This is a genomic window from Nocardia fusca NBRC 14340, from assembly GCF_001618425.1.
In the GTDB taxonomy this organism is placed as follows: Bacteria; Actinomycetota; Actinomycetes; order Mycobacteriales; family Mycobacteriaceae; genus Nocardia; species Nocardia fusca.
In genome coordinates this window covers 230687-346029 of sequence record NZ_BDCU01000018.1, presented here as the reverse complement: position 1 = coordinate 346029, position 115343 = coordinate 230687, and the positions used below count along the sequence as shown (strand labels likewise).

Genomic DNA, 115343 nt, shown 5'->3' with positions numbered 1-115343 from the left:
TGAACCCGGCCGGCCCGCGCCGAGTCGAGAGGGGGCGCGGGCCGGCCGGTTTCAGTTCGTCACGGCGCGGCGGGCGTAGGCGCGGACATCGGCGTCCGGATCGTCGACGGCGTGGCGGAGCAGGTCCCGGGCCGGTTCGTGGCCGGGCCACGAGGCCAGGGCGAGTACCGCGGCCTTGCGCACATCCAGGTGCGGGTCGGTGAGCGCGGCGGCCAGTTCGGGGACGGCCGGGCCGGGTTCGGCGCCGGCGAGCCCTCTGGCCGCCCCCACCCGTACCTGCCAGGCGGTATCCCGCAATGCCCCGGCGCAGGACGCGATATCGGATTCGGTGGCGCCGATATCGGCGAAGGCGGCCAGAGCCGCCGCCCGGACCAGCGGGTCACGATCGGTCACCAGCCCGCGGATGGTGTCCGCGCCGCCGGTGCCGATGGTGGCAAGGCCCTGCGCAGCCGCGATCCGCACCTCACGGTTGGCGTCGGCGGCCGCGGCGGCCAGCGCATCGTATTCGTCGAGGGAGACCAGCGCCCGCACCGCGGCGATCCGCACCCGGTGGTCGGGGTCGGCCAGTGCCGCCCGGTAGTCGGCGGCCGCACCGGCGCGCGCCGCGCGCAGCAGGTCGAGAACCACCGCCCGCACGACCGGATCGGGCGACGTCAACCGTTCGGCGAGACCGTCGGCGGACGGCAGCACCTCCACCAGTTCACGCAGCGCGGCCGCGGCCGCGGCCCGCACCGGCGCCGCACCGTCGTCGAGCGCGCCGACCAGCAGCGCCGCGAAACCGTCCGGGGTGTTCTCGGTGAGTGCCGCGATCGCGGCGACCCGGACCCGTTCGTCGGTATCGGACAGGTAGGCCGACAGTTGCCCGGCGGTGGGCGCGTCCAGCGCCAGCAGCGCGAGCAACCGGGGTGAGGCGACCGCAGCCGGCTCCGGGACCGCGGCCCGGGATGTCGGGGCCGCGACGCTCGGGGCGCGGCGGTGACCGACGAGTTCGGGCTGCTCGACCGGCACCGGTTCGCCCTGGGACGGGAGATCGTCCAGCCCGGGCACGGGCACCAGATACGGGGCGACCGGCCGTTTGAGGAACTCCATGGTGCCGTCGGCGGCCTTGCGCAGGTTCAGGTGGTAGCGCCAGGCATCGTCGTCGCGTTCCGGGAGGTCGGCACGTTCGTGGTAGAGGCCCCAGCGGGATTCGGTCCGGGTCAGCGAACTGCGGGCGGCCATTTCCGCGCAATCACGGATGAACGACACTTCGGCGGCCCGCATGAGTTCGTGCGGGGTGCGGGCGCCCATCTCGGCGAGATCGCCGCGCATCCGTTCGAAGGTTTCCACCGCCAGCGACAGTTTCGCGGCGGTTTTCGGCGGCGCCACATAGTCGTTGACGAACCGGCGCAGTTTGTATTCGACCTGCGGTTGCGGTGGGCCGTCGGGATGCCGCAGCGGCCGGTACACCAGTTCGTGCGCGGCGGCGATCTGATCGGCGGGCAGCGCGGCGGGCGCCGCGGTCTCGGCCAGGGTGGCGGCGGCGTGCGCGCCGGCGAGTTCGCCGAACACGAACGCCCCGATCATGTAGTTGTGTGGCACACACGCCAGATCACCGGCCGCGTACAGGCCGGGCACCGTGGTGCGGGCGTTCTCGTCCACCCAGACCCCGGAGGCGGAATGCCCACCGCACAATCCGATTTCGGAGATGTGCATCTCGATATCGTGGGTGCGGTAGTCGTGGCCGCGGTTGGCGTGGAAGGTGCCGCGGGTGGGGCGTTCGGTGGTGTGCAGGATGTCCTCGAGCGCGGTCAGCGTCTCGTCGGGCAGATGCGACACCTTCAGGTAGATGGGTCCGCGCGCGGAGTCGATCTCCCGTTTGACCTCGGCGATCATCTGCCCCGACCAGTAGTCGGAATCGACGAACCGCTCCCCCTGCGCATTGACCTGGTATCCGCCGAACGGGTTGGCGACATAGGCGCAGGCGGGACCGTTGTAGTCCTTGATCAGCGGATTGATCTGAAAGCATTCGATACCGCTGAGCTCGGCGCCCGCGTGATAGGCCATCGAATAGCCGTCCCCGGCGTTGGTGGGATTCTCGTACGTGCCGTACAGGTAGCCCGAGGCCGGGAGCCCCAGCCGACCGCACGGGCCCGTCGCGAGGATCACGGCTTTCGCCCCGACCGTGACGAACTCACCGGTACGCGTGTTCAGTGCCGCCGCCCCGACCGCCCGGCCGCCGTCGGTGAGCACCCGTACCGGCATCAGCCGGTTCTCGATCCGGATCTTCTCCCGCATCTTCCGTTGCCGCAGCACTCGGTAGAGGGCCTTCTTCACATCCTTGCCCTCGGGCATCGGCAGCACGTAGGAGCCCGAGCGATGCACCCGACGGACCGCGTACTCGCCGTATTCGTCCTTCTCGAATTTGACGCCGTACTTCTCCAGCCGCTGCACCATGGCGAACCCGCGGGTCGCGGTCTGGTACACGGTGCGCTGGTCGACGATGCCGTCGTTGGCGCGAGTGATCTCGGCGACGTAGTCCTCAGGTTCGGCCTTCCCGGGGATGACGGCATTGTTGACGCCGTCCATACCCATGGCCAGCGCACCGGAATGCCGGACGTGCGCTTTCTCCAGCAGCAGGACGTTCGCGCCCTGTTCGGCGGCGGTGAGCGCGGCCATGGTTCCGGCCGTACCGCCGCCGATGACCAGCACATCGCAGTCCAAGCGCACGGTGTCGGCGAGATCCGGCGCCGCGAGCAGGGTGGGTGCGGTCACGACAGGGCCTCCACGAGTCGGCCGCGCTGCGGCTGCCGATCGGCGGCCGCGCGCGGATTCGGCACATCGATCAGGGCGCGCAGCGGTTTCCCGGCACGGCCCAGCACGGCGATCCGGTCGCCGAGCAGCAACGCCTCGTCCACATCGTGGGTGACGAAGACGATGGTGGTGGGATGGGTGCGCCAGGTCTCGATCAGCAGCCGCTGCATGGTGGCACGGGTCTGGGTGTCCAGGGCACCGAACGGTTCGTCCATCATCACCGCGCGCGGGGCGCCGGCGAGGCCACGGGCGAGTTGGACGCGTTGCCGCATACCCCCGGACAGGCTCTTGGGCAGAAAATCGGCGAACCCGGTGAGGCCGACCTCCTCGATCCAGCGGTCGGCCGCGGCGCGGCGCCCCGCCTTCGGTTCGCCCCGTAACCGCAGCGCCAATTCGATATTGGCGCGCACACTGCGCCACGGCAGCAGGGCGTTGTCCTGGAACACCACCGCGCGGTCACGGGAGGTGGTGGTGACGGGTTCGCCGTCGGCGAGGACACGGCCGGAATCCGGCGGCAGTAGCCCGGCCAGAGCGCGCAGGACCGTGGACTTCCCGCAGCCGGACGGCCCGGTGAGTACGAGGATCTCGCCGGGCCGCACGTCCAGCGACAACCGGTCGATCACCGGGTCGCCGGTGTAGGACAGCGAGATCTCGTCGAGCCGCAGACTCATGCCCGGTGCGCCGGTACCGGACGCGGGGGTTTCGCTGGTGAGGGTGATGGTCATCGGTTGTTCTCCTCTCCCCGCGGCAGCCAGCGGGTGACCCGGCGGCCGAGGAGTTCGATCGCCGCGGAGGTACCGAAACCGAGGACGCCGATGGTGACGATCCCGACGAAGACACCCGGATAGTCGACGATGGTGTAGGCCTGCCAGGTGCGGTAGCCGACACCGAGGCGGCCGGAGATCATCTCCGCGGACACCAGGCAGATCCAGGCCACCCCGATCCCGACCGACAGTCCGCCGAAGATCCCCGGCAGCGCCCCGGGGAACACCACCCGAAGCAGCACATCCCACCGGTTGCCGCCGAGCGTGCGTACCGAGTCCTCCCACAGGGTGGGTAGCGCACGGACCGCGTGGCGGGTGCTGACCATGATCGGGAAGTAGGCGGCCAGGCCGGTGATGAACACGATGCCGGCTTCGTCGTCGGGGAACAGCAGGATGGCGATCGGGACGACCGCGATGGCCGGGACGGGCCGGGCCAGTTCGGTGAGCGGGCCCAGGATTCCGGCGAACAGGCGGGACCGGCCCAGCGCGATACCGCTGGTCACGCCGAGCACGGTGGCGATACCGAATCCGGTGAGGATGCGGATCAGGGATTGCGCCAGATCCAGGTAGTAGACATCGGTGCCGAGTTGGCGACCGAACGCGGTGAGCACCTCGGTCACCGAGGGCAGGGTGTCGAAGCGTAGCCACAACCGGATATCGGCGGTGGTCAGGACCTGCCAGAGCAGGATAGCGGCCAGCACGGAACCGACCCGCAGCAGCCGGCCCGGCCACACCGTGCGCCCGGGGCGGCGCGACGGCGCGGGCGCCGCGACCGCCGGGGCGGGAGTGAGGGTGGTGGCCGCGGTCATGACCGGACCTCGGCGACGGCTTGGTCGTAGGTCACCGGGACGGCGGTGGGATGGGCCTGGCGGTGGCGAAGCGCTGCCGCCTGTGTGGTGAAGGGCAGGAAGGTGTTTCCGTCGCGCAGCCAGACCGCCTTGTCCGCGAACCAGCGGGTGCCGAGCTCGGTGTCGACGATATAGGCGGCACGAACCGTCGATCCCGCGGCACGGGCGGCCGCGACGGCGCGCAGCAGTTCGGTGGGATTTCCGGCGGGGCGCGTGGTGTCCTGGCCGTCGAGCCACAGTTCGGTACCGGAACCGGCGGTGTGGTTGGCGGTGTCGGCGAGCGCCTTCTCATAGTCCTGGCCGCGGGCGGCGAAGGCCGCGCGCAGGCGCTGGTCGTCGACGAAGCCGTCGATATCGAGGTCGGCGAAATCGCCGATCGACTTCAGGTACCGCACATCGTCTTTGAAGGCCGAGATCAGGCTCGGTTTCAGGGTGGTGTCGAAGGAGGTGCCGCCCGGGCCGTTGTAGAGATACACGACCTCCTGCGGCAGATCCGAATCCTCGGCCACGATCCGCGCCGCCTCCAGCGGCTGCTGCCACAGGAATTCCGTGGCGTCGAGCTGGGCCTGCAGGAAGGCATCCACCACCTCGGGATGGTCGGCGGTGTAGTGCTCGCGGGCGACCACGCCGTGGAAGGTCGGCACATTCAGTTCGGCGCCGTCGTAGAGCAGTTTCGCCTTGTCCTGGAACACCAGCAGCCCCGGCCACGCAACGAACTGGGACAGAGCGGCTACCTGGCCCGATTCCAGCGCCGAGGCACCCACCTGCGGCTGCTGGTTCAGCACCTCCACACCGGCCACCGGATCGACCCCGGCGCGGGTGAGGGCCTGCACCAGGGTGCCGTGGCCGGCGGAACCGACACTGGCCGACACCTTCTTCCCGGCCAGCTCATCGACTCCGGTCAGCGGCGAGTCCGGCGGTACGACCACCATGTTCAGCGCGCCCTTGGGGTTGTAGCCGGTGACGGACAGGAATTCGGTGCGGGACCGTTCCCCGGCCTGGGTGCGGGATCCGTTGATCAGCAGCGGATAGTCGCCCATGGAGCCGATATCGATTTTCTCGGCCACCATCTGGGCGGTGATCGGGGCGCCGGTGTCGTAGTCCTGCCATTCGACCTTGTAGACGGGGCCGCCGTTGTCGGTGATCTGCCGCAACCGCTGCTCCAGATACCCCTGGGCGCGCAGCAGGGTCCCCGCGGTGACGGTGTTGATGGTTTTGGACTGATAGCCGACGACGACGGTGACGGTATCGCCGGCCGCGGCTTCTTCCAGCGAGCACCCGGTGAGGGCCAGCGCCGCGGTGGCGGCCAGGACGGCCAGGCGTTTCAGAGTGGGCATGAGAGGTCTACCTCAGGAGATACGGCATGTTGACAGTGACGGCGCCGGTGGGACAGCGGGCGGCGCAGGGCCCGCAGTACCAGCATTCGTCGACGTGCATGAAGGCTTTCCCGTTGTCGGGGTTGATGGCCAGGGAGTCGAGCGGGCAGATCTCGACACACAGCGTGCAGCCTTCGATGCACAGGGATTCGTCGATGGTCACGGGGATATCGGTGCGCTGGTTCGCCAATGCCATCTAGAGGACCTTCCATTCGGGGATGCCGCGGGAGAGGCTGCCGCGCAGCGTGATCCGATCGCCGCGCATCCGGACGTATTCCAGGTCGACGGGGGTTCCGTCGTCGAGCCGGGTGAGACGTTCGAGCATGAGCAGCGGTGCTCCGTCGGGGACGTCGAGGGTGGCGGCGGTGTGCCGGTCGGCGGGTATCGCCTCCACAGTGAGGTCGGCCGAGCCCAGGGACCGGCCGCTGAGCTGTTCGAGCAGCACGAAGACATCGGTGTGCGCGAGATCGTGGTCGAGGACGCGCACACCGATCTCGGGAGCGAGGTAGGTGAGATCCAGGCTCAGCGGCTGCTCACCGAGATACCGCAACCGCTCCAGATAGACGACCTGCTCGCCGGGAGCCACCCCGAGCCGCCGGGCCACCGTCGGCGGCGCGGTGATGAGCTGTCCGGCCCGCACCTCGTTGCGGACGGTGCCGCGACCCTCCAAGGTTTCCTGCAGGCCCAGCAGCGCGTCCAGCCCGTGGTCGTATTTGCGGGCGGCCACCCGGGTGCCCACGCGCGGCGCGCGGTCGATCAGGCCTTCGTCGCGCAGCAACGCGAGAGCGTCGCGGATGGTGTTCCGGGAGGTGTCGTGCTCGGTGGCCAGCTGCTGTTCGCTGGGCAGGGTATCGCCCAGGGTGCCGGCGTGGATCTGGTGACGAAGGATATCGGCAATGCGCCGGGCCTGGTCGGCCCGTAGCCGACGGACACCGGCCGTACCGCCTGCCCGCTCGGTGTTCGTATCGCTGACCTGCATGAACGCTGACGATAGCGGCGTTTCGGGACAGTTCCGGCCGGCCCGCGAGCCGCGGCCGGACGACCCGAGGCAATTCGCCGGGCGCCGACGGACACGACCAGCGCGGATCCCGGCGGATATCGCTATTGCGCCACCCGCTCGGAGGTCGGCGGGGTTGGGATCAGGCCGATTCGAATGATCGACCGCGAGGCTCGGAACCGTCACCGAGGGCGCCCCGGCGACGAACCGAACACGTGCCGGAACGTGTGGTATCGGGCCGGAAACATCCCGCGACCCGCCCGCCACGGCTTGACTTGGAGCGCTCTCCAGGTCGTAGCGTGTGCTCGACGGATAATCCACCACGGCAAGGGGAGACGAATCCGATGGAACTCGGGTTGCACATTCCGATCTTCGAGATCGACGGCGGTACCGGCGCCATCGCCGGCGAACTGGCCCTCGTCGGCGCGGCAGCGGAGGCGGCCGGGGCGACCTGGCTGTCGTTCATGGACCATTTCTTCCAGATCGAACCGACCGGGCTGCCCGCCGAGGCGAACATGCTGGAGGGCTACACCAGCCTCGGGTACATGGCCGCGCACACCTCCACGCTCGAACTCGGTCTGCTGGTGACCGGTGTGACCTACCGGCACCCCGGGCTGCTGGCCAAGATCGTCAGCACCCTCGATGTGCTCTCCGGCGGCCGCGCCGCGCTCGGTATCGGGGCCGCCTGGTTCGACCGCGAACACCATGGGCTCGGTGTGCCGTATCCACCGGTCGGGGAACGGTTCGACCGGCTGGAGGAAACGCTGCGGATCTGTGCGCAGATGTGGGACCCGCAGAACAACGGGCCGTTCGAGGGCAAGCACTATCAGCTGGCGGAAACACTGTGTTCGCCGCAGCCGCTGCACCGGCCCACCGTGCTGATCGGCGGCGGCGGGGAGAAGCGCACACTGCGGCTGGTGGCCCGCTACGGCGACGCCTGCAATCTGTTCGCCTCGAGCACCGAGGAAGTCGCGCACAAACTCGATGTGCTGCGCCGCCACTGCGACGATCTGGGCACCGATTACGACCGGATCCGCAAAACCGTGCTGGCGGGCAGCCCGGACCCCACCGCGCACGACGACTTCGTCCGCCAGATGGCGGGTTACGCCGAGCTCGGCGTGCACACCGCGATCGTCATGCCGCCCGGCGGCTCCCCGGCCGGATGGGTGGACACCTTCGCCCCGGCGGTGCCGAAGCTCGCCGAACTCTGAGCGGCCGCGCCGTCCCGGACGTCAGCCGGTGACCCGCACGGGCACCGCCCGCCCCGGGACGGCATCGGCGGCGAGATCACGGAAGATCCCGTTGCCGGCACTCGCCCGGGACAGGGCATCCGCGGCCAGGATCACCGCGGCGCCGGTCCAGGTGGTGCGTTCCACCGGCCATCGTTTCCCGTCCGCGTACACCAGCCCGGTCCAGTAGGAGCCGTCGGTCTCCCGGAGATGCTGGATGCTGGCCAGCAGGCCGAGCGCGCGGTCGCGGTCACCCAGGGCGTCGAGGGACAGGACGAGTTCACAGGTTTCGGCGCCGGTGACCCAGGGCCGGTCGCTGACACAGCGGATACCGATATTGCCGACCACGAAGGTGTCCCAGCGTTCGGCGATACGCTCGTATCCGGCCCGTCCACGCAGCGCCCCGCCCAGCACCGGGTAGTACCAGTCCATCGAATAGCGGTCCTTGCGGGTGAAGACCCCCGGGTGATGGCGCAGCGCGGTGCCGAGCCGGTCGCGGGCGGTCTCCCACTCCGGGCGGGGGTCGCCGAGCCGGCGCGCGAGCGCCAGGGCGGCACCGATGCTGTGGTACATACTGGCCGAACCGGTCACCAGCGCCTCCGGCAGGATCTTGTCGCCGTCGCGCAGCCAGTAGATCTCACCGTGCTCACCCTGGCTCGCGACGACCAGGTCGATCGCGGCGGCCACCACCGGCCACAGATCGGCCGCGAACGCGGTGTCGCCGGTGACCGCGAGGTAGTGCCAGACACCGGTGGCGAGATAGGCGCAGAAGTTCACATCGGTGGCCGGGTCCTCGATCTCGCCGGCACGGAACTGCCTGGGCCACGACCCGTCGGGACGCTGGGTGCGCGCCGACCAGGTGTAGGCGGCGACGGCTTCGTCGCGCAGCCCCGCGACGGTGAGCGCCATCGCCGATTCGATGTGATCCCAGGGGTCGGTGTGCCCGCCCGGGAACCACGGAATAGCGCCGTCCGGTTCCTGCGCGGCGGCGATGGACTGCGCGGTCTGCAGGATCTGGCGGCGGGTGAGAACCGAAGGGACCGAGGGGAGTTCACCCGCCGGCACGGGTCACCGCCGGCTTGCTGAAGTACAGCGCCACGCTCTTGCCGATCAGTGGGTCGAGCAGCCGCTCCGCTGTCCGGGTCAGTGCCGGTTGTTTCATCATGTCCCAGACCAGCATCCGATGGTAGGCACGCACCAGCGGATGCTCGGTCTTGTGTACGCCCACCGCGCATTTGATCCACCAGTACGGCGAGTGCAGGGCGTGGACATGGGTGCGGTGGGTGTGCCGCAGGCCGCGCGCGGTGATCTTGTCCCGCAGCTCGTCCGCCTTGTAGATGCGGATATGCCCGCCCTCGTTCGCGTGGTACTCGTCCGACAGCGCCCAGCACACCCGCTCGGGCAGCCACCGCGGCACGGTCACCACCAGCTGCCCGCCCGGGCGCAGTACCCGCACGAGTTCGGCGATGGCGGCGTCGTCGGCGGGGACGTGCTCCAGGATCTCCGAGGCGATGACGACATCGAACTCTCCGGCGCCGTAGGGCAGGTCGAGAGCGTCACCGTGGACGGCCTCGGCCTTCGCCCCGGCGGGCGCCTCCCCGGCCTGGGCCATGGCCTCGAACATGGTGGCGACCCCGGCGAGTTCGGGGGCGTCCTGGTCGAAGGCCACGACATCGGCGCCGCGGCGGTAGGCCTCGAACGAATGCCGGCCGGCGCCGCAGCCCACATCGATGACCCGGGCGCCCGGACCGATCCCGGCGCGGTCGAAGTCGACGGTCAGCACGAGGCGCCTCCTGTGATGAATTCTGCCGATCCGGTGTGCCGGGCGATGGCCCGCTCGTACACCTGCACGGTCTGTGCGGCCACCGATTCCCAGCTGAACACCGAGACGGCGCGGTCCCGGGCGGCGGCCTGCATCCGCTGCCGGGTCTGCGGGGAATCCAGCAGCTGCCCGATCACCCGGGCCAGTTCGGCGGAATCGCCGGGTTCGGTGAGTTCGGCGCAGACGCCCGGTTCGCCGACGACCTCCGGGAGCGCACCGGTGCGGCTGACCACCAGCGGGGTCCCCGACGCCATGGCCTCCACCGCGGGCAGCGAGAAGCCTTCGTAGAGGGACGGGATGCAGGCGATCTCCGCCGACGCCAGGACCTCGGCGAGTTCGGTATCGGTGAGCCCGGCGCGGACCGTGACGATATCGGAGAGGCCGAGTTCGGCGATCTGCTTCTCGGTGGGCCCGTTGGGCTCCAGTTTCGCCACCAGCTGTAGTTCCACCCGGTGGGTGATCCGCAGCCGGGTCAGCGCCTGCAGCAGATGCGTGATGCCTTTGAGGGGTTTGTCGGCGCTGGCGACGGCGACGATCCGGCCCGGCACCCGGGGACCGCGCGGCGCGAACAGTTCGGTGTCCACACCGAGCGGCACGACATTGAGCTGCCCGGGATCGACACCGAAATCGTCGGCGATATCGGTGGCCGACGACGAGGAGACGGTGAGCAGATCGGGGATCCGCCGGGCGATGCGCTCCTGCATACCCAGAAAGCCGTACCAGCGGCGCACCAGCGGTTTGCGCCGCCAGATTGCTGCCGCCAGGTCCACTTCGCGGTCCTTGGTGATGGGATGGTGCACGGTGGCGACCAGCGGCAGCCGTTTCGCGATATCGAGCAGCCCATTGCCGAGACACTGGTTGTCGTGCACGACATCGAAATCGTGGACCCGTCCGCGCAGCAGGCGGGCCGCGCGCAGGCTGAAGGTGCGCGGTTCCGGGAAACCGGCGGTCCACATGGTGGCCAGTTCCAGCAGATCGATCCGGTCCCGGATCTCACGGGGGTGCGGCGTGCGGAACGGGTCGTCGTCGCGATAGAGGTCCAGGCTGGGCACCTCGGTCAGGGTTACGCGCGGATCCAGGTCGGCGGGATAGGGCTGACCGGAGAAGACCTCCACGTCGTGGCCGAGTTCGGCCAGTCCGGCGCTGAGGCGGCGCACGTAGACCCCCTGCCCACCGCAATGAGGCTTGCTGCGGTAGGACAACAGGGCTATCCGCACTAGCTGTCCTCGCCCGTCTCGGTGATCGAATTCATGCTCCGCAGTGTGCCAGCCAACCGTTCGAGATAGGCACGCACCTCCGGTTCGCCCTTGTCCGGCAAGCCGTACAGCACATCGGTGACACCGTCGGCGGCCCAGGACGCCAGACGGTCGGCGTCGGGTTTGAAATCCAGGGCCACCACCCGGGGCGCACCCTCGCGGCCGGCGTCGGCCCACGCCTTCTTCAGCGTCGCCAGACTGCCGGAGATATCGTTCTCCCCCGGGGTGGTGATCCAGCCGTCGGCGTGTTTCGCGATCCAGGCGCAGGTCCGTTCGGTACCGGCCGCGCCGATCAGGACGGGAACGGTGCGGTCGACCGGTTTGGGCCAGGCCCAGCTGGGCCCGAACCGCACGAAGTCGCCGTCGTAGGCGGCCTCGTCCTCACGCCACAGCGCCCGCATGGCCTCCAGGTATTCCCGCAGGGCCGTGCGCCGTTTGTTGCCGGGTATACCGTGATCGGCCAGCTCGTCGGTGTTCCAGCCGAAGCCCGCGCCCAGGGTGACCCGGCCGCCGGAGAGGTGGTCGAGTGAGGCGATGGTTTTGGCGAGGGTGATCGGATCGTGTTCAACCGGCAGCGCGACCGCGGTGGCCAGTTCGATCCGTTCGGTGACCGCGGCGGCGGTGGCGAGTGCCACCCACGGGTCGAGAGTGCGCATATAGCGGTCGTCGGGCAGCGACGCGTCGCCGGTCTGGGGGTGCGCGGCTTCGCGTTTCACCGGGATATGGGTGTGTTCGGGGACGTAGAAGGAGGAGAATTCGTGGTCCTCGGCGGCCCGGGCCGCGGCGGCGGGGGTGATCCCGCGGTCACTGGTGAACAGAACGATGCCGAAACGCATACTCGTGTGCCTTGTCTGTGGTGGGGCCGGCGGGCCGTGGCGCGTCCCGGCGGGTGGAAGATCGTGGTCGTCAGCGACCGTTCTCGGCGGCTTTCTTCGCCTTCTTGGCGTGCTGGTCGAGCTGGGCGCCGATCACATGGTCCAGTGAGGTGCCGGCCGGCCAGCCCACGTAGTGGCAGAGGAACAGCGCGATCTCCCGCAGCTGGGTTTCGTCGAGTTCCTCGTTCTGCAGGGCGGCGCCGATCTGGATACCGGCGACATCGAACAGGCCCTGGGCGGTGAGCGCCCCGAGCAGCAGCAGCCTGCGGTCACGCAGGGTGAGGCCGGGGCGGGACCAGATATCGGCGAACAGGTGGTCGGCGGTGACGGCGAAATGGTCGCCGGGGCCGTCCTTGAATTCCCATCCGTAGACCTCCGCCATCTTGGCCAGCCCGCGTTCACGCACGGTGGACTCGGGGGTGGGGTCGCTCATGGCTGCTCCTTCTCCGCCGGATCCGCTCCGCCGGAAGTGTCTGGACAGGTGTACGGAATATAATTCGGACGCTCACCACCACGCAAGAACATGTTCTCGTTCGTGCCGCCGGAAACCGTCAGGACAGCATGTCCCGCGACATTCGCGAATCACCTCGGCGCCCGGCGCCGATTCTGGGAAAATCGCTGAATCGTTGTCGGGCACACCTGTCGATGGTAGCGTCCAGACACATGTCCAGCTATGTGTCTTCCCGAGGGGCCGACCGGCCGTCGCCCGGGAGGAACTCGTTCTCGGACCGGGCAGGTTCCGACCCGGGAGCGCCACGCCCCGCCCCCGTGAAACCGCCCCGCACACTCCACGCCGAGGGAGCACACATCATGAAAATCGTGGCCGATCTGGACCTGTGCCAGGGACACGCCGTCTGCGCCGCCGAAGCACCGGACGTCTTCTCCGTACCCAAGCGCGGCCAGGTGGAGATCCTCGACCCGAACCCGGGCCCCGAACTGAAAGCCGACGTCGACAATGCCGTCCGCTACTGCCCCACCCAGGCCCTGCTGCTCGTCGCCGACACGGACTGAGCGCAGCCGGGCCCGGAGGCTCCGGCGCGCCGTGACCACGCAGACCCCGCTCGTTCCCGATGACCACTGCGACCGACCGTTCCACCCCCGACAGGTTCTTTTCGAAAGGGACATATCCATGACAGGTTTCGACCGCGCCGAACTCGACGAGATGGTGCGCCGCTGGGTGGCGGAGAACGAACGATGTGAGAAGCTCGGCGACTGGAAGCCGCTCGCCGATATGTACACCGCCGACGCCACCTACGGCTGGAACTACGGCCCCAAAGACGAATTCATGGCCGTCGGCCGCGACGAGATCCGCGATCTCGCGCTCGGCCAGGAGATGGAGGGCCTGGAGGGCTGGCAGTACCCCTACCAGCAGTTCGTCATCGACGAGCGCAGCGGCGATGTGATCGGCTTCTGGAAACAGGTCTACGACACCACACCGCGCGCCGACGGCAGCAAGTACACGGTGAACGGGATCGGCGGCAGCTGGTTCCGCTACGGCGGCGACTACCAGTGGTCGTGGCAACGTGACTTCTTCGACTACGGCAATGTCTCCGCGCTGTTCCTGGAGATGATGACCGATAAGGCGATGTCGGACGGGATGAACGCGCGGATCGCCAAGGCCACCTCCGGCCGGCTGCCGGGGTGGTACCGGATCGGCACCGCGCCGGCCTCCCTCTGGTGACCCCGATGTCCGTACCCACCAGCAGGTTCCACGAGCTGACCCGGGAGCAACTGGCCGTCCTGGTGCCCGAACTGCTGCTGTGCGGCCAGCTGATCGACCGGTCCGGGATGGCGCACTGCATCTCCGCGTTCGGCCGGGAAGGAATGGCCGAGGTCGCGATCGAGGAATGGCAGCTGTCCAGCCCGGTCTATACCCGGCGGATGCAGCGGGCACTCGGTTACACCGGCGACGACGTGGTCACCATCTTCAAGGGACTACAGCTCGATATCGGCGCGCCACCGCAGTTCATGGACTTCCGGTTCCGCGTCGACGATGCCCGCCACGGCGAGTTCTGGCTCGACCACTGCGGCGCCCTGGTCGACGTCGAACCGATGGGTCCCGACTATGTGACGGCCATGTGCCACGACATCGAGGATCCCACCTTCGACGCCACGGCACTGGCCACCAACAAGTACGCCCAGGTGCGGCCCATCCACCGCCCGCCGCGGGTCCCCGCCGACCGGCATCCCGTGTGCGCGTGGACGGTGATCATCGACGAATCGCACACCCCGCCGGAGGTGCCGCACAACGCGCCACTGGTGGCGGAGTCGGTGGCCGCGCAGCTGCCGCTGGCCGATATCGACCCGGGCGACGAGGGCCGCGCCGACTACAGCGGGCCGCTGCTCAGCGATCTACGGTTCGCCGACTTCTCGCATTCGGCCCTGGTCCGGATCGCCGAGGAGGTGTGCCTGCAGCAGCATCTGCTGGTGCTCGGGTTCATGATCGCGGTGCACGAACGCACCGACGACGCCGCCGCACTGGAGATCGGGCGCAAACAGTTCACCGGAATCGCCGGGGTGGCCTCGGAACGGATCCGCGCATGCCTCGGGCTGGGCACCGATCTGGACGCGCTCGCCCAGGTGTTGCGCGTACATCCGGCGCTGAATCCGCGGCACTACACCGATGTCGACGTCGAGCCCGGCATCGGTGTCCTGCGCATCCGGTTCCCCGCCGGCAGCGGCGCGCGCACCGACCGCGGCTGGTTGTCGATGATCGAGCCCGACCGGCTCGGTCCGCTGGACGCCCTGGTCCGCGGAGTCGACCCGCATCTGCGGAGCCGGGTCGTCGACGAGGGACCCGACGGCTGGACCGCCGAGATCTCGCGCGCCGACCAGCCGTTCGCCGAAGCGCCGGAGGTGGCGATCACCCGCTTCAGCACGGGCGTCGATTTCCGGTTCACCGACCGCGGTATCCCACTGCCCCTCACCGTTGTCTGACCCCTCCCGGCACCCAGTGCCCGGCCCACCGCAGGACTGATATGGCCAATAATTTCGCCGACCTGTTCGAACATTCGGTCGACGCCGTGCCCGACCGGATCGCGCTGATCGAAGAGGGTCGGCGCGTGACCTACCGTGAGCTGGAAGAACGCGCCAACCAGCTCGCCCACCACCTCGCGGCCCAGGGGGTCACCCGCGGCACGCATATCGGGTTCCAGATGCACAACAGCATCGATACGATGCAGACGCTGATCGCCTGCTTCAAACTGGCCGCTGTACCGGTCAACATCAATTTCCGGTACGGCCCCGAGGAACTCGCCTACCTCTACGACAACGCCGACCTCGAATATCTGGTGTACCACGCCTGCTACGGGGAGGCGGTCCGTGCCGCGGCGCAGCGGTCGCCGCGGCTGAAATATCTGCTGTGCGCGGCCGACGACCGCACTCCGGCCGACCCCGGTGTCGACTGCCTGGCCGAGGTCACCGCGGCCGCACCCACCACCCGGCCGGAGGTGGCGCGCACCGCCGACGATCTGTTCGTCATGTACACCGGCGGCACCACCGGTATGCCCAAGGGCGTGTTGTGGCGCCAGGAGGACATGTGGCGGGTCCTCGGCGGCGGAATCGACTTCTACAGCAACGAACCCGTCACCGACGAATACCACCAGTCCCGCACCGGCGCCGCGGGTGAACCCTCCACCTGGATGATTTTGCCGCCGCTCATGCATCTGGCGGCCATGATGCCGACCTTCATCGCGCTGTGGTCCGGTAACTGCGTGATCTTCGTACCCCGGTTCGATCCCGCCCACGTCTGGCGCACGGTGGCCGCCGAACGTCCCGGCGTCCTGGTCGTCACCGGTGACGCGATGGCCCGCCCGCTCATCGACGCCTACCGCGCCGACCCCGTGGACGCCACCGGGTTGTTCATGATCGCCTCGGGCGCCGCCCTGCTCACCCAGCCCACCAAGAACGCGCTGCTGGACCTGATTCCGAACCTGTTCGTCTCCGATTCCATCGGCTCCTCCGAAACCGGTTTCGGCGGTATCGGATTCGCGCAGCGCGACGAGGACCCGGCGCGGAAACCGCGGGTGTCGATCGGGCGCGGCGCGGCGGTCGTCGACGACGACGGACATCCGGTGGAACCGGGCGAAGAGGGCTGGCTGGCGAAGACCGGCGCGGTCCCGATCGGCTACTACAAAGATCCGGAGCGCACCGCGAAACTGTTCAAGGTCGTGGACGGGCAGCGCATCGTGGTCACCGACGACCGGGCGCGGCTGGAGGACGACGGCACCATCAGCCTGATCGGCCGCGGCAATATGGTGATCAACACCGGTGGGGAGAAGGTGTTCGCCGAAGAGGTCGAGGGCGTGGTGAAATCGCACGCCGATATCTACGACGCCACCGTGATCGGCGTGCCGCACGAACGCTGGGGCCAGCAGGTCGCCGTGGTCGTCAGCCTCACCGGGGAGGCGCTGGATCCCGTGGATCTACGCGCCCACGTCCGCGGCCACCTCGCCGGGTACAAGGTGCCCCGCGCGGTATGGATCACGGACACGATCGTGCGGTCCCCCAGCGGTAAACCCGATTACACCTGGGCCAGAAAGTACGCGGCGGAGCGTCCCCCCGATCACCGGACGGACTGACCGGCAGTGCGGCGCGGGCCGAGGCGGGACTCCGGTGGTAACGGCGCGGGAACCACGACGGTGGACAGAATCATGTGCGGCAGATACGCCGAAATCGCTCGGCCCGCCCGGCTACCGCCCGCCGTGTTCCGCAACGCACTGTCCTGATCCGCCGTCGGCGGGCGCCGTCCGGGGAGATCAATTCACTGGTCGGGGGAATTCTTCGGGTTGCCCGCGCTGGTCGACACCGACGCCGACGGTCCGTGGGCGTCTCCCGCGTCCGCTTCGCCGGGATCCGAGAGGCGGCCGACGGTCAGGGTCCCGGGCTGGGCTCGACTCGTTCCAGGATGCGCAACGAGCTGGTCGCCGATACCTCGCGGAATTCGCCGCTGTCGATCGCACGCCGGTAGATGCCGTAGGGGGCCTGGCCGCCGTCGGCCGGGTCGGGGAACACGTCGTGGATGGCCAGTCCGCCCCCGGGGATCACCCACTTGGCCCAGCCGCGGTAGTCACGGTCGGCGGCTTCTTCGGTGTGCCCGCCGTCGATGAACAGGAATTCGATCGGGGTCCGCCAGGTGGCGGCGACACGCGCGGAGGTGCCGACGATCGCGATGACGGTATCCGACAGGCCCGCGGTGTCGATGGTGTGCCGGAACCGGGGCAGGGTGTCGAACAGGCCGGTGACCGGGTCGACCAGGGAGGTGTCGTGGTACTCCCAGCCGGGCTGGTGTTCCTCGGAGCCGTGATGGTGGTCGACGGTGAACACCACCCCGCCCTGTGTACGGGCGGCGGCGCCGAGCAGGACTGCCGACTTCCCGCAGTAGGTGCCGATCTCGGTGATCACCCCGCCCCGGCAGTACTTCACGGCCGCGGCATGCAGCGCGCGCCCCTCCTCCTCCGGCATGAACCCGGTGGCCCGGCGGGCATGGTCGAACAGCTGTTCGTCGGTCAGCGGGGACGGCGGAACGGGCATCAAGCCTCCTTCGAAGCAGGTACAGACGGGCCGCGGAGGCCGAAGCGTCGGCGGAGGTCTCGCATCATCGGCGGTGGGAAGCTCTCTTCCGAAGAGCGGGACCACGGTGGTGACCGACATTACTTCACGGGCTGTGGGCTGGGCGGAAGTTGATCCGGCACTCGACCGACACTACTATCTAGACACATGTCCGAAGGCGATTCCAGAATTCTCGAGGCCACTCGGCGGCGCTTGAGCGGCAAGCAGGCGGACACCGTGGACAAACTCACCAGAGCCGCAATGGAAGTGCTGTCCCGCGAGGGCTTCGCCGGACTCACCATCCGCATGGTCGCCACCGCCGCGGGTGTGGGCACCGCGACCGCCTACACGTACTTTTCCTCGAAGGAGCATCTGGTCGCGGAAATCTTCTGGCGCCGGATCCGGTCCTCGCAGAGCCCGGTCAGCCACGACGCCGACCCCATCGTGCGGGTACTGGCCGAACTGCGCGGTATCGCCCTGCTGGTGGCCGACGAACAGGAACTGTCGGGGGCGGTGACCAGTGCGCTGCTGGGCCGCGATCCCGACGTGGAGCATCTGCGGACCCGGATCGGTATGGAGATCCGGCAGCGCATCACCCGGGCCCTGGCGCCCGAAGCCGACCCCGAAACCGTGGAATCGCTGGAGCTGCTGTATGCGGGGGCTCTGGTCCGCGCGGGCATGGGCTACGAGTCGTATGCCGATATCGCCGACCGGCTGGAAAAGGCGGCGCTGCTCGTCCTCAAATGACCTCGGCGGGCCGGAAACCGGGTACCGCGGCCCGCGCTAACCGCTCACGGCCGGACGGCGGACATGGGAGTAGACCAGCCGCGCGTACTCACCGAGGAGTTCGTCCAGGCACACCTGCTGACCGGCGGCCACCATCTGCTGGTAGCCGATCAGCAGGGCCATCCCGAGTTCGGTGTCGATGGCGGCGATCCGCTCGTCGCCCACCACACCCGTGATCGTTTTGCGCACGGTGCGGCGCCGGGATTCGTCGACCCGCTTGAGCGCCACCCCGACCGCTTCGTCATTGGCCGCCCAGGCCCGGATCGCCGCCTCCGCCCGGTGATGCAGGCCCAGCGTCAGATCCGACAGGGCCCGGATCGCCTCATCGGGTGTGGACGGGTCGAAATTCACGGTACGCAGGATCAGCACCTGCCGGTTCTCCCAATGGTCCAGCAGCGCATCCACATACGACTGCCAGCTCCCGAAATGGTGATAGAACGATCCGCTGGTCACCCCGAGTCGCCGGCACAGCACGCCGATGTTGAGGTGCCGGAAACCGAGCTCGGACAGAACCTCCAGGCCGGTGTCGAAGTAGTTGTCCTTACTGACGATACGAGACATGCGGCGCCGATCTCTTCGGTGAACGGGTGGGGATTTCGAGGATCGAACAGTACCCCATGCGCGACCCCGTCCGGCCGGGAGTGGTGAAAGGTCACCACCGGCGCGGCCGGTCCACCGTCGGACGAAAAATCGTGTGCCCGAAGCCGAGCGCTCGCCGTGCCCCGGTCAGCGCAGGCGTACGCCGAGCAGCGCGTCCACCGCCGCGGCGATATCCGCGCCCGCGGCCGGGTCGGCGCCACCGTATTCGAGCGTGTCGTGCGCCCAGGCGTCCAGGGCCGCGAGCGCGGCCGGTGTGTCCAGATCGTCGGCGAGATGGGTGCGCAGCCGGGCGACGGTATCGGCGGCCGGCGGCGCGGCGGCCACCGCCGTGGCCTGCCGCCACTGCCGCAGCCGCGTATCGGCCTCGGTGAGCACGCTGTCGGTCCACATTCGGTCCGCGCGATAGTGGCCGGCGAACAGACCCAGCCGGATCACCGCCGGATCCACGCCCCGGGCCCGCAGTTTCGACACCAGGACCAGATTGCCCTTGGACTTGGACATCTTCTCCCCGTCCAGCCCGATCATGCCGGTGTGCACGTAGTGGCGGGCGAAGCGACGGCCCGCGGCCAATGCCTCGCTGTGGGCGGCGGAGTATTCGTGATGAGGGTAGATGAGATCGCTGCCGCCGCCCTGGATATCGAATTCGGTACCCAGCCGGTTCACCGCGATCGCCGAGCATTCGATATGCCAGCCGGGCCGCCCCGGTCCGAACGGCGACGGCCACGACGGTTCCCCCGGGCGTTCGGCCCGCCACAGCAGGGCGTCCAGCGGATCATGCTTGCCCGGCCGGTCCGGGTCACCGCCGCGTTCGGCGAACAGGCGTTCCATGGTGGCGCGGTCGTAGCCCGATTCGTACCCGAACTGCTCGGTGGCGTCGGTACGGAAATAGATATCCGGGTACTGCTCGTCCTCGACGGTGTAGGCGGCACCGGAGGCCAGCAGCTTGCCGACCAGTTCGACGACCTCCTCCACCGATTCGATCGCGCCCACGTACTCCCGCGGCGGCAGTACCCGCAGCGCCGCCATGTCCTCGCGGAACAGTTCGATCTCGCCGGTGCCCAGGTCCCGCCAGTCCACCCCGTCCCGGTTCGCCCGCTCGAACAGCGGATCGTCGACATCGGTGACGTTCTGTACGTAGTGCACCTCGCGGCCGGCGTCGCGCAGCACCCGGTTCACCAGATCGAAGGTCAGATAGGTGGCGGCGTGACCGAGATGGGTGGCGTCGTACGGGGTGATCCCGCACACGTACATGGTGGCTGTATTGCCCGGGGTCACCGGGCGAATACAGGAATCGGCGGTGTCGTGCAACCGCAACGGTGGCCCTGTTCCGGGGACCGCGGGGATCGGGGTGTCGGACCAGGACTGCATACCTCCGAGAGTAGAGGTCGCGCCACGCTACGCCCCGCCCACCCCGCCGCGCGCGCCGCGACCATGATCGCCGGTGGCCCGTGGACCTGCGCGAACGCAGCCGCCGGGAGAAGACAACCGTTGGCTTCAGACAGAGCGAATCCGGCGCCGGCGCCGGTCACCGGGTCAGAAGGCGGGCCACGGAATGGGACGTGAAGTCTCGGGGAGGGGCAGCACCGGTTCGTCGAGCAGGCGCTTCGCCCGGCGCAACAGGGCATCGATCTCGGGGTCGGTGAGATGTTCGGCCAGGCGGTCGGCGAGCTCGCCGGGCAGGGTTTCGGCGAACGCGGCGATATCGGCGAGCAGATCCGCCGGTATCGGTTCCCCCGCCCATCCCCACAGCACCGTGCGCAGTTTGTTGTCCTGGTGCAGGCAGATCCCGTGGTCGACGCCGTACACCTCGCCGTCGGCGGATTCCAGAGCATGCCCACCTTTGCGGTCGGCGTTGTTCAACAGCACGTCCAGCACCGCCATCCGCCGCAACCGCGGATCGTCGGCATGCACCAGCGATACCTCGTCCCCGGCGCCGTCGTAGGCGCGCAGCACCTCCCGGAAACCCTCCGGCACCATCTCCGGCGGGCACAGATCGACCAGATCCAGCCGGGTACTGCTCGGTTCCCGCGGCTCCCGGGTGGTGATCCAGCGCTGGACCATTCCCGGACCGTAGGGCCCGTCCCGTAACACCGTTTCCGGAACCACCGTCCAGCCCAGCGCAGCGCAGATCAGATACGAGGCCACCTCGCGCCCGGCCAGGGTCCCGTCCGGGAAATCCCACAGCGGCTGCTCACCGCGGACCGGCTTGTACACCACCCGCAGATCGCCGTCGCCGGTGGCGAGATCACAGACCAGGGTCACATTGCTGGCGACCCCCACCCGGCCCAGCACCGTCAGTTCACCCGCGCGCAGCGCGTCCACGGTGCCGGGCACGGTCATTCCTCCAGATCGTTCGCGCCGAACAGTTCACCGCGCTTGTACCCGTTGGTGCGCACACACATGTGCCCGCGCGCCGACAACGGTTCGCCGCACAGCGGGCACGGCGGCCGCCCGGCCGCGATCACCCGGGTGGACCGCAGCGCGAATTCGCGTGCCTGATCGGGGGTGAGGAACACCCGGACCGCGTCCGGGCCCTCGTCGGTATCGTCGAGGACCACCGATTCGTCCACCTCGGTCTCGGTGATCGCCAGCAATTCGACGACAACCGCACCCGCGTCGGCATCCCAGCCCAACCCCATGGTGCCGACCCGGAACTCCGCATCGATCGGTGTGACCAGTGGCGCGTTGTCGTTGACCTGATCGGCCTGCGGCGGCACCTCGGCACCGAATCGCCGTGCCACCTCGTCGAGCAGCAGACCCATCCGGTCGGCGAGAACCTTCACCTGCTGCTTCTCCAGCAGCACACTCACCACCCGGGGTTCCTCCACCGCCTGCAGGTAGAACGCGCGATCGCCCGGCTCACCGACAGTTCCGGCGACGAAACGTTCGGGGGTGCGGAAAACATGGATTGCTCGTGACACATGCACCTCCTGATACGTGACCCTGTTCGGCTGCGGTACCCCGCTGCGCCGTATCCCGGCGCGGACGCCGATTCGCCCGATGCCGCCGAGAGGTGGCGCGTCCGCCGGTATCGGGCATACCCATTATCCGTCCTTCCTTCCTGCCCCGATCTCCCCACCGGGCACGGGTCCGGATGTGCCGGACTCGGCCTTCGGCGCGGGCGCCAGACCGGACAGGTCCGCACCGGTGTCGTTCATCCGCGTGACGAACGGCGCGGTGCGGGTGTAGCGGACAACGCTGAGCGAGGCGGGCTCGACCATGATCCGCTGGAATCCGTCGAGATGGATGCCGAGCGCGTCGGCGAGCACCGCCTTGATCACATCACCATGGGTGCACGCCACCCACAACTGGTCCCCCTCGTGCAGCTCGGCCAGGGCGCGATCGTGTTCGCGGATCGCGGACACCGCCCGCGCCTGCACCTGCGCCAGCCCCTCGCCGCCGGGGAACACCGCCGCCGAAGCGTGCCGCTGCACCACCTGCCACAGCGGCTCCTGCAGCAGGTCCTGGATCCGGCGACCGGTCCACTCGCCGTAGTCGACCTCGGCGAGGCGGTCGTCGACCACCGGTTCCAGGCCGAGTTCGGCCGCCAGCGGCGATACGGTGCGCTGGCAGCGCAGCAGCGGCGAGGTCACGATCCGCGAAATCGGCAGGCCGGCGAGCCGGTCTGCGACGGTCCGGGCCTGTTCGCCACCGCGGTCGGTGAGTTCCACACCGGGACTGCGGCCGGCGAGAGTGCCGCCGCTATTGGAGGTCGACACACCGTGTCGCAGCAGGATCACCGTCATGCGGCCAGCCTAATGGGCGCGGTCGGGCGGAGTTCATCGGCAAGTCCGCGCACCGGCGGAACGCCTCCGGGGCCCGGCCCGGCCGCACCCGCGGCGAACCCGGAATCGGCCGCCGCGGCAGCGTCGTCTCTCCCGGTCATGTGGCCGAAACGACCCCGCCCGCGAGCAGACCGATGATCACGACGCCGAGCACGATCCGGTAGCCGACGAACCAGTAGAACGAATGCTTCGCCACGAACCGCAGCAGCCACGCCACCGACGCGTAACCCACCACGAACGACACCAGGGTCGCCACGAGCAGCTGGGCGCCCGAGGCGTTGAGCCCCTCACCCGCGGGTTCGAAAGCGTCGGGGAGACTGAACAGTCCGGACGCGGTAACCGCCGGGATCGCCAGCAGGAACGAGAACCGCACCGCGGCCTCCCGTTTCAAACCGAGGAACAGGCCCGCGCTGGAGGTGGCACCCGACCGGGACACCCCGGGGATCAATGCCAGGCACTGGGCGAAGCCCATCACCAGCCCGTCACGGGTGGTGAGTTGTTCCAGCGGCCGCTGTTTCGGGCCGAAGTGTTCGGCCGCCGCGATCACCAGCGCGAAAACGATCAGCATGATCGCCACCAGCCACAGGTTCCGGGCGCCGGTGCGGATCTGATCCTTGAAAACCAGCCCCAGCACACCGATCGGTATGGTGGCGATGATCACATACCAGCCCATCCGGTAATCGAGTTGGCGCTGCGCCTCGGCATCGGGGTCGTAACCGACCGGACCGGACCCGGTGACCACCGGAAGTTTCGTGGTGACCATCTCGCTGACCGGCACATTCTCCCGGGACCGCGCGGTCAGTTTCTCGAACACCGTGGCGCACCACACCCGCACGATGCGCCAGATGTCCTTGGCGAAGAACAACAGCACCGCGGCCTCGGTACCGAGCTGGGTCACCGCGGTGAACGACGCGCCCGCGTCTTCCCCGAAGAACAACGAGGACACGATCCGTAGATGACCCGACGACGACACCGGCAGGAACTCCGTCAGACCCTGCACCAACCCGAGCACCAACGCCTGCACCCAGGTCATCGACTCGCCAACCACACATCCTCCTGTACAACGCCGAAAACCCGCTCCGCCTTCGGTCTTACGGCACCCCTGCCGCATCCGGGCACGGCGACGACCGGCAGCGACCCTACAGTGCGCGCCCCGGGTCCCGCGCGGCGGCCGCCGCTGCGGCGGACACGCCGAGCGGACCGTTCGTCCCGAACCGCCACCGCGCGAACACGCTCTAGGCTGGGCGCCGTGAGGATTTGTCGAACCGTGCCGGACACGGAGACTCGGTGATGGAACAGCGCACCGTCGGCCGCAGCGGGCTGCGGGTTTCCCGGATCGGGCTGGCCACCCATACCTGGGGAAGCCACACCGACCCCGATACCGCCGCCGCGCAACTGATCGCGTTCGCCGAATCCGGCGGCACCCTCGTCGACACCTCCCCCGCCTATACCGGCGGGGCTGCGCAACGGATCCTCGCCGACCTCCTCGGCGATCTGGTGTCGCGCGACGAGCTCGTCCTGTGCGCCGGTGCGGGCCTGGTCCCGTATTTCCCGTCGGTCCCCGCGGGCAGTGACCCGCCGCCGCCCGGGCAGGCCCGGACCACGGTCGACTGCTCGCGCCGCAGCCTGCTACGGCAGCTGGACCGCACACTGCTGGAACTGGGCACCGACCACCTGGACCTCTGGCAGATCACCGCCTGGGACGCGAGCACCCCGCTCGACGAGATCGCCGCGACCCTGGAATATGCGATCACCTCCGGGCGCACCCGGTACGCCGGTGTCCGCGGCTTCACCGCCTGGCAGCTGGCCAGCCTGGCCGCGGTCAGCCCGGTCACCGCCGTACAGACCCCGTATTCGCTGCTCACCCGCGGCGCGGAGGACGATACGGCGCCGGCCGCCGCGCACCACGGCGCGGGCCTGGTGGCCACCGCGCCGCTGGCAGGCGGAATCCTCACGGGGAAATACCGGGACGGCGTCCCGGCGGACTCCCGCGCCGCCGACGAGGCGACCGCCGCCGAGATCCGCGGCCGCCTCGACGACGACCGCGCCACCGCCGTCGTCGACGCTCTGGTCACCGCGGCCGACGGACTGGCCACGTCCCCGCTGGCGGTCGCACTGGCGTGGGTGCGGGACCGGCCCGGGGTCGCGAGCATGCTCGTCGGCGCCCGCGATATGGGTCAGCTCACGGGGGTCCTGGCCGCCGAAACTCTGGAACTGCCGCGGGCGATCGCCGCCGCCCTCGACGATGTGAGTTCCACCCCGTAGTGCGGGGGGCGGGCGATCACCGGACACACCCGCACGGATTAGCCTTGCCTTCATGAGGTATCACCGGGTCCGCTCCGGACGGGCGCGCGCACTGCTGGCAGGACTCGCGGCGGGCCTGCTCGTACTCACCGCCGCCTGCGACAGCTCCGAACCCGTCGGCGCCGCCACCCGGCAGGGCCCGGCCACCGCGGTCCTCGACGACCTGGACCCGGTGCCGATCACGCCGCCGCCCACGCCGGTCCTGCCGGCCACCGTCCGCTCCTTCGACGGCGCCGACGTCACGGTCACCGACGCGAGCCGGATCGTCGCCGCCGATCGATACGGCACCCTCGCCCAGATCGTCTGGGCGCTGGGCCTGGGCGAGAACCTGGTCGGCCGCAGCACCGCGGCGGCGTTCCCCGCCGTTGCACAGCTGCCGAACGTCACCGGCGGCAACGGCGCCCTGAACGTGGAATCGATCCTGGCGTTGCGGCCCAGTGTGTTTCTCACCGACACCACCAGCGCGTCCCCGGCGGTCCGGGAACAGTTGCGCGCCACCGGGATCACCGTCGTCTACTTCGACCCGGAACGCACCATGGACGGAGTGGTCCCGCAGATCGAGGCGGTCGCCGCCGCCCTCGGGGTGCCGCAGCGTGGTCAGGAACTCGGCCGCCGCACCCGCGACGAGATCGCGGCCGCCTCCGCCGCCGTACCGGCCCCGGATCCGCGGCTGCGCATCGCGTTCCTGTACCTGCGCTCCAGCGCCATCACCATGCTCGCCGGGCCCGGCTCCGGCGCCGACGCGCTCATCGCCGCGCTCGATGCCGAGGACGCCGGGCAGCAGGCCGGGCTGACCGAACCGTTCACCGCCATCACCAGCGAAGCCATGATCGCGGCCGCCCCGGATGTGCTGCTGGTCATGACCGACGGGATGAAATCGATCGGCGGAGTCGACGGGATCGTCCGGATCCCCGGGATCGCACAGACGCCGGCGGGCCGAAACAAGCGGATCGTCGATATGTCCGACGCGGTGCTGTTGTCGTTCGGACCCAACACCGGCCGGGTCATCTCCGCGCTGTCCGACGCCGTGTACGGCCGGCCCCGAGCATGAGCGAGTCAGGCCCGGAGGCGGCAGCGCAACGTGACCACGGAGTGCCCTCGATCATGCCGTGGGATGCAGCATGACCGTCGACCTGGAGAAACCACCCGCACTCCCGGATACCGGTCACCCACGCCGCCGTGCGGTCCTCGCCTTCACCGGCGCTGTCGTGGCACTGGTGGTGCTGGCCCTGGCCTCCGCCGCCATCGGGCAGGTCCCCACCAGCCCCGCCGAGGTCGCCGGCAGCGTCGCGCACCGGATCGGCCTGGACTGGGGTCCGCTGCCCGCCCACCCGGCCGGGGAGGTCACGCTGTGGGAGGTCCGGTTCCCGCGCGTGGTCCTGGCGATCCTGGTGGGAGCCGCCCTGGCCACCGCCGGGGCGCTGCTCCAGGGTGTCTTCGCCAATCCGCTCGCCGAACCCGGCGTCATCGGAGTGTCCGCGGGTGCGGCGGTGGGCGCCGGAACGGTGATCGTGTTCGGCGGGGCCTTCGTGGCCGCCTGGTCGGTCGCGGCGGCCGCGTTCGCCGCCGGACTGATCACCACGGCGCTGGTGTACGTGCTGTCGCGGGCGAACGGCCGCACCGAAGTGGTGACCCTGGTGCTCACCGGTGTGGCGATCAACGCGTTCGCCGGCGGGCTCATCGCGTTCCTGCTGTTCGTCGCCTCGCCCGCGGCACGCGACCAGATCGTGTTCTGGCAGCTCGGCAGCCTCAACGGTGCCACCTGGGATGCGGTCACGGTCGTCGCGATCCTGACCGCGGCCGGCGTCGCCGCCGCGGTTCTCGTCGCGCCCCGGCTGGATCTGCTCGCACTGGGTGAATCCGCGGCCCGCCATCTCGGCGTCGACGTGGAACGGCTGCGGCGCACGGTGATCGTGATCGTCGCCGTGCTGACCACCGCGGGGGTGGCCTTCACCGGCATCATCCTGTTCGTCGGCCTGATCGTGCCGCATGTGGTGCGGATGGTCGTCGGGCCCGGCCACCGGGCCCTGGTCCCGGTCAGCGCGGTCACCGGTGCGGTGGTGCTCCTGGCCGCCGATGTCGCCGCCCGCTCCCTCGTCGACAACGCCGACCTACCACTGGGCATGCTCACCTCGCTCATCGGCGCCCCGTTCTTCTTCTGGCTGCTGCGCCGCACCCGGGCCCGAGCAGGAGGTTGGGCATGACCGCGGAGACCACCACCCTGCGCGACGGGCTCACCGGGCTACTGCGGCGCGGGCACGATCTGCCCGGTGCCCCGGAACCGGGACGTGTCACGCTGCGAGCCCGGGGAGTCACCCTGGACCGGCACGGGGGCGGCGGCGGAACACGGCGGGTACTCGACGGCGTCGATTTCGAGGTCGCCGCCGGTGAAGTCGTCGCCCTGGTGGGACCCAACGGCGCCGGGAAATCGACCCTGCTCGCGGTACTCGCCGGAGAACTGGACCCCGGCGGCGGCAGCGTCGAACTCGACGGCCACCCCCTCGACCGATGGACGCCGATCGATATGGCCCGCCGCCGCGCGGTGCTGCCGCAGTCGCATACGGTGGGGTTCCCGTTCAGCGCCGCGGAGATCGTCGCCATGGGGCGCGCCCCATGGCAGCGCACCCCGCAGGCCGGGCGCGACGACGAGGTGATCGCGGCCGCCATGGCCGCCACCGACAGCACCCACCTCGCCGGACGGTCGTTCCCGAGCCTGTCCGGCGGGGAACGGGCCCGCGTAGCACTTGCCCGGGTGCTGGCCCAGGACACCGCGACCCTGCTGCTGGACGAGCCGACCGCCGCCCTGGACCTGGGACATCAGGAAGCCGTGCTCGCCCTCGCCGCGGACCGCGCCGCGACCGGTGCCGCGGTGGTGGTCGTCCTGCACGATCTGGCGTCCGCCGCCGCCTACGCCGACCGCGTCGCGGTACTGGACGACGGACGCGTCGCGGCCGCCGGGCCCCCGCGCGAAGTCCTCACCGGCGAGTTGCTCAGCCGCGTCTACCGGTACCCGGTCGAGGTCCTCGACCACCCGGGCACCGGTGCGCAACTGGTGCTGCCCGCCCGCCCCGCACGCGGCCGCGGCGTCACTGTGGCCGAAGGGCCCGTGATCCCGGACGCCAGACGAGTTTCAGCACGGCCGGGGTCAGCAGCATCCGGATGACCGTCGCGTCCAGCACCAGGGCCGCGATCATGCCGTAGGCGATGTACTTCATCATCACCAGCTCCGAGAAACCGAACGCACCCGTCACCACGATGAGGATCGCCGCCGCCGAGGTGATCACCCCGCCGGTGTGCGCGATCCCGTACCGGATGGCCTCCGGTGGGTCGGCTCCCGCGGCCCGCGCCTCCACCACCCGCGACAGCAGGAACACCTCGTAGTCGGTCGACAGCCCGAACACCACTGTCACGATCAGCACCAGCACCGCGAACATCAACGGCCCCGGCGTGAAATCGAACAGCCGCGCCCCGTGGCCCTCCACGAAAACCCAGGTCAGGATGCCGAGCGTGGCGCCCAGGCTCAGCGCCGACATCGCCACCGCCTTCACCGCCAGGATCAGCGACCGGAACGCCGCGTACATCAGCGCCAGCGCCGCCGCCACCAGAACGGCCACCAGCAACGGCAACCCGTCGAGCAGGCCGTGGATACTGTCGCGTTCCAGCGCCGGCACGCCCGCCACCATCACCCGCACACCGTCCGGTTCCTCGATACCGCGCAGCACCGCGATCGCGGTATCGGCGGCCCGTTCGTCGACCAGTCCCGCCTGCAGCACATTGATCCCGTCACGGGTGGGAGCGGCGGGTTCGAACGGACCCGTCAGCCCGGGAGTGGTGTTGGCCTGCAGACGGATATCGCTCAGCTGGGAGGCATCCGCGCCGGTCACGACCAGGCGCAGCGGTTCGGTCCGGAAACCCGGGAACAGCGCGTCGAACTCCTCCTGCGCTATCCGCGCGGGATTGTCCTGCGCGAGGTACTTCTCGCTCAGGCCCCCGAACTCGATATGCCGAAACGGGACCATCAACAGCAGCAGGCCCAGCACCACCGGAACGATCACCGCCCACGGCCGCGCCATCGACCACCCCGCCAGCCGGGAGAAGATCCCGCGATCGATCTCGGCCTCGGTACTGGCCCGCGCGAACCGCCGCCACTGCCACAGATCGATCCGCGGACCCGCGATCGCCAGCATCGCCGGGAGCGCGGTCACCGACAACACCGCCGCCAGCAGCACCGAACTGATTCCGCCGTAGGGCACCGACCGCAGCACCCCGTTCGGGAAGATCAACAGCGCGCCCAGGCTCACCGCGATGATCGCCGCCGAGAACAGCACCGTGCGACCCGCCGTGGCGACCGTGCGCGCCACCGCCTCCTCTACACCGCGACCCGCGGCCAGTTCCTCCCGGAACCGGGTGACCGTGAACAGGCCGTAGTCGATCGCCAGGCCCAGACTCACCAGCGTCACCACGGCACTGGCGAAAACGTTCACCTCGATATAGCCGGTGAGCAGCCGCATGATGCCCTGAGTGCCCAGGATCGTCATCCCGCCGATCAGCACCGGGAGCACGGCCGCCACCACGCCGCCGAACACGAAGTACAGCAGGATCGCCACCAGCGGCAGCGCGATCATCTCCGCCCGCCGGATATCGTCCTGCATCCCGGTGTTGATGCCCTCGACCACCGGCTGCAGGCCCGCCGCCTGCACCGTCGTACCGGCGGGTCCGGTACCGGGACCCTCGGCCGCCAATGCGCCGACGATCGCCTGGTAGTTGTCGACGGTCGCCGACCCTTCACCCCGCAGGCCGATACTGGCGAACGCGTGGATGCGGGAATCATCGGCGAACTGCCCCGACAGCACGCTGTCCCAGTAGCTGTCGATCCGCAGCACGCGGTCGGGATGGTCGCGCAGCAGCCCGGCCAGCTGGGCGGTCACCGCCGCCCGCACCTCCGGATCGTCCACGGTGCGCCCCGGCGGTGCGGTGTACAGGGCGATCACATCGCTGTCGGTGTCCCGGCCGAAGGTCGCGTCGGCCAATTTCGAGGCCGCCACCGATTCGCTCGACTCGTCGAACCACCCCTCCTGGGTCAACCGGTCCGCGAGATCCCGGCCGTACAGACCCGACGCCGCCACCAGGGCCGAGAAAATCACGAGTATCGCGACCCGGTGCCGGTACACGAAACGGCCCCACCGGTGGGATCCCGCCGTGTCCATCCGCGGGCGCCCGCCGCCTAACCGCACGCCGCGGTTCGGTAATCGGCCGAACGCAGGATCCCGCACAGATCGGTCCGCGACAGCTTCCAGGCGCCGTCGAGATAGATGAAATGCACCACGGTGGTACGGACGGCGGTGCCGGAGCCGTCCTTGTCCAGTCGCAGGGTCGCGGTCACCGTACCGTCGTGGTTGTCGAACACCGGATCGGTGACCCCGTACACGGCCCGCGGATTGTCCTGCAGCGCCTGGTACATATCGGGGATCGCCTGCGCGAACGCCTCCCCGTCCTCGATCAGCGCGGTCCGCTCCGAATCCGGCAGCGCCGGGTCCAGTGCCCGTTTGATCTGCCCGTCCAGTTCGGCGGCCGTCGGGAGCGAGCGCGACGCGAGTTCCCGCGAGGTCGCCGCCGCGGACGAGGACAACGCGGCCTTCGCCGAGGATCGCGCCGCCGCCACCGCCTCCTCGTCGACCCCGGACCCACAGGCGGTCACCGAAACCGCTGCCACGAGCAGAATGACGAGTGACATAAATCTGGCGCGCGCACCGCGCACCAGCCGGAAAACAGATGTGTACCGCATCACATCATGAATACCATCATTCACTGCATACCTTCGATCACCGACCCGATCCGGGCCAGCAACGCCCGCACGGTCGGAACATTACGGCCTCGCGGCGGCGGCTCGGCAGCAGGGAGCAGATCGCGCACCAGTGCCACCACACTGCGGGTGTCGTCGAGATCGGTATCCGTCACATGGGTTTCCGCGACGGCCACCACATCCTCGGGCCCGGGTACCTCATCCGGATGGAGATCGGGCCGATAGACCTCCAGGCGCAGCGTCGCCCGCACCGTGCGGAACGCGAACGAGCGCCCGTCACCGGTACGACCGAATCCGTGCGCGAACGGGCCCGTGGTCACCTCGTCGGCGGAAAAACCCGGCACCTCGTGCATCGTCAAACTCCTGACCTCCGCACCGTCTGATCCGTACGTTAACCCGGCCCGCACCGGAGCCCGGCTGCCGACACCCCACATACCCCGCTGGCACCGCCGTCAACCCCGTCGTGATCAGATAATCGAATGCAGCATCGGTCGTTTCCGGACACAGCGCACCGGGTCCGGCGCCGGAGACCACGCGGTACCGTCGCCGCGTTACTGCTCACCGCCGCCGTCGCACTGACCGGTTGCGCGGGCGACGGCGAGCCCGGCCCCGGCGACGTACCCACCCGCGAACCGGCGACACCGGCGGTTTCACCACCGGTCACCCTCGCCCCCGCCGGGCAGGTCTATCCGGCCCCGACCGCGCTCACCGCCCTCGTCGGCGACCCGGGCAGCGGAAACCTCGCCGGCCTCGATCCCGCCGGGACCACACTCACCGTCTTCACCCCGGCCACCGAACCGCCCACCACCCATGAGGTGCGGCTACCGGTCCCGGCCACCGCGATCGCCGCCGGCACCGCCGGGGAGATCCTCGCGTCCGCCGACGGCGCGATCCTGCGCGTCGACGCCGCGACCCGCGCCGTCACCCGTATTCCCGTCGACGGCACGCTGCGCAGTGTGCGCTCCCGCCCGGACGGCACCCTGATCGCCGGTACCGCCGACGGCCGGGTCCTGCTCCTCGACCGGGAGGGCCGCGTCCAGCAGACCGTGTCCGGTCTGGTGTCCGCCGACGCGATCGCCCTCACCGGTGACACCCTCGCCGTACTGGACCGCCGCCAGACCCTGCTCACCGAGATGGCAGCCGGTGCGGAGCAGCTCGGGCTCGCGCTCCGAGCCGGAGCCGGGGCCGCGAACCTCGTCGAAGCGTCCTACGACCGGGTCGTGGTCACCGATCCCGACAGCGGCCAGCTCCTGGTGTTCACCACCGATCCACTCGTGCTGCGTCAGCGCTACCCGGTAGGATCGTCGCCTTACGCACTCGCCTACGACCGGCGTTCTGACACCGTATGGGCGACGTGCACCCAGAGCAACGAGATCGTCGGCTACGACCTGTCGACGGGAACACCGCGCGAGGTGGGCCGCTATCCGACGATCCGGCAGCCGAACGCGGTGACCGCCGACGACACGACCGGCGATCTCTACATCGGCTCCGCGACCGAACCGGGTCTGCAGCGCATCCCCGCGGACCAGCGCAAGAGAGGGCAGTGATGGCATCCACTCGACGTGCAGCGACCTCGCGCACCACGCTCCCGGCCACCTGGGAGACCAGCGGCGACGACTACGAGTACATACCGCTGCGCCTGCCGCCCGATGTCACCCGGGTCACCGCCTCGATGCGGCTGGCTATCCAGGCCGAGTACGGCGGGTGGGAGCTCTCCCGGGTCCGCGCCTACACCGACGGCAGCCGCCGCGTCCTGCTGCGCCGCCGCAAGACCGCGTCGACCAGCCCCGCGGGGCACTCCGTGGAGCTATGAGCGTGCTGTATCGATTGCTGCTGCGGGTCATGTTCCTGGTCCCGCCGGAACGTATCCACCATCTCGTGTTCGGAGTGATCCGCGCGGCCACCGCTCTCGGCCCCACCCGGGCCCTGTTGCACCGGTTGTTCGGCGTGGACGATCCCATCCTGCGGACCACCGCGTTCGGGGTGGAGTTCGCCGCCCCGCTCGGCCTGGCCGCCGGATTCGACAAGGACGCGACCGGAGTCGACGCCTGGGGCGCACTCGGCTTCGGATTCGCCGAGATCGGGACCGTCACCGCCGCCGCACAGCCCGGTAACCCGCAACCCCGCCTGTTCCGGCTCCCCGCCGACCGGGCCCTGATCAACCGGATGGGTTTCAACAACCACGGTGCCGCGGCCGCGGCCGCCCGGCTGCACGGACGGAAGACGACCGTGCCGATCGGCGCGAACATCGGCAAGACGAAGGTGGTCGACGCCGCCCACGCCGCCGAGGACTACGCCACCAGCGCTCGGCTGCTGGGCCCGCTCGCCGATTTCGTGGTCGTCAATGTCAGTTCGCCCAATACCCCGGGACTGCGAGATCTGCAGGCCGTGGAATCACTGCGCCCGGTCCTCACCGCCGTGCTCGACAGCGTGCGGGTCCCGGTCCTGGTGAAGATCGCCCCCGACCTGTCCGACGAGGATATCGACGCGGCCGCCGATCTGGCGATGGAACTCGGCGTGGCCGGCATCGTCGCCACCAACACCACCATCGGCCGCACCGGACTCGCCAGCGACCCCGACAAGGTCGCCGCGATCGGGGCCGGTGGACTCTCCGGCCCGCCGGTCGCCGACCGCTCGCTGGAAGTGCTGCGGCGGCTGTACGCCCGGGTCGGCGATCGGCTGGTGCTGGTCTCGGTGGGCGGGATCGAAACCCCCGAGCAGGCGTGGGAACGCATCCTCGCCGGGGCTTCGCTCCTGCAGGGTTACACCGGTTTCATCTACGGCGGCCCGCTGTGGACCCGGAGCATCCACCGCGGTATCGCCGCGCGGCTACGGGCCGGTGGTTACCGCAGCCTGGCCGACGCCGTGGGCGCCGGCCACGCCACGCACCACTGAGCGGACCGGACACTCACGCGGCCGAACCGCTACGGATGGCGCCGGGGCCGCCCCGAGGCGGGACGGCGTCCGGCGGCAGCCGATCGTGCATGAACTGCGACTCCAGCAGCCGGGCCTCCACCCGATTCGCCAGCAGCACGACCACCTGCTCCCACACCAGGCCGAGCAGATCCACCGATTCGACGGCACGGGCCAGCGCCGTCTCGTCGTGCACGAGCGCGGGATCGGACAGGGTCTCGTCCACGCCCATACCGGCATAGGCCTGCTCGAACGACAGATCACGGTCGGGCAGCCAGCTCAGCCGCCACCACGAACCGTGCCGGGTCTGCACGCGCTCGGCGAATTCGGGGGAGATACCGCTGGTCATCAGCCAGTCGGTGATATGGATGGTCACAGCTGCCTCCTCGAGGGGCTCGGCACCGAGACCGGGCCGGAGAAACGGCCGGCACGGCATCGCTGCCGTCGGGGGATGAACGACGAATCTGCGCGGGCGCTCAGCACGCCCCGGCTGGGGATGTCTCCGGATCGGCGCCTACACGACCGGCGTACCGGCGCATTCCGTAACGGTGGCCGCAGAGCAGGGCTGTCGTCGCTGTCATCACAGGCCCTCCCGTTCCTCTGATCGAGGGAAAAGCTACCCCGAGTGTGTCATTTGACAGTTCTGCGAGTCAATGCCAATGTCAAACGCCATTTGCACTATGGTTATTGCCAATCGCCGCGCGGCTGAAACCTCCCGGGGGGTGGCGGCACAGCAGAAAGGGCTGCCGAATGGTCCCCCACGACGACACGGCCATCGTCGCCATCCGCAATATCCTCACCCGGCTCTGCAAGCGATCCGGCCTGAGCTCCGACCGCCTGACCACCACCGAAATCGACGTCGATCCCCTTCTCGATCTCCCGGTGGTCCGGCGCTACGCCGCAGCCCACGGGACCACTCCCCTCGCCGCCGTCCCGCCCGTCGTCCGGGAGCACGCCCGGCGGCTGCCACCGACCCATCGGGTCATCACCGACGCGGAACTGGCCCTCGGACTCCTCCGCGAAACCGCCCCCGCCGGTATCGATCCCACCGCGCTCTACTCCCAGGACCTCGGTACCCGGCGCGAATACCTCTCCGCGAACTGGCGGCGACTCCACGAAATCGCCGGCGCCGACCCCATTCCCCCGGCCCCCACCGTCCGCTCCCTGCGGGCAACCCCCGAACGCCGGGCCTTCACCGCCCTGGCCGCGCTCCTGGTCACCGGCGCCGTCTATCGTGACGACAGCGCCGCCCGCGGAACCACCCGGCACCGGCCCCGCGGCACCGTCGGCACCCTTACCGTCGTCGGCGACGCGGTGATCGATCACATCTACCGCGTCGACACCATCCCCGACGCCCGCGGCTTCGCCCGCGGCCGGTTCAGCGACAACCCGGGCGGCAAAGGACTCAACCGCGCGGTCGCCGCCGCCCGGCTCGGTATCGACGTCCGCCTGGTCACCACGATCGGCGACGATCCGGCCGGCCAGCGGATTCTCGACTACCTGCGCGCCGAGCGGGTCGACACCTCCCTGGTCAAGGTGGTCCCCCAGGCCACGACGCCCATTACCGCACTCATCGTCAGCAGAACCGGTATCACCGGCACGATCTTCTGCGAGGACGACCGCATCCGGCTCACCGGCACCGAACTGATCGGACCCGCCGTGCGCGCCGCGCTCACCGAGACCGATGCCGTGCTGGTCACCCTGGAGCCACCTCTGCCGGTGATCGAACAGGTGCTGGCCGCGGTCCAGGCCCTGCCCGACCGGCCTACGCTCGTGCTGACCGCCTCCGAGATCGAATCGCCCCAGATCCTGTACCGGTACCTGTCCACCGTCGACTACCTGATCGGTTCCACCAAGGAACTCGACAGCATGGTTCCCGAGATCACCGCCCGCTCGGGCCCGCATATCGCCCAGCAACTCCAGATGCTGGGCACTCGTACCGTGTGTGTCGTCGAGGATTTCGGCTGCACGGTTCGTTCCGATCGGATCGCGCTCGATATCCCCCGTTTCCAGGCCGCTGCCCTCACCGACGTCCCCGGCTCGCGGGGCGCGTTCTCCGCTGCTCTCGTCTACCGGCTGCTGACGGCAGCGAAGCCCGCCGCCGACACGCGTCGCATCGCCGATGAACAGGACTACAACTGGGCCACCGCCGCCATGGTCGCCACCCAGTCCTTCGCCGGCGACGTGCCCGGCGCCATGCCGACCGTCGACGAGGTGGACCGGATCATCCGGCTCACCGCCGAGAAGCACTGAGGTGCACTCACCCGTCCCTCATCCGGCCGACCGCACCGACGCGCCGCGCACAGAGTGCGTACCGGACGAACCGGGCGTAAAATCACCTATCGGCCCGCCATCGCACGGCAGCGACCCCGATCGGCGGGCCGAGCGCTGCGCAGGCCCTCCACCGGGCGCGAGACCGCCGGAACACCTGTATTCCGGCGGGAGATATCGGCCTCGTTCGCGGAACCGCACAACCACCGAAGGAGTATCGAACGTGAGCGCAGCCGCCGAAACCGGGCACCGATTCACCCGGAACGGACGGGAGAGCCGGTTGCGCGTACTCGCCGTCGACGGCAATCCCGGCCTCGGCCACGTCCTGATCTTCGGCGACCCGGACGACGACTGCCTCGTCCGAGTGCACTCCCGCTGCCTCTACGGCGAGGCCCTCGGCTCCCAGGACTGCGACTGCGGACCCGAGCTCCACAGATCCCTCGACCTCATTCAGGACGCCGGGGCCGGCGTCCTGGTGTACCTCGAACAGGAAGGCCGCGGCGCCGGGCTCATCGCCAAAGCCCTCGGCTACCGGGAAGCCGAGCGCACCGGCGCGGACACCTTCACCGCCTATCGCAATCTCGGCTATCCCGACGACTGCCGCGGCTATCAGCACGCCGCGAACAGTCTTCTCAAACTCGGGCTCACCCGGGTACGCCTGCTCACCAACAATCCCGACAAAGTACGCGCACTGCGGGAGGCGGGACTGACAGTTTTCCCCGAACCGCTCTACACCGAACCGCTGAGCGACCGCGCCGCCGCCTATCTCGACGCCAAGCGCCGACACCGCGGCCACTGGATCCCGACCACCGCCCCCGGGGACTGACCACCACCGCAGATCTCACTCAGCGACAATCCCCGCTGCGGCGATTACAGCCGCGCACGCTGGCGAATTCGCACCCCCGGACACCGAACGCTCGGTAACATAGTGATCCACATCACTGCCGCAGTGACCGACTCGGCGGTACCGGTGGTACCCGGTCCGCGGCATCCAGCACCGGGATCGGACCATGACCACAGATATCGTCTACCGGCACCGCACGGGCGTCCTCGTCGACACCGTGCCTGCGGCCTTCCAGCAGACCATCACCCTGCGACCCGACGCGGTCGCGCTGCGCACCGTCGGCGGCACGCAGCAGATCACCTGGCGCGAATACGGCGACCGGGTCCGGGTGATCGCCGCCGGACTGTCCGCACTCGGCCTCGGCCGTGGCGACACCCTCGGCGTGATGCTCACCAACCGCCCGGAATTCAACCTCGTCGACACCGCCGCCCTGCACGTCGGCGCCACCCCGTTCTCCGTCTACAACACCTGCTCTCCGGAGCAGGTCGCGCATGCCTTCACCAATGCCGAGAACAAGATCGTCGTGACCGAACAGCAGTTCCTCGACACCATCCGCGCCGCGGGAGTCGCGCTCGACCACATCGTCCTCGTCGACGGGCCCGCGGAAGGCACCACCGCCCTGGCGGACCTGGAAACCGCGCCCGACCCGGATTTCGATTTCGACGCCGCGTGGCGGGCCGTCGAACCCGGCGACCTGGTCACCGTCATCTACACCTCCGGCACCACCGGCCCGTCCAAGGGAGTCGAGCTCACCCACCGCAATGTGCTCGCCCAGATCATCGCGCTGAACAGCGGTCCCATGGATGTCGGGCTCGACGATCGTGCCCTGTCCTATCTGCCCGCCGCGCATGTCGCCGACCGCATCTCCGGGCACGCCATCAACCTCGTCACCGGTATCCAGATCACCACCGTCCCCGACCCCCGGGAGATCGCCGCCGCGCTACCGGACGCCCGGCCGACGGTGTTCTTCGGCGTGCCGCGGGTCTGGCAGAAGATCAAAGGTGGCATCGAAACGAAGCTGGCCGCCGAAACCGGCGCCAAGAAGGCCATCGCGACGTGGGCCGTGGCCACCGGAATCGCCGCCGCCCGAGCCGATCTCGCCGGCACCGGCCGCGGCCCGCTGCTGGATCTGCAACACCGCGTCGCCGAGAAGCTGCTCCTCGGCAAGGTGCGCGCCGCCCTCGGCCTGGCGGACCTGCGCGTCGCGTCCTCGGGCGCCGCACCCATTCCACCGGAAACCCTCGAATTCTTCCTGGGCCTCGGATTCTGCGTCTCCGAGGTCTGGGGTATGTCGGAGACCAGCGGTGTCGCCACCTACACCGATCTGGACAAACCCCGTCCCGGCTCGGTGGGTCGCCCGGTCGACGGCGTCGAGCTGCGTCTCGCCGACGACGGTGAGGTCCTCGTGCGCGGCGAGATCGTCACCCGCGGCTACCGCGGTATGCCCGAGAAAACCGCGGAGGCGCTCGACACGCAGGGGTGGCTGCACACCGGCGATATCGGCACCCTCGATCCCGACGGCTATCTCCGGATCATCGACCGCAAGAAGGAGATGATCATCAACGCGAGCGGTAAGAACATCGCGCCGAGCAATATCGAGAACGCCGTGAAAGCGGCCTCCTCACTGGTGGGCCAGGTCGTCGCACTCGGCGAAGCCCAGCCCTATATCACCGCGCTCATCGTGCTCGATGCGGATATGGCCGCCGTACGGGCCAAGGAGATCGACGCCGCGGCTGCCGATATCGCGCAGCTGGCGCAACGACCCGAGATCATCGAGGACGTGCGGGCGGCAGTCGCGGCGGGAAACGCGAAACTGTCGCGGGTGGAACAGATCAAACGGTTCACCATCGTCGATACGGTCTGGGAACCCGGCGGTGACGAACTCACCCCGAAGATGTCGCTCAAACGCGCGCCGATCGCCACCAAGTACGCGGCACAGATCGAAGCGCTCTGCGCCGACTCACCACCCGAGACCGTGATCGAGGTAGAAGCCCGGTAAACAGCGGTGGCCCCAGCGGATACCGCCGGGGCCACCGGACCGCGCTAAATTACTTCTGCTCGTAGGTACCGACCAGAATCGCCCGCGCCAGGGTGTGCGAGAACAGGTTGAATCCGAGGAACGCCGGGGAAGCCTCCGGCGGCACGCCCAGCGAGTCCACATCCACCGCGTGCACCACGATGAAGTAGCGGTGCGGACCGTGCCCGGCCGGCGGGGCCGCCCCGACATAGCCCGCGAACCCGCCGTCGTTGCGGAGCGTCACCGCACCGGACGGCAGTTCACCGCCCTCGCTGCCGGCCCCCGCGGGCAGCTCCGTCACCGACACGGGGATATCCGCCACCGCCCAATGCCAGAAACCGGAGGCCGTCGGCGCGTCGGGGTCATAGACCGTCACCGCGAAACTCCTGGTCTCCGCGGGGAATCCCGACCAGCTCAGCTGCGGCGACACATCCGCACCGCCGGCACCGAAGACACCGCTGACCTGAGCGTTACCCAACGGCGCACCGTCGGACACATCGGTGGAGGTCAGGGTGAACGACGGAACCGAAGGCAGGGCGTCGTAGGGGTTGTCGGCCATGTTCTCCTCTTTCGAATCGGATCAGCTGTGCAACAGGAAGTGTTCCAGCACCTCGGTGCCGAACTCGAGCGCGTCGACCGGAACACGTTCGTCCACACCGTGGAACAGGGCCGCGAAATCCAGCTCCGGCGGCAACCGGAGTGGCGCGAACCCGAAACACCGGATACCCAGATGCGCGAAGGCTTTCGCGTCCGTGCCTCCGGAGAGCATGTACGGGACGGTCCGGCCCTGCGGGTCATGGGCCAGGATCGCGTCGTTCATCGCATCCACCAGGTGGCCGTCGAAAGTCGTCTCGTAGGAGTCGAGTTTGGTGATCCACTCCCGCTCCACATCCGGGCCGATGAGTTCGTCCACTTCACGTTCGAACGCGGCCTGCCGGCCCGGGACCACCCGGCAGTCCACCACCGCCTCCGCGGTCTGCGGAATGACATTCGCCTTGTACCCGGCGTTCAGCATGGTCGGGTTGGCGGTATCGCGCAGGGTCGCGCCGATGATCCGGGAAATGGACCCCAATTTGGCCAGCGTGCCCTCGATATCGGGGCTGCCCGGATCGAACTCCAGCCCGGACTCCTCCGATACGGCGGCCAGGAACTCGGCGACCGAATCGGAGAGCACGAGCGGAAACGTGTGGGTGCCCAGGCGCGCCACCGCGGCCGCCAGGATGGTGACGGCGTTGTCCTCGTGCAGGAACGACCCGTGGCCCGCGCGCGCCTTCGCGCGCAACCGCATCCAGCCCAGCCCCTTCTCCGCCGTCTCCACCAGATAGAGGCGTCGCTCACCGCCGTCCGGGCGCGGCACGGTCAGGGAGAAACCGCCGACCTCGCCCACGGCTTCGGTGACGCCTTCGAAGAGGTCGGGCCGGTGCTCCACCAGCCAATGCGATCCCCATTTCCCGCCGTTCTCCTCGTCGGCCAAGAAGGCGAAGACCAGGTCCCGGGGCGGCACCGTCCCCTCGATCTTGAACTGGCGGGCCACCGCCAGCATCATCCCCACCATGTCCTTCATATCGATCGCGCCGCGACCCCAGACGTAACCGTCCTGTACGGCGCCCGAGAACGGGTGCACACTCCAGTCCGCCGCCTGCGCCGGCACCACGTCGAGGTGCCCGTGCAACAGCAGCGCGCCGCGACTCGGATCGGCGCCCGGCAGCCGCGCGAAGACATTGCCGCGGCCCGGTGCGCCGGATTCCACATATTCGGTGGTGTATCCGGCGTCTTCCAGTTGCCGCGCCACCCATTCGGCACACTCTCGTTCCCCTTTGGTGGTCGCGAGATCGCCGGTATTGGACGTGTCGAACCGGATCAGCGTGCTGACCAGCTCCACCACCTCTGCCACGGCACGAGAACGAGCAGAACCCGAATTTTCACCTGTAGCGGCCACGTCCCCTTCCTACCATCTCGGATATCCTTGCTTCCTTTCGGTGCGACCGGCCTCTAGCAATAGATAGTTAGATGCGCATATCTACGTATGACCATTCTATAGTCTGGTTCTGGATTCTTGGTTCGGTATGACAGAGGCATGCGGTGCGGAATGGGCGGGCCCCGGGTACGCGAGGCGTGGCCCGGCCCGGCCGATACACCGCTCCCCCGCCCGGCGCCGGAGAACGGAACGACTCCCCGGCTGCGCCCGGACCTACTCGGCGGGCAGTTCGGAGAGCACTTTACGTAGATAGTCCCGGCTCTCCCCCGGGGTGAGCGCAATAACGCTCAGCTTGTTCATCACCGTCATATAGACCTCGACGTCCTGCTTCTTCTCCAGGTAGTGCGAGGTGGTGAGTTGCTCCATGTAGACCATGTCCGGTAGCTCGGGTTCCGGAAACCGCAGAATACTGAAAGAACCACCGGCCGCCGGATGGCCGCCCACCGAATAGGGCAGCACCTGGATCTTCACATTCGGCCGTTCGGAGGCGGCGATGAGATGTTCGATCTGATCCCGCAACTCGGGATAGCCGTCGATCGGGCGGCGCAGCGCATTTTCGTCCACGACCGCCCACAGTGTCGGCGCCGCCGCACGGCTCAGGATGTCCTGGCGGCGCATCCGTATACCGACCCGGCGTTCGGTCTCGTCGTCGTTACCGAGCGTGATCACCGACCGCGCGTAGGACTCCGTCTGTAGCAGGCCCGGTACGAACTGCGCCTCATAGGTACGGATCGTCGTCGCGGCCTGCTCCAGGCCGATATAGTTCTCGAACCAGTTCGGCAGCACATCGTTGTACGGCTGCCACCATCCCGGATCGTTCGCTTTCTTCATCAGATCCACATAGACGGCCAGCTTCTCCGGATCGTCGACCCCGTAGAGCTTCAGCAGGTCGAGCAGATCGCGCTCCCGGAACCGGGTCCGGCCCAGCTCGAGCCGGCTGATCTTGGCATGGGAACCGCGGATGTGATCACCGGCGTCCTCACGGCTGATCCCGCATGCCTCCCGCAAACGGCGCAACCTGCTGCCGAGCGAGATACGCAACACGGTCGGCCCACGATCGGCTTCCGCCTGATCCGGGGTATCGGAATCGTCTCGCTCGTGTGTCATGGTCGCCTCTGGCCAGTTCGTGCTGTGCTGCATCGTACGGCGCCCGCCACCGCCGAACCGCACCGGTCGGCAGGCAATCCTACTATCCGGTATGCGCATATTCCGGTAACGCGCCCACCCCGGAGGGGACCGGAGGTTGCGCGGCAACCTGCTGCCGCGAACGTGCTGATCGAATCCTACAGTGCCGCATACCCGTAGCATCTTTCTGTTTGCACGCGGTATCAGGTTTCCTTGCGTAAACTCCCCCACGACACGACGTCCGGCTTCACCTGTACCGCGACGACCTGGGAGACGACACCGATGAGGGCATCGGCAGCAGGAGCGAGTACCACTGGAGTTGTTTTCAGCATAGCGCGTGTCCGGGCGGCCCGCGGAAACGAACCGGCCGCACGACCCGGCCGCGGCAACCCCCGCGCGAACCGGCGCGATCGGACCCCATCCGCGCGTAAATCCTTCGCCGACAATGTTTCCCACCGTCTCCGGGGGAGGTTCTCATCCGGACGGATCGGGCGCCGCCCGATAGGGTGGTCCGCAGTCAACCGGAACCGGCCGTTCCCGCCGAGACAGCCCGCTTCCACCGTACGTTCCGACGAACAGGACCCGGCCGCGAGCATCTTCCACCGACCGCCGCACGCAGCGCCGCACCGCGGGTCGCGCCTCGGCCCGCCCGTGTCCGGCCCCTTTCCCGTCATCGCACCATCCGTACGTGCCCGAGAACGAGCACGCATACCACTTGGAGGCCCGAATGCCCGACACAGTCACCACCACCGAGATCCGCACGAAACTCACCGAAGTCCTCGGTCACTCCAGTATCGACCTGGCCACGTCCAAGGACGGCGTCAACTGGGCCACGAGCGCCTTCTTCGCCAACGTCGACGACGACCTCTTCCGCCTCACCCTCATCCTGGAGAACAGCGGCCGGACCCTGGATCAGCTCAAGGCCAACCCCAATGTGGGGGTGAAGGTGGTGCCGGGTGGGATCGCGGATCCCTTTGCCCAGGGACTGGGCACGGTCACCCTGCGCGAGGGAGCCGACCAGGACGAGACCTTCCGGGCACTGCTGCGCAAGGAACCACAGATCGAACCGTTCCTCGCCACGCCGGTCACCGCGCTGGTGATCGATATCGACTGGTGGCGCGTCACGCATCTGGGCGGCGGCTGGCTGCCGGGCAAGGTCCTCGAGCGCGGTACGGACGCCTGAGGGGACGCCGCCGGGTCGGCGGCATAACATCGCCCTGTTCGATTCGCAACGTAGAGAGAGGTATTCATGGCCGAACCGGCTCATCGGACAGGGGTTCGTGTCCCGGTCGGGGTGGACACCACCCGGCCCAGTATCGCCCGTGTCTACGACTACAGCCTCGGCGGCAAGGACAACTACGACGTCGACCGCGCCGCCTTCGAGCAAATCCAGCGGATCGCACCACGGCAGGGTGATGTCTCCCGGATGAACCGGCGCTGGCTCCACCGCGTGGTGCGCTATCTGGCCGGACCGGCCGCCATCGATCAATTCCTCGATATCGGCGCCGGTTTGCCGACGGTGGGTAACACCCATCAGATCGCGCAGCAGGAGAACCCCGAGGCCACGGTCGTCTATGTCGACAACGATCCGGTGTGCAACGCACACGGCCGGGTGCTGTTGGAACAGAACGAGAACACCCATTTCGTCTCCGGCGATCTCCTCGAGGAGAACACGCTGCTGGAGAACAAAAAGGTGCTGCAATACCTGGATATGGACAGGCCGATCGCGGTGATCCTGTGCGGGCTGCTGCATCACGTCGACGACGACCTCGAACCGGCGCGGGTCATGCGCGAATACATCTCCCGGCTGCCCGCGGGCTCGTACGTCGCGATCACCAACTTCTGGGACCCGGCCGACGAGAACCCGGAACTGCACGATCTGGCCGAGCGACTGGAGCGGGCATTCACGGAAATGGGGCTGGGTTCGGGGTGGTACCGCACCCGCGCCCAGCAGCTCGAGTACTTCGACGGCCTGGAGATCATCGCGCCCGGCCTCGTGGAACTCGAGGACTGGTGGCCGGCCGGACCGGCAACCCGGCCGCGGCTTCCGGAGGAAAAGGTGGTTATCGGCGGCGTCGGATACAAACGCCCCCTGGAAAGAGTCCGATTGCACAGTGTGAACGGAAACGACTGACGAATCGCCCTGTTGTCCGGTGGTGCACGGCGCCGGCTTTCCACCCGGCGACCGCCACGATCGGACAACACCGAACACGTCTATGGCACAGTATTTTTCACAAACAGGTCAGCTCGGCCCGAAACCGTGCCGAGCACGCGTATCCGGGTTAGGCTCGGCCCACTCCGATGACGTGAACCATTTTCCCGCGCAGTTCGATCGGCGCCGATTGCTCGCTCCGGCACCGCGTTCTACGCTTTGGTGACCCGACTCATATATCCATCCAGTATTTCTTTCGTCCAGAGAGAAGGTCGAGATGGCCGAACCGGCGCACCGGACCGGCGTTCGCAAACCGGTCGGCGTGGACACCACCCGGGCCAGTATCGCCCGTGTCTACGACTACAGCCTCGGCGGCAAGGACAACTACGACGTCGATCGCGCTGCCTACGCCGCGATCCTCGAGGTCGCGCCCCGACAGGGCGATGTATCGATCATGAACCGGCGCTGGTTGCACCGGGTCACCCGGCATCTGGCGGGCACCGCCGGTATCGATCAGTTCCTCGATATCGGGGCCGGACTGCCCACCGTCGCCAATACGCACGAGATCGCCCAGCAGCAGAATCCCGAGGCCACGGTCATCTATGTCGACAACGATCCGGTGTGCAACGCACACGGCCGGGTGCTGTTGGAACAGAACGAGAACACCCATTTCGTACCCGCCGATCTCCTCGAGGACAAAACCCTGCTGCGCAATACCGACGTAACGCGCTACCTGGACATGGATCGGCCGATCGGGCTCATCCTGTGCGGGTTGCTCCACCATGTCGACGACGAACTCGACCCGGTCGGGATCATGCAGAAATATGTGGACCTGCTGCCGCCGGGGTCCTATCTCGCGATCAGCCATTTCCACGATCCGGGCCCGGCCGATCCGCAGCAGCACGCGCTCGCCAAAGAGCTCGAACGCCGTTTCACCGAAAAGGGTCTGGGCTCTGGCTGGTACCGCACCACCGAGCAGATCCTCGAATACTTCTGCGGCCTCGAACTCATCGAACCGGGCCTCGTCCAACTCGACGACTGGTGGCCCGCCGGTCCGCCGCTGCGGCCCCGGTATCCCGAAGAGCAGGTCATGGTCGGTGGCGTCGCCTACAAGCCGGCCGGCGACAGCACCGACCACCGGAATCGACCCGGGTAACGGTTACCCGTTGACGTGGCGGAACGCGGCCAGAATTCCGGCGGGTATCCGGCCGCGCGTCGACACCTCGTGGCCGTTGCGCAACGCCCATTCCCGGATCACCTTCGCCGAGGCCGACCGCACCGGCCGTTCCCGTTTCGTCCGCGCGGCCCGACCGGCCTTGCGGGCGAACGGAGTCCATTTACCGAAGACTGCGCGCATCTCCCTCGCGTTGGCTTCGGTCAGGTCGATCTCGTACGTCACGCCCTCGAACGCGAACACCACAGTTTCGGCCGCGGGTGATTCGCCGTCGAGGTCATCGATCAAACTGATGACGACCTTGCGCGCCATGGGCTTGCTCCTCCGATCACCGATTACCTTGCCAGATATGACATCAGCTACCCCGCGGCTGTGCGAATGACCGGGCTTGCCCGCAACGCCGGCACAGCGACCTCGTCCGGGGGATGTGAGCATACCGCTCCGGTTGTGGCCGCTGTCGCCGGGGCGCGATCGGCCCGCCCGGGTTACCGTGGCGGGGCCGACTGAGAGGACGAACCATGGGCGCGCACCAAGCCGATCTGCCCGAGACCGTCGAGTATCGGTTACCGCACCTGTCGATGACGGCACTCGTCTGGGGCGATCCCGGGGGCCGGCTCGCTCTGTGCCTGCACGGCTTTCCCGACAGTGCCTGGACCTGGCGTCATCTCGGTCCCGCGCTCGCCGGCCGCGGATTCCGCGTGGTCGCGCCGTTCACCCGGGGTTACGCACCGACCGCGGTGCCGGAGGACGGCGACTACCATCTGGGAGCGCTCGCCTACGACGCGCTTGCACTGTATCGCGCACTCGGCGCCCCCGCGGACGCGGTGCTCATCGGTCACGATTGGGGCGCCTTGACCACGAATACCATTGCGGCGCAATCGGATTGCCCGTTTCCCCGGGTCGCTTCGCTAGCGGTCCCGCCGGTTCCGGCCATGCGCCCACGCCGCGACGCCGGGGTGAGCGCGTATCTGCGGCAGCTACGGTTCAGCTGGTACATCCTGTTCAACCAGCTACCGGGAATCTCCGAGCGCTCGCTCGACCTGCTGATACCCCGGCTGTGGCACGACTGGTCGCCGGGGTACGAGGCGGAGACGGATATCGCCCATACCCTGGCCGCGCTGCCGACCGTCGCACGCCGGACCGCGGCGCTGTCCTACTACCGCGCCTTCGTCCGGATCGCCGGGAAACCGTCCACTCGCTACGCCGGCCTCCACCAGCACTGGGACGGCGCGCCGCGCGTGCCCATGCTGTATCTGCACGGCGGCGCCGACACCACCCTGCACCCGGCGTTCACCGCCGGGGTGGCCGAGGTCCTGGCACCGGCGGGTGGAGAAACCGTGACCGTGCCCGGCGCCGGACATTTCCTGCATCTGGAACAGCCCGCACGAGTGACGGAGCTACTGCTCGACTTCTTCGCGGACGACACGACGCGCGGAGACTGACTCCCGGGCCCGGAGCGTGATTTTTTGCTCCGGGCCCGCCGTAGCGCCTTACTCGGGCGCGATGCGACCACTCGCTCCGATATGTTTCCGGTCACATACGAGATATTCCCGCTTCCGCAACTATTACGGACACCCATATGATCGCGCGGTGGCAAATGAGTCGGAGACGAGCACTCTCATCGAGCGCTTCGTGCTCGCCGTCTGCGACCCCGGACGGTGGCAGGGCGTCGACCGGCTCGCCGAACTCGATCTGACGCTCTCGCAGGCCCGGGTGCTGTTCACTGTTGTCCGGCGCCATGAGCCACAACCGATCCACACCATCGCGGGCGAACTCGGCCTGTCGATGACCGCGGCCGGCCGCAATGTCGACCGGCTGGTACGCCTCGGTCTGCTCACCAGACAGGAGAGCTCCACCGACCGCCGGGTCAAGCTCGTCGGTCCCACCGAACACGGGCAACGGCTCGCCTGGGATCAGATCGCCGTCCACCGCGCGACGATCGATACGGTCGTCCACCGCTTGCCCGAGGCTTTACGGGAGGACCTCGGACGGGTCCTCACCGCCGTGCTCGAGTCCGGGGCCATACACAACGTCGTGGCGTGCCCCCCCGCATCGTCAGGAGACAATTCGTGAACGCAAGCCCAGCCCCCGCGACCGACGCGGGGGCTCCGGACAGAATCGACGCATCGGTCCTGAAACTGGCCGGTGTCGTGGTTCTCGGCGCCATCATGTCCATCCTGGACATCACGGTGGTGAACGTCGCCATGCCGACGTTCCAAACCGAATTCGACGTCGCCAACTACTCCACGGTGGCCTGGACGGTCACCGCCTACACGCTCGCGCTCGCCACTGTCATTCCGCTCACCGGCTGGGCCGCCGACCGTTTCGGCACCAAGCGGCTCTACATGACCGCCCTGGTGCTGTTCACCGTCGGTTCGGTGCTGTGCGCGCTGTCCTGGAACATCGGCGCGCTCATCGGCTTCCGGGTGATCCAGGGCCTGGGCGGCGGCATGCTCATGCCGCTGGGTATGACCATCATGACCAAGGCCGCGGGACCGGAGCGGATGGGCCGTTTGATGGCCATCCTTGGGGTACCCATGCTGCTCGGCCCGATCCTGGGCCCGATCCTGGGTGGCTGGCTCATCGAGGACGCTTCCTGGCACTGGATCTTCCTGATCAACCTGCCGCTCGGAGCGATCGCACTCGTCTACGCCTGGTTCATCCTGCCCAAGGACGAGCCGAAAGCCGGTGAAGCCTTCGATTTCGTGGGCATGTTGATGCTGTCCCCGGGTCTCGCGCTGTTCCTGTACGGCATCTCCTCCATCCCGGAGGAGGGCACCGTCGCCACACCGAAGGTGTGGGCGACCATGCTGATCGGCGGGGCGCTGGTGGTCGCATTCGTGTTCTACTCGTTCAAGCCCAAGAATCCACTGCTGGATCTGCGGCTGTTCCAGAATCGCGACCTGACCGTCGCCACCGTCACGATGTTCCTGTTCGCCGCGTCGTTCTTCGGCGGACTGCTGCTGATCCCCACCTACTTCCAGCAGGTGCGGGGCGAGAGCGCGCTGCTGGCCGGACTGCTGGTGGCGCCGCAGGGTATCGGATCGCTGCTCACCATGCCGATCGCGGGCATGCTGGTGGACAAGATGCCCGTCGGCCGGGTGGTTCCGGTCGGCCTGGCGATTCTCACCGCGACCATGTTCGGGCTCACCCAGATCGAGGCCGACAGCTCCTACTTCTATGTGCTCGGCGTGCTGTTCGTCATGGGTCTCGGTATGGGTCTCACCATGATGCCGCTCATGACGGCCGCGCTGCGCACGCTGAACGAGGCCCAGGTCGCGCGCGGTTCCACTCTGCTGAACATTATTCAGCAGATCGCCAGCTCGGTGGGTGTCGCGGTGATCTCGGTGGTGCTGACCAACCGGATGCAGAACTCCGAGGCCGTATCGGCGGGGCAGGCGATGATGGAGGCCCAGCGGACCGGCGAACAGCCCGATCCGTCGGTGCTGCAGTACATCGCGAGCCTGGGCGACAAGTTCGAAACCGTCATGCTCGGGGAGATGTCGGACGCCTACGCCGGCTCCTTCTGGGTGGCGTTCGCGCTGTGCCTGGTCACCCTCGGCTTCTCCGTCCTGCTCCCGCGTAAGGCGAGCGCGGTGGCGAAGCCCGATTCCGATACGCCGGCCCCGGTGCTCATGCACTGATCTCCCGGCGCTCCGGACCCGCACCGCCCGCCCGAACCACCCGGTTCAGGCGGGCGGTTGCGTTTTCCGGAACCAGTCGAGAATCCGCGGAAGCGCCTCCCGGACGGTGGCACCGTGGTCGATATCGCCGAGGTCGATCAGTTCGGCGGAGGCACCCAGTACGGCTTTCGTACAGCGCAGCGAATTCTCGAAGGGGACACTGCGGTCCCCGGAGGCGGCGAACAGCCGGACCGGCACCGCCGCGGTCCAGTCGCATACGGTATCGCTGTCGGCCATGGCCCGAAGGGCGGCGCCGCTGGGGTTCCGTGCCAGTTCCAGGTATTGCGGGGTCAGCAACTTCTGCGGGGTGTCCGGCAGCCCCGAGGACACGGCGAGCAGATCGTGGCGCCCGTCGAAAAGTCCGTCGACCCGCTGCGCGTAAGGCTGCTGGAACGCCTCGGCGGGATCGTCGTACAGGTGGTAGATCCGGTTCATCGCGGTAATCCAGTAGCCCAGGTAGAGCACCGCGCGCCGCCCCTCCACCCGGCCGTCCAGCGCGGCCGGGGCCTGGACCTCCTGGACGGCGTAGGCACCACTGACCGCGGCGACCGCGGCCGGGGCGAAACCCTCGATCGCACCGCTGTTCAGCTCCCGGCCGAGCGCCAGGGCGGCCTGGGCGCCCTGGGAGAACCCGGTCACCAGCACGTTCGGATCCAGGTCACGGCCTTGGTCGGCGAGCAGCGAACGGGTCGCCAGAAGCAGATCCGCCGAGGCGGAGGCCTCGGTGGGGGCATGGGCGTAAGGATGGAAACCGGGGCCCTCGCCAAGACCCAGATAGTCCGGGGCGACCGCGGCGTAACCGGCGGCGGCGAACTGGACAGTGCGGGCACGTTCGGTCTCGCCGTCCGCCGAGGGCGCTTCGTCGCGGCGCACCGTGGTTCCGTGCGCGTAGGAGACCAGACGCAACCGCTGCACGCCGGTATCCGGGACCACCACCAGGCCGCTGGCGGTGGTGGACGTTCCGTCGGCCGCGACGGTTTCGTATACGACCCGGTGGGCGCGAACACCGTTCGCGCCGGCCACCGGATATTTCCATTCGGCGAGATAGTCACCGGTCTCGGCGGCGGTCATCTCGAAGACCGGCGCCACCGAGACGACGCTGCCGCGCCCGGGCCGGTCCGCGTCGTCGCGCGCGCCGCCGCACGCGGCCGCGAACAGGCACAGCGCACTCGCCATAGACACAAGCGCCCGGCGCATCGTCACTGTTGTTCTCCCGGCTGTGGTCCCGACCCGATCGGGCCTCACCGTAGTCGATCACCCGGTGACCGGTCGCGAGGCGGCGCGAGCGTCGCGGCCCCACCGGCCCGCGGTCGCTGGGACCGTGCGGGTTTCGCTGTGCGCGGATCAGGGCCGGGTGGGCGGGGTGGGAACGAAACAACTCCGGGACCACCGACGATGACAGGGACGTGAACCCCGAAGTACTACCGCCGGCCGAGCGGCGGGACATGGTGCGACGCCTGATCGCGCTCTGTCATATCGTCAACGACCTCGTCGAGATCACCGCAACCACGGCAGCCGACGGCGGGCCGGACCCGGATGCGCTTCACGAGCACGCACAGCAGATCCAGACCATGGTCCGCGATGTCGTGGTCGATCTGGTGGCCAACGGCCGGCAGTCGGACGCCGCCTGAGGAGAAGTCGCGTCGGCCCGCCGCCGGTGTGAGCACCCGAAAAGAGGGCTCCCGTCTCGAAGCCCTCGAAGGGAGACTCACGACGGCACGCGCTCTCACCGACAATGCGCGCGCCTGCGGGGCCAAGGTGTTTGTTGAGGGGCCGGAGCTCATCCTCGGGCCCACCCGACATGTCGAGGAGGATCTCGTCATCCTGCATTCGGGTCAGTGGACCATCCGGCGCCCGAGCCTGACGAACCTGCTCGTCGGTCATCGCCGGTGGCCGGCCGAGGCGGGGTAGCACCCGGCCACGGTCACCGAGAGCGCGGCTTCCGGCACGGATCGTCGCTACCGGTACCGAACGACCCGATGCTGCCGCCTCAGTTCGGGTGCGGATGGTCCTTACGCGGGTGCCGGATGGAGTCGCCACCCTTTGTCTCGTGCAGCCGGCCGAACCGGCTGGCGAGCAGATGTGCCATGCTCTCGGCCGCACCCCGGCAGGCGTCGTCGATCGTCGCGGCGTTGTGGGTCACCGCGACCGGCTGCTGGCCGGTGGGACGAGCCTGCAACACGCATCGCTTGTCGCCCGGTCCACCTTTGCCCGCGTGCTGATCACTGAGGTGGGCTTCGACGCTGACAATCTGGTCGCTGAAGCGCTCGAGCGTCGAAGCGATCTCCTCCTCGACGTGCCGGATCAGCTTGTCACCGCTGTCGATGTTGCTATCGGTGTTGATCTGAATCTGCATATGCGATCCATTCCGGTAGGTGGCAACTGTTACCCGGACAGAGGCGGATGGTGTTCATTGTCGACTCCGCCGCCTGCTCCGCCTGTACTCCGGTACTCACCGTAATCCCCGATGATTATCGGACCGAGAGATCACTATCTGCGGTAACTACTTGGCGTGACTTTTCTCGTTGATGTTCCCGAACCCCGAATTATGTGGCTGATCGAGATATTGCCATGGATGCGGTGAAGGTGTGGTCCTGGCGGGTGAGCCCATCTGCGGCGTCGTCGACTACGCGCGTCCTCGATCGCATCCGGCATGAGATGTCGTCGGCCCGCGCTGCGGGCCGCGGTCGGCCGGGTTCTCATTACTGTTGTTCGCCACGATGTCGGCGAGGTGCTCGGGGTCATCGCCGGCGTCCACGAGCCCACGGAAAGCCTTCTCCGCGCCCTTGGTCCAGCCGGGCTTGCCGTAGACCCGGTCGGGAATGCGGTCAGCGGCGTGTTCCCAGTGGTGGGCGCAGAATTAGACTGGGCTGATGGTCAAACCGAGCCCGTGGGGAGCGAGCGGAGGTGACGGCGACGCTTCGTCGAGCACGGTTCGCACCGCGACACCACAGCCGGACCCGTCCGCATCCGCCGGTGCCCGATCAGAGGTCTGGGAACGACGCCGGACCCTCGCCCGAGCCGGACTGCGGCGGGTGGCCGAACACGCCGAGGACATCCGCACCGCGCCCGCGATGAGCGGCAAATGGGGATATGTGATCACCGCCCTGGGCGGTGTCATCGTCTTCATCCTCATGTTCAAGCACTGGATGGTCGCGCACGGGCCGGACGGTATGGCGGCGGCGACACCGTTCGGCCAGGTCGACTCGACCACTCGGTACCTGACGGTCTGGTCCGCGCAGGGCACACCGCCCGCCGCGGATCTCACCGGTTCGTGGGCGGTCGCCTCGAGCAGCATGATCGCGCTGACCATCGCCGCGATCGCTATCCATATCGCCACCAACTCCGAACGTTTCGCCCGTATCGCCACCGGCGGGGCGGTGATCACCGCGCTACTGGTGATCGCGAACATGCTCTATCTGACCGCCCGGCAGAAACAGCTCAAGAATATGACGATCCGCCGCTGGGACCTCGGTGGTCAGGTGGGTTCCTGGATCAACTGGGCCGTCAACGACGGATCGAAACCGGTCGCGGGTCTGAACGAAGTGGAATACGTCGCCAGCGGTACGATCACCACCGCCGCCATCGCGGCGGTGATCATCGCGGTGGGTTCGGCGGTGATCGCGGTGGCGACCATGCCGCGTACCGCCACCGGGACGCGGATGCCCTGGCGGGTCACCGTATCCCGGGAGACGGCGTCGAGCTATACGGCCGGAGGCGTCGAGCCCACGGCGGGTCCCCCGACCGCTCCGGCGGCGGAACCCGCCGCCACGGCGTCCGCTCCGGCACCGAGTCCCGCCCCGGCTCCGGACGGCGATGCCGATCCGAGCGCTACCGCTGATCCCGGGCCCGCCAAGAGTTGACGCGGGCCCGGGCGCCGGTCAGTCCTGCGCGACCCGCACCTCGACATCGATATTGCCGCGGGTGGCATTGCTGTACGGGCACACCTGATGCGCCTTGTCGGCCAACGCCTGCGCTTCGTCCTCGGGTAGATGGGGAAGGGTGACCTCGAGGACCACCGTCAGCCCGAATCCGCCGCCGGCGGTGCTCCCGATACCGACCTTGGCACCCACCGCCGAATCGTTCACATTCGCCTTGGCCTGGGAACCGACCAGGCGCAGCGCGGAATGGAAGCAGGCCGCGTAGCCGGCGGCGAAGAGCTGCTCGGGATTGGCTCCCCCGCCGCTGCCACCCATTTCCTTCGGCACCGCCAGCTCGAGATCGATGCGGCCGTCGGTGGTCCGGGTATGACCGTTGCGGCCGTCCCCGGTGGCCAGCGCCTCGGCCGTGTACAGCACACGCATCGCCATCTCCTCTGCTCGTATCACGCACGGTTATCGATACCGCGGCAGCGAATGCCGCGGGACTGTGGGCAGTGTAGTGTCGCGCGCGGTGCCGGATCAGTTGCGGCACAGGGGAAAGTTCTGAGTATCATCCGGCGGCCCCCAATCGGTTCGAGCGATCGCGAGGCATATGTTCCCTGACCAGACCTCCACCCATTACCCTGTCTCCCCCATCCCCGACGACGTCTACGGTCGTGGTGCGCCGATTCCCGCGCCCCGGGGATTCGATCTGGTGATCACCGCACTGCTGTGGTTCCTGCTCGCGACGCTGGCGATCGTCTCGGTGGCGATTTCACCCTGGTTCGTGCTCGCCACCGGGGTGTGCGAAGGGCGTGCGGACTGCAGCGCCGATCCGAGCACCGGCAACTGGATCATCGTCCTCGGCGGCTGCTTCGGCTTCCTTGTCGGCGCCGCCACCACCGTCAATGCCGCGCGCAGCGGGCGGGCACTGTATCCCGGCGCACTGCTCGGGCTGGCCCTGGTGCTCGCCGCCTGGCTGGCGGGTTCACTGCTGATGGGCTGAGCGGGCTCCGGGCCGCGGGCATCGGAAAGCGCTGCCCGCGGCCCGGACGCTCATGATGACGCGGTCGCGAAGCGCTGATCGGTGTAGCGGCGCAGGTTCGCCAGGAAACGCCGGAACGCCAGATTCATCACCGGGGTGGCGAGGAAAGCGGTGAATCGGGCGGGACCGGCCAGTCGCTGGGCCAGTGTCCAGGTGAGCCGGCAACCCTCGGGGGTCTCGACGATGCGGTAGTCCTCGGCGAACGCCGCCAGCGCACCGGTGGAGCTGCTGTTGAAGCGGAACGCCATCCGCGTGTTCGGCTCCCAGACCAGGAACTCCTCGTCGCCGACGATTCCGCCGCGCATATCGACCACCCGGGTGGTACCCACGCCCCGGGGTTCGGGGGTGGTCCAGGTGACCTTGGTGATCACGCTCGCCCAGCGCGGCCAGGATTCGGCGTCGGCCAGCACCTCGAACAGCTGGGCCGGCGTGATCGCGAGGTCCACGCTGTTGCTGAAGCGCAAGGGAGCGTTGTCGATGAATTCGACACCGACGCGCTCACACGGATGCAGGGTGCTCATCGCCGGCCACCGCCGTGTCCGCCCACCTGTTTCCGGTCGTTCATGCGCAGGATCCTCTCGTCGGTCGGTACAGCCACACCCCCCGCTGTACACCGATGGTTACACCTGTCCAGTCATCTGTCCATAGTGCTCGGTGCCCGGCCGGACATTGGGACCGGGCGCAGGAAACAACGGGCCGCGCTGGCCCGCTTCACAGAATCCACCGGTTCGGCGGCGCCGCGCGCACCACGAGAATTAGTTTCCGGCGATGCCACACCCTCGCCGGTCACGCCGTCCGGGGCGGGCCCTGCTCGTCACCGCCACTGTCGCCGCCCTCGTGCCCGTGACGCTCGGTCCGGGGGCAGCCGCACCACCGGACCCGGATCCGCCCGGCGCCGTGGCCCCGGCGACCGGGATCGTCGATATCGTGCCGCGCGGTGGGCGCGCGGTGGAACTCGCGGTGTACTCCGCCGCGATGCACCGGGTCGTCCCGGTACGGGTACTGCCGCCGGCCGATCCCGCGGCGCCGGCGCCCACGCTGTACCTGCTCAACGGGATCACCGGCGGCGCGGACGGCGGAAACTGGTTCGAGCGCACCGATCTCACCGAGTTCTTCCGGGACGAACAGGTCACCGTGGTCAATCCACTCGGCGGCGCGGGCAGCTACTTCACCGATTGGCGGGCCGATGACCCGGTACTCGGACGGCAACGGTGGACCACTTTCCTCACCCGCGAGCTCCCGCCCCTGATCGACGGCCGTTTCCGCGGCACCGGCGCCGCTGCGCTCGCCGGAATATCCATGGGGGCCGCCTCCGTGCTACAGCTGGCGCTCGCCGCACCGGGTCACTATCGAGCGCTGGGGTCCTACAGCGGCTGTGTCCGGACCAGCGATCCGCAGGGCCGCGCCATCGTCGAGCTGGTGGTCCGCGCCGGTGGCGGCGACCCACGCAATATGTGGGGTCCGCCGCAGGACCGGGCCTGGGCCGACAACGATCCGTTCCTGCATCCCGAGGCGCTGCGCGGTACCGCCCTTTACCTGTCCGCCGGGACCGGGGCACCCGGACCGCTGGACACCCTGGACGGACCGGGTATCCACCGTGATCCCGGTAAGCTCGCCGACCAATTACTCGTCGGCGGCCTGCTGGAAACAGTGGCGGCGGGCTGCGCGGTACGACTGCGGAACAGGTTGCGCGAACTCGATATACCGGCGACCGTCACCCTGCGGCCCGGCGGCACGCATTCCTGGGGTTATTGGCAGCGCGATCTGCACGATTCCTGGCCCATTTTCGCTGCGGCACTGCGTAAATGAGCCTCGCGCCCGAGGCCTGGAAGCGGCATTCAAAACTCCTGGGTTACTTCACAATTGAGCACCGGCGATGTTGTGCGGTGACGGAAGGTTGTCAACAACCCGTTCCAGCCATAGGTAACCGATCGGTAGTGTCGGCCCCACTGCCGTAGCGGCGCCGGATATTTTGCGATCCTTTGGCATATCGACCGGACTTTTATCGCATCCATAGATTCCGGCGGCGCTCGCGGCGCGCAACCCTGCTTCAGATCTCCCCGGCGGGAAACCGCGGCTCACCCGGGATTCGGGAGGACATACAGATGTCGGACATTGCCATCGTCGGAATCGGTTGCCGCTTCGGCGGGGGAATCGACTCCCCGGAATCCTTCTGGGATTTCGTGATCGACAAACGCGATGCAGTCGTCGAGATACCACCGGACCGCTGGGACTACCGTCGCTACTACGATCCGGAGAAGCGCACCCCCGGCCGCAGCTACACCCGGCACGGCGCCTTCCTGACCACCGACCCGTGGGAATTCGATCCGGATTTCTTCGGCATCTCCCCCCGCGAGGCCACAGGACTCGATCCCCAGCAGCGGCTGCTGCTCGAGGTGACCTGGGAGGCCCTCGACGACGCGGGGGTCGCCGGGCGGGCCGCCGGTGAATCGGTAGGGGTCTACATCGGCGGGTTCGTGGTCGACCAGTCCGTGGTCGGCGTGGTGGGTCCGGCGCTGGCGCATGTGGATATGCACACCGCCGCGTCCGCCTCCTACACCATGCTGTCGAACCGGATCGCCTACGCGCTCGACCTGGTCGGGCCCGCGCTCACCGTCGATACCGCGTGCTCGTCGTCGCTGGTGGCCTTCCACCTAGCCTGCCAGGCGATCCGGAACGGCGACTGCACCATGGCACTGGCCGGCGGTGTGAACGTCATGCTCCAGCCGGAGACCTTCGTCATGATGTGCAAAGGCGGGTTCCTGGCCGTCGACGGGCGTTGCAAATCCTTCGACGCCGCCGGGGACGGGTACGGGCGCGGCGAAGGCGGTGGCATCGTCGTGCTGAAGAAACTCGACGAGGCACTGCGTGACGGCGACCGGGTGTACGCGGTGGTCAAGGCCACCGGGTCCAATCAGGACGGGCGTACCGCGGCCATCACGGTGCCCAACGCCGAGTCACAGGCGGCGCTGGCGCGCACGGTCTGCGAACGATCGGGGCTGGCGCCCGAGCAGATAACCTACGTGGAAGCGCACGGTACCGGCACCCCGGTCGGTGATCCGATCGAACTGCGCGCACTGGGCAGTGTCTACGGCGCGGCGGGAGTGCGGAAACGGACACTCGGCGTGGGGTCGCTCAAGGCCACCCTCGGCCACACCGAAGCAGCCTCCGGTATCGCGAGTGTCATCAAATCCGCGCTGGCTCTGCGGCATCGCACGATTCCACCGCAGGGCTGGCTGAACGAGCCCAATCCGGACATTCCCTTCGCCGATCTCAATCTGCACATCCAACTCGAGGCCCAGCCGCTGCCCGCCGACGCCGGCCCGATGTCGATCGCGGTGAACGGATTCGGCTACGGGGGCACCAACGCGCACACCATCCTGCAGGAGTTCCGGCCCGTCGTGGGCCCGCCGGCGCCGCGCGAACGAGTACATCTCGGCGTCCTCCCCATCTCCGCGCGCAGCGCGCCGGCGGTACGGGCCATGGCGGGACGGTTCGCCGATCTGCTCGCCGCCGGCGCCGACCCCGACCATCTGGCCGAGGCTGCCTGGACCCGCCTCGCTCATCACGCCTTCCGCACCGGTGTCCCCGTACGCGACCGCGCGGAGCTGATCGACGAGCTGCGGCGGTACGCCACGGGCGAGGGCCGGGACGCGGTGCGCACCGTTTCACCGCGCGTCACCGAACCCGTCTTCGTGTTCTCCGGTATGGGCCCGCAGTGGTGGGGTATGGCCCGGGATCTGCTCGCCGCCGACGGTGCATTCGCCGCGACGGCGCGCACCGTCGACACCGCGTTCGCGCAGGTGGCGGGATGGTCGATCATCGAGGAACTCCTACGGCCGGAGGAGGAGTCGCGGGTCCGTGCGACCGAGGTCGCCCAGCCGGCGAACTTCCTGGTCCAGGTGGCTCTGGTGGCCGAACTGGCCGAATACGGGATCACCCCGGCGCGGATCGTCGGACACAGTGTCGGCGAGGTGTCGGCGGCGTATGTGACCGGGATGCTGACGTTGGACGAGGCCGTCACGGTGGCCTACCACCGGTCGCGCCTCCAGGCGCGGACCGCCGACACCGGCGGGATGCTGGCCGTGGGTACCGGACCGGACACGGTGCGCGAATACTTCGGCGCGGACGACGCAGTGGATATCGCGGCGGTGAACAGTCCGGGTTCACTCACGCTCGCCGGTGATGTGGACCGCCTCGACGAAATCGCCGAAAAGCTCACCGAGGAAGGTGCTTTCGCGCGCGCCCTCCGGGTGGAGGTGCCCTACCACAGCCGTTTCATGGATCCCATCCTCGAGGAGCTGCGTACCGCGCTCGCCGCGCTGCGGCCCGCCGCACCGCGGATACCGCTGGTGTCGACGGTGACCGCCGAGGCGGTCGTCGACGCCGAGGACGGGTTCGATGCCGAATACTGGTGCGCGAATGTGCGGCAACCGGTGCGGTTCGCCGACGCAATCGGCGGACTGGTCGCGGCCGGGCACCGGGTGTTCCTCGAGGTCGGCCCGCATCCGGTGCTGTCCGGCAATATCCGCGAGATCCTGCTGGCCGCCGGGGAGACCGGGGCGACGGTCGCCACTCTCAACCGCAAACAGGACGATCAGGACAGTCTGCGCCGGACCGTCGCGGGTCTCTACGCCGCCGGTGTACTCGATACCGGCGCCGCGTTCCCCGCCGACCGGCGGGCCACCGAACATCTGCCGCTCCCGCGCTATCCGTGGCAGAACACCCGGCTGCACAACCCGCTGCCGCTGTTCGAACAGCTGCGCCTCGGCAGCCCCGGTAGCTACACGATGCTGGGTGACCCCGATATGGAAGGCCGGCCGGGCTGGCTGCTGCAGGTCGGCACCGAGCTGCTGCCGTGGCTGCCCGATCATGTGGTCGGCGGCATGCGGATCATGCCGGGAGCGGCCTACCTCGATGCCGCGCTCAGCGCCGCCGCCACCCGGTCCGGTGACAAGCGGGTGGCACTCGAAGACGTTCGCTTCGTCGCACCGCTGGTCATGGCCCAACCCGATGTCCCGTTTCTGGAACTGGGTATCGAGGACGCCAGCGGGCGGTTCCTGATCCGGTCGCGCAGCGCCACCGGGTCGGTGTGGACGGTGCACTCTACCGGCCGGATCCTCACCGGCGCCTACGAGCCCGTCGTGGAAACGGTGCCCGAACCCGACTCGGCGATCGACTTCGCACCCGATCTCTTCTACGCCGCGCTGGCGTCGCGCGGGCTGCAGTACGGTCCGGCGTTCCGCCGGGTCACCGCGGTCCGGGCCGGACGGGACCTCGTCGTCGCCTCGGTCGACGGCAGTATCGCCGTGGAGTCGGGGCATTTGGCGCACCCGGCCGTGGTCGACGCGGCCATGCAGACCGTCGCCCTGCTGTTCGCGCAGGACGGTCTCGGCGAGGGCGCTATGGTTCCGGTCGGGGTCGCGGCTGTCCGGATGTACCGGCCACTGCCCGCGGAGGTAACCGTGGTCGCGCGGCGCGACCCCGACGCCGCCCATCTCGCCGATGTGCGGCTGCTGGCCGGCGACGGCACCCTCTGCCTGCATCTGCGGGGTGTACAACTGGGTGCGCTCACCCCGGGTGGGAGCCCGCTGCAGCGGATGGCGGACTTCTACTACGCCGAGACCGTGGAGCAGGCCGAACCGATCGATCCGGAGGTCCTGGGCGATACCGGCAGCCCCGCCACGATCGTGCTCGCACTCGGGGACAGCGCACGGGCGCGCGAACTCGCCGCGACGTCGCCCGGGGCGCCGTACCGGCTGACCGGCGGTGCGGATCCCGACCTCGAAACCGAGCTCACCGTCCTGCTGCGGGAAGGCGCCGCCGACCCGGACACCACACGAGTGCATCTGGTCGTGGTGGCCGGCCGGGCCGAGGACGACCTGGCGGATCTGTGGACCCTGAAACGGATCGCCGTGGCCGCCCACCGGTTCATCGCGCCCGGGCAGAGCGAGACCCCGATCGTCGGGATCGGCGACGGTTCCTGCCACGTCACCCTGGTGACCGAACGCGCTTTCGCCCTGCCCGGTGACGCGGCGGCGCCGGATTCGCGGCAGGCCGCCCTGGCCGGCGCCCGCCGTGTCCTGCTCAACGAACAGCCGGCGCTGCGCTGGCGGCTGATCGACACCGAGCCCGCCACCACAGTCGCCGAGCTGCGCTCCGAGCTCGCCGTACCGGGTGCGTTCCGGTACGACAACTCCGACGAAGTGCTACTGCGCGCGGGTGGGCGCCTGCTGCCGCGGATCACCCGGCCGTTGCAGGAGCGTATCGACGCGCTGGAGACCGCCGAACCGCTCACCGACCCGGAGGCCGATTTCGCCCTGGAGATACCGAAATCGAAGCTGCTGTCGGCGCTGGCGTGGCGCCGGGCACCACGCCGCGATCCCGGTCCGGGCGAGGTAGAGGTCGGGATGCGGATCATCGGCCTCAACTACAAGGACCCGCTGAAGGTCATGGGCATTCTCGGGGAACGCGAACTCGCCGGCACCTTCTTCGGTACCAGTCCGGGTATGGAGGGCGTCGGGGCGATCACCCGGGTGGGCGAGGGCGTCACCGATCTCGCGGTCGGCGATATCGTGGCCCTTGCCGCCAAAGGGATGATGCGGCGCTTTCACGTGGTTGAGCGCGGCGCGGTGATTCCGCTGCCGGCGGGCACCGACCCCGCGGTGTGCACCAGTACCACCGCCTTCGGCACCGCCGAGTACTCCCTGCTGGATCTGGCCCGCCTCGAGCCCGGGGAAACCGTGCTCATCCACGGCGCGGCCGGCGGAGTGGGGTCGGCGGCGATCCAGGTCGCCAAGGCTCGGGGCGCCCGCATCATCGGCACGGCGAGTACCGCGCAGCGGCGGGCACATATCCTCGAGCTCGGCGCCGATCACGCACTCAACTCGCGCTCGCTCGATTTCGCCGACGACGTGCTCGGTCTCACCGACGGCGCGGGCGTGGACGTGATCCTGAGTTCGGCACCCGGCGAGATCCTGCGCCAGAACTTCAAGGCCGTCCGTGAATTCGGGCGCATCGTCGAGGTCGGCAAGGCCGATATCTACACGGGCGGCCTGCTCGAACTCGCCAATTTCGACAAGAACCTGTCCTACTTCTCCATGGACCTCGACCGTATGTGCCGGGTCCGGCCACTCCAGCTGGCCGATCTGCTGCGCCGGGTGGTGGAGAAGTTCCGCTCCGGCGAGTACCGGCCGCTGCCCTACGAACTGTACGGCACCCACGAGGTGGCCAAGGCCTTCGACGACACCATCCGCTCGACCCGGATCGGCCGAGTCGCACTCTCGATGACCGACGAGGCTCCCCCGGTCCGGCCGATGCTGCCCGAACTCGAGATCGACCCGGCCGGCACCTATCTGATCACCGGTGGTTTCGGCGGATTCGGTATGGCCACCGGCACCTGGCTCATCGCCAAGGGCGCGCGGCGGCTGGTACTGCTCGGGCGCAGCGGCGCCGCCACCCCGGCGGCCCGTCAGCAGCTCGCGGCCTGGCGAGCAGCCGAGGTCACGGTGATCGAGGAACGCGCGGATATCACCGACACCGACGCGGTCACCGCGGTGGTCGCCCGGGCACACGATCCGGCGCAACCGCTGCGCGGTGTCTTCCACGCCGCCGGCGCCGTCGCCGACAACCGGGTGGAGCAGATGGACGAAGAGCAGCTGGCGCGGGTGTACCGGTCCAAGGCGCACGGGGCCCGGGTCCTGCACGACGCGGTGCGGGCGGCCGGCGCCGAACCGGATATGTTCGTGCTGTACTCCTCGGGCGGCGCCATGTTCGGCATCTTCGGCCAGTACAACTACACCGCCGCGAATCTGGCCGTCGAGGCGCTCGCCGAGGAATGGTCCCGGGCCGGGGAACGGGTGCTGTGCGTGGGCTGGGGGCATATGTCCGGGGCGACCGGAGGTATGGCCGCCGACGACAAGGTCGCGAAATACCTGGAACTGGCCGGGTTCGGCGCGATCGATATGGCCGACGGCACCGTGTATCTGGAACAGACGCTGCGGCTGGGGGTCACCCGAGCGGCCGTCATTCCCACCGACTGGTCGAAACTGACCGCGGCGTTCCCGCAGATGGGCCGCACCGGACGTCTTGCCGCGCTGGTCGCGGCGTCGGTACAGGACAATTCCGTGCTGGCCAAGCTGAAAGCCGACCTGGCGGCGCTGGAGGACGGTAAACGTGGGCAGGCCATGGCCCGGATGCTCGCGGATCAACTGGCCGTCGTGATGGGCGTACAACCCGACTCCATCGATCTGACCGTCCCGGTCACCGAGCTCGGACTGGATTCGCTGATGGCGGTCGAATTCGGTTCGCGGGTGAGCAAACAGCTCGGTATCGAACTCATGTCGCTGCAGATGGGCCGGTCGTTCAGTCTGGAGCAGGCCGGGCCGAAGGTGGCCGAGCTGATCCTGGCGACCGATCCGGCCGCCGGGTTCGCGGCGGCGCTGCCCGCCGCGAACGGCAACGGTGCGGCCGAGTCCGCCACCGCGCCGGGGGGCGGTGAGAACGGAACGAACGGACACGGTCACACCGCGCGCGGGAACGGCAGCGGTGGCAGCCCGGTACCGGCCGCGGTGCGGGCGAACGGGGCCGGTGCGGCATGTCCGGACGTATCCGCCGGAGACGTCCTGGTCGCCGACGAGGCGCGGCCGTGACCTCTCGTACCGCAGCCGCCCGGACCGTCCCCGGACCGGGGGCCTGGGCGGCGTTCACCGGCTGCCTGCTGTCGGTGTTCATGCAGATGATCGACGTGACGATCGTCAATACCGCCCTCCCGGCCATCACCGCGGATCTGCGGGCGTCCGCGGCGCAGCAGTTGCTCATCGTGTCCGGGTACTCGCTGGCCTTCGCCTGCACCCTGCTGCCCGCCGCCCGGACCGGTGCGCGGACCGGGCGCCGACCGATGTTCCTCGCCGCGGTCGTGGCGTTCACCGCGGCGTCGGTCTGGTGTGGGACGGCGGACAGCGGGACCGAACTCGTCGCGGCCCGCGTCGCACAGGGTGTGGCGGGGGCCGGGATGGCGGCACAGACCATCGCGATACTCACCGCCCTCTTCCCGCGAGACCTGCACACCCGGGTCTTCGCGCTCTACGGCGCCACGTCCGGCTTCGCGGGGCTGCTCGGCCCGATCCTGGGCGGCACCCTGGTAACCGCCGACCCCGGCGGATTCGGCTGGCACAGCATCTTCCTGATGAACCTGCCGCTGGGTGTTCTCACTCTGGCCCTGGCCTGGCGATTCCTGCGACTCGACACCCCGCGGCAGCGGGCATCGCCGGACCTCCCCGGTGTCGTTCTCTCCGCCGCGACCCTGTTCGGTCTGCTCTACGCCCTCTCGGAAATCCATCTGCGCGGGTGGCAACCGGGGCCGTGCCTGATCATCGCGGCCGCGATGGCGCTGGGCGCGGTCACACTGTGGCACGAACGCCGGGTGGGCAGCCGCGGCGCCGAGCCGCTGCTGCGCCTGGACCTGTTCGGCGACCGCGGCTTCGCGATCGGATCCGTGGTGGTCACCGGATTCTTCGGACTGTTCACCGCATTCGTCTTCGCCATCTCCATCACCCTGCAGGATGTTCTGGACTTCTCCCCTTTGCGCACCGGGATCGCGATGACTCCATTCGCCCTCGGCGCCGGTGCGGGCGCCCTGTTGTCGCCGGTGCTGGTCCAGCGTTGGGGGGTGCGCGCACCGGCGGGTGGATTGGCGCTGTTCGCGGTATGCGTGACGATCGGCGTCGGGTACGTGAACATCGTCGACGGCCGGGTGAGCATGCTGCTCTGCGCCGCACCGGTTTTCCTGTGCGGTTTCGGCGCCGGAGTGTTCGCGGTGCCGCTGCAGCCGATCATGCTGTCCGGTCTGGATGACGGGCAGCTGGCCGAGGCCTCCGGAATCCTGCCCACCATCGAGCAGATCGGCAACGGGGTCGGTCTCGCGCTGCTGTCCGCGGTGTTCTTCCGCGCGCACACCCTGGGCGGCAGCACCGTCATGCTGTCGGCGATCGCGGTGGTGGCCCTGGCCCTGGCCGCGGTCACGACGGCGCTGCCCGACCCGGCACCGTCGCCGGACCGCTCGGAACCGGCGCCCGCGCCGGCGGTGAACTGAGGAACGAGAAATGGTCGATTTCGGACTCATCGACGAATGGAATCCGGCGCCCGGCCGGGTGGTGAGCTGGGTGGCGACACCCCGGTCCCTGGCGTACGCCGCGGCCGCGCCGGTACACGAGGCACCGCCGTCGCATCAGCAGGAGCATTATCTGCGCCGGTCCCGCCACAACACCGGGACCGACTACCGCACCTCCGGTCTCTGCCTGGTGACCGCGGAGGTCCCCGCCGTCCTGGACCGGGACGCCATGACCCGGGCGATCAACGAATTCCTCGCCCGGCACGACACATTCCGCAGCTGGTTCGCCCTGGAACCCGACGGTACGATCCGACGTCACCTGCTCGAACCCGGGCAGATCGAATTCGCCCCGGTCGATCACGGCCATATCGACAATGCCGAAGCCGTCCGCGATCTGGTACAGAAACAGACTCCGCCGCCGTCCCAGTGGGACTGCTTCACCTTCTGGACGATCGAGCACGACGAGTCCACCACCGTGTACCTCGCGATCGACCATCTGCACACCGACGGTGTGGGGCAGCATATCTCGTGTGTCGAACTGGCCTGCCTGTACGCCGAGCACGCCTGGGGCCAGACCTCGCCGATACCGCGGCCGGCCAGTTACACGCAGTACTGCGCCCGGGAACGGGCCGCCTCGGCACGCTTGACGGCCGCCTCACCGGAGGTGGAGACCTGGCTGCGCCTGCTCCGCGGCAACGACGGCGAACTACCCTCGTTCCCGCTCGATCTGGGGCTGCGCGGCGGCGACTCCGATCGCAGCGCCCATCGCACGGTCGAGCTGTTCGATGAGGATGCGGCCGCCCGTTTCGAGAAGGTGTGCCGGGACCACGGCGGCGAATTCGCCGGCGGAGTCTTCGCGGCGGCCGCGCTGGCCGAACGCGAACTCACCGGCAGCGACTACTACTTCGGTATCACCCCGCTCAACACCCGGTCGACGTTCGAGGAGATGGCCTCGATCGGCTGGTATGTGGCACTGGTGCCGGTGGCCTTCCCGATCGGTGTCCGCGCGGCCTTCGACAAGACCGTGGCCCGGGCGCAGCGGGCCTACGAGAACGGGATGCGGCTCAAATCGGCGACCATTCACCGGGTCCTGGAACTGGCACCACCCGACAGCGGGATACAGGTCGGGCCGAACTGGTGCAATCCGATGATCTCCTATGTCGACGCCCGCGAGTTCGCGGGCAGCGAGTACTTCGATATCGCCCGCGGCGGACTGTACGGCAACCGCGCCGCCAGTGAAGAGGCTCTCATCTGGATCAACCGGCTGCCCGCCGGAACCACCCTCAGCGTGATCTACCCGGACAACGCGGTCGCGCACGAATCAGTGGATCGCTACCTCGCCGCACTCGGCCGCGTCTTCCGGCAGGCCGCACGGCAACGGTAGTCCGCCACATCAGTCCACCGCGAGCGCTTCGACGATCGGCATCCGCGCGGCGCGCAGCGCGGGCGGGATGGATCCGAGCAGGGCGAGCAGCAGTGCCACCACGCCATAGACCACGAGTAGCGGGCTCGGCTCGTACACCACATCGATGGTCATCGCGTGACCGATGGCGATCGCGGACAGATATTGCACCGCCGCCCCCACCAGCAGGCCCAGGGTGGCGCCGATCAACCCGATCCCGGCCGCCTCGGCCAGCACCGACCGGAGCAGGAAACGGCGGCTGGTACCCATGGCGCGCAAGACCCCTATCTCGCGACGCCGGTCCAGTACCGACAGCATGAGGGTATTGAGCAGCGCGATGGTGGCGACCAGCACCACGACCCACAGAATATTGGTGGCCAGCGCGGTGCCCTGGCGCAAACTCCCCGAGGTGGCCGCGACGGCCTCGGCGCCGGAATCGATGTAGAGCTGCGGAGGTACCACCCGCCGCAGCGCGGCGCGCACGGCTTCCGGGTCCGCACCCGGCGCGAGATCGACCGCGAGGGTGGTCTCGCCAGGGCGTTCGTACCAGGCACGCATCCGCTCCAGATCCATCATGATGACACCGGCGATCGCAGAGAAATACGGGATCACCTGCAGCACACGGACGTCATGGCGGCCGGTGGGCGTCGGCAGGATCACCGTGTCGCCCACCGCGACCCCCAGCGATCGCGCGACATCGCGGGAGACGACCACGCCCCGGCCGGTGACCAGCTGCCGGCCCACCTCCGGGGTGATCTCCGAACTGAGCCGGGTGTGGTCGGCCGCGGCCGGAAAGCCCTGGAGCAGTACCCGTCCCGCGCCCACACTGGCGAACGCCAGCTGAGCCGGATTCACCGACGCCACACCCGGTACCGCCGCGAGCTGTTCGGCCAGGCCGGCGGGCAGCAGCGGCCCGGTCGGGAACTGTGCCATGGAGCCCGGGGTCACCCAGAAATCGGTGGCGGCCAGGTTCTGGAAACTCGCCGCCGCCGAATCGACCACGTTACGGGTGGCACTGCCGGTGGACACGACCGCCGCGACACCGATGAGCACGGTCATGGCGGTCGCCCACACGCGGCGCGGGGCGCGTTCGAGGGTGGTCGCGCCGAGCGCGCCCGGCCCGCCGAACCAGCGGGCTATCGCTCCCGCCGCGCGCACGATCGGGCCGGTCGCGGCGAAGCACAGGACGATCGCGGCACCGAAGGACAGCGAGATCGACGCCAGCGACCACAGCCCGAGATCGGTTTCGGCCAGATGGATCGCCCCCGCGACCGCGGCCAGGCCCAGCACCACCGCTGCCCGGCGCAGCGCCGGCCGCACGGTATCGGTCCCGGCCGCGCCCACCGGGACCAGTGCCTCGATCGGCCGCACCCGGTACACCGCGCGCGCGGCGAACGCCGAGGCCAGGACACTCGCCAGGACGCACAGCGCGATCGCCACCGGAACGGCGTACCCGGGCAGCTGATATTCGGTGCGGGCCTCCACCGATTGCACGATGGCGGCGGGCAACTGTCCGATGGCCACGCGGCCCATCAGAATGCCGATACCCGCGCCGACCGCCCCGCCCACCACGCCGACCAGCACGGCTTCGGCGAGTAGATCGCGCACCATCGGGCCGCGCCGCCCGCCGACGGCCCGCAGCAGCGAGAGGGTGGGGCGGCGCTGGGCGATCGCCATGGCCATGGCGTTGTAGATCAGGAAGGCGGAGACCACCAGGGCCGCCGCGGCCGCCATCAGGGTGGAGTAGCGGATGATCAGCACCGCGCCGCCGGCCTGGGCGGCCCGCAACCCGGGATCGGCGACCACCGCCCGGCCGGCCACGGTATCGGTCAGCGCGGTGCGCACGTGGTCGGTGTCGGCGCCCGGTTCGGCGATGATCTGCACCGAATCCAGCTGCCCGGCCCGGCCGGTGAGGTGCTGCGCGGTCGCCAGGGTGGTGGCGACCAGGTAACCGCCGTTGAGTTGTCCGGCTCCGTCGGCATCCAGGATTCCGGCCACCGTGGCGGTACCGGTGCCGAGCGGGAAGGTGTCCCCCTCCTGATAACCCATGGCCGCGCCGGTCAGCACGCCGTTGGGGACGGTCAGCAGTTTCGCGGCGTCACCGCCCAGCGAGCCGGTGAGCGAACTGCCCAGTTCGGCGATGCGGGCGTCGGCGCCGATCAGCAGGGCTCGATCGGCGTCCGCCCCGGTCTGCGCGCGCAGCATGGGCACCGCGGTCTGCACGCCCGGGGTCGCCGCGATCGGCCCGAGCAGCTCCTGGCCGAATCCGGCGTCGGTGATGCCGCTGACCTCGAGGGCCGCTCGGCCGCCGAGTCCGGCGACGAGTTTGTCGACCGAACCGGTGACCGAGCCGGAGATACCGAACACCGCGACCAGCAGCGCCGCCGACACCGCCATCACCGTCACCGACAGCAGGCTCCGCCCGCGATGCACCAGCAGATCGCCGATATTGAACAGCCGGAATCGGTCCCAGCCCGCCGCCATCAGCACCCGCTCCGGCGGGCCACCCGGTTTCGCCGCATACCCATCCCCGTCCCGATCCGGCCGCACCGGCCGGTGTTTCCGATTCCGGCTCATCCTCGTCCATGGGCACCGATCGCGCCACGGCGCGGGCCGATCCCTGTGCCGGCTCATACTTTCCGCATCGCCGGCCTTGTGGTAGCCGCGACCGTGGACGCCCGCGGCACCGGCTCACTCCGCGCGGCCGCGGTGGCCTACCTCGAGGCCGACCCGAACGCCGGCGGTGCGACCGGCGGTTACGGTATCGCCAAGCGGGCGTTGAATCGCTGGGTGCGCAGAACGGCACCGAGCGCCGAGTGGGCAGGCGCCGGTATCGCCCTCGATGCCGTGGCGCCCGGGGCGGTCGACACCCCTGACGGCACGGTGCGGAAACCCGATCGGCGCGCCGGGCACTCGGCCGTAGGCGCGCCGACCGGCCGGGCCACCGGTTACCGGGGCAGGCCTGCCAGATCGGCCATCACCGCCATCTGGTGGTCGAAATATGCGCCACGGTCCTCGATCACAGTGTCCAGGCGGCCGAACACCTCGAATCCGATCAGTCCGAACAGCTGGGTCCAGCCGGCCAGTACCCGAGCCAGCCGTTCCTCCGGTATCTCTCGCGGATGCTGTTCGATCAGGCGGCGCAGGTCGCCGCGGACCGCTTCGGGGACCGCCTCCGCGAGGGGCTCGAGGTGCCCGGATCCGTCGATGACGATATCGACGAGGAGCAACACCACGCGCGCCGCGGGTTCCACCGTCTTTGCCGGGGCCGCATAACCGGGTACCGGATTCCCGTAGAGCAGACCGTATTCGGCTGGATGGGCGAGCGCCCATTCCCGGACCGCCCGGCAGATCCGCATCCAGCGCTCCCGCAGTTCATCACGCGCGGACGCGGCCTCGGCGGCGGCCGCCGCGGCCGCCAGGTCCTCGTAGGCATCGGTGATCAGCGCGGTCAGCAGCGCGTCGCGACTCGGGAAGTAGCGGTACAGCGCCGATGCGACGATTCCGACGTCCCGGGCCACGCCGCGCAGGGAGAGGTTCGCTCCCTCCCGCGCGATATGAGCACGCGCCACCTCTTTGATCTCCCGGACCATCTCCGAACGGACGCGGGCACGCAGCGAGGAAGCGGACATAAGTGCAGTATGCCACGACAGAGAACGGTAGTCCATGACGAGAACACTGCTCTTGACCGGCAGAGTTCGACCCCCTACTCTCGAGCTTGTCGAGAACAGTGTTCTCCATAGCGAAAGGTATTGCGTCATGCCACTTCACGTTGTCGTAGGAGCGGGTCCCGTCGGCTCGTCTGTCGCACGGCTGCTGGCCGGCCGGGGCGAACAGGTGCGGCTGATCACCCGCAGCGGCGGTGGACCCGACCAGAACGGGATCGAGCGGATCGCGGCCGATACCACCGACGCCCCGGCGCTCGCCGACCATGCGCGCGGGGCCGTCGCGCTGTACAGCTGCGCCGGTCCGGCGTACCACCGTTGGGTGCGCGACTGGCCGCCGCTCGGCGCGGCGCTGATCCGGGCCGCAGAGCTGACCGGGGCGGTCCTCGTGAGCACCGGCAATCTCTACGGCTACGGCCGCGTCGGCGGTCCGATGACCGAACAACTCCCGCTACGGCCCACCTCGGTCAAGGGCCGGGTGCGGGCCGAGCTGTGGACCGCCGCGCTCGCGGCCCACGAGGCCGGGCGGATCCGTACCGCAGAGGTGCGGGGATCCGATTACCTCGGCGCCGGGACGACCTCACCGTTCAGCGTCATGGTGCTACCGAAGGTGGTGGCCGGTCGCACCGCATCGATTCCGGCCGATCCGGACGCCCCGCACAGCTGGACCCAGGTATCGGACGTGGCGAAACTGCTGGCGGCGGTCGCCGCCGACGAGAAGGCGTGGGGTCGGCCGTGGCATGTGCCGACCGCACCCCCGGTATCGGTCCGCGCACTCGCCGAACGCACGGCGGAGCTGGCCGGTGCACCGCGAGCGCGCGTCCGCGTCATGCCTGGTGTCCTGCTCCGGCTGGCGGGCCTGGTCGAACCCGCGGCGAGGGAGATGGTCGAGGTCCAGTACCAGCTCCGTGCACCGTTCGTGCTCGATTCCACCGCCGCCACCGATGCTTTCGGGCTCGAACCGGCACCGATCGACACGGCGCTGCGCGAGATGATCACCGGCACGCCCACACCGGTGGGCTGAGCGTCGGCCCGCTTCCACCGTCCCGGCGCGGGCCGGGCCGGGCCGGCGGTGGGTGCGCCGACGGACTCACCGCGGTCCGGAACGGTCCCGGAACGTGGCTTCCAATTCGGCGAGAGTGGCCCGCAATTCGGCCGGATCGTTGTACTTGAAGATCCCGTCGTACCCGGATTCGGCGCGGATGGCCGCCGCTACGGCGGGGTCGTGGTACAGCTGGGCCAGGGCCAGCAGGGTCGGGTCGTCTTTGTCCTCGGCGCGGGCCGCGAAGATATTGATGTACTGGGTCAGTTCCGGACGCTGCGGATCGTCGGTGTAGAGGACATCGTCGGCGGTGAGTCCGGCAGGCACGGCGAACGTATCGTCCACGAAGGCGGCATCCACACTGTCCAGGGACTGCGCGGTCAGGGTCGGATCGATCGGGGTCAGCCGGACCCGCGACGCCGCGGTGTCCACATCCTCGATACGCGAATCCCAGCCGGCGCCACCCTTCAGGACGATCAACCCCGCCGCGGCCAGCCCGAGCAGCGGCCGCACGTGGTTGGCGGGATTGTTGCTCAGGGTGATCTCGCCGCCGGGCGGGATATCGGCCACCGACTCGTGTTTCCTCGAGTAGAGGGTCAGCGGGAAGATCTCGGTGGCGCCGATGGGTGTCAAATCGTCGTTGTCGGCGACGTTGTAATTGGCCAGATAACGCACATGCTGGAATTTGTTGAGATCGATCCGGCCCTGCGACAGCGCCGGGTTGGGCTGGTTGTAGTCGGAGAAGTTGACGAACTCCACGGTGATTCCGCGTTCGGCCGCTTTCTCCCGGTAGACCTCCCAGTGCGGCAGGGCCAGATCGTTCACGCCGATCCGCACCACGCCGGGGTCGCGCTCCGCACCACAGGCGGGCAGGAGCGCGGCCAGCGCGATCAGGACCGGAACAACGGCAGAACGACGCAGACCTCGCATTGTGCGCAAACTAGGCGGTCACGTCCGGCTCCGGCCAGAATTTCGTTCAGCCCAATCCCAACCGTTGCCGGGCCCGTGCACCCGCCGCTTGGATGGTCGAGTCCATACGGCCACGAGCAATCGGGAGCAGGCGTTGAAATTCCCACGGGTACTGGCGATACCGGCGTTGACCATCGCCGCGGCACTCGCCCTCACCGGCTGCGGCGGTAACGCAGGCTCCGACGATGTGGTGCGCATCGGCACCACCGAGAGCGATCGAGCGTGGGACGTGTTCGAGCAGAAGGCGCAGGATGCGGGGATCACCCTCCAGATCACGAACTACTCCGACTACTCCCAGCCCAATATTGCCCTCACGCAGGGGCAGATCGACGTCAATCTCTTCCAGCACCTGCAGTTCCTCGGCGAATACAATGTCGCCAACAACGCCGACCTGACCCCGATCGGGGCCACCCAGATCGTCCCGCTGGGTCTGTACTCGAAGAAACACAAGTCGGTGGCCGATATCCCCGCCGGTGGCGAGATCGCCATTCCCAACGACCCCTCCAACCAGGCACGCGCTCTGTTCGTCCTGGAGGCCGCGGGCCTGGTGAAACTGTCCTCGGACACCCTGGCGCCCTCCCCCGCCGATATCGACCGGGGTGCGTCCAAGGTGAAGGTGACCCCGGTCGACGCGGCGCAGACCGCGCTGTCGCTGGCCTCGGTGGACGGCTCCGTCATCAACAACACCTACCTGGAACGGTCCGGTGTCGATCCGCTCTCGGCCCTGTACAAGGACGATCCGTCCAGCCCGGGCGCCGAGCCGTACATCAACGCGTTCGTCGCCCGCGCCGAGGACAAGGCGGACCCGACCTATCAGCGGCTGGTCGAGATCTGGCACGATTCCGAGGTCCAGCAGGCCCTCGCCGAATCCTCCAAGGGCACCTCGGTCGAGGTCCGGCGCAGCGGCCCGGAGCTGGAGCCGATTCTGCAGCGGGTGCAGCAGACGATCCGCGACGGCAAGTGAGCGACACCTCGGCCGGCCCGGAGTCCGCGGTCCCCGCGGTCGAATTCCGTGCCGTGACCAAGATCTTCCACACCGGGAAGCGTGCGGACACGGCACTGTCCGATATCGATCTCCGGATCGAGAAGGGCGAGATCTTCGGTGTGATCGGCTACTCCGGAGCCGGTAAGAGCACCCTGGTACGGCTCATCAACGCCCTGGAGAAACCCACCAGCGGCACCATCGAGATCTCCGGCACCCCGATCACCGGAGTCCCGGAGGCGCGGGTGCGGCAGATCCGCCGCGATATCGGCATGGTCTTCCAGCAGTTCAACCTCTTCCGCTCCCGGACGGCGGCCGGGAATATCGAGTACCCGCTGAAGGTGGCGGGCTGGCCGCGTGCGAAACGTAAGGAGCGCCTCGCCGAGCTGCTGGACTTCGTCGGACTCTCCGACAAGGCCCGCAGCTACCCGGACCAGCTCTCGGGTGGGCAGAAGCAACGGGTGGGTATCGCGCGAGCGCTGGCCACCTCGCCGTCCCTGTTGCTGGCGGACGAGGCCACCTCGGCGCTGGACCCGGAAACCACCGGTGAGGTGCTGCGCCTGCTGCGCAAGATCAACACCGAACTGGGGGTGACCATCGTGGTGATCACGCACGAGATGGATGTCATCCGGGCGGTCGCCGATCGGGTCGCGGTGCTGGCGGAAGGCCGGATCGTGGAACTGGCGAAGACCTTCGACGTATTCGCCACTCCGCAGTCGGCCCCCACCCGCTCGTTCGTCGAGACGGTGTTGCACAACCGCCCCGCACCCGCGGAACTGCGCCGCCTCGACGAACTGCACCGGGGCCGGCTGGTAACGGTCGATATCGACGACGCGCGGGGTATCGGCCCCGCGCTGACCACCGCTGCCCGGGCCGGAGTGGGCTTCGAGGTGGTGTACGGCGGAGTGAGCACTCTGCAGGACAAGACCTTCGGCAGTATCACCCTCGCACTCGACGGCCCGGACGAGGCCGTCGAGAAGGTGATCGCCCAACTGGACCAGCGGTAGCGAGGACCGATATGCAGACCGATTGGGACAAATTGCGGCCGATCCTCACCGAGGCCGTCGGCACCACCATCTATCTCGTGCTGCTCACCTTCGTGGTGGGCGGCCTCGTCGGGCTCTTCCTGGGCACCGCGCTCTACACCACCCGCAAGGGCGGGCTGCTGGCCAACAGCCCGATCAACTGGGTGCTCAATGTGCTGGTCAATGTCGTGCGCCCGATTCCGTTCATCATCCTGCTGGCCGCTCTGGGCCCGATCACGCTCGAAGTGGTGGGTACCACCATCGGCACCGAGGCGGCGGCCTTCGTGATGATCGTGGCCGCCTCCTTCGGTATCGCCCGGATCGTGGAACAGAATCTGGTCACGGTGGATCCCGGCGTGATCGAGGCGGCGCGCGCGATGGGCGCGGGACCACTGCGGATCATCCTGACGCTGCTCATTCCCGAGGCATTGGGCCCGCTGATCCTCGGCTACACCTTTGTCATCATCGCCATCGTGGACATGTCCGCCATGGCGGGCACGGTCGGCGGCGGCGGGCTCGGCGATTTCGCCCTGGTGTACGGATACCAGCGGTTCGACTGGGAGGTCACGCTGGTGGCAACCCTGATCATCATCGCCGGGGTGCAGGGTATCCAGTTCCTCGGCAACTGGACCGCCCGCAAGGTCCTGCGCCGCTGACCGCCGAGAACAGGACACCGCGGCCGAAACCCCGCGGGTTCCCCACGGCGAAGACTTCCGCGGGGATAGTGGCGGTATGGACGCCGACAAGGACGCCGCCGCGGTGGCGGACCGGGTTCTCCACGCGGTGCTGGGCACCATCGACCTGCTGTCGATATTCGTCGGTGACCGGCTCGGCTGGTACCGCAGTCTGGCGCGCGAGGGGCCGGCGACCGCCGGGCAATTGGCCGTGCGCACCGCCACCCACCCCCGCTACACGCGGGAATGGCTGGAACAGCAGGCGGTGACCGGTCTGCTGATGGTCCACCGGGACGGCGACGCCGACGAGCGGGTCTTCGCGATCGCGGCCACGACGGCCGAGGTGCTCACCGATGAACACAGCCTCAACTATCTGGCTCCCTTCGCCCGCTTGTTCGGCGCGACGGGGCCGACGCTGCCGCGGCTGCTCGACGCGTACCGCACCGGCGGCGGGGTGAGCTGGGAGGAGCTCGGGGACGACGCCCGGGAGGCCCAGGCCGACGGCAACCGGCCCTGGTACGAGCATCGCCTCGCCGATGCGCTGGCGGGGGTCCCCGCCGTGGATACACTGATGCGGGCTCCCGGCGCCCGCATTCTCGATATCGGCTGCGGTGCGGGGTGGTCGGCGATCGCCCTGGCCCGTGCCTACCCGGACGCGCTGGTGCACGGAGTCGACATCGATGCGCCGTCGGTGCGGCTGGCGCTGCGCAACGCCGCCGCGGCGGGCGTCGCCGCGCGCAGCGAGTTCACGGTCGCGGACGCGGCACAACTCCCCGAGAGCGGCTTCGATATCGCCTTCGCCTTCGAATGCGTCCACGATATGCCCCGTCCCGTCGAGGTGCTGGCCGCTGTGCGGCGCGCGCTACGTCCGGGCGCCCCACTGGTGGTGATGGACGAGGCGGTGGCCGAGGAGTTCGCGCCCGGCGGCGACGACCTCGAGCGGCTGATGTACGGGTTCAGCCTTTTCGTCTGTCTCCCGGACGGGATGTCGAGTCCGCCCAGTGCCGGCACCGGCACCGTCATGCGGCAGCGCATCCTGCGTGACTACGCGCTCGCCGCGGGCTTCACCACGGTGCGGGTGCTGCCGATCGACAATTTCGGTTTCTGGCGCTTCTACCGCCTCGACTGAGGCAGCCGGGCGTGTTCACCGAGGCAGCGGGATCCGCATCTCGACGGTCGTGCCGCTGGCGGAGATGATGACCTCCACCTCCGGAACCAGCGCGCGGATGATGGCCATCCCGCGCCCCCGGACCTGGTCCGGGCCGGGGTCGGGACTCTTCCAGCGGCCGTGATCGGCCACCGTGATGTGCAGGCCGCCGGCCTCGCGCTCGAAGCGCAACCGGATGGTGCCGCCGTCACCGCGGTGACCGTGCTCGATCGCGTTCGCGCAGGCCTCCCCCACGGCCAGCAGCACGTCATAGGCTTGGTCTTCGCCGAGCGGGCACTGCGCCAGCCACTCCTGTGTCCGGTGCCTGACCTCGGCGAGCCGGTCGGCTTTCGCCGGAAACTGTAACTCCCATCGGGTCGGCGGACTGTCCAGCCCGGACGGGCGGGTCGTCGTCACCTGATCGCCTCCTGTAGGTCTCGCCGGACGGACGGCGTAGGCGGTACCGGGTCCGTGGCGTTCGGCGTGCTGTCCTGTCGGGACTATGTGCTCACTGCTAGCCATACCCATTCGTTTCCGGGGCATTCGAGCGCTCCCGCGGAGGGTTCCCGCCCCGGTCGCCTCCGCCCGACGCGTTGTGGATCACGCCCGGTGATCACCACTGCGCCCGGCTCAAACGTGGCATGGATTACGGATTCGACGGCCCGGCCGGCGCCGGTGACTACTATTTCGCGATCGGGTAGATTTCGTTACGAAGATCTGTGCCGGCCCCACTCGCGTTCCGCGGCGGGGCCTCGATACTGCAGAGGTGGAAAAGTGACGAATTGCGAGCCGGAGGAGCGGCGATGAGCGGCGACAACGCGCCCCGCCTGCTCGATGTAGCGGTGCGAGCGGAGAACGGAACCGCGATCGTCACGGTGCAGGGTGAGGTCGATATGGCTTCGGCGCCCCAGTTGCAGGCCGCTCTCGAAGACGCCCAGCGCGGCGGAGACCCACTGGTCGTGGATATGTCGGAGGTCGGTTTCCTCGGGTCGGCCGGTTTGAGCGTGCTGCTCGTGATCTCCGAGGCGGCCGAGCCCGCTGCTGGCCTGCGCGTGGTCGTCTCCGACGCCGTGCGCCGGCCCGTGGAACTCACCGGTCTCGACAAGTTGCTGTCGGTGCACGAATCGCTGGCGGACGCACTCGCCGCGGGCGCGAACCCCGCGGCATCCTGAGCAGCGTCCGGCTGCCCCGCGGCCGGCGGCCGGCTAGTGGGCGCGGGGCAGCCGGACCACCTGAACGAAGAAGTCGTCGATCTGCTTGATCGCCGCCACGAACTGGTCGAGATCGACCGGTTTGGTGACATAGGCGTTGGCGTGCAGTTTGTAGCTGCGCAGGATGTCCTCTTCGGCAGCGGAGGTCGTCAACACGACCACCGGGATATGCGACAGGTCGGGATCGGCCTTGATCTTCTCCAGCACCTGCCGACCGTCGTATTTCGGCAGGTTCAGGTCGAGCAGGATCAGATCGGGGCGGGGGGCGTCGGTATAGGGGCCGACGCGGTACAGGAAGTCCAGCGCCTCCTGCCCGTCGTGTGCCACGTGCAGCGTGTTCCCGATCTTGTTGTCCTCGAAGGCCTCCCTGGTCATCAACTCGTCGCCCGGGTCGTCCTCGACGAGGAGGATATCGATCGGCTGGCCGGGGTCGGTCATACGGTTTCTCCTTCGGGTACGGGTTCCGTCGCGGCGGCGGGCGCTGCCGGGCTCTCGGCACCGGGCTCGGCCTCGACGGTACGGAGGGTGAAGCAGATCCGGGTTCCCACCGTGTTCTCGGTGTCGATCCAGATGGTTCCGCCGTGGAATTCGACGATCTTCTTGCAGACCGCCAGACCGATACCGGTGCCGCTGTATTCGTCGCGGGCGTGCAGCCGCTGGAAGATGACGAACACTTTCTCCGCGAATTCGGGTGCGACGCCGATACCGTTGTCGGTGACCGAGAACAGCCGCAGCTCCGGATCGCCGGCGTGGGCCGCGACCTCGATGCGGACGACCGGTGCGTGGTCGGGCCGCCGGAATTTGACCGCGTTGCTGATGAGGTTCTGCCACAGCATGGTCAGCAGGGTCGGCTCGCCCATGATCTCGGGAAGATCGTCCGGCCGCTCGACCACGGCGTCGGACTCCTCGAGGGCGCCCGACAGGTTGGTGAGTGCTTTGTCCAGCGGTTCACCGAGCCGCACCGGCTGCGCACCCTCGCTGACCCGGCCCACCCGGGAGAAGGTGAGCAGATCATTGATGAGCACCTGCATCCGTTTGGCACCGTCGACCGCGAAGTCGATGTACTGCTTACCGCGCTCGTCGAGCTGGGAACCGTAGCGTTTCTCCAGCAGCTGGCAGAACGAGGCGACCTTGCGCAGCGGCTCCTGCAGATCGTGGGAGGCGACATAGGCGAACTGCTCCAGTTCGGCGTTGGACCGGCGCAGTTCGTCGGCCTGCAGATCCAGCTCCGCCTTCTGCTGCCGCAGCTGGGTGCTCTGTGACTGCGTGGAACCCAGTTCGGTGACGATCCGGGTGCGCATATCCTCCACGGCCGCGGCGACCTGCACGATATCGGCCGGGCCGCGGCTGGCGATGTGATGTTCGAACTCGCCGTCGGCCACCCGCAACGATGATTCGGCGAGCGCGGCCAGCGGGCGCACCACGAGCCTACGCAGCAGGACGGTCAGCACGATTGCGGTCAGCAGGAAGACGAGGACCATGCCGGTCAGCACCACATCGCGAACGGTGCGGGCGTGTTCCAGCGCCCGGTTGTCCGCGGCGACCGCGGCGGCCAGTCCGTCGTTCTGCACCGTGAACGCGGCACGCAACTGATCGAAGACGCCCTTGGCGCGCACAGCTGTCGTCGCGGCCAATGCCCGAGCCTTCTCCGGCGACGTGGTGGCCGCGAGGGGACCGGCGTATTCGGTGCGCCACTGCTGTACCCCGCGTTCGATCACGTCGAGGTCGGCGATCAGTTCGGGCCGGTCGGACAGCAGTTCGCGAAGCCGCGCGGCCGCGCGGTCCTGCTCCCGCGAACCCTCGATGTAGGGCTCGAGGAACTGGGGGTCGGCGGCGATCGCATAACCGCGCAGGCCGGTTTCCTGGTTGATCAGCGCACTCTGCAGCCGGTACGCCTCCGCGGAAGCGGGCAGAGTCTGCCGGGCCAGCCGGTCGGTGACCTTGTTGGTGTTGGAGATGACCTGGGCACCCGCCACCGCGCCGATCAGTACCACCAGGATCATCAATGCCAAGACCAGCTGGAACCACGCCTGCGCGGTCAGCCGGCCCACCACCCGGGAGTCGGCGTTCGTCACCGTAGTCCACCCTTTCGCCCGTCGTTCCAGCACACATGAATGATGGCCAGGTCGTCGTCGAGACCGCCCGCCGCCCCGGCCAGTTCCTCGACTCGCCCGATCAGCTCGTCGACGAACGCCTCGGGACGGCCCACCGGGACGGTCCGGGCGACCTCCAGCAGACCGGCTTCCCCGAGCCGGTCGTCGGCACGGCCCACCCGGCCTTCGAACAACCCGTCGGTGAACAGCATGAGCCCGGCGCCCGCGGCCAACTCGACCTCCGCGGCCGGCCATTCGGCCCGGCCGGGCATGAAACCGAGCGCTGGGCCGCCGGGCACCTCGAGCCAGCACAGGCCCCCGTCGCTGTGGTGCAACATGCCCGGATGCCCGGCGCGCCGCACCTGGACCCGTCTCGTCGTCGGATCGAGCGTCAGGCCGGTCGCGGTGGCGAAGGTCTGCCGGTCGGTCCGCTCGGCCAGCAGCACCTGCTCGAGTAAGCGCAACTGCCGCGACCCGGTCACGCCGGAGAGGACCAGGGTGCGCCAGGCCAGGCGCAGCGCGACACCGGTCGCGGCGGCGTCGGGTCCGTGTCCGGAGACGTCGCCGATGATGACGTGCACAATGCCGTCGGGATCCTGGACGACATCGTAGAAATCGCCGCCGAGCAGCGAATGGGCCCGCCCCGGGCGGTACCGCGCCACCACATCCACCGCACGGTCGACACCGAGCAGTGGAGTCGGCAGCAGGCCCCGTTCGAGGCGGGCGTTCTCCTGGGCCCGCATCTGGCTGGCCTGCAGGGCCGCGCTGGTGCGTTCGGCCTGTTTACGTTGAATGGCATAGCGCACCGCGCGAGCGAACAACTCCGGCTCGACCCGGCCCTTGACCAGATAGTCCTGCGCCCCCGAAGCCAGGGCCGCCAGCCCCGTACTCTCCTCGTCGAGCCCGGTCATCACCACCACCGCGACACGGTCGTTGTGCGCGCGGATCCGGGCCACCGCTTCCAGCCCCTGGGCATCGGGCAGCCGTAGGTCGAGCAGGACGCAATCGGGCACCTCGATGCTGAGCCGCGCGGCCGCCTCGGACAGGGTGCGCACCCATTCCAGGCGCATCCCGCGTTCGGCGTCGGCTACCAGTTCCTCGACCAGCAGGGCGTCTCCGGGATCGTCTTCCACCAGCAGCACGAAGGGTTCCCGATCGAACCAGCCCGCATTGTCGGCCGGGCCGAGATCCGCCCCGGCAACATCACCGCGCAAGGTCACCGCCGAACTCGCCAGCACGCATCGACACCCCAGCCTCCGATCACACAGGAAACGGCGGCGACTCAGCGCACGCTCGCAGACTCAGCGGCCGGTTGCTGGACCGAGAGGCAGTCATGATCGTAACGGATGGCTGTCCACCCCGGTGAACGGGCGGTATCCGGCGCCGCTGACCGGGCAGGCTCGTGCGACCGGCGTCATCGCATCCGGACGGGTCCGGTCCGCGCGGTCTCATACCCCGGACGCGGCGACGGCCGCGTGTTAGCGTGGGCTCCGGACCGGTCTCGATATCGTCGGCACGGAGTGGGCTCGGCTCGCCCGGCCCGGCCGCCCCCGGGTACTGGCCGTCCGCTATTTCCAGCTCGGACACGATGCGGCCGCGGCCGCGCAGTCCTACGCGCGGAACTACTACGGCCCGGAGATGTTCGAGCAGGTCCGGCCCGACCTGCTCACCGATACGGCGCATCTGTGCGACGAAGTGGACCGGATCGCCGAGGTGGGTGCCGACGATCTGATCCTGCTTCCCTGCTCGGCGGATCCGGCGCAGATCCATCTCCTCACCGATGCGCTCGGCCCCGCACGGCTCGGTGCACCGGCAGCGGCGCGGTAACCGGGCGCAGCCCGCACGGCCGCCGGGCGCCCGGTTCGCGACGGCGTTCACCGCGCACCCGTCCCAGCGGGCACGCGGCGCGGTGACCGGATCGGGCGCCGGTGGCCACGTACTGTGAAGTCCGCCGCGCTCGGCGCGACCCGGACAGTTCGCGACACGCCAGGGTTGGACTCTGCCCGGTTCTATCGGTCGTGATCGCGAACGACAGCTTGGGAATGTGAATGCGGACATTCGCATATCGAGACGTCGACGAACGGAGGTCGGTACCTATGACGGTGACCGATGACTACCTGGCCAACAACGCGCGCTACGCCGAACAGTTCAGCGGTCCGCTCCCCCTGCCGCCCAGCAAGCACGTCGCGGTGGTCGCCTGCATGGACGCCCGGCTGGATGTCTACCGGATCCTGGGTCTGCAGGAAGGCGAGGCGCATGTCATCCGCAATGCGGGCGGAGTGGTGACCGATGACGAGATCCGCTCGCTGGCGATCAGCCAGCGGCTGCTGGGCACCACCGAGATCATCCTGATCCACCACACCGATTGCGGGATGCTCACCTTTACCGACGACGATTTCAAACGCGGTATCCAGGACGAGACGGGTATCAAACCCACCTGGTCGGTCGAGGCTTTCTCCGACCTCGACGAGGATGTGCGGCAGTCGCTCCGGCGAATCGAAACCAGTCCGTTCATCACCAAGACCTCGTCGCTGCGCGGTTTCGTCTTCGACGTCGCCACCGGACGGCTCGACGAAGTCGGCGCCTGACCCACCCGGAACTCCCCGCTCCGTGCCGCGCACACCGGATGGTGTGCGCGGCACGGTCGTTCACAACGCGCCGTTCGCGGCGAGCACCTCGAACGCGGCGTCGGCACTGCGCCACAACACATCCATCTCCGCGCGCACCGCGGTTTCGGCCGCCGGATCCTGCAGCGCCAGACCGTTGCCGAAGATCACCGCATTGGCGCCCAGATCGGCCAGTCGCAAGAGCGGGCCGGTGGCCACGCCCGCGCCGAGTACGGCATCGAGTCCCTCCCCCAGGAAGTAGAACCGCCACAGCGGGCCGAGATCGCCGCCGTAGAGCTCACGGGTGAGATCGACGATGAGCGGCCCGTGACTCGCGATCGCGTCGACGATCCGGAAGTGGTCGGGCGCATTGGCCGAGGTGGCACGGGTGGCGGCGACGGCATTGGACAGGTCGACGGTGAGGTGGGCGTTGTAGCCTGCCATCGCGACTCGGGCCGGCGACAGCTCGCAGCGGTGCGCGAGCCGGAAATAGTGGTGCCACTGGGGTTCGCTGGGCGCACCGGTGAATTCCGCGTGCACATTGCGCAGGAACCGCAGCAGCAGATCGAGACTGATGCGATGCGCCCATTCCGGGTCGTCGAACGCGGCCGGATCACGTTGCAGCGGCATCACCGCGGCCTGTTCGACCGCGTCGAGTCCCAGGGCGAGCAGGCCACGCCGATCCCGGTGTGCCACCAGGATCTCGGTGATCCGCCGATGCCGTTCGACCGCCCGTTCCAGCCGGTCCAGCGACGAACCGGAGCTCTCGTCGTAATCCGTGGACGTATCGGACAGGTCGACTATCTCGGTGACTTCCGCGGCCGACAGCGCTGTGCCGCAGGCGGTATCCAGCTCGGACGCCGCGGCGCGCCCCCCGCCGGCGAGCGCGGCCACATCGACCAGGAACACGGTCGCGAAGACGAGGACGAGGGATTTCGACCGCACCGGCCGCTGGCTGGACATACCTGTTTCGCTTTCACTCGGCGGACGACTGAGCCGTGAAACCGGCTATATGCGATAGATCCGGAACAGCGGTGTTTCGGGTGAGCCGCCCATGCCGGGCGCAGCGGTGCGAGCCTAGCCCAGCCGCCGCCTCGATCCGTCCTCCCGCCCGTGGGAGCGGCCGGTCGGCCTGCCGCGCGGCGCGTCAGCCGCGGAACGCACGCCGGTAGGCCGCGGGGGTTGTGCCGAGCAGCGTGTGGAACCGGCGCCGCAGGTTGGTGGCGGAGGTGAGCCCGACCCGGGCGGCGATCGCCTCGACGGGCAGATCGGTCTCCTCGAGCAGCCGGCGCGCCGCGGTGACCCGCTGGGTCAGCAGCCAGCGCCCCGGGCTGGTACCGAGTTGTTCTTCGAATCGCCGGGCCAGGGTCCGCGGTGAGACCCCCGCCCGGCCGGCCAGATCGGACAGTGTGATGGACCTGTCGAGGTGGGCGATGCTCCAGTGCAGCAGGGCGGCGACGGATTCACCGGTGGTGTGGGTGGTGACCGGCGCCGGGACGAACTGGGCCTGCCCGCCCTCCCGGTGCGGTGGCATGACCATGTGCCGGGCGAGTTCGGACGCATACGACGCGCCGTGATCACTGCGCACCAGGTGCAGGCACAGATCGATACCGGCGCCCGCCCCCGCGCTGGTGGCGATGTCTCCGTGGTCCACGTACAGCACCCCGGGTTCCACCTGTACCCGGGGGAAGCGGGCCCGCAGTTCGCCGGCGCGCGCCCAGTGGGTCGTCGCGGTCCGTCCGTCGAGCAGGCCTGTCTGCGCCAGGGCGAACGCGCCGGTGCAGATGGAGACCAGGCGCGCTCCCCGGGCGGCGGCCGCGCGCAACGCCGCCAGCACGGCGGGTGGCACCTGCGCGGTGAACGGCAGCCAGCCGGGGATCACGATCGTCTCCGCGGACGCCAGCGCCTCGAGTCCCGCCGACACCCGCATCGTGTACCCGGCGGTGGTCGTGACCTCGCCCGGATGTTCGGTACAGACCAGGAAGTCGTAGCGGCCGGGTAGCCCCTCGCGCGGCGTACCGAAGACTTCCGCCACACAGCCGAGTTCGAACGGTGCCTGCGGCGGGGTCACCAGGGCGGCGACGCGATGCCGTCCGGCCGGGCCGGTCCACTGATCGGTCATGGCAGAAAAGTACCCGAGGATGACTTTCCTGACGCTGGTACCCCATGCCCCAGGCTCGGCATGCTGGCCCTATGACCGTCACCCCGCGCTCCGAAAACGGCCCGACCATGCCCGGTTACGCCTGGTCTGTCCTGGCCGACGCACCTACCCGGGAGCTGTTTCCCGGTATCCGTCTGCGCTCACTGTGGTCCGGCCCGGACGGTGCCTCGGCCCATGTTCTGGAGATGACGCCCGGCAGCCGGTGGGAGGGCGTCGATATACACCGGCCCGGGCCCGAAGAAGTGTTCGTGGTGTCCGGCACCTTCAACGACGGAGTCCGCGACTACCCGGCCGGATCGTTCATCCACGCACCGGCCGGATCCTGGCACATACCGCAGACCGTGACGGGTTGTGTGCTGTTCGTCTTCTATCCCGAGGGCTGATCACCCGCGCGTCAGCGGGACGCGATCAGTTCCAGCGTCTCCTCCAGGACGGAGAGCGGAACCGCGCTCGGAACCAGGATGAACTCGTCCAGTCCGGCTTCCTCTGCGGCGTCCAGCGTGCGGTGCAGGGCCGCGGCATCGTAGGTCTTCATCGAGGACGCCGCTCCCGCGGCCGCCTCGCCGCCCAGGAAGCCCAGGTACTCCGCGGTGAAATCGCGTAGCACCTCCTCCGGATCGGGCACACCGAGCGCGTAGAAACACCCGCTCACCAGGCGCGGCGCGTCTCGCCCCGCCTCGGCCCAGGCGCGGCGCGCGGCCTCGGCGGACCAGCGGATCTCGGCGGGCACCCCGCCCACGCTGAACGCCACGACTCCGTCGGCCCACCGGGCGGCGCGCGCGAGCGATTTCGGGCCGAGGGCGCCGGCGAGCACGGGCGGGCCGCCGGGCTGCACGCACGGCGGCCCGAGCGGATCACCTCCGGCGACGGCCGGTTCCCCGGCCCACAGCGCGCGCAACTCGGCGACCGCGCGATCCAGCCGATCGTGGCGGCGCTCGAATCCCGTACCGAGACTGCGGTAGTCGTCGCCACGGCCCCCGACGCCCACGCCGAGAGCGAAGCGTCCCGCGGACAGCACATCGATCGTCGCGGCCTGTTTGGCAACCAACGCCACCGGATGGGCCGGCAGCACCGACAAATTCGCGAAGATCCGCACCCGTTCGGTGACCGCGGCGGCCGCGGCGAGGGTCGTCCACATCTCCTGATTGTGAAAGGTCATCCGCTCGCCACACGAGATACTGGCGACGGGGCCCTGCTCGGCGAGCCGGCACCAATCGACGGTGGCCGCCCGGTCGTAGCCGCGGCACATGGTGGGTAGTGCGATCCCGATATCCATCGCCCCAGCATCGGGCAACCGGGCCCGCTTAGCAAGAACAGGTTCTAGTTTTGCCCGAGCCCGGGCCGAAGCCGGCCATGCTCAGCCCCCGCCACCACCGCAGCCCCCACCCCCGCCGCCACCACAGCCGCCACCACCGCCACAGCCGCTGCCCCCGCCGCTGTCGCCACCGCCGCCACCGCTTCCGATGTACCACCCGCCCGCCGCGGCCGCGCCGGTGGCACCGCGCCGGCGGGTGGCACGCAGCGGAGCCCGGCTCTGCCGGAACCTGCGCACCCCGGCCGTGACGGCCAGCACCACCCCGATCGCGAAGAACCAGCCGCCCACCCCGAATCCGAAGAGGTCGGTCAGCACGAGGCCGACGAGAACTGCCGAAGCAGCAGATAGGAACAGCACGATACCTCCCCGAGTGGTCGATCCACCTCAGAAGAGGCTACCCCGCAACAGATCTCGGTGAACGTCTCCACCGGCACGAAATCCCGTCATGGATTTCGGCGAACCGCCGATCGGCACACCGGCCCGTCTCTCATCGTGGGACCGTTCCGGGGATGCCCCCTCCACCCGGGCCGCGCGCACCCTCGCCCGATTGTCGGGCCGGCGGCCGGGCGCCCGGGACGCGGGTAGGGTGAACGCGAAAGTCGGCAAGGACGGCGGGCGCGCGTAATGCCGATCCGTCGGCCGGTGAAGCCACACCCGTGCACAGATCGGTGAGGAAATGACGGCAAACGCCGCCACACATGTTGTTCCTGTCGACCGGATCGAGGCCTCCGCGCCTCCCGAGGCCCCGGTCCGTCCCGCACGCCACAGCGATTACGCGGTGCTGCTGCGGCGGGTGCGCGACGCGGGCCTGCTGGACCGGCGCCCCCGGTACTATCTCTGGAAGGGCGGGGCCGCACTGCTGGCACTGGCCGCCGGATGGACCGCGTTCGTCCTGATCGGCGACTCGTGGTGGCAGCTGGCCACGGCTGCCTTCCTCGCCGCGCTCTTCGCCCAGTTCGCCTTTCTCGGCCACGACGCGGGGCACCGGCAGATCGCCGGCAGCCGGCGGGCGGACTACCTGCTCGGCGTGATTTTCGGCAATCTCGCCATCGGCGTGAGCATCGGCTGGTGGACGAGCAACCACAACCGTCACCACGCGCATCCCAATACCGAGGACGCCGATCCCGACATCATGGGTGTACTGGCCCATTCGACCGTCCGGGCGCGCGCCGGGCGCGGCCTGCGCCGGGTGATCTTCCGCTACCAGGGTTGGCTGTTCTTCCCGATGCTGCTCCTGGAGGGCCTCAGTCTGCACTTCTCGAGTGTCCGGGCGATCGTCCGGCGCGATATCCCCCGGCGCGGCGTGGAGGCCGCGCTACTGGCCGTGCACGCCGTGGGCTACCTCACCGTCGTCTTCCTGGTGCTCCCGCCACTGCACGCCCTCGGCTTCATCGCCGTACAGCAGGGTCTGTTCGGGCTCTACATGGGAACCACCTTCGCGCCCAACCACAAAGGTATGGCGGTACTCCCGGCCGGCGATTCGACGGACTACCTGCGCCGCCAGGTTCTCACCTCCCGCAATGTCCGCGGTGGAGTCGTGATCGATACCGCCTTCGGTGGCCTCAACTACCAGATCGAACACCATCTGTTCCCCTCCATGCCCCGGCCGAACCTGCGGCGGGCGCAGCCGATCGTCGCGAAATACTGCGCGGAGATCGGCGTGCCCTACTGCGAGACGGGCCTGTTCGATTCCTATGCCCGGGCCCTCGGACACCTGCACACCGTCGGCCGGGCGGCCGGACCCGAGCGGTCCGGATAGCCGGATCCCACACGTGCGGCTGCTGCCGGTTCGAGGTGGTCTTCAGCGGGACCGTGGTCCGGTGGTGACGGGCAGGGCGGTCAGGCCGTGTAGCGCGAGTCCCTTCCGCGCCACCGCCGGACCCGCCTGCGTCAGCGCCGGAAACGCGCGCAGCAGCGCGGGGAAGGCGAGCTGGGCTTCCAGCCGGGCCAGCGGCGCGCCCAGGCAGTAGTGCACGCCGCCGCCGAACGACAGCGGCGGTTCGCCCGCCCGGTCCAGGCGCAGTACGTCCGGTTCGGCGAAGACCTCGGGATCCCGATTGGCCGCGCCCAGCAGCAGGACGACGCGCTGTCCGGCGGGCAGCGCCAGACCACCGCTGTGTAGTTCCTCCGGCGCGGTGCGGGAGGTGAGCAGCTGCACCGGCGAGTCGTAACGCAGCAGTTCCTCGGTCGCCGTACCGGCCAGCTCGGGGTTCTCCCGCAGCACTGCCGCCTGGTCCGGGTGTTCGAGCAGCGCGGCCAGACCGTTGGCGAGCAACCCGGTGGTCGTCTCGAACCCGGCGGCGAACAGCAGGGCCGCCATGGTGATCAATTCGTCGTCGTCCAGGCGCGCGCCATCGGCGGCCGGTACGACCAGGGCCGACAGCAGGTCGTCGCGCGGCTCCCGGCGCCGCCGCGCGGCCAGATCGCGCAAGTATTCGCTGATCTCGGTGGCCGCGTCATCGGCTCGGGCGACGCCCGGGCCGTCCAGTAGGTCGAGCACCCCCGCCCAGTCCCGCACCAGCGGCTGGAACCGGAGCCGGTCGGTGTCGGGCACCCCGAGCAGCTCACCGATCACGGTGACCGGCAACGGGAACGCGAAGGCCTCCACGAAATCCACCGGGTCCGGGCCGGCCAGATCGCCGAGCAACCGGTCGACGGTGCGGGCGATCGCCCGGCGCAGCCCGGCCACTCGCCGCGCGGTGAAAGCGCCGGAGACCAGCCTGCGCAGCCGGGTGTGATCGGGTGGATTGCGCACCAGCATGCTGGTGAACATCAGGCGCAGGCCCGGATGTTCGCGCCAGTCGGCGAACCCGGCGGCGGCGAGTCCGTGTTCCGGTCGCTTCAGCAGCCGATGGTCGCGCGCCAGAGTGGCGGCGAGCCGGTAACCGCTGACCACGAGCGTCCCGTCCGGAGTGTGGGCGGCGGGACCGAGTTCGCGGAGCTCACGGTAGAGCGGGTAGGGGTCGGCCTGCCCGGCCGGTGTGGTGAGCGCGGACATCAGTGCGCCTACGGTGTTCGCGATCTTCGTCGTCATGGTCACCCCCGGTTCGTGGTGTCTCGGAGCGTCCACGACGAGCCTACCCCCGGCCGCGTTCCCCACACTCCGTCCACGGCCGAATCCGCCACGGGCTCAATCGCATACGGCACCGTTCGAGGCCGAACCCACCAGACGCACATACTTGGCGAGCACCCCGCGGGTGTAGCGGTGGGGCAGCGGCGCCCAGCCTTCACCGCGGCCGGTGAGCGTCGCCGGATCCACGAGCAGGTCCAGGGTGCCCGCGCCGACGTCGAGCCGGATGCGGTCACCGTCGCGGACGAACGCGATCGGGCCGCCGTCGACCGCCTCCGGGGCCACATGGCCGACACAGAGACCGGTGGTACCGCCGGAGAACCGTCCGTCGGTCAGCAGCAGGACATCCTTACCGAGCCCGGCGCCTTTGATCGCCGCCGTGATGGCCAGCATCTCCCGCATCCCGGGGCCGCCCTTGGGCCCCTCGTAGCGGATGACCACCACATCGCCTGCCGAGATGGTCCCGTCTTCCAGGGCGTCCATCGCGGCCCGCTCCCGGTCGAAAACCCGTGCGGTGCCCTCGAAGACATCGGATTCGAAACCGGCCGATTTGACCACGGCGCCGCCGGGCGCGAGCGAACCGCGCAGGATGGTGATACCGCCGGTCGGATGGATGGGCGCCGACAGTGCGCGCACCACCTTGCCGTCCGGATCGGGCGGCGCGATATCGGCCAGGTTCTCGGCCACCGTCCGGCCCGTGACGGTGAGGCAGTCACCGTGCAGGAGTCCGGCATCCAGTAGGGCTTTCATCAGCACGGGCACTCCGCCCACCCGGTCGATATCGGTCATCACGTGCCGGCCGAACGGTTTCACATCGGCCAGATGCGGGACGCGCCGCCCGACTCGGGCGAAATCGTCGAGGCTCAGCGCCACGCCGGCCTCGTGCGCGATCGCCAGCAGATGGAGTACGGCATTGGTGGATCCGCCGAACGCCATCACCACCGCGATGGCGTTCTCGAACGCCTCTTGGGTCAGGATGTCGGAGGTGGTGATACCGCGCCGGATCAGTTCGATCACGGCCTGCCCGCTGCGCCGGGCAAAGCCGTCACGCCGGCGGTCGGTGGCCGGCGGCGCCGCGCTGCCCGGTAGCGACATCCCCAGCGCTTCGGCCGCGCTGGCCATCGTATTCGCCGTGTACATTCCGCCGCAGGCGCCCTCACCGGGGCAGATGGCCCGCTCGATCGCGTCCACGTCGGCCCGGCTCATGAGACCGCGCGCGCAGGCGCCCACCGCCTCGAAGGCGTCGATGATGGTCACTTCGCGTTCGCTGCCGTCGGACAGTTTCGCGATGCCGGGCAGGATGGAACCGGCATAGAGGAAGACGCTCGCCAGGTTCAGCCGGGCCGCGGCCATGAGCATGCCGGGCAGCGATTTGTCGCAGCCCGCGAGCAGCACCGACCCGTCGAGCCGCTCGGCCTGCATCACGGTTTCCACACTGTCGGCGATCACCTCGCGCGAGACCAGGGAGAAGTGCATTCCCTCGTGCCCCATCGAGATACCGTCGGAGACCGAGATGGTGCCGAACTGCATCGGGAAACCACCGGCGGCGAATACGCCGTCCTTACATCCGCCGGCGAGCCGGTCGAGCGACAGATTGCACGGCGTGATCTCGTTCCACGAGGAGGCCACGCCGATCTGGGCCTTACCCCAGTCGTCGTCGCCCATACCGACCGCGCGCAGCATGCCGCGGGCCGCGGTTTTCTCCAGCCCGTCGGTGACATCGCGGCTGCGCGGTTTCATATCGGGTGCATTCGGTTCGGAAGCCACGGACCCATCATCCTCCTACGGCCCCGGCACACCGCCGGGCCACGCCCGGCGTCCGCCCGTCTCGGCCGTGAAACCTTCCGAAAACCGCGAGGCGCACGGTTACCGTGATCCGGTGCACAGTCCCGAACTCCCCTGCCGGGTCGTCTTCCTCAACGGAACATCGAGCTCCGGTAAGACGACGCTGGCCCGGGCCATCCAGGACGAGAGCGATATTCCGTTCGTCTATTGGGGAATCGACACTCTGTTCGGGTTGGTTCCGCCGAACTGGGGTGGCGGGCGGGACGGCCCGCGCAGCCGCGACGGCTTCTGGTACGACCGCACCGGCCACGACGCGCAGGGCCGGCCGTCGGTGGTCATCCGCTACGGCGGCGTCGGACGCCGGATGTTGCGCTCCGCGTGTGCCGCGGCCGCCGCATTCGCCCATGGCGGCGATCATCTCGTCGTCGACGAGATGTTGCTGACCCCGGACCTGCTACCGATGTGGCTGGACGCCCTGTCCGGCCTGGAGGTCCAACTGGTCCGGGTCACCTGCCCGCCGGCTGTCGCCGACCGGCGGGAACTGGCTCGCGGCCACCCGGCCGGGTTGGCGCGGGGCCACCTGCCGACCGTCCACGCGCACGGCCACCCCTACGACACCGTGGTGGATACCACCACGGGGACCCCGGCCGAACTGGCCCGGGCCGTGTTGCGCCGGGAGCGGACCGTGCTCGGGTGACGCCGAATCTCAAGTCGTCGGGCGACCGCCGGCAGGCGGCGCGCGGGAGCCGCGGCGAGCCGGACGTCCGCTACGTCCGGCCCCGGCGGCGGCGGTTCGGTACCGCGGCGGCGGTCCGGCCTACTTCGGCTCGATGAGCTGGATCTCCAGTTCGATCTTGACCGCATCGCTCAGCATCCCGGGCAATGGTCCCCCGACACCGAACTCCGTGCGTTTGATGGTGCCGGTCGCGGAGAAACCGGCGTGCCGTTCGCCGCTGGGACCGAAGTCGCCGATACCGCCCCATTCGACGTCCAGGGTGATCGGCCGGGTGATCCCGCCCAGCGTGGCCTCACCCGGCACGGTGAACGATTCGGCGATACGGACCGGTTCGACGGCCCGGAAGGTGAGGGTCGGACGGTTGGCGACATCGAGGAAATCGGCGGTGCGGACATGGGCGTCGCGGTCGGGGTTGCCGGTGTCGAACGAGTCGAGATGTACGGTCGCGCCGAGGGTCGCGGCGCCGGACTCGTCCACGACGAACTCGGTCTCGAAGCGGGTGAAGCCGCCGCGCACCTTGGCGATACCGAGATGCCGCACGGTGAAGGCGATCGAGGAGTGCGCGCTGTCGAGTGCCCAGGCGCCGGGACGCAGAGTGGTGGTGCCGGTGGTTTCCGGTGGAGTGGTCATGTCATCGACCATCGCCGGACCGGGGTCCGGTTACCAGACCCCCGTTATCCTGGACCTGACAAGGCGCGGCTGCGCGGCCCGGAACAGGGCACGATGGTCCTATGACCCGAAGCGCATTCGCGGAGTTCCTGGTCAGACGCCGCGCCGAACTGCGACCCAGCGATATCGGACTTCCCGCGGGCGGGCGCAGGCGCACCCCCGGACTGCGACGCGAAGAGGTGGCCGTCCGGGCGGGTGTCAGTGCCGATTATCTGGCCCGGCTCGAACAGGGCCGGGACACCAATCCCTCGATAGCGGTGGTGGAAGCGCTGGCCACCGCCCTGCTGCTCGACGAGCGGGAACGCAGCACCTTCGGCTGGCTCGCATTGACCAGTAGCAACGAATCGCGCTGCCCGGAGCCCACCGATGAGCAGGACCAGGTACCCGAGACGATCGAGGCAGTCCTGCGAGCCCTGGCGCCCACCGCGGCGTTCGTCCTGGGCAGGCGCCTCAATGTGCTGAGCTGGAACGCGGCCTGGGAGGATTTCGTCACACCGCTGGGCCTGCTGGACGACCGGGACACGGTGAATCTCGCCCGCTATGTCTACGGCCATCCGATGGCACGGAAAACGCTGCGCAACTGGACCGAGGCCGCCGATACCTTCGCCGAGACCCTGCGCCGCGCGAGTCTGCGCTGGCCCGGCGACACCGGCCTGCGGGAGACCATCGACACCCTGCACACGATTCCCGAGTTCGCGACGCGCTGGCGTCCGCAGGGCCCGGGGCATCCGGTCACGCCGACCCTCCGCTTCGACCACCCGCAGCTGGGTGCGGTCGACGTACCGTTCGAGACGCTGGAAAGTGGCCAGGAGCAGAGCGTCGTGGTCTGGCTCGTGACCCGCGCCCCCGCCGCCGGTCAGACGCTACGCCTGGTGCCACCGCGAGCTGCCGGGCAGTAGACCGCGGGCGAACCCACTCGGGTGGCCGGCGAAGCTGCCGATTACCCGGCTCGGCGAGGTGTGCAGAACCGGCGGTACGTTCCCGACGCGGCAGGTTCGATATTCGCCGGGGAGCTCGCTCGCCGGGGCTGCGCCGTGAAACCCACCAGGACCCTCCGCCGGGTACGGGACGACTCCGCACGGGCGGACCGAGCGGATCGAAACGAGTGGGTGGGCCACCGGAACGACTGCGGCAGATGAAGGCGATGGTGGAAAAGGCGATTCCAGCCCCTTCCACTATCAATCTATAGCGCACCGGGGGCCTTGCGGCAAGGCCCGGGTGATGCCGCAGAATCGTCCGGTCGCAAGCCGGGGAGCGCACCCGGCCGCCGCGACAACGGCAGCGATCGTCGAACGAAGTGAGGGTATATGGCGGACCGGGGATACGAAGACGAGCTGCACTCCGAACGGGCCTACGTGGACGAACTCTACGCCCGGCTCGATGCCGAACGCGCCCGGGCCAAGGGGAGATACCACGCTGCCCTGCGCGGAAACGGCACCACGCTGCTGGACCGTGATGCCGAGGTCCGGGCGCTGGCCCGAGAGGTGAAGCGACTGGACGTGGCCGACAACACACTGTGTTTCGGCCGGTTGGACTCGGTGGCGGGCGAGGTCTCCTATATCGGGCGGATCGGCCTGTACGACGAAGCGAACGAGTACGAACCTCTGCTGCTGGATTGGCGGGCGCCGGCCGCGCGCCCGTTCTACGTCGCGACCGCCGCCAGCCCGGAGAACATGCGGCGGCGCCGCCAGTTCCATTCCCGCGGGCGCCGGCTGGTCGAGTTCACCGACGAGGTACTGGGGCGCCCGGCGGGCGACGCGCGCGGTGATGCCGCCCTGCTCGCGGCGGTCGCCGCGCCGCGCGGCGAGGGAATGCGCGATATCGTCGCCACGATCCAGGCCGAACAGGACGAGATCATCCGGCTGGACCATCCCGGTGTGCTGGTGATCGAGGGCGGTCCCGGTACCGGGAAAACCGTCGTCGCGCTGCACCGTGTCGCGTATCTCCTCTATACCCGGCGGGAGCGCATCGAGCGCCACGGTGTGCTGGTCGTCGGACCCAACCCGGCCTTCCTGAACCACATCGGCCGGGTGCTGCCCTCGCTCGGCGAATCCGACGTGGTCTTCATGACAACCGGTGATTTCGTGCCGGGCCTGCGGGTCACGGCCGAAGACGCTCCGGAGGCGGCGCGGGTCAAGGGGTCGCTGCGGATCCTGGACGTACTCGCCGCGGCGATCGCGGATCGGCAGCGGCTACCGGAACGGCCGCTGCCGATCGAACTGGCGGATGTGACCGTGCGCATCGATGCCGGAACCGCCGAATGGGCCCGGGAGGAGGCGCGGGCGAGCGAACTGCCGCACAACGAGGCCCGGGCGGTGTTCCGCGAGATCGTCACCTACGTGCTCACCGAACGAGCGATCGGCCGCATCGGCCGGGGATGGCTGACTCGCGACGACAAAGCGGCATGGGAGGACATGCGCAAGGACCTGACCGCCGAACTCGCCGACAACTCCGCGTTCACCGCGGCGCTGGACCTGCTCTGGCCGGTCCTCACCCCGCAGGACCTGCTGTCGTCGCTGTACTCGTCCCCCGAGCGGTTGCGCGCGGCGGGCGCCGACCCGGCCCTGTTCCGCGCCGCGGGCGCGGCCTGGACCGTCTCGGACGTGCCGCTGCTCGACGAGCTGGCCGATCTGCTGGGTGGAGGCGATCCGGACGTGCGGGCCGCCGACCGTGCACGCGCGGCCGAGGCGCAGTACGCCGCGGGCGTACTGGACATCATGGTCGACCGCGCCGACATGATGGACGACGAGGATCACCTGTTCGCACAGGATCTTCTCTACGCCGAGGACCTGGCGGATCGCTTCCTCGAACGCGATACCCGCGAACTCGTCGAACGCGCTGCCGCCGACCGGAACTGGACCTACCGGCACGTGGTGGTCGACGAGGCCCAGGAACTGTCCGAGATGGATTGGCGGGTGCTGATGCGACGCTGCCCGGGCCGGTCCTTCACCATCGTCGGCGATCTCGCGCAACGCCGGTCGGCGGCGGGGGCGCGGTCGTGGGACGCGGTATTGCGGCCGTACGTACCGGGCCGGTGGGTGTACCGATCGCTGACAGTGAACTACCGCACCCCCGCGGAGATCATGACCGTCGCCGCCGCGGTGCTGGCCGAGTTCGCGCCCGGGATCGAGCCACCGGAGTCGGTGCGCGCCTGCGGAGTCCGGCCGTGGTCCAGGCGGGTGACCGAGCACGAGTTGGCGGACGCCGTGGCCGAGTTCGTCGAAGCGGAAGCGGACCGCGAAGGCACCAGCGTGGTGATCGGCCCACCGGATGTACCGGGCGCGGTCGCGGCCTCGGAGACCAAGGGCCTCGAGTTCGACGCCGTCCTGGTCGTGGAGCCGGAACGGATCCTCGCCGACGGACCGCGGGGCGCGGCCGAACTGTACGTGGCCCTGACCCGGGCCACCCAGCGACTCGGTGTGCTGCACCGGCAGCCGCTGCCCGCGGCACTGCACGGACTCACCGACACCGGGACACCGGTCGCGGGCGATCGCGCGGTCGAAAGGGTCCCGGTAGACGGACTCGTCCTCACCCACGGCGATCTCCTTCGATCTGCGGTGCCGCGACGGCACATACCGGCTCCACCGATAATTACGTTGTCGATTACGGAAAGATTGAATGACGGAAATCGGTAATATGATTCTCGAAATTTCGGGCCACACGCCGATCGACCACGACTCCCCCGTCCCTGCTCGCGATCTATGCTCGTTCCGCCCTCGGCCGGCACCTTCGACAAGATCCGGGCAGTACCTACTGCGGCGCGGGGCCACCGGCGCACCCAGGAAACGACAGCGGCGCCGGCCTTCTCGACGTTCCGCGCACGACAGCGGCCATCTCGTGTACAGGAGGTTTCGGTATGAGCGAGACCATCGCAGGAGTTGTGATACCCGGCAGCCGGATGGTGGCCGAGGCCACCGATCTGGTGCGCGACAGCGCATCGCCGCTACTGTTCCACCACTCCCGGCGGGTGTACCTGTTCGGGATGCTGTGGGGTAGGCGGCGCGGCCTGGATCCCGACCCCGAACTGCTCTACGTCGGCGCGCTCTTCCACGATCTGGGGTTGACCGACGCCTATCGCACCACCCATCAACGATTCGAAGTCGACGGCGCCGACGAAGCGCGTCGTTTCCTCACCGCGCACGGACTGGACACCGCGGCGGCCCAGCGGGTGTGGACGGCTATCGCCCTGCACACCACCCCCGGTATCCCCGAACACATGGAACCCGAGATCGCGCTGGTGAACGCCGGTGTCGCCACCGATGTCCTCGGTATCGGCTACCACGACCTGGACCCCGGTGATATCCGCGCGGTGGTCGAGGCTCATCCGCGACCCGATTTCAAGAAGCAGATCCTGGCCGCCTTCGCCCATGGTTTCGCCGATCGACCCGACACCACGTTCGGCACCATCAACGCCGATGTGCTCGCCCGTTTCCAGCCGGGCTTCACCCGCACCGATTTCGTGGACGCCATCGAGGCAGGTCCATGGCCGGAATAGACGCCGCGGCGGGCGCCGGGTGCCGGGTGCCGGATCATGCCGTATCGAGTCGGCGACCGCGCTCGCCCGGCGCCGATACCCGACCGGGCGGCGGTGGTCGCCGCCCCGGCCGGGTCCGCCGACATCGGGAATCGCCGTCCTCGCTGTTCACACGGTCGCGCGAATTTTCCCACCTGAGCGCGGGCTGAGAATCCCGCGCCCGATTCCTCCGGTTACGAATGCGTCACGATACGATCGCGCCCCGTGACGGACACCATGGTGCGGGCGGACGAGGCGCCCACGGGCGAGCAACCACCACCACCGGGGCCGGCACACAGTAGATGGGCGAAGTGGATCGCCTTGGTCGCGGGCCTGTTCGCGACCGTGCTCGCGGTCGCGGTACCGCTGCTCCCGGTCCATGTGGACAAGACGACTATCGGCTGGCCACAGCAGGGATCGACCCGCAGTATCACCGCGCCGCTGGTGTCCTACGCACCGCTCACCTTCGATGTCACCGTTCCCGGCGCGGCACTGGACCAGTTGGCCGAGACCGGTGGGCTGATCGCGGCGACCATGCCCGCGGATGCGCCCGACCTCGAGAAGTACGGATTCGTCGCCCGGGTGCAACCCGCGCAGGACGGGCGGCCGGCCCGCCTCGAGGTGGTACTGCGCAGCCAATCGATGTTCAGTGTGCCGCTCCAGCAACTCCGTGCGGCCACGCTCACGGTCCGTTCCGACAGCGCCGCCACAACCGCCGAGCTCACCGGTACCGAGACCGAACCGCTCTTCCTGGCCGGGGACTTCCGGCCGCAGGTGGTCGGGGTGTTCAGCGATCTGACCACTGCGGCCGGTGCCAGTGTCGAGGTGGAGGTCGACAGCCGGTTCTCGGTCACCCCGACGTTCACCAAACGCGCCGCGACCGTGCTGGCGGTGGTACTGACGGCGGTTGCCCTGATCGCACTGCTACGGCTCGACCGGTCCGACGGGCGCCGGATCCGGCGCCTCGTACCGCAACGCTGGCGCACCGTCACCGGTATCGACGCGGGTGTCCTCGCGACCCTGCTGCTGTGGCATTTCATCGGTTCCACCACCTCCGACGACGGCTACCAATTCGGTATGGCCCGCACCTCGCTGGTCTCCGGTTATATGGCCAACTACTTCCGGTTCTTCGGGGTGCCGGAGAACCCGGTCGGTACGCCGCCCTACGACGTGATCGCGCAGCTGACCGAGATCAGTATCGCCAGTCCGTGGGTGCGCCTGCCCACCCTGCTCGCCGGGGTCCTCGCGTGGCTCACCCTGAGCCGTGAGGTGATCCCGCGGCTCGGCGCCGGGCTGCGCCGCGACCGCATTGTGGTCGGCACCGGTGCGATGGGCTTCCTCGCCATCTGGCTGCCCTATAACAACGGGCTGCGACCGGAACCGGTGATCGCGGTCGCCGTCCTGCTCACCTGGGTTTTCGTCGAGCACGCCATCGCGAGCAGACGCCTGCTCCCGTATGCCATCGCGATCCTGATCGCGGCATTCAGTCTCACCGCGGCGCCGTCTGGGGTGATCTGTTTCGCGCCGCTGGCGGCCGGGGCGCGCTCGGTGGTGCGGTTCGGTCTCCGGCGGGCCCGCGCTGTGGCGGCGGCCACCGCACGGCGTGGCGCGGATAGCGGGTGGCCCGCACGGATTTCCGCCTACGGCGCGCTACTGGCCCCGCTGGCCGCGGCCGGAACGCTGGTGCTGGTCTTCGCATTCGGCGTCCAACCGCTGTCGGCGATGTTCGAGATGACCCGGGTGCACAACGCGGTCGGCCCGTCGGTGCCGTGGTTCGACGACTACCAGGCCTATCAGCGGTTGTTCACCGCCACCGCCGACGGTTCGATCGGACGCCGTTTCGGGGTCGTCGCGATGTGGCTCGGGCTGCTGGTGTGCGCCTTCGTGCTGTTGCGCAAGGGCGGGCGCATCCCCTTCGTCACCTCGGGCCCGGCGAAACGCCTGCTCGGGATCACCTTCGGCGCGATGCTGCTGATGGCGACCGTGCCCACGAAGTTCACCCACCACAACGGTGTTTTCGCCGGGCTGGCCGGCGCCGTCGCCGTGGTCACCGCGGTGGCGGTGGGTCCGAAGGTGATGCGGGCGCCGCGGTACCGCGCGCTGTTCGCCGCCATCGTGGCGGTGGCGCTGGCGCAGATCTTCACCGGCGTGAACAAATGGTTCTACGCGTCCGGCCACGGTATTCCCTGGTGGGATACGGCTCCGGCGATCGGCGGCGTCGGGATGAGCGAGATATTCCTGACCGTGGCCGTGCTGTGCCTGGTACTCGCCGGGTGGTGGCATCTGCGGGCGCCGGAACCGGGTACCCCACACCGGGTTTCGCCGCGGGCCTGGCGGTTGGTGAAGATTCCGCCGCTGACGGTGGCGGCGGCCGTGATCGTGATCTTCCAGGTGGGCTCGTTCGCCACCGCCGCGGCCACCCAGTATCCGGCGTTCTCCCTCGCCCGCTCGAATGTGGATGCCGTACTGGGGAAACCGTGCGGACTGGCCAACGATGTCCTGGTCGAATCCGACCCGAACACCTCGATGCTCCCGCCGCTGACCGATGACGCCGCCACGGCATTCGCGGCGAACGCCGACGGCTTCGTCCCCGGCGGGGTCGCCGACGTCACGTCCGACGACGATCAGCCCGTGGACGACAACAGCCTCGCCGATGCCCTCAGCGATACCTCCGACGGCACCTCGGTCACCCAAACCGGCGGGGCGCCATTGCCGTTCGGCCTGGCCGACACCACCCCCGTACTCGGTACCGCCGGTCAGCAGGAATCGGCCGAACTGACCACCGGCTGGTACCGGCTGCCCGACCCGGCCGACCGCGCCGGAATCATGGCCATCACCGCGGCGGGCCGGTTCCGGGCGATCACCCAGGACGGCGAGGTCATGCCGGGACAACCCGTCGATATCGAGTACGGTGTCACGGATCCGGCGTCCGGGGCCCGCTCGATCGGGCAGGTGATCCCCATCGATATCGGCCCGACGCCGTCGTGGCGCAATCTGCGCGTTCCGCTCGACGAGATTCCGGACCGGGCCGATGTGGTCCGGATCGTCGCCGAGGACAGAACACTCGATCCCGAGCAGTGGATCGCGTTGACCCCGCCGCGGATTCCGCAGACGCGCACGCTCGACGAGTTGATCGGCTCCGACCAGCCGGTGCTGCTCGACTGGGCGGTAGGCCTGCAGTTCCCGTGCCAGCGCCCGTTCGACCACAAGGACGGCATCGCCCAGGCGCCCGGCTGGCGCATCCTGCCCGACCGTCCCGCCGCGAACACCACCAACCTCTGGCAACGCCACGACGGTGGCGGGCCGCTGGGCTGGAGTCGCCAATTGCTGCGCTCCCGGACCCTGGCCACCTATCTGAAGGACGACTGGAGTCACGACTGGGGGCAGCTACAGCGGCTGACGCCCGTGGACACCTCGGCCCGCCCGGCCGCGCCGAGCGTCACCCGGGAACAACATTCCGGATTGTGGAGCCCCGGCCATATCAACGTCGCCTGGTAACCGGAATCGCCGGGCCTGCACGCAGACCCGGCGCCGGCTACCGATATTTCGGCGAAACTCCACCGCGGTGATCGGAAAGAACACGCGACACAACAAGACTGGACCGCGCATGTACAAGAATTCGCGCGACGATCCCTGATACTTGTCGCGTGCAGATTCCGAGATCCGATCGAAATCTATTGGTGCGCGCCTTCGGCGCCGTACTCCTCGGCAGTATGGCCGTGGTATCCGTGATCGGCGCGGGCCCGGCCGTGGCCGTGCCCATCTACCCGCTACCCGATCCCGATCCGTTTTACGCCGCGCCGGACGATATCTCCGGTAAATCGCCCGGGGAGGTGCTGGACACCCGCGAGATGCCCCCGCTGCCGATTTTCCCGGGCGCCACGGTGACCCTGGTGAAATTCCGCTCGGCCGATTCGACCGGCCGGCCGATCGCGGCAACCACCACCGTACTCACGCCGCAGGGGCGCGCTCCCGGCGGACCGTTGCTGTCCTATCAGCACATCATCAACGGGCTCGGCACCCGCTGTGCCGTCTCCCGGGCGCTCTACAGTCCCGACCCGGCTCTCCAGGTCCGCGAGGCCGCCGCGTTGAACGCGGTCCTGGTTCGCGGCTGGAGTGTGGCGCTGCCCGACCATCTCGGCCCGACATCGGCCTACGGTGCGGCCCGCCTGGGCGGCCAGATCACCTTGGACGGCATCCGCGCGGTACGCGCGGCCGGCCTGGGCCTGCGCGACAGCCGCGTCGCCATGGCCGGTTACTCCGGTGGGGGCATGGCCGCCGCCTGGGCGGCCGCACTCGCCCCGGACTATGCGCCCGAACTGGATATCGCGGGTGCGGCGGTCGGCGGTGTACCGATGAATCTGGTGCGCATGATCGAAGCCGTGAACACCGGCCCGCATCCGGCCTTCGGCCTCGTGATGGCGGCCGGAATCGGCCTCGAACGCGAATACCCGAACCGTTTTCCGATCAGCGAGTCGATGAACACGCGAGGACTGCTGACCCGTAACAGGCTCGCGAACGGATGCATCAACGAAATACTGGACACCGGGGCCGGACGCAGTGTGGCCGAATTCGCCAGCAGTATGTCTCTGGCGGACAGTCCGGACGCTCGCGCGGTGCTCGAGGAGAACAGTCTCGAATTATTCGACGGCGTACCCGAAATACCCGTTTTCGAATGGCATTCGGCCACCGACCCGCTGATTCCGGTGGATTCCATCGTCCGCACGAACCAGCGTTACTGCGCGGCCGGTGTACCGCTGCAAACCGAACTCACCGTATCGCCGGAACATCTGTCCGCGGCGGTCCTCGGCCTACCCGCCGTAATGACATGGCTCGAGGGCCGTTTCCGCGGCGACCCGGCGCCGTCGAACTGCTGAACCACGGCTCTGCCCCGGCCCGATGGGCCGGGGCAGAGCCACCGGACGTGGTTTTCGCCGGCCCGCCCTCGGGTATCGGCCGGAAACCGCGTCCGTGCCGATCGATCGGCGGGATCCGCGGGCGCGCGGCGCCCGGTTCTACGACCGGGTGCCGGCGCCACGCGGTCCGCCGGACCGTGCCGATTCATCGAACGGGGGCCGACCCCTGATCGGCGGTGACCTCCTCGCGCAAACCGCTGGGCCGCATATCCGTCCAGTTCCGCTCGACATAGTCGACGCAGGCGGCCCGGACGGCGTCACCGAAGACGATCCGCCACCCGTGCGGCACCTCGGCGAAAGCCGGCCACAGGGAATGCTGGTTCTCGTCGTTGACCAGTACGAAGAAGCGGCCTTCCTCGTCATCGAACGGGTTCGCGCTCATTTCATCTCTCCCAGATCGTCGTTGTTGTTCTGCCACCGTGCGTATCCGCGGTCGATCCCGCACGGCCACACCCCGCAGCACATCGACACTCTGCCGTCGCCGAGTTTCCGCGTCTGTTGCGTGTTCAGCATTGCGCTACGGCCCTTTCTATTACCGCACCGACAACGGTCAGTGCCTCGGGATGACTCAGCTCGAGGTGCCGGACATCGACCACCCGGTTGTGGATCTCCCCGCTCACATAGGGTCGCCACGAGCGGGCCAGCGCCTCGTGATCGGCGTGGTCCTTTCCGGCGGTGAAGAAGTACAGGTCACCGTCGAAGACCGCCGGCCGGTACCGGTCGGCGATCACCGCGGCGGTCTCGAAACTCGTCATCACCCGGTCCACCTGTTCGGCGGTGAACATCGCGGTACCGAGTACCTGCTCCCGGACCACCGCCCAGGCCTGCTCATGGGTATCGACGCGGACGTCGTCGCCGAGGTCGAACAGCTCACGCCAGCCGCCGAGCAGATCCGCCATCAACCGGCCCGGCAGCCGATCGCCGGCCGCCTCCGGCCCGGCGACGTCACCGGAGGGCTCCACCGCACTGTCCAGCAGCGCCAGCAGCCCGACTTCCGCACCCTCGCGCCGGAGCCGGACCGCCATGGCATGCGCGATCTGCCCGCCGAGCGACCAACCGAGCAGGTGGTACGGACCGTCCGGCTGGACCCGGCGGATCTCGCTCACATAGCGCTCGGCCAACTCGTCCACCGATTCCGCCGGAGGCTCACCCGCCACCACATGCGGATCCTGCAGACCGTAGACGGGACGGTCCGCGTGCACGTGTTCCACGAGACCTCCGTAGAACCAGGCCAGCCCACCCGCAGGGTGCACACAGAACAGCGGCGGCTGGAATCCACTCGCCCGCAGGGGCAGCAGCACCTGCAGACCCGACCCGCCCTCGACGTCGTCGGCCCGGCGCGCCAATGCCTCCGGTGTGGCGTCGTCGAACATCCACGGCAGCGCGATCGTCACCCCGCGCACCTTCAGTTCGCGCACCACCATGGTGGCCAGCAGCGAGTTGCCGCCCAGATCGAAGAACCCGTCCGAGACTCCGACGCGCTGGACGCCCAGCACCTCGGCGTACACCTCGCTGATCGCTTTCTCCGTCCCCGTCCGGGGGGCGACGAATTCGCCCGTGGCGGTGCCGGGATCCGGTGCGGGCAGGGCCGTGCGATCGAGTTTGCCGTTGACCGTCAACGGCAGATCGGGCAGCACCGTGATCGCCGCCGGAACCATATAGCCGGTCAGCACCTCGGCGGCCGTCGCCCGGACCGCGGCCGGATCGAGCCGCCCGCCCTCGGCGGCCACCACGTAGCCGATCAGCTGGTCGATCCCGTGTTCGGGCCGGTGCACGGCGGCGGCGGCGCGTACGACACCGGGATGCCGGAGCAGCGCCGATTCGACCTCGCCCAATTCGATGCGGTAGCCGCGCAGTTGGATCTGGGCATCGGCGCGACCGAGATAGCGCAGTTCGAGTCCGTGCTCGCCGTCCTGCCACCTGCCGACATCGCCGGACCGGTAGAGCCTGGTCCCGGCCGGCCCGTACGGGTTCGCCACGAACCGGCCCGCCGTCGTCACGGGGGCACCCAGGTAACCCCGCGCGAGCTGCCCGCCGGCCACGTAGATCTCGCCGGCCACCCCGATGGGCACCGGGCGCATGCGCTCGTCGAGTACGTAGACCCGCATACCCGGCAGCGGCGTACCGATCCCCGCGGTATCGGGTCCGGTGACCTCGCCGAATGTCACGTGCACGGTGGTCTCGGTGATCCCGTACATATTGATCAGCCGGGGGGATCCGGGCTTGTGCGCCGTGAACCATCCGGCCAACCGCGCCGCGTCCAGTGCCTCACCGCCGAATACGACATACCGCAGCGCGAGGTCGGGCCCGCCACGACCGGCGGCCCGGCGCTCCCGGTCCGCCTCGGCGAATCCGTAGAACGCCGACGGTGTCTGACTCAGGACCGTCACTCCCTCGCGGGCGACCAGCTCGGCGAAGGCCTCCGGCGTACGGGACACCTCGTAGTCGACCACGACCAGCCGGCCACCGGTCAGCAGCGCACCCCACATCTCCCAGACCGCGAAATCGAAAGCGTAGGAGTGGAACATGGTCCACACATCACCGGGGCCGAAGTCGAAACGCCCGGCGATCTCGGTGAACAGGGTGACCGCTTCGCGATGGCTCACCGTCACACCCTTGGGGCGGCCCGTGGAGCCCGACGTGTAGATCACGTAGGCCGTGTTGTCCGGCCGGGCGACCGGCAGCACCGGAGCCGGACCCGCGGTCGCTGTCGCGCAGTCCTCCACGAGCAGCACCGGAGCCGGGAACTCGGGCACCGCCGACGCCGTCTGCGCCGAGGCCAGCACCGCCACCGGGCGGGCGTCGTCGAGCACGAACCGCAACCGCTGCTCCGGGTAGGCCACATCCAGCGGCAGATATCCGGCGCCGGTGCGCACCACCGCCAGCAGTGCGGCGACCAGGTCCGCCGAGCGAGACAGGGCCACGGCTACCAGCGTTTCCGGGCCTGCCCCGTACTCGGCCAACCGGGCAGCGATCAGACCGGCACGCCGATCCAGCTCCGCGTAGGTCAGCGCCGAGCGGCCGTCGGTCACCGCGACGGCGTCGGGCTGCTCCGCGGCCCGCACGGCGAACAGGTGCGCGAGGGTCGTCTCGGGGACCGCGGCGCCGGTGTGACCGGCCGCGTCCAGCAGCGCGCGCCGTTGCGCGGCATCGACGAGGTCGAGATCGCCGACGACGACCTCCGGATCCGCCGTCACCTCCTCGAGGATCCGCACATAGGCCCGCGCGAACCTGTGCATCGTCTCCTCGACGAACAGGTCCGTGGCGAAGGTCAGCCGGCCCACGAGACCGCCCGGACGGCCCGCCTCGTCGAACCGCTCCGTGAGCTTCACATTCAGATCCGCCTGTGCCTGTTCGAAACCGTCCTCGACCGGTTCGACGGTGAGGCCGGGCAGCCGGAGCGCGGCCCGGCTCAGGTTCTGGACGTCCAGCGTCACCTGGTAGAGCGGCAGGTGCGCGGTCGACCGCGGCGGGTTCAGCGCCTCCACGACCTGTTCGAACGGTACGTCCGCGTGCGCCAGCGCGGCCAGATCGGTTTCCCGGATATCGGCGAGCAGTTCGGCGAACGTCTGCCGCGACGCCACCCGCGACCGCAGCACCAGCGTATTGACGAACATACCGATCAGATCGTCGAGTTCCCGCACCCCGCGTCCGGCCACCGGGGTACCGATCGCGATATCGCCGATCCCCGACAGCCGCGCCAGCAGGACCGACAGCGCGGCGTGCAGCACCATGAAAATTGTCGCGTTTCCGGCGCGGGCCGCCGCACCGATCCGGGCGTGCAGCTCGGCGGAGACCTCGAACTCGACGGCGCGCCCACGCAACGACGCCACCGGGGGCCGGGGCCGATCGGTCGGCAATTCGAGCAGTTCGGGAAGCCCGCCCAGCGTCTGCTTCCAGAATCGCAACTGCCGCGACATCATAGAGTCCGGATCGTTGTTGTCACCGAGGATCTCGTGCTGCCACAGGGCGTAGTCGGCGTACTGGACCGGCAGCGCCGGCCAGCGCGGAGCGCTGCCCTGCCTGCTCGCCTCGTACGCCACCGCCACATCCCGGGCGAGCGGCAGCATCGACTGCCCGTCCGCGCAGATATGGTGCACGGTGATCATCAGCACGTGGTCGCGGTCGCCCAGTTCGAGCAACTCCATCCGCAGCGGCGGTGCCTGGGTCACATCGAAACCGGTGGAGACTCCCGCGACTGCCCGCCGCATCAGCTCATCTTCGGCCACCGGGACCGGCCGCAGCTCCGGCACCACCTCGGCGGCGGGTACCACCAGTTGATACGGGGCACTCTCGGCCATGGGGAACGCGGTGCGCAGCGATTCGTGGCGTTCGACGACCAGGGCGCAGGCCCGGCGCAGCGCGTCGATATCGAGCTCGCCGGTCAACCTGATCACCAGTGGGATGTTGTAGGCGCCCACCGAGGTGTCGAACTGGTTGAGGAACCACATCCGCTGCTGGGCCGGGGACAGCGGGACCCGCGCGGGGCGGGGCCGTGCCACCAGGGGCGCCCGGTGCTCGCGGTCGAGACCGGTCAGCCGCGCGGCCAGCTCGGCCACCGTCGGCGCCTCGAACAGTTCCCGGACACCGACCCGGGCTCCGGTCGCGGCGCTCAACTGCGCCGCCGCCCGGGTCGCCGACAGCGAGTTACCACCCAGTTCGAAGAAACTGTCCGCGGCGCCTACCTCGTCGAGGTCCAGGACTCGTGCGAAGACCTCCGCCACCGCCCGCTCGGTGTCGGTTTCCGGCGCGACCCACGCGCGGTGGGCACCGAATTCGGGCTCCGGGAGCGCCCGGCGGTCGAGTTTGCCGCTCGTGGTGAGCGGCAGCTCGGGCAGCAGCGTCAGCGCCTCGGGCACCATATGCGCGGGCAACCGGTCGCGGACGGCTGCCCGCACCGCTACGAGGTCCACCGAGGCGGCACCGGCGAGATACCCGGCGAGCCGCTCGCGGCCCCGCTCGTCGGGCCGCAGGACGACGACGGCCTGATCGACCCCCGGACAGCCGGCGAGGACGCCTTCGATCTCACCGAGCTCGATGCGCTGGCCGCGGATCTTGACCTGGAAATCCCGGCGGCCCAGGTACTCCAGCGTGCGCTCGTGGGTCCAGCGCACGAGGTCACCGGTCCGGTACATGCGCGTCCCGGCGGCGCCGAACGGGTTCGCCACGAACGCTCCCGCCGTGGCCACCGGCCGGCTCAGGTACCCGCGCGCCAGTTGTACGCCCGCGAGGTACAGCTCTCCCGCCACACCGGGTGGTACCGGCCGCAGCCAGGCGTCCAGTACGAGCGCCTCCACCCCGCGCAGCGGCTCGCCGATCGTCACCGGGGCACCGGGCCGCAGCGGTCCGCTCATACAGGCCAGAATCGTGGTCTCGGTGGGTCCGTACCCGTTCAGCAGGCACCGGCCCGGCGCCCAGACGGCCACCGTCTCCGGCGTCACCGCTTCACCGCCCGCCACCAGCACGCGCAGGGATTCCAGGCCCTCCGGGGACAGCGTCGCCAGCACGCTCGGGGTCAGGAAGGCGTGCGATACCCGCTGTGCGCGGATCAGTTCGGCCAGTTCGGCGCCCGCGTACACCTCCGGCGGCGGCAACACCAATACCGCGCCGCTGCTGTGCGCCAGCAGTACTTCGAGGAACAGGATGTCGAACCCGGGCGCGGCACCCTGCAGCACCCGCGACCCGCTGTCGACGGCGAAGCGTCTCCGCTGCTCCGCAGCGAAATTCGCCAGGCCCTCATGCGTCACCGCCACACCCTTGGGCACCCCGGTCGAGCCCGAGGTGTACAGCACATAGGCCGTATCCCGCAGCTGCGGTATGCGCACACGCTCCGCGTCCGGTATCCGGCCCGCCGGGTAGGCCGCGATGGATGCCCGGGTCTCCGGGTCGTCGAGAACCATCGCCCGCACCGAATCCGGCAGCAGCTCGCGCGCGGATCCGCTGGTCAGCGCGACCCGGATATCCGCGTGTTCGACCATGAGCGCGACCCGTTCCGCGGGGTTGCGGGAATCGACCGGCACGAGCGCGGCACCCGTTTTGGTCACCGCCCACAGGCCGACCACGAACTCCACCGACCGGGGCAGCGCCAGCGCCACCCGGTCGCCCGGGCCGACGCCCCAGTCGATCAACTTCCGCGCCAAGCGGTCGGATCGGGCCTCCAGTTCGGCGTAGGAGACCGTCTGCCCGTCCGAGATCAGCGCCGCGGCCGCCGGGTCGCGGGTTGCGCCCGCCGCGAGCAGTTCCGGCAGCGAACGCGGTGCCTCGGCGCTGCCGCCCGAGGCCGGTACCAGTACCGCGCGTTCGTCCGCCGACAGCAGATCGATCGACCCGAGCGGTCTGTCCGCATTGCCGGTGATCGCGCGCAGCACGCGGGCCAGCCGGTCGGCGAGAGCGGCCGCCGTCCGATCGTCGACCCGAGCACGCTGGTAGCGGACCCGGATATGCAGTTCGTCGGTCTGGTGTGCCTGGACCAGCAGCGGGTAGTGCGCGGCGTCGCGGCCCTCGGCCGCGAGCACCCGCATCCCGTCGATATCGGTCTCGCCCATACCGCTGCTGTCGACCGGATAGGACTCGAACACCACCAGGGTGTCGAACAGGTGCGGGTTGTCCGCGGCGGCGGTGATCTCGGACAGTTCGAGATAGTGGTGGTCGAGCAACCGGGTGCTGTCGGCCTGCAGACGAGCCAGCAGTTCGGCGACGGTCCGGGCGCGGGTTACGTCGGCCGCTACCGGGATCGTATTGATGAACAGCCCGATCATCGACTCCACACCGGGCAGATCGGCGGGCCGCCCGGAGACGGTGCTGCCGAAGACCACTCGTTCGGTACCGAGCAGGTTGCCCAGCACCACCGCCCAGGAGAACTGGACGATGGTGGCCATCGTGACCGCCCGCTCGCGGGCGAACTCGGCCAGCCGCGCGGTGCCGGCGCGGTCGAGGACGATCGGCAGGTCGACCGGGATATCGGCGAGGGTGGCCGTATGCGGGTCGGTGATCAAGGTGGGCTCGACCGACTCGCCCAGAGCCTCGCGCCACACCTGTACACCGGCCTCGTGATCGCGCCGGTCCAGCCATTCCAGATAGTCGCGGTAGGACGGCGCGGCCGGCAACAGATCGGTGCGGTCGGCCACCGCGTAGAGACCGATCAGCTCCCGGCACAGCAGCGGCAGCGACCAGCCGTCGAGCAGCAGATGATGCGCCGTCAGTACCAGCCGGAAATCCTCCGGCCCCACCGTGACCGCGAGGAAACGCAGCAGCGGCGGATCGGCGGGATCGAACACCACGGCTCGTTCGGCTTCGAGCAACCGATCGAGTTCGGCGGTGTCCCCGCCGGTCTCGGCGCGATACCAGCGCAGCGCCGTGGTGGCGGGAACGATCTGCGCGGCCACGCCGTCGGCGGTCCGGGTGAAGGCCGCGCGCAGGTTCGGATGCCGGTCGAGCAGCACTCGCGCGGCTTGTTCGAGCCGGTCCTCGTCGACTGTGCCCGCCAGGGTCAGCACCGATTGGGCGGTGTAGACATCCAGTTCTCCCGCGGCGAATTCGGCGTGGAAGAGCAGGCCCGCCTGCAGCGGCGCCAGCGACCACACATCGGTGAGCGGCCCATAGCGGTCGGTGAAGACCTCCAGATCGGACTGGGCGACCGCGACGAGCGGAACATCGGCGGAGCACAGGCCCCAGTCGTCACCGGCACGTGCCGCCGCCGCGATCTCGCGGACCGCGTCGATCCAGTCGCCGGCCAGTTCGGCGACCTCCGCACGGTCCAGCAACCGCGCGGCGTACCCGATATGCGCCGACAGCACGGGGCCCGCCGCGGTCTCGGCGGTGTGCACATCGATCGTGATCACCGCCGCCGCGGGCATATCCGGGTCGAACGCGCCGCGCTGGTCGAACTCCTCCCCGGTCGGCACCCACGCCAGTCCCGACAGCGCGGCGAGATCGACACCGGCCCGGCCGAGGTTGTTGAAGGCGATCTGCGGCTCCGATCCACCTGCCAGCCGCTCCCCGGCGGCGGGGTCGAGATAGCGCAGGAGGCCGTAACCGATTCCCTTGTCCGGGATCGCCCGCAATTGTTCCTTGACCGCCTTCACCACGGCACGCACATCACCGGAGTCGATCCCGGACGGGTCGAGCGCGACAGGGTAGGCGCTGGTGAACCAGCCCACGGTGCGGGAGAGGTCCGCGCCCGGGACGAGCTGCTCCTCGCGTCCGTGGCCCTCGAGCAGGATCTTTGCGCCCCGATGGGTACTTCCGCGGCGCGCGCGCCAGCGTCCCAGGGCGACCGTCAGTCCCGCGAGCAGCGCGTCGTCCACCGTGGCACGGGCGGCTTCGGGCACCACCTCCAGGAGCACCCGCGTCACCTCGGGCGGGAGGGAGACCTCCAGCTGCCGGACCGTCGCCTGGGTGTCCACGGACGGGTCGAGTGCCGCCCGGCCCAGCAGCGGGTCGGGCGCCGCGCTCATCCGCTGCCACAGGTCGAGTTCACCGGCCCGGTCCGCCGCCGCTTCGGTCAGGGCGTGCGCCCAGCGGCGCATGGAGGTGCCCGGGGCGGGCAGATTCACCGCCCGGCCTTCGCCGATCTGCTGCCAGGCGGTCGCGAAATCGGGCAGCAGGATGCGCCACGAGACGCCGTCCACGGCCAGGTGGTGGATCACCACGACGGCCCGCCCCTCCGCGTCGACTCCGGCCGCGGGCAACAGGCAGACCACCTGCACGACCCGGCCGGCGGCCGGATCGAGGCGGGCGGTGGCCGCGGCCAGCGCGGCCTCGGCCACCGCGGTGAATCCGTCTCCGCCCGGCGCGTCCTCGGCTCGGAATGTCTGCACGAGAAGGGTTTCCGCCGCGTCGACCGAACCTGCCGGCAGTACTCGCAGACAGCCGTCGCGCAGCTGGGCGCGGAGCATATCGTGCCGGTCCAGCAGGGCCTGCACCGTCGTGGTGACGTCGGCGACAGCGGCATCTCCGGGCAGCCGCACCAGCATCGACTGGGCGAATCCCCGGGCCGCGCCGAGGCGTTCACCGAACCAGGTCACGATCGGCGTACTCGGGATATCACCCACGCCGCCGCCGGGCAGTTCCGTGAGCGTCGCCCGGCCCGTGGTCTCGGCGACCTGGGCGAGGGCCCGGACAGTACGGCGTTCGAAGATATCGCGGGCCCGGACGACCAACCCGGCGGCCTGCAGCCGCGCGGCGAGCTGGATCGACATGATGGAATCGCCGCCCAGCGCGAAGAACGACGTGGTCGCCCCCACCGACGGCACCCCGAGTACCTCCGCGAACGCGGCCGCGACGGTACTTTCCAGATCGGTGGCCGGTGCGACCGCGTCCGCCTCGCGCACCTCGAACACGGGCTCGGGCAGCGCTTTACGGTCCACCTTGCCGGTCGAGGCGAGCGGCATCCGGTCCAGGACGGTGATCGTCGCGGGCAGCATATGGGCCGGCAGTATGTCCGCGAGCCGGTCCAGCACCGCGGTGGCGGTGATCTCCGCGCCGGGCTCACCCACGAGATACGCCGCGAGCAGCGACCGGCCGTCCGGGCCGGGACGCGCGACCGTGACCGCCGACGCGACACCGGGCTGCGCGACCAATGCGGCATCGATCTCGCCGAGTTCGATGCGCTGGCCGCGGATCTTGATCTGGAAATCGCTGCGCCGGACGTATTCCAGCGTATGGCCGGCAGTCCAGCGCACGATATCGCCGGTCCGATACATCCGCGATCCCGCGCCGCCGTACGGATTCGCCACGAACGCGCCCGCGGTCGGCGCCGGTCGATTCAGATACCCCTGCGCCAGCGCAGCGCCCGCCAGGTACAACTCACCCGGCACACCGACCGGCACCGGCCGCAACCGGGCGTCCAGGACGACGGCCTGCGCGCCATGGATCGGGCCACCGATATCGATCGGGCCACCGGCACGCACCGGCGCACTCATCGTGATCACGATGGTCGTCTCGGTCGGTCCGTAGATATTGTGCAACCGGCGCCCCGGCGCCCAGGTGGCGACCAGCTCGGCCGGCACCATCTCACCGCCAACCGCCAGCACCTGCACCGATTCCAGATCGACGGGCGATACCGTCGCCAGCACACTCGGTGTCAGGAAGGCATGCGATACCCGGTGGTTGCGGATGAGCCGGGCCAGTTCCGCGCCACCGAAGACATCCGGCGGCGAGATCACCAGCGCGGCGCCCGCCGCACAGGCCATCAATGCCTCGAGCAGGACCGCGTCGAAAGCCGGTGCCGCCACGTGCAGCACCCGCGCGGTCCGGTCCACCCGGTACCGCACCCGCTGGGCGGTGGCGAAGTTCGCGAGCCCCTCGTGGGTGACCACCACCCCCTTCGGCTTGCCGGTGGAGCCGGAGGTGTAGATCAGGTAGGCCGTATCCCCGGTCCGGGCACGCCGCGGCGTCGACGCGCCCGCGGAAAGTCCCGGCCCGCTCGCGATTTCGACGGCCGTGGCCGGATCGTCGAGTACCGACCATCCGACCCCGTCGGGCAGCGCGGCCACCGCGTCCGCGACCGTGAGGCCGAAGGCGACGCCGGCGTCGGCGATCATATGGGCCACCCGGTCCCGCGGGTACCGCAGATCCACCGGCACGAAGGCGGCGCCGGTCCGGGAGATCGCCCACATGGCGATCTGGTAGTCCACCGAGCGAGGTATCGCCAGCGCGATATGGACGCCCGGGGCCGCGCCGCGCGCCACCAGATAGCCGGCCAGCAGGTCGACGCGCCGGTAGAGTTCGGCGTAGGTCAGGGTTTCGGTCTCCCCGATCAGCGCGACCTGCGCGGGGTGCGCGGCGACCGCCGCGGCCAGCAGATCAGGCAGCAGGCACGGGGTTTCGGCCTCGTCGCCGAACGCCGGGACCAGTGCTTCGGTTTCCGTCGCGGTGAGCAGATCGATACCACCGACCGCCCGGGCCGGGTCGCTGGTGACCGACTCGAGAATCCGCACGAACCGATCGGCGAGTGCCTGCGCGGTCCGGTTCTCGAAAAGATCGGTGGCGTAGACGATCTCCCCGTCGATACCCCCGGACCGATCGCCGTCGGCCCGCTCGTTCAGCAGCACGGTGAGATCGGTTTTGGCCTGCGCGATCCCGGGGTCGAGCAGGGCGACATCCACATCGGGCAGGTCGAACCGCGCCGGCCCGGTGTTCTGCAGCCCGAACATCACCTGGTACAGCGGTGTGTACGCGGTCGACCGGGGCCGATCGAGGACATCGACGAGCCGTTCATAGGCGAGATCGGCGTGCGCGAGAGCGGCCACGTCGATATCGCGCACGTCCGCGAGCAGTGCGCGGAACGACCGGTCCTCGGCGATCCGGGTGCGCAGCACCACGGTGTTCACGAACATTCCGACCAGATCGTCGAGTGCCTCCTGGCCCCGGCCCGCGACCGGGGTACCGACCGAGACATCGTCGGTATGCGCCGTCCGGGCGAGCAGGATCGCCAGTGCCGCGTGCAGTACCACGAAGGTCGTCACGCCCTCCTCCTGCGCCAGCCGCACGATCGCGTCGTGCAGCCGCGGCGGGATACCGAAGCGCACACTGCCACCGGCCGTGGTGACGGTGGCCGAGCGCGGGCGGTCGGTCGGCAGATCCAGCAGTTCCGGGCTGTCGCCGAGCACGTCTGTCCAGTAGGCGATCTGCCGGGAGATCAGCGATTCGGGATCATCCTCGACGCCCAGGCGCTCCTGCTGCCACAGCGCGTAGTCGCCGTACTGGACCGCCAGCGGTTCCCACTGCGGCGGCTGCCGGCGCGTACGAGCCGTATAGGCGGTGAACACATCACGGGCCAGTACCGGCATCGAGGCGCCGTCGGCGGCGATATGGTGCGCCACCAGGACCAGTGCGTGCTCCCCGGCCCCGGTGCGGTACAGCCCGGCCCGGACGGGCACCGAGACCGCGACATCGAAGCCGGTTTCGGCGACCCGCCGGATCCGGTCGGCCAGTTCGGTCTCGTCGGCGACCGGTTCGGCTTCCGGCAGCAGATCGGATCCGGCGGCCGGGGCGTCCAGGACGACCTGGCACGGTTCGCCGTCCCGCATGGGGTAGATCGTCCGCAACGGCTCGTGCCGGGCGATCACGTCCCGGAAAGCGGCCCGCAGCGCCGCGAGATCCAGCGCGCCGCTGAGCCGGGCCGCGAAACAGATGTTGTACGCGGCGGATCCGGTGTCGTACTGGTTGAGGAACCACATCCGGCGCTGGGCCGCGGCCAGCGGGACGGCGGCCGGACGCTCACGCGCCGTGAGTGGGAGGGCGGCGCCGGTGCGGGTGGCGACCCGGTGTGCCAGGCCGGCGATCGTCGGCTCGTCGAAGATATCGCGGATACCGACCTCGACACCCAGCGCAGCTTCGGCGCGGGCGGCGATCCGCGCGGCCGACAGCGAGTCGACACCGATTTCGAACAGATCGGCCGTCACGCTCACCTGCTCGGTTCCGATCAGACCGGCGACGATCCGCGCCAGCACGGTTTCCCGCTCGGTGCGCGGGGCCACGTATTCGGCACGGTCCTCGAACACCGGCCGGGGCAGCGCCGCACGGTCCACTTTGCCGTTGGCGGTGAGCGGGATCGCCGCCAGTACCTGTACGGCGGCCGGCACGAGATAGGCCGGGAGCGTGCGCGCGATCCGCTCGCGCAGCTCGCGGCCCGTGGCCTCGGCACCGGGGACGAGCGTCACATAGCCGGCGATCCGTTCCGTCGTCGCGACGACGACGGCGCGGGCGACCTCCGGCAGGGCGCACAGCGCGGCTTCGATCTCGCCGGGCTCCACCCGCTGCCCGCGTACCTTCACCTGGAAATCGCCGCGCCCCGCGAACTCCAGATCGCCCGACCTCGTCCAGCGGACCAGGTCGCCGGTGCGGTACAGCCGCTCCCCCGGCGCGCCGAAGGGGTGCGCGATGAACGAACCGCAGGTGAGGTCGGGGCGGCCGTGGTAACCGCGGGCCGTCTGTACACCCGAGACGTAGAGTTCGCCGGTCACGCCGAACGGCACGGGTCGCAGCCGGGAGTCCAGGACATGGACGTGCATACCGGCGACCGGCCGCCCGATCGGCACGGTCGCGCGCGGGCTTTCCCCGGGCAGGCACGGGTGGCTGGTGACGACCTCGGCCTCGGCCGGCCCATACCAGTTCACGACCTCGGCGTTGCCGAAGACCCGCGCCGACTCGTCGACGGTGCGCTGGGCCAGCGCTTCACCGGCGACGAACACCCGGCGGACCGACGGCAACGACGCCGCGGTGGTGTCGAGCAGGACATCGAGCATCGAGGGCACGAAATGCACTGTGCTGATCCGGTGTTCGGCGATGATCTCCGCCAGGTAGGCGGGGTCGCGGTGGCCGTCCGGAGCGGCGACCACGAGCTGCGCACCGGTCTGCAACGGCCAGAACAGTTCCCACACCGCGATATCGAAGGTGATGGGGGTCTTGTACAGGACCACATCGGACCCGTCGTGCGGCCACTGCCGCTGTGCCCAGGCCAGCTGCGCCGCCGTCGCGGCGTGGGTCAGGGCGACCCCCTTCGGGAGGCCGGTGGAACCGGAGGTGAACAGCACATAGGCCGCGTTGTCCGGGCGCAGCGGCGCCCGGCGGTCCGCATCGGTGAGCGGGGTGTCGCCGTAGCCGCTCAGGTCTGCCCGGTCGATCGCCTCGGTGGGGTGCTCCGCCGGGAGCTCCCCGCCGTCCGCGGATGTGGTCAACACCAGTACGGGCCGGGCCGCCGCGAGCACACGGCCGATCCGCGCGGCCGGATGGTCCGGATCGATCGGCAGGAACGCGGCCCCGGTCTTGACCACCGCGTACAGCGCGGTGACGAGATCGACCGAACGCCGGATCGCCACAGCCACAATGGTCTCCGGCGCGGCACCGCGATCGGTGAGCCAGCGGGCGAGCCGGTTCACCCGGCTGTCGAAATCCCGGTAGGTCAGCACGGCGCCGGCCGGATCGCGCAGCGCGGGCGCGGCCGGGGTGCGGGCCACCTGGTCGTCGAAGAGATCGACCAGGGTCCGGCCGGTGACGATGGGGCCGCCGGTGGCGTTCCACTGGTGCAGCAGCACTGTCCGATCGGCCTCGTCGAGCAGGTCGATATCGCCGACGGCCGCCTCCGGATCGGCCGCCGCGGCCTCGAGTACCCGGAGGAACTGCGCGGCGAACCGTGCGGCGGTGTCCTCGTCGAACAGGTCGGTGGCGTAGGTGAGGCGCAGTGTCATACCGACCGGCTCGTGGTGGGCGCCGTGGCCCTCCGACATCATCAGCAGCAGGTCGTAGATCGCGGCATCGTCGCCGGGATCGATATCGTCCACGGTGAGATCGGGCAGTTCGATGTGGGCCCGTTCCATGTTCTGATAGGCGAGCATCACCTGGAACAGCGGCGTATGCGCGGCCGAACGCACCGGGTTCAACGCTTCCACCAGCTGCTCGAACGGAACGGTGGCGTGGTCGTAGGCCTCGATATCGGCCCGCCGGACCTCTTCCAGAAGCTCCCGGAAGCTCCGGTCGGGCGCGACCCGGGTCCGCATCACCAAGGTATTGACGAACATACCCACCAGACCGTCGAGCGAGCGGTGGCCGCGGCCCGCGTGCGGCACGCCGACGGTGATGTCGTCGCCCCCGGAGAGCCGGGCCAGCAGGACCGCCAGCGCCGTGTGCGCCACCATGAACGTGGTGGCGCCGCCGCGGCGTGCCAGCGTCTGCACCCGCCGGTGCAGGTCACCGGGAATCGTGACCTGCACGAACGCGCCGCGCTGGGTCCGCCGCGGCGGCCGCGGCCGATCAGTCGGCAGATCCAGGACATCGGGAATACCCGCGAGCCGGGTGCGCCAATAGGCAACCTCGCGGGCACCGCGCGACCGTGGATCGTCCGGCGCCCCGAGCACCTCGCGCTGCCAGAGCGCGAAATCGGCGAACTGAACGGGCAGCGGCGCCCAGTCCGGGCGGCCACCCAGGGAACGCGCCCGGTAGGCGGTCATCAGATCGGCGGCCAGCGGTGCCACCGAGAAACCGTCACAGCTGATGTGATGCGCGGACAGCGCGAGCACCCACACCGATTCGGAGAGCTGGAAGAGCCCGACCCGCAAGGGCACGCCCTCGGCCACATCGAAGGTACGGCCGAAGAACTCCGCCAGCCGCCGTGGCAGTTCGCACTCGGCGATCGGTTCCGGGACGAGATCCCCCTGCGCGGCGACCTCTTCGACCGGGAGCACCACCTGGGCCGGAACACCGTCCACGGCCGGGTAGACGGTGCGCAGACTCTCGTGCCGCGCGACCACATCGCCGACGGCCGCGGTGAGCGCCGCGAGATCGAGGACACCGTCGAGCCGGATCGCCAGCGGGACGATATACCCCGCGGCCGCCGGATCGAACTGGTTGAGGAACCACATCCGGGTCTGCGCCGGCGAGAGCGGTATCCGATCCGGGCG

The 115343-nt window shown here is 69.3% G+C and carries 93 protein-coding genes (2 of these 93 running past the window's edge); 47 read left to right on the top strand and 46 right to left on the bottom strand.

The window, feature by feature from the left end; all coding sequences use genetic code 11:
- A protein-coding gene (locus tag NF4_RS10905; protein ID WP_063127387.1) for a 4Fe-4S binding protein crosses the window boundary here: on the top strand, positions 1–3 show its 3' end. 1671 nt of this gene lie to the left of the window's left edge; 3 of the gene's 1674 nt are visible here — the last part of the coding sequence; its start codon lies beyond the left edge, outside the window; the stop codon is at positions 1–3.
- Positions 4–51: 48 nt separating this feature from the next.
- Here the strand turns inward: NF4_RS10905 and NF4_RS10900 are convergent, their stop codons facing one another.
- From NF4_RS10900 to NF4_RS10875, 6 genes are read right to left on the bottom strand one after another with little or no spacing between them, the layout of a single operon-like run.
- Positions 52–2754, bottom strand: a complete 2703-nt coding sequence (locus NF4_RS10900; RefSeq protein ID WP_063127149.1) for a fumarate reductase/succinate dehydrogenase flavoprotein subunit — start codon at positions 2752–2754, stop codon at positions 52–54.
- Positions 2751–3518: an ABC transporter ATP-binding protein gene (locus NF4_RS10895; RefSeq protein ID WP_063127148.1), complete on the bottom strand. Its 768-nt coding sequence runs from the start codon at positions 3516–3518 to the stop codon at positions 2751–2753. Before NF4_RS10895 ends, NF4_RS10900 begins: the two co-directional genes overlap by 4 nt.
- The gene (locus NF4_RS10890) at positions 3515–4366 is read right to left on the bottom strand and encodes an ABC transporter permease (RefSeq protein WP_063127147.1); all 852 of its coding nucleotides are present in this window, start codon (positions 4364–4366) and stop codon (positions 3515–3517) included. The genes NF4_RS10895 and NF4_RS10890 overlap by 4 nt, the downstream gene beginning before the upstream one ends.
- Positions 4363–5742: an ABC transporter substrate-binding protein gene (locus NF4_RS10885; protein WP_063127146.1), complete on the bottom strand. Its 1380-nt coding sequence runs from the start codon at positions 5740–5742 to the stop codon at positions 4363–4365. The genes NF4_RS10890 and NF4_RS10885 overlap by 4 nt, the downstream gene beginning before the upstream one ends.
- 7 nt (positions 5743–5749) lie before the next feature.
- On the bottom strand, positions 5750–5977 hold the full coding sequence (locus tag NF4_RS10880) for a 4Fe-4S dicluster domain-containing protein (RefSeq protein ID WP_033246130.1): 228 nt from the start codon (positions 5975–5977) through the stop codon (positions 5750–5752).
- A complete protein-coding gene (locus NF4_RS10875) occupies positions 5978–6760 on the bottom strand; it encodes a GntR family transcriptional regulator (protein ID WP_063127145.1) in 783 nt (260 codons plus the stop codon).
- Positions 6761–7122: 362 nt separating this feature from the next.
- On the opposite strand from NF4_RS10875, the gene NF4_RS10870 reads away from it, so the two are divergent.
- Positions 7123–7989, top strand: coding sequence for an LLM class F420-dependent oxidoreductase (locus NF4_RS10870; protein ID WP_063127144.1), 867 nt, complete (start codon positions 7123–7125; stop codon positions 7987–7989).
- A 21-nt stretch (positions 7990–8010) separates the two neighbouring features.
- Here the strand turns inward: NF4_RS10870 and NF4_RS10865 are convergent, their stop codons facing one another.
- From NF4_RS10865 to NF4_RS10845, 5 genes are all read right to left on the bottom strand, one after another.
- Positions 8011–9072: a glucosidase family protein gene (locus NF4_RS10865; protein WP_063127143.1), complete on the bottom strand. Its 1062-nt coding sequence runs from the start codon at positions 9070–9072 to the stop codon at positions 8011–8013.
- Complete coding sequence (locus NF4_RS10860; protein WP_063127142.1) at positions 9059–9790, bottom strand: class I SAM-dependent methyltransferase; 732 nt, start codon at positions 9788–9790, stop codon at positions 9059–9061. The genes NF4_RS10865 and NF4_RS10860 overlap by 14 nt, the downstream gene beginning before the upstream one ends.
- Positions 9784–11046 (bottom strand): glycosyltransferase family 4 protein, encoded by a 1263-nt coding sequence (locus NF4_RS10855; RefSeq protein ID WP_063127141.1) that lies wholly within the window; start codon positions 11044–11046, stop codon positions 9784–9786. The genes NF4_RS10860 and NF4_RS10855 overlap by 7 nt, the downstream gene beginning before the upstream one ends.
- Positions 11046–11921: a TIGR03619 family F420-dependent LLM class oxidoreductase gene (locus NF4_RS10850; RefSeq protein ID WP_063127140.1), complete on the bottom strand. Its 876-nt coding sequence runs from the start codon at positions 11919–11921 to the stop codon at positions 11046–11048. The genes NF4_RS10855 and NF4_RS10850 overlap by 1 nt, the downstream gene beginning before the upstream one ends.
- Positions 11922–11991: 70 nt before the next feature.
- Positions 11992–12393 (bottom strand): carboxymuconolactone decarboxylase family protein, encoded by a 402-nt coding sequence (locus tag NF4_RS10845; RefSeq protein WP_063127139.1) that lies wholly within the window; start codon positions 12391–12393, stop codon positions 11992–11994.
- Positions 12394–12770: 377 nt separating this feature from the next.
- Between NF4_RS10845 and NF4_RS10840 the strand changes: the two genes are divergently transcribed.
- From NF4_RS10840 to NF4_RS10825, 4 genes are all read left to right on the top strand, one after another.
- Positions 12771–12971, top strand: coding sequence for a ferredoxin (locus NF4_RS10840; protein ID WP_030519976.1), 201 nt, complete (start codon positions 12771–12773; stop codon positions 12969–12971).
- Positions 12972–13089: 118 nt separating this feature from the next.
- Positions 13090–13641 (top strand): nuclear transport factor 2-like protein, encoded by a 552-nt coding sequence (locus NF4_RS10835; protein WP_063127138.1) that lies wholly within the window; start codon positions 13090–13092, stop codon positions 13639–13641.
- Between the two features lie 5 nt (positions 13642–13646).
- A complete protein-coding gene (locus tag NF4_RS10830) occupies positions 13647–14897 on the top strand; it encodes a hypothetical protein (protein ID WP_063127386.1) in 1251 nt (416 codons plus the stop codon).
- A gap of 41 nt (positions 14898–14938) precedes the next feature.
- Positions 14939–16540 (top strand): acyl-CoA synthetase, encoded by a 1602-nt coding sequence (locus NF4_RS10825; RefSeq protein WP_063127137.1) that lies wholly within the window; start codon positions 14939–14941, stop codon positions 16538–16540.
- 292 nt (positions 16541–16832) lie between these two features.
- Here the strand turns inward: NF4_RS10825 and NF4_RS10820 are convergent, their stop codons facing one another.
- The gene (locus tag NF4_RS10820) at positions 16833–17492 is read right to left on the bottom strand and encodes a class I SAM-dependent methyltransferase (protein ID WP_157120155.1); all 660 of its coding nucleotides are present in this window, start codon (positions 17490–17492) and stop codon (positions 16833–16835) included.
- A gap of 186 nt (positions 17493–17678) precedes the next feature.
- On the opposite strand from NF4_RS10820, the gene NF4_RS10815 reads away from it, so the two are divergent.
- Positions 17679–18257: a TetR/AcrR family transcriptional regulator gene (locus NF4_RS10815; RefSeq protein ID WP_063127136.1), complete on the top strand. Its 579-nt coding sequence runs from the start codon at positions 17679–17681 to the stop codon at positions 18255–18257.
- A 36-nt stretch (positions 18258–18293) separates the two neighbouring features.
- Here the strand turns inward: NF4_RS10815 and NF4_RS10810 are convergent, their stop codons facing one another.
- The 6 genes from NF4_RS10810 to NF4_RS10785 all read right to left on the bottom strand — a co-directional run bounded on the left by NF4_RS10810 (position 18294) and on the right by NF4_RS10785 (position 23714).
- Complete coding sequence (locus tag NF4_RS10810) at positions 18294–18857, bottom strand: TetR/AcrR family transcriptional regulator (protein ID WP_063127135.1); 564 nt, start codon at positions 18855–18857, stop codon at positions 18294–18296.
- Positions 18858–19022: 165 nt separating this feature from the next.
- A complete protein-coding gene (gene mshC, locus NF4_RS10805) occupies positions 19023–20264 on the bottom strand; it encodes a cysteine--1-D-myo-inosityl 2-amino-2-deoxy-alpha-D-glucopyranoside ligase (protein ID WP_063127134.1) in 1242 nt (413 codons plus the stop codon).
- Between the two features lie 165 nt (positions 20265–20429).
- Positions 20430–21236, bottom strand: coding sequence for an SCO1664 family protein (locus NF4_RS10800; protein ID WP_063127133.1), 807 nt, complete (start codon positions 21234–21236; stop codon positions 20430–20432).
- Positions 21233–21817 (bottom strand): DUF3090 domain-containing protein, encoded by a 585-nt coding sequence (locus NF4_RS10795; protein WP_030519989.1) that lies wholly within the window; start codon positions 21815–21817, stop codon positions 21233–21235. Before NF4_RS10795 ends, NF4_RS10800 begins: the two co-directional genes overlap by 4 nt.
- 123 nt (positions 21818–21940) lie before the next feature.
- Positions 21941–22642, bottom strand: coding sequence for a histidine phosphatase family protein (locus tag NF4_RS10790; protein ID WP_063127132.1), 702 nt, complete (start codon positions 22640–22642; stop codon positions 21941–21943).
- Positions 22643–22778: 136 nt separating this feature from the next.
- The gene (locus NF4_RS10785) at positions 22779–23714 is read right to left on the bottom strand and encodes an undecaprenyl-diphosphate phosphatase (protein WP_063127131.1); all 936 of its coding nucleotides are present in this window, start codon (positions 23712–23714) and stop codon (positions 22779–22781) included.
- Between the two features lie 257 nt (positions 23715–23971).
- Between NF4_RS10785 and NF4_RS10780 the strand changes: the two genes are divergently transcribed.
- The 4 genes from NF4_RS10780 to NF4_RS10765 all read left to right on the top strand — a co-directional run bounded on the left by NF4_RS10780 (position 23972) and on the right by NF4_RS10765 (position 28148).
- Positions 23972–24946 (top strand): aldo/keto reductase, encoded by a 975-nt coding sequence (locus tag NF4_RS10780; RefSeq protein WP_063127130.1) that lies wholly within the window; start codon positions 23972–23974, stop codon positions 24944–24946.
- A gap of 52 nt (positions 24947–24998) precedes the next feature.
- On the top strand, positions 24999–26036 hold the full coding sequence (locus tag NF4_RS10775; RefSeq protein WP_063127129.1) for a heme/hemin ABC transporter substrate-binding protein: 1038 nt from the start codon (positions 24999–25001) through the stop codon (positions 26034–26036).
- Between the two features lie 70 nt (positions 26037–26106).
- Positions 26107–27189 (top strand): FecCD family ABC transporter permease, encoded by a 1083-nt coding sequence (locus tag NF4_RS10770; RefSeq protein WP_063127128.1) that lies wholly within the window; start codon positions 26107–26109, stop codon positions 27187–27189.
- Positions 27186–28148: a heme ABC transporter ATP-binding protein gene (locus tag NF4_RS10765; protein ID WP_084533030.1), complete on the top strand. Its 963-nt coding sequence runs from the start codon at positions 27186–27188 to the stop codon at positions 28146–28148. Before NF4_RS10770 ends, NF4_RS10765 begins: the two co-directional genes overlap by 4 nt.
- On the opposite strand, the gene NF4_RS10760 is transcribed toward NF4_RS10765, so the two are convergent.
- The 3 genes from NF4_RS10760 to NF4_RS10750 are packed head-to-tail and all read right to left on the bottom strand — an operon-like array spanning position 28072 to position 31141.
- Positions 28072–30192, bottom strand: coding sequence for an MMPL family transporter (locus NF4_RS10760; protein WP_063127127.1), 2121 nt, complete (start codon positions 30190–30192; stop codon positions 28072–28074). The genes NF4_RS10765 and NF4_RS10760 overlap by 77 nt on opposite strands.
- 17 nt (positions 30193–30209) lie before the next feature.
- Complete coding sequence (locus NF4_RS10755; RefSeq protein ID WP_232330401.1) at positions 30210–30770, bottom strand: WKL family lipoprotein; 561 nt, start codon at positions 30768–30770, stop codon at positions 30210–30212.
- Positions 30771–30790: 20 nt separating this feature from the next.
- On the bottom strand, positions 30791–31141 hold the full coding sequence (locus tag NF4_RS10750; protein WP_063127126.1) for a hypothetical protein: 351 nt from the start codon (positions 31139–31141) through the stop codon (positions 30791–30793).
- Between the two features lie 126 nt (positions 31142–31267).
- Between NF4_RS10750 and NF4_RS10745 the strand changes: the two genes are divergently transcribed.
- Genes NF4_RS10745 through NF4_RS10735 form a run of 3 tightly spaced genes read left to right on the top strand, consistent with a single transcriptional unit; the run spans position 31268 to position 33683 of the window.
- Positions 31268–32335: a hypothetical protein gene (locus NF4_RS10745; protein ID WP_157120153.1), complete on the top strand. Its 1068-nt coding sequence runs from the start codon at positions 31268–31270 to the stop codon at positions 32333–32335.
- The gene (locus NF4_RS10740) at positions 32335–32601 is read left to right on the top strand and encodes a DUF5703 family protein (protein WP_063127125.1); all 267 of its coding nucleotides are present in this window, start codon (positions 32335–32337) and stop codon (positions 32599–32601) included. Before NF4_RS10745 ends, NF4_RS10740 begins: the two co-directional genes overlap by 1 nt.
- 5 nt (positions 32602–32606) lie before the next feature.
- On the top strand, positions 32607–33683 hold the full coding sequence (locus NF4_RS10735) for a quinone-dependent dihydroorotate dehydrogenase (protein WP_063127382.1): 1077 nt from the start codon (positions 32607–32609) through the stop codon (positions 33681–33683).
- Between the two features lie 13 nt (positions 33684–33696).
- Here NF4_RS10735 and NF4_RS10730 read toward each other — a convergent pair whose 3' ends face one another.
- Positions 33697–34077 carry a hypothetical protein gene (locus NF4_RS10730; protein WP_063814546.1) on the bottom strand — a complete coding sequence of 127 codons (381 nt, stop codon included), beginning with the start codon at positions 34075–34077 and terminating at the stop codon, positions 33697–33699.
- A 374-nt stretch (positions 34078–34451) separates the two neighbouring features.
- On the opposite strand from NF4_RS10730, the gene NF4_RS10725 reads away from it, so the two are divergent.
- The 3 genes from NF4_RS10725 to NF4_RS10715 all read left to right on the top strand — a co-directional run bounded on the left by NF4_RS10725 (position 34452) and on the right by NF4_RS10715 (position 38815).
- A complete protein-coding gene (locus tag NF4_RS10725) occupies positions 34452–35954 on the top strand; it encodes a carbohydrate kinase family protein (protein ID WP_063127124.1) in 1503 nt (500 codons plus the stop codon).
- Positions 35955–36195: 241 nt separating this feature from the next.
- Positions 36196–36798 carry a GTP cyclohydrolase II gene (locus tag NF4_RS10720; RefSeq protein ID WP_063814545.1) on the top strand — a complete coding sequence of 201 codons (603 nt, stop codon included), beginning with the start codon at positions 36196–36198 and terminating at the stop codon, positions 36796–36798.
- A gap of 184 nt (positions 36799–36982) precedes the next feature.
- On the top strand, positions 36983–38815 hold the full coding sequence (locus NF4_RS10715) for an AMP-dependent synthetase/ligase (protein WP_063127123.1): 1833 nt from the start codon (positions 36983–36985) through the stop codon (positions 38813–38815).
- 49 nt (positions 38816–38864) lie between these two features.
- On the opposite strand, the gene NF4_RS10710 is transcribed toward NF4_RS10715, so the two are convergent.
- The 3 genes from NF4_RS10710 to NF4_RS10700 form a co-directional block, all read right to left on the bottom strand.
- Entirely contained in the window at positions 38865–39392 is a 528-nt protein-coding gene (locus tag NF4_RS10710) for a YbhB/YbcL family Raf kinase inhibitor-like protein (RefSeq protein WP_063127122.1), read from the bottom strand.
- A gap of 21 nt (positions 39393–39413) precedes the next feature.
- Positions 39414–40772, bottom strand: a complete 1359-nt coding sequence (locus NF4_RS10705) for a M20/M25/M40 family metallo-hydrolase (protein WP_084533029.1) — start codon at positions 40770–40772, stop codon at positions 39414–39416.
- Positions 40773–41024: 252 nt separating this feature from the next.
- Complete coding sequence (locus NF4_RS10700; protein ID WP_063127380.1) at positions 41025–41918, bottom strand: Sco1979 family transcriptional regulator; 894 nt, start codon at positions 41916–41918, stop codon at positions 41025–41027.
- A gap of 745 nt (positions 41919–42663) precedes the next feature.
- On the opposite strand from NF4_RS10700, the gene NF4_RS10695 reads away from it, so the two are divergent.
- From NF4_RS10695 to NF4_RS10685, 3 genes are all read left to right on the top strand, one after another.
- Positions 42664–43119: a pyridoxamine 5'-phosphate oxidase family protein gene (locus NF4_RS10695; RefSeq protein WP_157120152.1), complete on the top strand. Its 456-nt coding sequence runs from the start codon at positions 42664–42666 to the stop codon at positions 43117–43119.
- A 66-nt stretch (positions 43120–43185) separates the two neighbouring features.
- Positions 43186–44070, top strand: coding sequence for an SAM-dependent methyltransferase (locus NF4_RS10690; RefSeq protein ID WP_063127119.1), 885 nt, complete (start codon positions 43186–43188; stop codon positions 44068–44070).
- A 295-nt stretch (positions 44071–44365) separates the two neighbouring features.
- Entirely contained in the window at positions 44366–45244 is an 879-nt protein-coding gene (locus NF4_RS10685; RefSeq protein ID WP_063127118.1) for an SAM-dependent methyltransferase, read from the top strand.
- 3 nt (positions 45245–45247) lie between these two features.
- Here the strand turns inward: NF4_RS10685 and NF4_RS10680 are convergent, their stop codons facing one another.
- A complete protein-coding gene (locus NF4_RS10680; protein ID WP_063127117.1) occupies positions 45248–45574 on the bottom strand; it encodes a histone-like nucleoid-structuring protein Lsr2 in 327 nt (108 codons plus the stop codon).
- A 206-nt stretch (positions 45575–45780) separates the two neighbouring features.
- On the opposite strand from NF4_RS10680, the gene NF4_RS10675 reads away from it, so the two are divergent.
- From NF4_RS10675 to NF4_RS10665, 3 genes are all read left to right on the top strand, one after another.
- On the top strand, positions 45781–46704 hold the full coding sequence (locus tag NF4_RS10675) for an alpha/beta fold hydrolase (protein ID WP_063127116.1): 924 nt from the start codon (positions 45781–45783) through the stop codon (positions 46702–46704).
- 148 nt (positions 46705–46852) lie between these two features.
- Positions 46853–47335, top strand: a complete 483-nt coding sequence (locus NF4_RS10670; protein ID WP_198165291.1) for a MarR family winged helix-turn-helix transcriptional regulator — start codon at positions 46853–46855, stop codon at positions 47333–47335.
- Positions 47332–48906, top strand: a complete 1575-nt coding sequence (locus NF4_RS10665) for a DHA2 family efflux MFS transporter permease subunit (protein ID WP_063127114.1) — start codon at positions 47332–47334, stop codon at positions 48904–48906. The genes NF4_RS10670 and NF4_RS10665 overlap by 4 nt, the downstream gene beginning before the upstream one ends.
- Before the next feature lie 45 nt (positions 48907–48951).
- Here NF4_RS10665 and NF4_RS10660 read toward each other — a convergent pair whose 3' ends face one another.
- Complete coding sequence (locus tag NF4_RS10660; RefSeq protein WP_063127113.1) at positions 48952–50121, bottom strand: hypothetical protein; 1170 nt, start codon at positions 50119–50121, stop codon at positions 48952–48954.
- A gap of 230 nt (positions 50122–50351) precedes the next feature.
- Between NF4_RS10660 and NF4_RS10655 the strand changes: the two genes are divergently transcribed.
- Together NF4_RS10655 and NF4_RS37685 are read left to right on the top strand one after the other, a co-directional pair.
- The gene (locus NF4_RS10655; protein WP_063127112.1) at positions 50352–50576 is read left to right on the top strand and encodes a hypothetical protein; all 225 of its coding nucleotides are present in this window, start codon (positions 50352–50354) and stop codon (positions 50574–50576) included.
- Positions 50577–50604: 28 nt separating this feature from the next.
- Positions 50605–50856 (top strand): hypothetical protein, encoded by a 252-nt coding sequence (locus NF4_RS37685; RefSeq protein WP_157120148.1) that lies wholly within the window; start codon positions 50605–50607, stop codon positions 50854–50856.
- Positions 50857–50935: 79 nt separating this feature from the next.
- Here NF4_RS37685 and NF4_RS10650 read toward each other — a convergent pair whose 3' ends face one another.
- Positions 50936–51301, bottom strand: a complete 366-nt coding sequence (locus tag NF4_RS10650) for an HPF/RaiA family ribosome-associated protein (RefSeq protein ID WP_063127111.1) — start codon at positions 51299–51301, stop codon at positions 50936–50938.
- Between the two features lie 517 nt (positions 51302–51818).
- Here NF4_RS10650 and NF4_RS10640 point away from each other — a divergent pair.
- Positions 51819–52808, top strand: coding sequence for a hypothetical protein (locus NF4_RS10640; RefSeq protein ID WP_157120146.1), 990 nt, complete (start codon positions 51819–51821; stop codon positions 52806–52808).
- An 18-nt stretch (positions 52809–52826) separates the two neighbouring features.
- On the opposite strand, the gene NF4_RS10635 is transcribed toward NF4_RS10640, so the two are convergent.
- Complete coding sequence (locus NF4_RS10635; RefSeq protein ID WP_063127379.1) at positions 52827–53249, bottom strand: organic hydroperoxide resistance protein; 423 nt, start codon at positions 53247–53249, stop codon at positions 52827–52829.
- Between the two features lie 169 nt (positions 53250–53418).
- On the opposite strand from NF4_RS10635, the gene NF4_RS10630 reads away from it, so the two are divergent.
- Positions 53419–53811: a hypothetical protein gene (locus tag NF4_RS10630; protein ID WP_063127108.1), complete on the top strand. Its 393-nt coding sequence runs from the start codon at positions 53419–53421 to the stop codon at positions 53809–53811.
- Positions 53812–53861: 50 nt separating this feature from the next.
- Here NF4_RS10630 and NF4_RS10625 read toward each other — a convergent pair whose 3' ends face one another.
- A complete protein-coding gene (locus tag NF4_RS10625; RefSeq protein ID WP_198165310.1) occupies positions 53862–54362 on the bottom strand; it encodes an SRPBCC family protein in 501 nt (166 codons plus the stop codon).
- Between the two features lie 256 nt (positions 54363–54618).
- Between NF4_RS10625 and NF4_RS10620 the strand changes: the two genes are divergently transcribed.
- The 4 genes from NF4_RS10620 to NF4_RS10605 all read left to right on the top strand — a co-directional run bounded on the left by NF4_RS10620 (position 54619) and on the right by NF4_RS10605 (position 65345).
- Positions 54619–55659 (top strand): alpha/beta hydrolase, encoded by a 1041-nt coding sequence (locus NF4_RS10620; protein WP_063127106.1) that lies wholly within the window; start codon positions 54619–54621, stop codon positions 55657–55659.
- Between the two features lie 296 nt (positions 55660–55955).
- Positions 55956–62501: a type I polyketide synthase gene (locus NF4_RS10615; RefSeq protein ID WP_084533027.1), complete on the top strand. Its 6546-nt coding sequence runs from the start codon at positions 55956–55958 to the stop codon at positions 62499–62501.
- Positions 62498–63943, top strand: a complete 1446-nt coding sequence (locus NF4_RS10610) for an MFS transporter (RefSeq protein WP_063127105.1) — start codon at positions 62498–62500, stop codon at positions 63941–63943. The genes NF4_RS10615 and NF4_RS10610 overlap by 4 nt, the downstream gene beginning before the upstream one ends.
- Positions 63944–63953: 10 nt before the next feature.
- Entirely contained in the window at positions 63954–65345 is a 1392-nt protein-coding gene (locus NF4_RS10605) for a condensation domain-containing protein (protein WP_063127104.1), read from the top strand.
- A 9-nt stretch (positions 65346–65354) separates the two neighbouring features.
- On the opposite strand, the gene NF4_RS10600 is transcribed toward NF4_RS10605, so the two are convergent.
- Entirely contained in the window at positions 65355–67847 is a 2493-nt protein-coding gene (locus tag NF4_RS10600; RefSeq protein ID WP_232330425.1) for an ABC transporter permease, read from the bottom strand.
- Between the two features lie 464 nt (positions 67848–68311).
- Entirely contained in the window at positions 68312–68995 is a 684-nt protein-coding gene (locus NF4_RS10595) for a TetR/AcrR family transcriptional regulator (RefSeq protein ID WP_063127103.1), read from the bottom strand.
- Positions 68996–69122: 127 nt separating this feature from the next.
- Between NF4_RS10595 and NF4_RS10590 the strand changes: the two genes are divergently transcribed.
- The gene (locus NF4_RS10590) at positions 69123–70052 is read left to right on the top strand and encodes an NAD-dependent epimerase/dehydratase family protein (RefSeq protein WP_063127102.1); all 930 of its coding nucleotides are present in this window, start codon (positions 69123–69125) and stop codon (positions 70050–70052) included.
- 66 nt (positions 70053–70118) lie between these two features.
- On the opposite strand, the gene NF4_RS10585 is transcribed toward NF4_RS10590, so the two are convergent.
- Positions 70119–71000 carry a MetQ/NlpA family ABC transporter substrate-binding protein gene (locus NF4_RS10585; protein WP_063127101.1) on the bottom strand — a complete coding sequence of 294 codons (882 nt, stop codon included), beginning with the start codon at positions 70998–71000 and terminating at the stop codon, positions 70119–70121.
- A gap of 133 nt (positions 71001–71133) precedes the next feature.
- Here NF4_RS10585 and NF4_RS10580 point away from each other — a divergent pair, with 133 nt between their 5' ends.
- The 4 genes from NF4_RS10580 (at position 71134) to NF4_RS10565 (ending at position 74849) form a co-directional block, all read left to right on the top strand.
- The gene (locus tag NF4_RS10580) at positions 71134–72003 is read left to right on the top strand and encodes a MetQ/NlpA family ABC transporter substrate-binding protein (protein WP_063127100.1); all 870 of its coding nucleotides are present in this window, start codon (positions 71134–71136) and stop codon (positions 72001–72003) included.
- A complete protein-coding gene (locus tag NF4_RS10575) occupies positions 72000–73028 on the top strand; it encodes a methionine ABC transporter ATP-binding protein (protein WP_063127099.1) in 1029 nt (342 codons plus the stop codon). The genes NF4_RS10580 and NF4_RS10575 overlap by 4 nt, the downstream gene beginning before the upstream one ends.
- Before the next feature lie 11 nt (positions 73029–73039).
- A complete protein-coding gene (locus tag NF4_RS10570) occupies positions 73040–73702 on the top strand; it encodes a methionine ABC transporter permease (RefSeq protein ID WP_063127098.1) in 663 nt (220 codons plus the stop codon).
- Positions 73703–73778: 76 nt separating this feature from the next.
- Positions 73779–74849 (top strand): class I SAM-dependent methyltransferase, encoded by a 1071-nt coding sequence (locus tag NF4_RS10565; protein WP_063127097.1) that lies wholly within the window; start codon positions 73779–73781, stop codon positions 74847–74849.
- A 15-nt stretch (positions 74850–74864) separates the two neighbouring features.
- On the opposite strand, the gene NF4_RS10560 is transcribed toward NF4_RS10565, so the two are convergent.
- Positions 74865–75284, bottom strand: coding sequence for an ATP-binding protein (locus NF4_RS10560; protein WP_063127096.1), 420 nt, complete (start codon positions 75282–75284; stop codon positions 74865–74867).
- 386 nt (positions 75285–75670) lie between these two features.
- On the opposite strand from NF4_RS10560, the gene NF4_RS10555 reads away from it, so the two are divergent.
- Positions 75671–76039, top strand: a complete 369-nt coding sequence (locus tag NF4_RS10555; RefSeq protein ID WP_063127095.1) for an STAS domain-containing protein — start codon at positions 75671–75673, stop codon at positions 76037–76039.
- A 33-nt stretch (positions 76040–76072) separates the two neighbouring features.
- On the opposite strand, the gene NF4_RS10550 is transcribed toward NF4_RS10555, so the two are convergent.
- The 3 genes from NF4_RS10550 to NF4_RS10540 form a co-directional block, all read right to left on the bottom strand.
- Positions 76073–76516, bottom strand: coding sequence for a response regulator (locus NF4_RS10550; protein ID WP_063127094.1), 444 nt, complete (start codon positions 76514–76516; stop codon positions 76073–76075).
- Complete coding sequence (locus NF4_RS10545) at positions 76513–78081, bottom strand: sensor histidine kinase (protein ID WP_084533060.1); 1569 nt, start codon at positions 78079–78081, stop codon at positions 76513–76515. Before NF4_RS10545 ends, NF4_RS10550 begins: the two co-directional genes overlap by 4 nt.
- A gap of 68 nt (positions 78082–78149) precedes the next feature.
- Positions 78150–79313 (bottom strand): PP2C family protein-serine/threonine phosphatase, encoded by a 1164-nt coding sequence (locus tag NF4_RS10540; protein WP_232330423.1) that lies wholly within the window; start codon positions 79311–79313, stop codon positions 78150–78152.
- Between the two features lie 496 nt (positions 79314–79809).
- Here NF4_RS10540 and NF4_RS10535 point away from each other — a divergent pair, with 496 nt between their 5' ends.
- Entirely contained in the window at positions 79810–79998 is a 189-nt protein-coding gene (locus tag NF4_RS10535; RefSeq protein WP_063127092.1) for a hypothetical protein, read from the top strand.
- Between the two features lie 269 nt (positions 79999–80267).
- The gene (locus tag NF4_RS10530; protein WP_063127091.1) at positions 80268–80759 is read left to right on the top strand and encodes a beta-class carbonic anhydrase; all 492 of its coding nucleotides are present in this window, start codon (positions 80268–80270) and stop codon (positions 80757–80759) included.
- 60 nt (positions 80760–80819) lie between these two features.
- Here NF4_RS10530 and NF4_RS10525 read toward each other — a convergent pair whose 3' ends face one another.
- Together NF4_RS10525 and NF4_RS10520 are read right to left on the bottom strand one after the other, a co-directional pair.
- Positions 80820–81740, bottom strand: coding sequence for a DUF5995 family protein (locus NF4_RS10525; protein WP_063127090.1), 921 nt, complete (start codon positions 81738–81740; stop codon positions 80820–80822).
- A gap of 184 nt (positions 81741–81924) precedes the next feature.
- Positions 81925–82899 (bottom strand): GlxA family transcriptional regulator, encoded by a 975-nt coding sequence (locus NF4_RS10520; protein WP_063127089.1) that lies wholly within the window; start codon positions 82897–82899, stop codon positions 81925–81927.
- 71 nt (positions 82900–82970) lie between these two features.
- On the opposite strand from NF4_RS10520, the gene NF4_RS10515 reads away from it, so the two are divergent.
- Entirely contained in the window at positions 82971–83321 is a 351-nt protein-coding gene (locus NF4_RS10515) for a cupin domain-containing protein (protein WP_063127088.1), read from the top strand.
- Positions 83322–83332: 11 nt separating this feature from the next.
- Here the strand turns inward: NF4_RS10515 and NF4_RS10510 are convergent, their stop codons facing one another.
- A complete protein-coding gene (locus NF4_RS10510; RefSeq protein WP_063127087.1) occupies positions 83333–84214 on the bottom strand; it encodes an LLM class flavin-dependent oxidoreductase in 882 nt (293 codons plus the stop codon).
- Between the two features lie 81 nt (positions 84215–84295).
- Complete coding sequence (locus NF4_RS38550; RefSeq protein ID WP_198165290.1) at positions 84296–84610, bottom strand: hypothetical protein; 315 nt, start codon at positions 84608–84610, stop codon at positions 84296–84298.
- A gap of 319 nt (positions 84611–84929) precedes the next feature.
- On the opposite strand from NF4_RS38550, the gene NF4_RS10495 reads away from it, so the two are divergent.
- Positions 84930–86012, top strand: a complete 1083-nt coding sequence (locus NF4_RS10495) for a fatty acid desaturase family protein (protein WP_063127085.1) — start codon at positions 84930–84932, stop codon at positions 86010–86012.
- A 42-nt stretch (positions 86013–86054) separates the two neighbouring features.
- Here NF4_RS10495 and NF4_RS10490 read toward each other — a convergent pair whose 3' ends face one another.
- Both NF4_RS10490 and ilvD read right to left on the bottom strand, forming a co-directional pair.
- Positions 86055–87287, bottom strand: coding sequence for a cytochrome P450 (locus NF4_RS10490; RefSeq protein ID WP_063127375.1), 1233 nt, complete (start codon positions 87285–87287; stop codon positions 86055–86057).
- A gap of 96 nt (positions 87288–87383) precedes the next feature.
- Positions 87384–89063: a dihydroxy-acid dehydratase gene (gene ilvD / locus NF4_RS10485; RefSeq protein WP_063127084.1), complete on the bottom strand. Its 1680-nt coding sequence runs from the start codon at positions 89061–89063 to the stop codon at positions 87384–87386.
- A gap of 94 nt (positions 89064–89157) precedes the next feature.
- Between ilvD and NF4_RS10480 the strand changes: the two genes are divergently transcribed.
- Positions 89158–89805, top strand: coding sequence for a phosphotransferase-like protein (locus NF4_RS10480; RefSeq protein ID WP_232330400.1), 648 nt, complete (start codon positions 89158–89160; stop codon positions 89803–89805).
- Positions 89806–89925: 120 nt separating this feature from the next.
- On the opposite strand, the gene NF4_RS10475 is transcribed toward NF4_RS10480, so the two are convergent.
- Complete coding sequence (locus tag NF4_RS10475) at positions 89926–90474, bottom strand: YceI family protein (protein WP_063127373.1); 549 nt, start codon at positions 90472–90474, stop codon at positions 89926–89928.
- 101 nt (positions 90475–90575) lie between these two features.
- On the opposite strand from NF4_RS10475, the gene NF4_RS10470 reads away from it, so the two are divergent.
- The 5 genes from NF4_RS10470 (at position 90576) to NF4_RS10450 (ending at position 99903) form a co-directional block, all read left to right on the top strand.
- Complete coding sequence (locus NF4_RS10470; RefSeq protein WP_063127083.1) at positions 90576–91412, top strand: helix-turn-helix transcriptional regulator; 837 nt, start codon at positions 90576–90578, stop codon at positions 91410–91412.
- A 408-nt stretch (positions 91413–91820) separates the two neighbouring features.
- A complete protein-coding gene (gene helR, locus NF4_RS10465) occupies positions 91821–94148 on the top strand; it encodes an RNA polymerase recycling motor ATPase HelR (RefSeq protein ID WP_198165289.1) in 2328 nt (775 codons plus the stop codon).
- Positions 94149–94369: 221 nt separating this feature from the next.
- Entirely contained in the window at positions 94370–95008 is a 639-nt protein-coding gene (locus NF4_RS10460) for an HD domain-containing protein (RefSeq protein WP_063127082.1), read from the top strand.
- Between the two features lie 255 nt (positions 95009–95263).
- On the top strand, positions 95264–98524 hold the full coding sequence (locus NF4_RS10455; RefSeq protein WP_063127372.1) for an arabinosyltransferase domain-containing protein: 3261 nt from the start codon (positions 95264–95266) through the stop codon (positions 98522–98524).
- A gap of 215 nt (positions 98525–98739) precedes the next feature.
- A complete protein-coding gene (locus NF4_RS10450) occupies positions 98740–99903 on the top strand; it encodes a lipase family protein (RefSeq protein WP_063127371.1) in 1164 nt (387 codons plus the stop codon).
- A gap of 184 nt (positions 99904–100087) precedes the next feature.
- Here the strand turns inward: NF4_RS10450 and NF4_RS10445 are convergent, their stop codons facing one another.
- Together NF4_RS10445 and NF4_RS10440 are read right to left on the bottom strand one after the other, a co-directional pair.
- Complete coding sequence (locus tag NF4_RS10445) at positions 100088–100324, bottom strand: MbtH family protein (protein WP_063127081.1); 237 nt, start codon at positions 100322–100324, stop codon at positions 100088–100090.
- A 124-nt stretch (positions 100325–100448) separates the two neighbouring features.
- On the bottom strand, positions 100449–115343 hold the 3' portion of the coding sequence (locus tag NF4_RS10440; protein ID WP_084533022.1) for a non-ribosomal peptide synthetase. It continues 9552 nt past the right edge of the window; the window shows 14895 of its 24447 coding nt (coding positions 9553–24447); its start codon lies off the right edge, out of view; its stop codon occupies positions 100449–100451.

Coding starts and splice junctions, on each gene's coding strand:
- NF4_RS10870 (WP_063127144.1), top strand. CDS start 7,123: ATGGAACTCGGGTTGCACATTCCGATCTTCGAGATCGACGGCGGTACC.
- NF4_RS10695 (WP_157120152.1), top strand. CDS start 42,664: ATGCCCGACACAGTCACCACCACCGAGATCCGCACGAAACTCACCGAA.
- NF4_RS10545 (WP_084533060.1), bottom strand. CDS start 78,081: ATGATCCTGGTGGTACTGATCGGCGCGGTGGCGGGTGCCCAGGTCATC.
- NF4_RS10615 (WP_084533027.1), top strand. CDS start 55,956: ATGTCGGACATTGCCATCGTCGGAATCGGTTGCCGCTTCGGCGGGGGA.
- NF4_RS10640 (WP_157120146.1), top strand. CDS start 51,819: ATGGTCAAACCGAGCCCGTGGGGAGCGAGCGGAGGTGACGGCGACGCT.
- NF4_RS10715 (WP_063127123.1), top strand. CDS start 36,983: ATGACCACAGATATCGTCTACCGGCACCGCACGGGCGTCCTCGTCGAC.
- mshC (WP_063127134.1), bottom strand. CDS start 20,264: ATGCAGTCCTGGTCCGACACCCCGATCCCCGCGGTCCCCGGAACAGGG.
- ilvD (WP_063127084.1), bottom strand. CDS start 89,063: ATGAAACCGCGCAGCCGCGATGTCACCGACGGGCTGGAGAAAACCGCG.
- NF4_RS10650 (WP_063127111.1), bottom strand. CDS start 51,301: ATGCAGATTCAGATCAACACCGATAGCAACATCGACAGCGGTGACAAG.
- NF4_RS10685 (WP_063127118.1), top strand. CDS start 44,366: ATGGCCGAACCGGCGCACCGGACCGGCGTTCGCAAACCGGTCGGCGTG.
- helR (WP_198165289.1), top strand. CDS start 91,821: ATGGCGGACCGGGGATACGAAGACGAGCTGCACTCCGAACGGGCCTAC.
- NF4_RS10880 (WP_033246130.1), bottom strand. CDS start 5,977: ATGGCATTGGCGAACCAGCGCACCGATATCCCCGTGACCATCGACGAA.
- NF4_RS10460 (WP_063127082.1), top strand. CDS start 94,370: ATGAGCGAGACCATCGCAGGAGTTGTGATACCCGGCAGCCGGATGGTG.
- NF4_RS10780 (WP_063127130.1), top strand. CDS start 23,972: ATGGAACAGCGCACCGTCGGCCGCAGCGGGCTGCGGGTTTCCCGGATC.
- NF4_RS10565 (WP_063127097.1), top strand. CDS start 73,779: ATGGACGCCGACAAGGACGCCGCCGCGGTGGCGGACCGGGTTCTCCAC.
- NF4_RS10820 (WP_157120155.1), bottom strand. CDS start 17,492: ATGCCCGTTCCGCCGTCCCCGCTGACCGACGAACAGCTGTTCGACCAT.
- NF4_RS10810 (WP_063127135.1), bottom strand. CDS start 18,857: ATGTCTCGTATCGTCAGTAAGGACAACTACTTCGACACCGGCCTGGAG.
- NF4_RS10775 (WP_063127129.1), top strand. CDS start 24,999: ATGAGGTATCACCGGGTCCGCTCCGGACGGGCGCGCGCACTGCTGGCA.
- NF4_RS10825 (WP_063127137.1), top strand. CDS start 14,939: ATGGCCAATAATTTCGCCGACCTGTTCGAACATTCGGTCGACGCCGTG.
- NF4_RS10490 (WP_063127375.1), bottom strand. CDS start 87,287: ATGACGACGAAGATCGCGAACACCGTAGGCGCACTGATGTCCGCGCTC.
- NF4_RS10890 (WP_063127147.1), bottom strand. CDS start 4,366: ATGACCGCGGCCACCACCCTCACTCCCGCCCCGGCGGTCGCGGCGCCC.
- NF4_RS10845 (WP_063127139.1), bottom strand. CDS start 12,393: ATGAGCGACCCCACCCCCGAGTCCACCGTGCGTGAACGCGGGCTGGCC.
- NF4_RS10660 (WP_063127113.1), bottom strand. CDS start 50,121: ATGGCGAGTGCGCTGTGCCTGTTCGCGGCCGCGTGCGGCGGCGCGCGC.
- NF4_RS10725 (WP_063127124.1), top strand. CDS start 34,452: ATGGTCCCCCACGACGACACGGCCATCGTCGCCATCCGCAATATCCTC.
- NF4_RS10755 (WP_232330401.1), bottom strand. CDS start 30,770: ATGCGGTACACATCTGTTTTCCGGCTGGTGCGCGGTGCGCGCGCCAGA.
- NF4_RS10535 (WP_063127092.1), top strand. CDS start 79,810: ATGTTCGAGCAGGTCCGGCCCGACCTGCTCACCGATACGGCGCATCTG.
- NF4_RS10750 (WP_063127126.1), bottom strand. CDS start 31,141: ATGCACGAGGTGCCGGGTTTTTCCGCCGACGAGGTGACCACGGGCCCG.
- NF4_RS10800 (WP_063127133.1), bottom strand. CDS start 21,236: ATGACCGTGCCCGGCACCGTGGACGCGCTGCGCGCGGGTGAACTGACG.
- NF4_RS10470 (WP_063127083.1), top strand. CDS start 90,576: ATGACCCGAAGCGCATTCGCGGAGTTCCTGGTCAGACGCCGCGCCGAA.
- NF4_RS10760 (WP_063127127.1), bottom strand. CDS start 30,192: ATGGACACGGCGGGATCCCACCGGTGGGGCCGTTTCGTGTACCGGCAC.
- NF4_RS10710 (WP_063127122.1), bottom strand. CDS start 39,392: ATGGCCGACAACCCCTACGACGCCCTGCCTTCGGTTCCGTCGTTCACC.
- NF4_RS10515 (WP_063127088.1), top strand. CDS start 82,971: ATGACCGTCACCCCGCGCTCCGAAAACGGCCCGACCATGCCCGGTTAC.
- NF4_RS10475 (WP_063127373.1), bottom strand. CDS start 90,474: ATGACCACTCCACCGGAAACCACCGGCACCACCACTCTGCGTCCCGGC.
- NF4_RS10835 (WP_063127138.1), top strand. CDS start 13,090: ATGACAGGTTTCGACCGCGCCGAACTCGACGAGATGGTGCGCCGCTGG.
- NF4_RS10595 (WP_063127103.1), bottom strand. CDS start 68,995: ATGTCCGCTTCCTCGCTGCGTGCCCGCGTCCGTTCGGAGATGGTCCGG.
- NF4_RS10495 (WP_063127085.1), top strand. CDS start 84,930: ATGACGGCAAACGCCGCCACACATGTTGTTCCTGTCGACCGGATCGAG.
- NF4_RS10815 (WP_063127136.1), top strand. CDS start 17,679: ATGTCCGAAGGCGATTCCAGAATTCTCGAGGCCACTCGGCGGCGCTTG.
- NF4_RS10770 (WP_063127128.1), top strand. CDS start 26,107: ATGACCGTCGACCTGGAGAAACCACCCGCACTCCCGGATACCGGTCAC.
- NF4_RS10830 (WP_063127386.1), top strand. CDS start 13,647: ATGTCCGTACCCACCAGCAGGTTCCACGAGCTGACCCGGGAGCAACTG.
- NF4_RS10445 (WP_063127081.1), bottom strand. CDS start 100,324: ATGAGCGCGAACCCGTTCGATGACGAGGAAGGCCGCTTCTTCGTACTG.
- NF4_RS10590 (WP_063127102.1), top strand. CDS start 69,123: ATGCCACTTCACGTTGTCGTAGGAGCGGGTCCCGTCGGCTCGTCTGTC.
- NF4_RS10530 (WP_063127091.1), top strand. CDS start 80,268: ATGACGGTGACCGATGACTACCTGGCCAACAACGCGCGCTACGCCGAA.
- NF4_RS10680 (WP_063127117.1), bottom strand. CDS start 45,574: ATGGCGCGCAAGGTCGTCATCAGTTTGATCGATGACCTCGACGGCGAA.
- NF4_RS10850 (WP_063127140.1), bottom strand. CDS start 11,921: ATGCGTTTCGGCATCGTTCTGTTCACCAGTGACCGCGGGATCACCCCC.
- NF4_RS10550 (WP_063127094.1), bottom strand. CDS start 76,516: ATGACCGACCCCGGCCAGCCGATCGATATCCTCCTCGTCGAGGACGAC.
- NF4_RS10675 (WP_063127116.1), top strand. CDS start 45,781: ATGGGCGCGCACCAAGCCGATCTGCCCGAGACCGTCGAGTATCGGTTA.
- NF4_RS10605 (WP_063127104.1), top strand. CDS start 63,954: ATGGTCGATTTCGGACTCATCGACGAATGGAATCCGGCGCCCGGCCGG.
- NF4_RS10745 (WP_157120153.1), top strand. CDS start 31,268: ATGCAGCATCGGTCGTTTCCGGACACAGCGCACCGGGTCCGGCGCCGG.
- NF4_RS10840 (WP_030519976.1), top strand. CDS start 12,771: ATGAAAATCGTGGCCGATCTGGACCTGTGCCAGGGACACGCCGTCTGC.
- NF4_RS10620 (WP_063127106.1), top strand. CDS start 54,619: ATGCCACACCCTCGCCGGTCACGCCGTCCGGGGCGGGCCCTGCTCGTC.
- NF4_RS10885 (WP_063127146.1), bottom strand. CDS start 5,742: ATGCCCACTCTGAAACGCCTGGCCGTCCTGGCCGCCACCGCGGCGCTG.
- NF4_RS10520 (WP_063127089.1), bottom strand. CDS start 82,899: ATGACCGATCAGTGGACCGGCCCGGCCGGACGGCATCGCGTCGCCGCC.
- NF4_RS10700 (WP_063127380.1), bottom strand. CDS start 41,918: ATGACACACGAGCGAGACGATTCCGATACCCCGGATCAGGCGGAAGCC.
- NF4_RS10510 (WP_063127087.1), bottom strand. CDS start 84,214: ATGGATATCGGGATCGCACTACCCACCATGTGCCGCGGCTACGACCGG.
- NF4_RS10600 (WP_232330425.1), bottom strand. CDS start 67,847: ATGGCGGCGGGCTGGGACCGATTCCGGCTGTTCAATATCGGCGATCTG.
- NF4_RS10630 (WP_063127108.1), top strand. CDS start 53,419: ATGTTCCCTGACCAGACCTCCACCCATTACCCTGTCTCCCCCATCCCC.
- NF4_RS10785 (WP_063127131.1), bottom strand. CDS start 23,714: ATGACCTGGGTGCAGGCGTTGGTGCTCGGGTTGGTGCAGGGTCTGACG.
- NF4_RS10585 (WP_063127101.1), bottom strand. CDS start 71,000: ATGCGAGGTCTGCGTCGTTCTGCCGTTGTTCCGGTCCTGATCGCGCTG.
- NF4_RS10790 (WP_063127132.1), bottom strand. CDS start 22,642: ATGACGGTGATCCTGCTGCGACACGGTGTGTCGACCTCCAATAGCGGC.
- NF4_RS10450 (WP_063127371.1), top strand. CDS start 98,740: ATGGCCGTGGTATCCGTGATCGGCGCGGGCCCGGCCGTGGCCGTGCCC.
- NF4_RS10690 (WP_063127119.1), top strand. CDS start 43,186: ATGGCCGAACCGGCTCATCGGACAGGGGTTCGTGTCCCGGTCGGGGTG.
- NF4_RS10740 (WP_063127125.1), top strand. CDS start 32,335: ATGGCATCCACTCGACGTGCAGCGACCTCGCGCACCACGCTCCCGGCC.
- NF4_RS10525 (WP_063127090.1), bottom strand. CDS start 81,740: ATGTCCAGCCAGCGGCCGGTGCGGTCGAAATCCCTCGTCCTCGTCTTC.
- NF4_RS10555 (WP_063127095.1), top strand. CDS start 75,671: ATGAGCGGCGACAACGCGCCCCGCCTGCTCGATGTAGCGGTGCGAGCG.
- NF4_RS10570 (WP_063127098.1), top strand. CDS start 73,040: ATGCAGACCGATTGGGACAAATTGCGGCCGATCCTCACCGAGGCCGTC.
- NF4_RS10765 (WP_084533030.1), top strand. CDS start 27,186: ATGACCGCGGAGACCACCACCCTGCGCGACGGGCTCACCGGGCTACTG.
- NF4_RS10455 (WP_063127372.1), top strand. CDS start 95,264: ATGGTGCGGGCGGACGAGGCGCCCACGGGCGAGCAACCACCACCACCG.
- NF4_RS10875 (WP_063127145.1), bottom strand. CDS start 6,760: ATGCAGGTCAGCGATACGAACACCGAGCGGGCAGGCGGTACGGCCGGT.
- NF4_RS10635 (WP_063127379.1), bottom strand. CDS start 53,249: ATGCGTGTGCTGTACACGGCCGAGGCGCTGGCCACCGGGGACGGCCGC.
- NF4_RS10895 (WP_063127148.1), bottom strand. CDS start 3,518: ATGACCATCACCCTCACCAGCGAAACCCCCGCGTCCGGTACCGGCGCA.